Source organism: Chitinophaga sp. OAE865 (assembly GCF_040546735.1).
Lineage (GTDB): Bacteria > Bacteroidota > Bacteroidia > Chitinophagales > Chitinophagaceae > Chitinophaga > Chitinophaga polysaccharea_A.
Window position 1 is genome coordinate 5,436,116 of sequence record NZ_JBEPOF010000001.1, and the last position, 115,343, is coordinate 5,551,458.

At 48.5% G+C, this 115,343-nt stretch carries 91 protein-coding genes and 1 pseudogene (2 of these 92 running past the window's edge); 45 read left to right on the forward strand and 47 right to left on the reverse strand.

Going from position 1 to position 115,343, the window contains the following annotated elements; translation table 11 throughout:
• The 5 genes from ABIE50_RS21750 to ABIE50_RS21770 all read right to left on the reverse strand — a co-directional run.
• Positions 1-2,005, reverse strand: the 5' portion of a protein-coding gene (locus ABIE50_RS21750) for a SusC/RagA family TonB-linked outer membrane protein (protein ID WP_209859722.1). It extends 1,463 nt beyond the left edge of the window; the window shows 2,005 of its 3,468 coding nt (coding positions 1-2,005); the start codon lies at positions 2,003-2,005; its stop codon lies beyond the left edge, outside the window.
• A 20-nt stretch (positions 2,006-2,025) separates the two neighbouring features.
• Entirely contained in the window at positions 2,026-3,006 is a 981-nt protein-coding gene (locus ABIE50_RS21755; protein WP_209859713.1) for a FecR family protein, read from the reverse strand.
• Positions 3,007-3,277: 271 nt separating this feature from the next.
• Positions 3,278-3,874 (reverse strand): RNA polymerase sigma factor, encoded by a 597-nt coding sequence (locus ABIE50_RS21760; protein ID WP_209859710.1) that lies wholly within the window; start codon positions 3,872-3,874, stop codon positions 3,278-3,280.
• A gap of 87 nt (positions 3,875-3,961) precedes the next feature.
• Positions 3,962-4,906 (reverse strand): dihydrodipicolinate synthase family protein, encoded by a 945-nt coding sequence (locus tag ABIE50_RS21765; RefSeq protein WP_209859709.1) that lies wholly within the window; start codon positions 4,904-4,906, stop codon positions 3,962-3,964.
• A gap of 21 nt (positions 4,907-4,927) precedes the next feature.
• Positions 4,928-6,457, reverse strand: a complete 1,530-nt coding sequence (locus ABIE50_RS21770; RefSeq protein WP_209859708.1) for a sodium:solute symporter family protein — start codon at positions 6,455-6,457, stop codon at positions 4,928-4,930.
• Positions 6,458-6,582: 125 nt separating this feature from the next.
• On the opposite strand from ABIE50_RS21770, the gene ABIE50_RS21775 reads away from it, so the two are divergent.
• The 9 genes from ABIE50_RS21775 (at position 6,583) to ABIE50_RS21815 (ending at position 18,418) form a co-directional block, all read left to right on the forward strand.
• Entirely contained in the window at positions 6,583-7,440 is an 858-nt protein-coding gene (locus ABIE50_RS21775; protein ID WP_209859707.1) for an AraC family transcriptional regulator, read from the forward strand.
• 97 nt (positions 7,441-7,537) lie between these two features.
• Positions 7,538-8,050, forward strand: coding sequence for a hypothetical protein (locus ABIE50_RS21780; protein ID WP_209859706.1), 513 nt, complete (start codon positions 7,538-7,540; stop codon positions 8,048-8,050).
• Positions 8,051-8,152: 102 nt separating this feature from the next.
• Positions 8,153-8,692 carry a sigma-70 family RNA polymerase sigma factor gene (locus ABIE50_RS21785; protein WP_209859705.1) on the forward strand — a complete coding sequence of 180 codons (540 nt, stop codon included), beginning with the start codon at positions 8,153-8,155 and terminating at the stop codon, positions 8,690-8,692.
• Between the two features lie 48 nt (positions 8,693-8,740).
• A complete protein-coding gene (locus tag ABIE50_RS21790) occupies positions 8,741-9,763 on the forward strand; it encodes a FecR family protein (protein ID WP_209859704.1) in 1,023 nt (340 codons plus the stop codon).
• Positions 9,764-9,848: 85 nt separating this feature from the next.
• Positions 9,849-13,298, forward strand: a complete 3,450-nt coding sequence (locus tag ABIE50_RS21795) for a SusC/RagA family TonB-linked outer membrane protein (RefSeq protein WP_209859703.1) — start codon at positions 9,849-9,851, stop codon at positions 13,296-13,298.
• A gap of 21 nt (positions 13,299-13,319) precedes the next feature.
• The gene (locus tag ABIE50_RS21800) at positions 13,320-15,029 is read left to right on the forward strand and encodes a SusD/RagB family nutrient-binding outer membrane lipoprotein (RefSeq protein ID WP_209859694.1); all 1,710 of its coding nucleotides are present in this window, start codon (positions 13,320-13,322) and stop codon (positions 15,027-15,029) included.
• 42 nt (positions 15,030-15,071) lie between these two features.
• Entirely contained in the window at positions 15,072-16,424 is a 1,353-nt protein-coding gene (locus tag ABIE50_RS21805; RefSeq protein ID WP_209859692.1) for a PhoPQ-activated pathogenicity-related family protein, read from the forward strand.
• Positions 16,424-17,248, forward strand: a complete 825-nt coding sequence (locus ABIE50_RS21810) for a glycerophosphodiester phosphodiesterase family protein (RefSeq protein WP_209859690.1) — start codon at positions 16,424-16,426, stop codon at positions 17,246-17,248. Before ABIE50_RS21805 ends, ABIE50_RS21810 begins: the two co-directional genes overlap by 1 nt.
• A 99-nt stretch (positions 17,249-17,347) precedes the next feature.
• On the forward strand, positions 17,348-18,418 hold the full coding sequence (locus tag ABIE50_RS21815) for a hypothetical protein (protein WP_209859687.1): 1,071 nt from the start codon (positions 17,348-17,350) through the stop codon (positions 18,416-18,418).
• A gap of 59 nt (positions 18,419-18,477) precedes the next feature.
• On the opposite strand, the gene ABIE50_RS21820 is transcribed toward ABIE50_RS21815, so the two are convergent.
• Both ABIE50_RS21820 and ABIE50_RS21825 read right to left on the reverse strand, forming a co-directional pair.
• On the reverse strand, positions 18,478-18,909 hold the full coding sequence (locus tag ABIE50_RS21820; protein ID WP_209859686.1) for a hypothetical protein: 432 nt from the start codon (positions 18,907-18,909) through the stop codon (positions 18,478-18,480).
• 12 nt (positions 18,910-18,921) lie between these two features.
• The gene (locus ABIE50_RS21825; RefSeq protein WP_142688413.1) at positions 18,922-19,323 is read right to left on the reverse strand and encodes a winged helix-turn-helix transcriptional regulator; all 402 of its coding nucleotides are present in this window, start codon (positions 19,321-19,323) and stop codon (positions 18,922-18,924) included.
• Positions 19,324-19,404: 81 nt separating this feature from the next.
• Between ABIE50_RS21825 and ABIE50_RS21830 the strand changes: the two genes are divergently transcribed.
• Positions 19,405-20,301, forward strand: a complete 897-nt coding sequence (locus ABIE50_RS21830) for an NmrA family NAD(P)-binding protein (protein WP_209859684.1) — start codon at positions 19,405-19,407, stop codon at positions 20,299-20,301.
• A gap of 40 nt (positions 20,302-20,341) precedes the next feature.
• On the opposite strand, the gene ABIE50_RS21835 is transcribed toward ABIE50_RS21830, so the two are convergent.
• Positions 20,342-21,157, reverse strand: a complete 816-nt coding sequence (locus ABIE50_RS21835) for an HAD-IIA family hydrolase (RefSeq protein WP_209859675.1) — start codon at positions 21,155-21,157, stop codon at positions 20,342-20,344.
• A gap of 181 nt (positions 21,158-21,338) precedes the next feature.
• Complete coding sequence (locus ABIE50_RS21840) at positions 21,339-22,136, reverse strand: alpha/beta fold hydrolase (RefSeq protein ID WP_209859673.1); 798 nt, start codon at positions 22,134-22,136, stop codon at positions 21,339-21,341.
• A gap of 68 nt (positions 22,137-22,204) precedes the next feature.
• Between ABIE50_RS21840 and ABIE50_RS21845 the strand changes: the two genes are divergently transcribed.
• Positions 22,205-22,795 (forward strand): TetR/AcrR family transcriptional regulator, encoded by a 591-nt coding sequence (locus ABIE50_RS21845; RefSeq protein WP_209859670.1) that lies wholly within the window; start codon positions 22,205-22,207, stop codon positions 22,793-22,795.
• Between the two features lie 3 nt (positions 22,796-22,798).
• Here ABIE50_RS21845 and ABIE50_RS21850 read toward each other — a convergent pair whose 3' ends face one another.
• Genes ABIE50_RS21850 through ABIE50_RS21860 form a run of 3 tightly spaced genes read right to left on the reverse strand, consistent with a single transcriptional unit; the run spans position 22,799 to position 25,814 of the window.
• A complete protein-coding gene (locus tag ABIE50_RS21850) occupies positions 22,799-23,812 on the reverse strand; it encodes a dienelactone hydrolase family protein (RefSeq protein ID WP_209859668.1) in 1,014 nt (337 codons plus the stop codon).
• A gap of 14 nt (positions 23,813-23,826) precedes the next feature.
• Positions 23,827-24,222: a DoxX family protein gene (locus tag ABIE50_RS21855; protein WP_209859667.1), complete on the reverse strand. Its 396-nt coding sequence runs from the start codon at positions 24,220-24,222 to the stop codon at positions 23,827-23,829.
• A gap of 53 nt (positions 24,223-24,275) precedes the next feature.
• Entirely contained in the window at positions 24,276-25,814 is a 1,539-nt protein-coding gene (locus ABIE50_RS21860) for an MFS transporter (RefSeq protein ID WP_209859664.1), read from the reverse strand.
• Positions 25,815-26,004: 190 nt separating this feature from the next.
• On the opposite strand from ABIE50_RS21860, the gene ABIE50_RS21865 reads away from it, so the two are divergent.
• Both ABIE50_RS21865 and ABIE50_RS21870 read left to right on the forward strand, forming a co-directional pair.
• Positions 26,005-28,455 carry an ABC transporter permease gene (locus tag ABIE50_RS21865; RefSeq protein ID WP_209859662.1) on the forward strand — a complete coding sequence of 817 codons (2,451 nt, stop codon included), beginning with the start codon at positions 26,005-26,007 and terminating at the stop codon, positions 28,453-28,455.
• A gap of 137 nt (positions 28,456-28,592) precedes the next feature.
• Positions 28,593-29,585: a lipid A-modifier LpxR family protein gene (locus ABIE50_RS21870; RefSeq protein WP_209859660.1), complete on the forward strand. Its 993-nt coding sequence runs from the start codon at positions 28,593-28,595 to the stop codon at positions 29,583-29,585.
• 94 nt (positions 29,586-29,679) lie between these two features.
• Here ABIE50_RS21870 and ABIE50_RS21875 read toward each other — a convergent pair whose 3' ends face one another.
• Positions 29,680-31,230: an alpha/beta hydrolase-fold protein gene (locus ABIE50_RS21875; protein WP_209859658.1), complete on the reverse strand. Its 1,551-nt coding sequence runs from the start codon at positions 31,228-31,230 to the stop codon at positions 29,680-29,682.
• A gap of 359 nt (positions 31,231-31,589) precedes the next feature.
• On the opposite strand from ABIE50_RS21875, the gene ABIE50_RS21880 reads away from it, so the two are divergent.
• A complete protein-coding gene (locus ABIE50_RS21880; RefSeq protein ID WP_209859656.1) occupies positions 31,590-34,406 on the forward strand; it encodes an outer membrane beta-barrel protein in 2,817 nt (938 codons plus the stop codon).
• Between the two features lie 59 nt (positions 34,407-34,465).
• On the opposite strand, the gene ABIE50_RS21885 is transcribed toward ABIE50_RS21880, so the two are convergent.
• Positions 34,466-35,281: a GLPGLI family protein gene (locus ABIE50_RS21885; RefSeq protein ID WP_209859655.1), complete on the reverse strand. Its 816-nt coding sequence runs from the start codon at positions 35,279-35,281 to the stop codon at positions 34,466-34,468.
• A gap of 160 nt (positions 35,282-35,441) precedes the next feature.
• On the opposite strand from ABIE50_RS21885, the gene ABIE50_RS21890 reads away from it, so the two are divergent.
• A complete protein-coding gene (locus ABIE50_RS21890) occupies positions 35,442-36,950 on the forward strand; it encodes a sensor histidine kinase (protein WP_209859653.1) in 1,509 nt (502 codons plus the stop codon).
• Position 36,951: 1 nt separating this feature from the next.
• A complete protein-coding gene (locus ABIE50_RS21895; RefSeq protein WP_142688398.1) occupies positions 36,952-37,635 on the forward strand; it encodes a response regulator transcription factor in 684 nt (227 codons plus the stop codon).
• A 74-nt stretch (positions 37,636-37,709) separates the two neighbouring features.
• Here the strand turns inward: ABIE50_RS21895 and ABIE50_RS21900 are convergent, their stop codons facing one another.
• Complete coding sequence (locus ABIE50_RS21900) at positions 37,710-38,579, reverse strand: polysaccharide lyase (protein ID WP_209859652.1); 870 nt, start codon at positions 38,577-38,579, stop codon at positions 37,710-37,712.
• A 46-nt stretch (positions 38,580-38,625) separates the two neighbouring features.
• Positions 38,626-40,257: a glycosyl hydrolase family 18 protein gene (locus ABIE50_RS21905; protein ID WP_354028121.1), complete on the reverse strand. Its 1,632-nt coding sequence runs from the start codon at positions 40,255-40,257 to the stop codon at positions 38,626-38,628.
• Positions 40,258-40,451: 194 nt separating this feature from the next.
• Between ABIE50_RS21905 and ABIE50_RS21910 the strand changes: the two genes are divergently transcribed.
• Positions 40,452-41,588 carry a peptidoglycan DD-metalloendopeptidase family protein gene (locus ABIE50_RS21910; protein WP_209859650.1) on the forward strand — a complete coding sequence of 379 codons (1,137 nt, stop codon included), beginning with the start codon at positions 40,452-40,454 and terminating at the stop codon, positions 41,586-41,588.
• Positions 41,589-41,708: 120 nt separating this feature from the next.
• Here ABIE50_RS21910 and ABIE50_RS21915 read toward each other — a convergent pair whose 3' ends face one another.
• From ABIE50_RS21915 to ABIE50_RS21960, 10 genes are all read right to left on the reverse strand, one after another.
• A complete protein-coding gene (locus ABIE50_RS21915; protein ID WP_142688394.1) occupies positions 41,709-42,983 on the reverse strand; it encodes a TCR/Tet family MFS transporter in 1,275 nt (424 codons plus the stop codon).
• Between the two features lie 67 nt (positions 42,984-43,050).
• Positions 43,051-43,209, reverse strand: coding sequence for a hypothetical protein (locus tag ABIE50_RS21920; RefSeq protein WP_209859648.1), 159 nt, complete (start codon positions 43,207-43,209; stop codon positions 43,051-43,053).
• Between the two features lie 79 nt (positions 43,210-43,288).
• Entirely contained in the window at positions 43,289-44,980 is a 1,692-nt protein-coding gene (locus ABIE50_RS21925) for a GH39 family glycosyl hydrolase (protein ID WP_354028122.1), read from the reverse strand.
• 2 nt (positions 44,981-44,982) lie between these two features.
• A complete protein-coding gene (locus tag ABIE50_RS21930) occupies positions 44,983-46,614 on the reverse strand; it encodes a hypothetical protein (protein ID WP_209859644.1) in 1,632 nt (543 codons plus the stop codon).
• The gene (locus tag ABIE50_RS21935; protein WP_209859642.1) at positions 46,614-48,917 is read right to left on the reverse strand and encodes a heparinase II/III domain-containing protein; all 2,304 of its coding nucleotides are present in this window, start codon (positions 48,915-48,917) and stop codon (positions 46,614-46,616) included. Before ABIE50_RS21935 ends, ABIE50_RS21930 begins: the two co-directional genes overlap by 1 nt.
• 120 nt (positions 48,918-49,037) lie before the next feature.
• Positions 49,038-50,936 carry a glycoside hydrolase family 97 protein gene (locus tag ABIE50_RS21940; protein ID WP_209859640.1) on the reverse strand — a complete coding sequence of 633 codons (1,899 nt, stop codon included), beginning with the start codon at positions 50,934-50,936 and terminating at the stop codon, positions 49,038-49,040.
• 3 nt (positions 50,937-50,939) lie between these two features.
• Positions 50,940-53,228 carry an alginate lyase family protein gene (locus ABIE50_RS21945; RefSeq protein ID WP_209859637.1) on the reverse strand — a complete coding sequence of 763 codons (2,289 nt, stop codon included), beginning with the start codon at positions 53,226-53,228 and terminating at the stop codon, positions 50,940-50,942.
• A gap of 18 nt (positions 53,229-53,246) precedes the next feature.
• The gene (locus ABIE50_RS21950) at positions 53,247-54,989 is read right to left on the reverse strand and encodes a RagB/SusD family nutrient uptake outer membrane protein (RefSeq protein ID WP_209859636.1); all 1,743 of its coding nucleotides are present in this window, start codon (positions 54,987-54,989) and stop codon (positions 53,247-53,249) included.
• Between the two features lie 22 nt (positions 54,990-55,011).
• Positions 55,012-58,281: a SusC/RagA family TonB-linked outer membrane protein gene (locus tag ABIE50_RS21955; RefSeq protein ID WP_209859635.1), complete on the reverse strand. Its 3,270-nt coding sequence runs from the start codon at positions 58,279-58,281 to the stop codon at positions 55,012-55,014.
• A gap of 199 nt (positions 58,282-58,480) precedes the next feature.
• A complete protein-coding gene (locus ABIE50_RS21960; RefSeq protein WP_209859634.1) occupies positions 58,481-59,524 on the reverse strand; it encodes a LacI family DNA-binding transcriptional regulator in 1,044 nt (347 codons plus the stop codon).
• Positions 59,525-59,831: 307 nt separating this feature from the next.
• Here ABIE50_RS21960 and ABIE50_RS21965 point away from each other — a divergent pair, with 307 nt between their 5' ends.
• A complete protein-coding gene (locus ABIE50_RS21965) occupies positions 59,832-60,935 on the forward strand; it encodes a LacI family DNA-binding transcriptional regulator (RefSeq protein ID WP_209859633.1) in 1,104 nt (367 codons plus the stop codon).
• Here the strand turns inward: ABIE50_RS21965 and ABIE50_RS21970 are convergent.
• The 3 genes from ABIE50_RS21970 to ABIE50_RS21980 all read right to left on the reverse strand — a co-directional run bounded on the left by ABIE50_RS21970 (position 60,847) and on the right by ABIE50_RS21980 (position 63,543).
• Positions 60,847-62,073 (reverse strand): MFS transporter, encoded by a 1,227-nt coding sequence (locus ABIE50_RS21970; RefSeq protein WP_209859632.1) that lies wholly within the window; start codon positions 62,071-62,073, stop codon positions 60,847-60,849. The genes ABIE50_RS21965 and ABIE50_RS21970 overlap by 89 nt on opposite strands.
• A gap of 127 nt (positions 62,074-62,200) precedes the next feature.
• On the reverse strand, positions 62,201-63,088 hold the full coding sequence (locus ABIE50_RS21975; RefSeq protein ID WP_209859631.1) for a DMT family transporter: 888 nt from the start codon (positions 63,086-63,088) through the stop codon (positions 62,201-62,203).
• Positions 63,085-63,543 (reverse strand): hypothetical protein, encoded by a 459-nt coding sequence (locus ABIE50_RS21980; protein ID WP_209859629.1) that lies wholly within the window; start codon positions 63,541-63,543, stop codon positions 63,085-63,087. Before ABIE50_RS21980 ends, ABIE50_RS21975 begins: the two co-directional genes overlap by 4 nt.
• A gap of 826 nt (positions 63,544-64,369) precedes the next feature.
• Here ABIE50_RS21980 and ABIE50_RS21985 point away from each other — a divergent pair.
• The 14 genes and pseudogenes from ABIE50_RS21985 (at position 64,370) to ABIE50_RS22050 (ending at position 79,212) form a co-directional block, all read left to right on the forward strand.
• Positions 64,370-65,596 carry an acyltransferase family protein gene (locus tag ABIE50_RS21985; protein ID WP_209859627.1) on the forward strand — a complete coding sequence of 409 codons (1,227 nt, stop codon included), beginning with the start codon at positions 64,370-64,372 and terminating at the stop codon, positions 65,594-65,596.
• A 121-nt stretch (positions 65,597-65,717) separates the two neighbouring features.
• Entirely contained in the window at positions 65,718-66,479 is a 762-nt protein-coding gene (locus ABIE50_RS21990) for a polysaccharide biosynthesis/export family protein (RefSeq protein WP_142688388.1), read from the forward strand.
• Positions 66,480-66,487: 8 nt separating this feature from the next.
• A complete protein-coding gene (locus ABIE50_RS21995) occupies positions 66,488-68,851 on the forward strand; it encodes a GumC family protein (RefSeq protein WP_209859625.1) in 2,364 nt (787 codons plus the stop codon).
• Complete coding sequence (locus ABIE50_RS22000; RefSeq protein ID WP_209859623.1) at positions 68,844-70,190, forward strand: flippase; 1,347 nt, start codon at positions 68,844-68,846, stop codon at positions 70,188-70,190. Before ABIE50_RS21995 ends, ABIE50_RS22000 begins: the two co-directional genes overlap by 8 nt.
• A complete protein-coding gene (locus ABIE50_RS22005; RefSeq protein WP_209859621.1) occupies positions 70,187-70,879 on the forward strand; it encodes an FkbM family methyltransferase in 693 nt (230 codons plus the stop codon). Before ABIE50_RS22000 ends, ABIE50_RS22005 begins: the two co-directional genes overlap by 4 nt.
• A gap of 136 nt (positions 70,880-71,015) precedes the next feature.
• Positions 71,016-71,138: pseudogene (locus ABIE50_RS22010) on the forward strand (class I SAM-dependent methyltransferase); the annotation flags it as partial.
• A gap of 145 nt (positions 71,139-71,283) precedes the next feature.
• Positions 71,284-71,529, forward strand: a complete 246-nt coding sequence (locus ABIE50_RS22015) for a hypothetical protein (protein WP_354028306.1) — start codon at positions 71,284-71,286, stop codon at positions 71,527-71,529.
• Complete coding sequence (locus ABIE50_RS22020) at positions 71,529-72,434, forward strand: hypothetical protein (protein ID WP_209859618.1); 906 nt, start codon at positions 71,529-71,531, stop codon at positions 72,432-72,434. The genes ABIE50_RS22015 and ABIE50_RS22020 overlap by 1 nt, the downstream gene beginning before the upstream one ends.
• Before the next feature lie 13 nt (positions 72,435-72,447).
• A complete protein-coding gene (locus ABIE50_RS22025) occupies positions 72,448-73,878 on the forward strand; it encodes a hypothetical protein (RefSeq protein ID WP_209859616.1) in 1,431 nt (476 codons plus the stop codon).
• Entirely contained in the window at positions 73,862-74,731 is an 870-nt protein-coding gene (locus ABIE50_RS22030; protein WP_209859614.1) for an FkbM family methyltransferase, read from the forward strand. Before ABIE50_RS22025 ends, ABIE50_RS22030 begins: the two co-directional genes overlap by 17 nt.
• 14 nt (positions 74,732-74,745) lie before the next feature.
• Complete coding sequence (locus ABIE50_RS22035; protein ID WP_209859611.1) at positions 74,746-75,846, forward strand: glycosyltransferase family 4 protein; 1,101 nt, start codon at positions 74,746-74,748, stop codon at positions 75,844-75,846.
• Positions 75,843-76,595, forward strand: a complete 753-nt coding sequence (locus tag ABIE50_RS22040) for an FkbM family methyltransferase (protein WP_209859609.1) — start codon at positions 75,843-75,845, stop codon at positions 76,593-76,595. The genes ABIE50_RS22035 and ABIE50_RS22040 overlap by 4 nt, the downstream gene beginning before the upstream one ends.
• Positions 76,579-77,775 (forward strand): glycosyltransferase family 4 protein, encoded by a 1,197-nt coding sequence (locus ABIE50_RS22045; protein WP_209859607.1) that lies wholly within the window; start codon positions 76,579-76,581, stop codon positions 77,773-77,775. The genes ABIE50_RS22040 and ABIE50_RS22045 overlap by 17 nt, the downstream gene beginning before the upstream one ends.
• Before the next feature lie 33 nt (positions 77,776-77,808).
• Positions 77,809-79,212 carry an undecaprenyl-phosphate glucose phosphotransferase gene (locus tag ABIE50_RS22050; RefSeq protein ID WP_209859605.1) on the forward strand — a complete coding sequence of 468 codons (1,404 nt, stop codon included), beginning with the start codon at positions 77,809-77,811 and terminating at the stop codon, positions 79,210-79,212.
• Here ABIE50_RS22050 and ABIE50_RS22055 read toward each other — a convergent pair.
• Positions 79,206-80,018: an FkbM family methyltransferase gene (locus tag ABIE50_RS22055; RefSeq protein ID WP_209859603.1), complete on the reverse strand. Its 813-nt coding sequence runs from the start codon at positions 80,016-80,018 to the stop codon at positions 79,206-79,208. The two genes, ABIE50_RS22050 and ABIE50_RS22055, sit on opposite strands and share 7 nt — an antisense overlap.
• A 120-nt stretch (positions 80,019-80,138) precedes the next feature.
• Between ABIE50_RS22055 and ABIE50_RS22060 the strand changes: the two genes are divergently transcribed.
• Positions 80,139-80,834: a DUF3592 domain-containing protein gene (locus tag ABIE50_RS22060; protein WP_209859601.1), complete on the forward strand. Its 696-nt coding sequence runs from the start codon at positions 80,139-80,141 to the stop codon at positions 80,832-80,834.
• Between the two features lie 49 nt (positions 80,835-80,883).
• Here the strand turns inward: ABIE50_RS22060 and ABIE50_RS22065 are convergent, their stop codons facing one another.
• From ABIE50_RS22065 to ABIE50_RS22145, 17 genes are all read right to left on the reverse strand, one after another.
• Positions 80,884-81,966: an alpha/beta hydrolase family protein gene (locus ABIE50_RS22065; protein ID WP_209859599.1), complete on the reverse strand. Its 1,083-nt coding sequence runs from the start codon at positions 81,964-81,966 to the stop codon at positions 80,884-80,886.
• Entirely contained in the window at positions 81,963-83,945 is a 1,983-nt protein-coding gene (locus tag ABIE50_RS22070) for a TlpA family protein disulfide reductase (protein ID WP_209859597.1), read from the reverse strand. Before ABIE50_RS22070 ends, ABIE50_RS22065 begins: the two co-directional genes overlap by 4 nt.
• Positions 83,946-83,967: 22 nt before the next feature.
• The gene (locus ABIE50_RS22075) at positions 83,968-85,326 is read right to left on the reverse strand and encodes a RagB/SusD family nutrient uptake outer membrane protein (RefSeq protein ID WP_209859595.1); all 1,359 of its coding nucleotides are present in this window, start codon (positions 85,324-85,326) and stop codon (positions 83,968-83,970) included.
• A 22-nt stretch (positions 85,327-85,348) separates the two neighbouring features.
• Positions 85,349-88,900 carry a SusC/RagA family TonB-linked outer membrane protein gene (locus ABIE50_RS22080; protein WP_209859593.1) on the reverse strand — a complete coding sequence of 1,184 codons (3,552 nt, stop codon included), beginning with the start codon at positions 88,898-88,900 and terminating at the stop codon, positions 85,349-85,351.
• Between the two features lie 33 nt (positions 88,901-88,933).
• Positions 88,934-89,965: a FecR family protein gene (locus ABIE50_RS22085; protein WP_209859591.1), complete on the reverse strand. Its 1,032-nt coding sequence runs from the start codon at positions 89,963-89,965 to the stop codon at positions 88,934-88,936.
• A gap of 93 nt (positions 89,966-90,058) precedes the next feature.
• The gene (locus ABIE50_RS22090; protein WP_209859589.1) at positions 90,059-90,604 is read right to left on the reverse strand and encodes an RNA polymerase sigma-70 factor; all 546 of its coding nucleotides are present in this window, start codon (positions 90,602-90,604) and stop codon (positions 90,059-90,061) included.
• Between the two features lie 250 nt (positions 90,605-90,854).
• Positions 90,855-91,268, reverse strand: coding sequence for an arsenate reductase ArsC (locus tag ABIE50_RS22095; RefSeq protein WP_209859587.1), 414 nt, complete (start codon positions 91,266-91,268; stop codon positions 90,855-90,857).
• A 17-nt stretch (positions 91,269-91,285) separates the two neighbouring features.
• Positions 91,286-91,801, reverse strand: a complete 516-nt coding sequence (locus ABIE50_RS22100; protein ID WP_142688363.1) for a DUF6428 family protein — start codon at positions 91,799-91,801, stop codon at positions 91,286-91,288.
• Positions 91,794-92,888: an ACR3 family arsenite efflux transporter gene (arsB, locus tag ABIE50_RS22105; RefSeq protein WP_209859585.1), complete on the reverse strand. Its 1,095-nt coding sequence runs from the start codon at positions 92,886-92,888 to the stop codon at positions 91,794-91,796. The genes ABIE50_RS22100 and arsB overlap by 8 nt, the downstream gene beginning before the upstream one ends.
• A gap of 40 nt (positions 92,889-92,928) precedes the next feature.
• Positions 92,929-93,258: an ArsR/SmtB family transcription factor gene (locus tag ABIE50_RS22110; RefSeq protein ID WP_209859583.1), complete on the reverse strand. Its 330-nt coding sequence runs from the start codon at positions 93,256-93,258 to the stop codon at positions 92,929-92,931.
• A 106-nt stretch (positions 93,259-93,364) separates the two neighbouring features.
• Complete coding sequence (locus tag ABIE50_RS22115; protein ID WP_209859581.1) at positions 93,365-94,528, reverse strand: acyltransferase family protein; 1,164 nt, start codon at positions 94,526-94,528, stop codon at positions 93,365-93,367.
• A gap of 157 nt (positions 94,529-94,685) precedes the next feature.
• Positions 94,686-94,937, reverse strand: a complete 252-nt coding sequence (locus tag ABIE50_RS22120) for a DUF6755 family protein (protein ID WP_209859579.1) — start codon at positions 94,935-94,937, stop codon at positions 94,686-94,688.
• Positions 94,938-94,996: 59 nt separating this feature from the next.
• Positions 94,997-95,509, reverse strand: a complete 513-nt coding sequence (locus ABIE50_RS22125) for a Rieske (2Fe-2S) protein (protein WP_209859571.1) — start codon at positions 95,507-95,509, stop codon at positions 94,997-94,999.
• Between the two features lie 10 nt (positions 95,510-95,519).
• Positions 95,520-96,089, reverse strand: a complete 570-nt coding sequence (locus tag ABIE50_RS22130) for a 4Fe-4S dicluster domain-containing protein (protein WP_142688357.1) — start codon at positions 96,087-96,089, stop codon at positions 95,520-95,522.
• A gap of 24 nt (positions 96,090-96,113) precedes the next feature.
• Positions 96,114-98,327, reverse strand: a complete 2,214-nt coding sequence (locus ABIE50_RS22135; RefSeq protein ID WP_209859569.1) for a molybdopterin oxidoreductase family protein — start codon at positions 98,325-98,327, stop codon at positions 96,114-96,116.
• A gap of 38 nt (positions 98,328-98,365) precedes the next feature.
• Complete coding sequence (locus ABIE50_RS22140) at positions 98,366-99,430, reverse strand: MFS transporter (protein ID WP_142688355.1); 1,065 nt, start codon at positions 99,428-99,430, stop codon at positions 98,366-98,368.
• 39 nt (positions 99,431-99,469) lie between these two features.
• Positions 99,470-100,531, reverse strand: coding sequence for a tellurite resistance/C4-dicarboxylate transporter family protein (locus tag ABIE50_RS22145; RefSeq protein ID WP_209859567.1), 1,062 nt, complete (start codon positions 100,529-100,531; stop codon positions 99,470-99,472).
• Positions 100,532-100,636: 105 nt separating this feature from the next.
• Here ABIE50_RS22145 and ABIE50_RS22150 point away from each other — a divergent pair, with 105 nt between their 5' ends.
• From ABIE50_RS22150 to ABIE50_RS22205, 12 genes are all read left to right on the forward strand, one after another.
• Positions 100,637-101,662 carry a LacI family DNA-binding transcriptional regulator gene (locus ABIE50_RS22150; protein ID WP_209859565.1) on the forward strand — a complete coding sequence of 342 codons (1,026 nt, stop codon included), beginning with the start codon at positions 100,637-100,639 and terminating at the stop codon, positions 101,660-101,662.
• Between the two features lie 96 nt (positions 101,663-101,758).
• Complete coding sequence (locus ABIE50_RS22155) at positions 101,759-102,364, forward strand: RNA polymerase sigma factor (RefSeq protein ID WP_354028123.1); 606 nt, start codon at positions 101,759-101,761, stop codon at positions 102,362-102,364.
• Positions 102,365-102,438: 74 nt separating this feature from the next.
• Positions 102,439-103,458: a FecR family protein gene (locus ABIE50_RS22160; protein WP_209859561.1), complete on the forward strand. Its 1,020-nt coding sequence runs from the start codon at positions 102,439-102,441 to the stop codon at positions 103,456-103,458.
• A gap of 85 nt (positions 103,459-103,543) precedes the next feature.
• Positions 103,544-106,762: a SusC/RagA family TonB-linked outer membrane protein gene (locus ABIE50_RS22165; protein ID WP_209859559.1), complete on the forward strand. Its 3,219-nt coding sequence runs from the start codon at positions 103,544-103,546 to the stop codon at positions 106,760-106,762.
• A 20-nt stretch (positions 106,763-106,782) separates the two neighbouring features.
• Entirely contained in the window at positions 106,783-108,168 is a 1,386-nt protein-coding gene (locus tag ABIE50_RS22170) for a RagB/SusD family nutrient uptake outer membrane protein (RefSeq protein ID WP_209859557.1), read from the forward strand.
• Positions 108,169-108,292: 124 nt separating this feature from the next.
• Entirely contained in the window at positions 108,293-110,491 is a 2,199-nt protein-coding gene (locus tag ABIE50_RS22175) for an acetolactate decarboxylase (protein WP_209859555.1), read from the forward strand.
• Positions 110,492-110,765: 274 nt separating this feature from the next.
• The gene (locus ABIE50_RS22180; protein ID WP_209859553.1) at positions 110,766-112,205 is read left to right on the forward strand and encodes a baeRF3 domain-containing protein; all 1,440 of its coding nucleotides are present in this window, start codon (positions 110,766-110,768) and stop codon (positions 112,203-112,205) included.
• A gap of 58 nt (positions 112,206-112,263) precedes the next feature.
• The gene (locus ABIE50_RS22185) at positions 112,264-112,491 is read left to right on the forward strand and encodes a hypothetical protein (protein ID WP_142688345.1); all 228 of its coding nucleotides are present in this window, start codon (positions 112,264-112,266) and stop codon (positions 112,489-112,491) included.
• Positions 112,492-112,759: 268 nt separating this feature from the next.
• Positions 112,760-114,073: a glycoside hydrolase family 27 protein gene (locus ABIE50_RS22190; protein WP_354028124.1), complete on the forward strand. Its 1,314-nt coding sequence runs from the start codon at positions 112,760-112,762 to the stop codon at positions 114,071-114,073.
• A 101-nt stretch (positions 114,074-114,174) separates the two neighbouring features.
• Positions 114,175-114,621, forward strand: coding sequence for a YqgE/AlgH family protein (locus ABIE50_RS22195; RefSeq protein ID WP_209859549.1), 447 nt, complete (start codon positions 114,175-114,177; stop codon positions 114,619-114,621).
• An 88-nt stretch (positions 114,622-114,709) separates the two neighbouring features.
• Entirely contained in the window at positions 114,710-115,294 is a 585-nt protein-coding gene (locus ABIE50_RS22200) for an RNA polymerase sigma factor (protein WP_209859547.1), read from the forward strand.
• A 47-nt stretch (positions 115,295-115,341) separates the two neighbouring features.
• On the forward strand, positions 115,342-115,343 hold a 2-nt sliver of the coding sequence (locus ABIE50_RS22205; RefSeq protein ID WP_209859544.1) for a FecR family protein. It continues 1,168 nt past the right edge of the window; a 2-nt sliver of its 1,170-nt coding sequence is all that appears in the window; its start codon straddles the right edge of the window (only 2 of its three bases are visible, at positions 115,342-115,343); its stop codon lies off the right edge, out of view.

Consider the following 115,343-nt stretch of genomic DNA (forward strand, 5'->3'; position numbering starts at 1 on the left):
CCAGCGCTTCTGCCTTCTGGGTGGAGCCTTTACCTGTCTGGTTCATACGGTTGGCGCCTGCGGATATGGATACAAAGAAATCTGAATTGATATTCTTTTTATAGCTCAACAGGAAGTCGGTGTTCTGTTCCCTGAAAAACTCTGTTTCAAAAGCATAGGCGCCGGTAGGGTTCTTTACTGCGCTGAAAGGCCGTTTGCTTTCACGGGTTTCAGAGTAGAGGTCCATACCAGTGCGACCCATGAGCGATAAGTCTTTCGTGATCTGTATATTCAGTTCCACATTGCCCGTCATACGATCCCGATCAAACCCATTGATGAATTCATATGCCACCAGGTAGGGATTATCAGTAGATCCGGGTACATGTGAAAACTGCTGCAGTCCTTCTTTCCCGGGCAGCCAGTAATTACGCAGCTGCCGTATATCCACGTTGGGAGTGGTAGTGTAAACGATGTTGCTCACGCTGCCCCGGTTAAAGGTAGGCCGGTTGCCGCTGCTGTTTTTCGTATAGCCTATATTGGTACTCACCCTGATACTGGGATTGAGATTATATCCTGCGGCGAGGTTAAGTGTATTTCTTTTCAGATCGGTATTCGGAATGATGCCTTCATTTTTCAGGTTGGTAAACGATAAGCGGAAGTTGCCATCCTTATTATTACCGGTAACGGCAATGTTGTTGGTGAAGGTAGAGCCGGTACGGAAGAAATCCTTGTGCCGGTTGGGATAAGCGACCCAGTCGGTGGGAATAGGCTGTCCGTTGGCATCCAGCGGGCTATTCCACTGTACATGTTTGGTGCCTGTGTTCAGCCTCGGGCCCCATGAGGCATCGGAAATTGTTTCATCAGAACCTTCACGGTCGCCTGAACCAAAATCATTCTGGAACTCAGGGAACAACCATGGCTGATCGAACATAGCGCTGGAGTTCACCGAAACGCCCAGTCCTTTTGTAGCGCCGGAGCCGGATTTGGTAGTGATAAGTATTACCCCGTTGATAGCGCGGGAGCCATACAAAGCCGAGGCGCTGGCGCCTTTCAGTACGGAGATACTGGCGATATCGTCGGGATTGATATCGGAGATGGTGCTGCCATAATCAACTACTACTTGTCCTACCGGTTGTTTCGGATTGCGCACTGCCGGTGCAATAGGAATACCATCTACCACGTATAGGGGCTGGTTATAGCCTTCCAGGCTGCTTTGCCCGCGTATGGTTACCAGCGAGGTGCCGCCGGGGTCGGAGCTGGTGCTTCTTACATTCACACCGGTTACTTTGCCTGAAAGGGCATTGGCGATGTTCACTTCTTTCACGGTGCTTACCTGGTCGCCTTTCAGGGTAGCGATAGAATAGCCCAGCGCTTTTTCCTGGCGTTTGATACCGAGGGCGGTTACCACCACATCATCAAGGCTCCGTACAGTGGCTGTTAACTGCACCTGCAGGGTGCCGTTGCCTGCAGCTACCTCTTTCGACTGGTAGCCTACAGAGCGGAATACGAGGATGGCGTTGCTGTTAGCTACCCTGATGGAGAACTGTCCGTCTACATTGGTAGCGGTACCATTAGAAGTGCCTTTTTCATGCACGCTTACACCGGGAAGAGGTACGCCGCTTTCATCGGTAACACTTCCTTTAACAGTTACTTCCTGTGCTGTTGTGACAGATGCTTCCCCGGTAGCAGGGCGGATAGCATAATCACGGTCGCTCAGTTTAACTGCCTGTAAACCCAGTGGGGCAAGCATTTTCAGCAATTGCGATTCCAGGTTGGCATCTGTAACACGGGTTTGTTTCCCTGCTACAAATTTATCCGCCACCTGTGTAGGCGAATAATTAAAGCTGATGTTAAACCTTGTTTCAAGGTTGGTCAGCATCTGACGGAGTGGGATAGTTCCTGCTTCCCCGGGCGTATTGCTGCTTCTTACCATCAGTTGCTGTGCGGTTGCGTTGGTGGTTAGCAGCAGCAATAATAGCAGCGTTGCGCTCCAGGGAGCATAAAGCTTCGTAAAGCTCTTTTGCATAACTGTAAATTTTAAAGACCTTATTCAAAAATGATGACTGAATTATTTTGTTTCATTCTCAGCTGATGCACAGTAGCCATTGCTTTTAATAACACTGCAGGATCATCAGCAGGGCCTGAGCCGGTAAATAACAGGCCTTCTGTTTTCTTATTCCTGAACTGGATCCTGTAGCCGTAAATATCTTCCAGTTGCTGCGCAACATTTATTAATGGAGTGTCCCTGAAAAGGAGCCGGCGCTGTTTCCAGGCGGTAAGCATAGCCGGATCTGCCTGCAGGCGGTGATGTTCCCCCGGGGCGAAATACATCATATCTCCCGGCTTCATATCCAGGCTATCGTTCACCACTATCTTTCCTTCTTCCAGTAATACCTTCACCTGGTCATGGCGGTGATACACATTAAAGGCTGTTCCCTTTACTTCAATGGTTACCTGTGGCATCAGTACCCGGAATTTAGGATGCAACCCTGCGGGAGATTTGGATACATTGAAATAGGCCTCCCCGTTCAGGGTAACGGCTCTTACATTTTCCTTGGTCCATTTACGGGGATAAGAGATAGATGAATTGGCATTCAGCTGCACAATAGAACCATCAGGAAGCTGCACTGTTTTGGTTTCCCCGAAACCGGTTTGTACAAAGGTGTTTTCTATGGGTGTTTCGCGCTGGGATATATACCTTATACCGGCAAACAGCAATAATGCAGCAGCGGCCGCAATGGCATAGTACCATTGCCTGCGCGGGCGTCCGTTATTTTTTTTAATAACGGGTTCGTCCAGCAACTGGTCTATATTGCCTTTTACCGCCTCCATTTCTTCCCGGCTTATTTCGTTGGTGCGGAACCGTAGCGCCAGCACCAGCGCCCGCGCATCCTGCAGCACTGTCTCCTTTTCCGGGTGCGCCGGTATCCAGCTTTCCCAGAAAGCGGCATTTGTTCCCTCCAGCACCCATGCACGGAATGAGGCGTCGCCGGCAAAATCTGCGGCTTCGAATTCACTATAATTCATAAAAAAGTACCTTGTACAATAAGAGGAGTCACGGGGCGGGAAAATACCCTCAGGGAAAAGCATTTTTTTTCGCGAATTTTGTCTGACTCGCTGATTATGATGATTACGCTGATTTCACTGATTTTATTTTTTGGATTTTATAAGTAATTCGGGGAGATGTAAGCAAATCCGCTTATATCTCCCCGAATCATTTAAAATCAGTTTTTAAATCCAAGAATAAATCAGTGAAATCAGCGTAATCATCATAATCAGCGAGTCAGACAAAATTCGCTTAGCGGAACATCAGCGCCGATTCATTTTGCGCCAGCAGCTCCTTTAGTTCTGCAATCGCCCGGTATATTAAGGTGCGGGCGTATTTTACTTCCTTTAAAAGCATAATGTCGGCAATTTCCTCGTAGGAAAGGCCTTCGTAGAAACGGAGATAGATAGCTTCTTTCTGGCGGAGGGTAAGGGCATCCAGTTTTTGTTGCAGCAGGCGGGTGGTTTGTTCGGTGCGCTGCCGGTTAATGAGGATGCTTTCAGGGGAAAGTTCAAGAGCGAAACCGGAGGCAGTTCCTTCATCCAGGCTGGCCGGCCCGTGGGCCGACTTATCGAGGTAGCGGAACAGTTTCCTCCTGGCAGATACCATCAGGTAGCTTTTGAGGTTGACAGGAAGTGAAAGGCCGGCTCTTTGCACATACAGCTGTGAGAAAAAATCCTGCAACATATCCTTCACCAGCGCGCGGTCTGTTGTAAACCGTATACAGTACCGGAACAGCAGCGGAAAATACCGCCGGTATATCTCCCCGAAGGCCTCCCGGTCTCCGTTACAGAGCCGGGCCCACAGGAGCTGTTCATCTTGCTGAGGATTGTATGGGCTGGTTGACATCTATTATGTGAATTAGCATAAGGATCTTTCACTAAGCTACACATTGGCCGGTTCCCATCATAACTTCCTGTCAGAAATAACATCGATTTAATGTGAAGACAAAGACGCCGGCATCACTTCGCGGATCTGTAAACGCCCGCACCAACCTTTGAAATCACGGTAGATCTGTTGCAGCGTTTCCTTCTGCTCCGGCGTCAGTTCCAGCGCATGAGCGCGGCTGATAGTGCGTACAGGAACACCTCTTAACTGCAGGAAATATTTCGCGCTCAGCGGATACGCAATGTGGATCAGCGGATCCACCCGTTGTAATTCAGACTGTATCCATTGCACATCTTCCTGCCTGCTTTCATCATTCACATGATTACACAGCCATACCAGTATTTCAGGATAAAAATTCCCGGAGATAGACGACATACCCGCCGCTCCCATTTGCATAGAGGCAACAGCGTTAGGCGTATGCGCATCGTAAAACTCCAGCCTGCTGCCGGCTGTCACCGCCAGTTTGGCACGCACGCTTTCTACTTTACAGGAAGTATCTTTATGATAAATAAGACGGTTGGTAGCCAGCAGTGTTTGCAGTATCTCCGGCGTGATCACCCTCTTGTAGGGAGCAGGGCATTCGTATAAGCCCAGGGGAATATCGCCGGTGAGGGAGAACATCTCTTCAAATCTTTGCAGCAATACACTGTCTGGTTCATCTACATTCGCAAAATGCCCGGTGATCATGATCACGGAATCTACGCCGGTATCATAGATCTTCTGTGTAAAGAGTGCTTTGTCTTTTATAGTAAGACCAAATGAACCGGTAGCCACTACCGGTGCACGGCCGTTCACATAACGCACTACGTGCTCTGTAAGCGCTAGTCGCTCATCCTCGCTGATACTGTACATTTCGGACGACAGGCAATTGGCGAAGAAGCCTTTTACACCCGCTTCCAGGTAAAAATCTATCAGGTGTTCCACCATGTCATGATCAATCTGTGCTTTCAAATTAAAAGGGGTGATCATCACCGGTACGAATTTCTTTTGCATAACAAACGGGTTTAAAAAAAATCAGGAAGTTTTAAGGCGTTGCAAGCGTGATAACAGCGTACCCGCCAGGAATATTGATAAAGTGCCCACCACGATGATCATATGCGCATGCAAATGGCTACGCAGGCTTACCCATCCGGCAGGCAGGTATTTTGATAACGACATCCACAGGATCACTATAATACCAATGATGGTAGCGGTAACCGCCGTGGCATTTTTTGTTTTGGAGATGATACCCAGCAAAAACAATCCCAGCATACCTCCCGCAAAAATACCGGATAGTTCCCACCACATATCCAGGATACTTTTTACCCCTATCATGGAAATACCAAAACCAATGGCCAGCAAACCCGATAAGGCAGTAGCGATATACAGTACCCGCATCTCTCCCGCAGGAGTGATTTTCGGATCGGCATAGCGCTGGTATATATCTTTCAAAAACACAGTGGCTGTACTGTTCATACCACTGCTTACAGTGCTCATGGCAGCCGAAAGTATAGCTGCTACGATTAGTCCCATCAGTCCTTTGGGCACTTTGCTCACCATAAACCATGGCAGCACCTTATCCCCGTAATCTGCCGGCTGAAGGGATGCAACCGGCACCTGTCTTTCTGCAGCCACCTGTTGTTTCAGCGCCAGCAACGCTTCCGGGTGCTGTTGGGCATACGCATATAAAGCAGTGCCTATAAAAAAGAACACCATGCTCACCGGCACATACCAGTACACGCAAAGCCATATGCTGCGCGAGGCTTCTTTCTCTGAACGGGCAGTATGATAGCGCTGCACATAGTTCTGATCCATCCCGAAGTTATTCAGGTTGATAAAGAAGCCATACAGGAACACCACCCAGAAAGTAGAGGTACTGAAATCGCGCAGGGAAAAGCTTCCCAGCGAAAATTTCCCGTCAGTCATTCCTATCCGCCAGATATCTTTTACACCATTATCCATTCCCGTAATTACCAGCCAGAGGATCACGACAGCGCCGGCGGTTTTAACAATACCCTGCAGCACTTCTGTCCATATCACCGCTTCCATACCGCCCAATACAGTGTATATAATAATGCATATGCCTGTAACGGTCATGATAGTACGCATTTCCAAACCTGTAAGCGCCTGTAATGCCAGTGCCACCCCGAAAAATATAGAGCCCATACGGGCCAGCTGCATCAGTATAAAGCAGACCATTGCATAAGTCCTGGCCCAGGGACCAAAGCGATGCTCCAGGTGTGTATAGGCGCTTACTTCCCCGCTGCGGCGGTAAAACGGCACAAAATATTTTGCCGCAACAAATGCCGCCAGCGGCATCGACAAACTGAATACAAAAGCATTCCAGTTACTGCCAAATGATTTTCCCGGTACACCAAGAAAAGTATTACTGCTTAAAAACGTTGCATATAACGAAAGCCCCAAAGCCCAGCCCGGTATGGTTCCGGATGCCGTGGTAAATTGTGCCGCGTTGCCGTTCTTCCGTGAAAACCATATCCCCACTCCAATCATACATAGCAGGTAAATGGCGATTACAGCCAGATCAATTATTGGCAGTTGATGCATAACGATAGATAAAGCAGTTTCAATACGTGGATAAAAATATTACAGCCGTTACACGAAGATTGCTATTTTTTATGGATCAAACAATGTTGAATGTTATGAAAAGAATAGCTTAAATTACTATTGCGATGAACAACCTGGCAGCCAACACACCGACCACCTGGAACTTACCTGATCACCTGAAACGCAAGCTGGAAAAGCATCCGCTTGGAAAGAACCTTTTTATTACCGCCATCGGTCTTTATCCCGAAAATGCCGCCAGGGAAATCAGTGAGCCTAAAGGCGTTCCTGTGTACACCTTATTATATGTAACACATGGAAAAGGATGGCTGGAAACAGGGAAAAAGAAAATGCCTGTCAAATCCAACCAGTACCTTATTTTCCCCAAAGGCCTTGCTTTCAGATCGGGGCCTGCGGCAGATGAGCCCTGGAGGATCTACGCCGTGCAGTTTTCAGGTAGGCTGGCCGATGAAATATACAGTTACCTGGGCACCGGTTTAAAGCCACATACCATTCCCCCACTGGTGGGGCGTAATGCACAGTTCGATGATATACTCCATCATCTCGACCTCATGAATAATATAGAGAACCTGCTGTATGCAAATTTCAGGTTCTACAGTTTCCTGGGCACTTTCCGGCTCACGGTTTTCAATTATATGAAGAAGGGCGCCGACAATATCATTGAACAATGTATACAGCTCATGAAACAACGGCTGGATCAGCATCTTACCCTGGCCGACCTTTCCAGGGAAACCTGTATTTCCGCCTCGTACCTGTCGGCCCTCTTTAAAGAAAAAACACGCTACTCCCCCATCCAGCTGTTTACCTCGCTGCGGATGCAGAAGGCCAGCCAGCTGCTGAAAGATACCCGTCTTACCATAAAGGAAATTGCAAGGGAAATGGGCTACCCTGATCAATATACCTTCTCCAGGTCGTTTAAACTGATCATGGGGGTATCGCCTAAAAAATTCAGGGATAAAGGGTAAATGATATTAACCAATTGTTAAGCAGTGAGGGATGTGACGTTTCAAAACGAATACATAGAAGGAACGAAACTCCTTCCATCATTTAATACCAACACTCATGCGCTTTTTTATCCCCCGTTATCTATTCCTTATGCTGCCTGTATTTTGCTTACTTACAGGGGCCTGTAAAAAAGATAAGCCTGCAACGCCCGAAAAATCACCTAAATACGACCTGGTGAAGGGTACCTGGAAGCAACAGGACATCGTGCTGGCGGTAGACGTTAAACTGAATAAACAGAACATCCCCAAGGGCACCAGCATCCTTGCACTTGCGCCACTGCTCGGGCCTGGCGGCGCCCTGTTCACCTGTACGGCAGGTAACACCTACCGGTTCAATGAAGACGGCTCCTTTGCCATTGAAGGCTGTACCACGCTGATACTGCCGGTAGCAGGCAACAGCGGTACCTGGGACCTGGACGTGCACGATTCGGTGTTGAAACTCGTTTCTGCAAAAAATGAAAATGATCCGCACTGGATCGAAAATATCAGCAGCAGCAACCTGGATCTTTCCCTTACGGTAACCATCCCAGGTGTAGCTACTGTACCGCTTATTTTGAAACTGAAGAAATAAATGAACCGCCGGAGATATCGTATGCTATTGTTGAAAATAACAATAATATAATCGGTAATTCCTTGTATCTTGTTTAGGCTGATCAGATATTTGCTGGCAATTATGGAAAGTATTGTACAGGATATTATCAATGGGAATATCGAAAGTTTTAAACTGGTATACCAACAGTACCATGCAAAACTTTACTTCTACGTTCTGAAATGTACACACTCCGTATACATAGCGGAAGAAACCGTGCAGCTTACCTTCATCCTTCTCTGGGAAAAACGGGAAAAACTTTCCATGAGCTTCAGCATTTCCACACAGTTATTTCGTATAGGCAAAAGCGTAATGACCGACCTGCTCCGCAAGCAACAGGTGCGCAACCGCCACACGGAAATACTGGTAAGGGATAACACTAACTGGCATGTGGAAACAGATATCACGGTAAAAGAAGAGCTGACCCGGGTGTATAATAGTATAGAACAACTATCACCCATCCGGAAAAATGTTTTTAAACTCAGCCGCTTTGAAGGACTCCCGCATAAAGAAATTGCCAGGCAGTTATCCATCTCCCCTAAAACAGTTGAAAACCATATTGTGCGCGCCATCCGGCAACTGAAGAATTCCCTGTTGTTACTGCTGCTGCTCCTGGTTTGTTAAGTAAATATGACGAGTGAGGGATTTACCGTTTTCAAACGAATACATACTATGAAGCATTCAGCAATACTTATTGAAAAGTTTCTCCGGGATGAATGCAGTGAGGCAGAAAAGCAATGGGTAAAGGAATACATTGCACAGCACCCGGAAGCTTTACAACCTTATTTAACAGAAGAGAGCTGGCATTCCTTCCAAACCGGAGAACAATTACCGGAATCCATTTCCGGTAAAATGATGACGGTGATAGAAAGACATACCTTTCAGAAAAAAGATTCCCATAAACGCTGGTATGCAGCGGCGGCAGCGGTGATACTGATCATTTCCGGCGGACTGCTGTGGAGTATACTACGCTCTTCACCGGGAGAGAAAATTGCAGCAACAGAACCGGCGCCGGCTAATATAACAGCTGCTGTTCCTTTGCGCACAGTAATGAACAACACAAAGAAAATGATGCCCCTGCAACTAAGCGATGGCAGCGTAGTGGAACTGGCGCCCCGGAGTGAAGTGAAATACCTGGCAGTATTTACCGGCAACAGCAGGGATATCTATCTAACCGGGCAGGCCCTGTTCAGAGTAACTGCCAATAAAAACCAGCCATTCACCGTACATGCAGGACAGCTTGGCACCACTGCATTAGGCACCGTGTTTAAAATAACTGCATGGAAACAAAAAGACATTACACAGGTACAGCTGATCAGCGGCAAGATAGTAGTAAAGCATGAACACGCCGCAATAAAAGAAGTGTACCTGGCGCCCGGGCAGGAGCTTCGCTACGACCAGCAAAAGAAAATGGCAACCGTGAATACGGCTGCAGGCATTAAAAAGGATAAAATACCTGTACGGGTAAACGAAACTATCACCTTTAACAATGAACCGCTGGCTGGCGTTTTCAGACAGCTGTCCGGGAAATATCATGTAAAGATCCAATACACGGAAAACAGCCTCACAGGCATGAACTTCACCGGCACGTTCGACAGTAGCAAAGAAACATTAAAAGAATTCCTGGCAACTATTGGTACGTTAAATAATCTTACTATTAATCAGAAAGATGATGTTATCTACATAGTACAATAATCCCGGAAAAATATTTCCCATACTTACAACACCCGCAACCTCTTTGAGGCTGCACAGACTTCCTTTTGCCTAAAATGAAAATTTTATGTGTGTAAAAACCAAACATTCATGCTGCACAACCATCACCTGGGTGTTACTGTTGCTGTGGCAATTAACTCCCGGAAATGTACTGGCGCAAAATACCCGTCCTGCTGCCATTGGCCTGATAAAGAATGAAAGCAATGAAACGCTCCCCGGCGTGATGGTAAAGATGGAAGATGCAGACAATAAAGTACTGGCAAGCACCGTCACCAATGAAAAAGGGATCTTTACATTTACTAAATTACCCGCCGGCGGCCCGTATCATTTTGTGCTGTCGCAAATGGGATATACTACTGATACCCTCCGGGGATATATGATCAGCGACTCCAGCAGGTTATCTTTATCAGTGGTACTGAAAAAAAAAGTAGAAGAGTTAAACCAGGTACTGGTAACCGCACTGGGCATTAAAAGGGAAAAGAAAGCGCTGGGCTACTCTGTGGAAGAACTGGGTGGCAAAGAATTTAACCGCATGCCCCAGGAGAACCTGCTTAACTCTATGTCCGGCAAAGTAGCAGGCGTTACCATCAACTCCACCGGCGCCACCGGCTCGTCTGTAAGTATGATCATACGCGGCGCCACTTCCCTCAGCAGCGACAACCAGCCCCTGTTCGTGGTAGACGGCGTACCAGTGGCCAATACCGTTAACAACATCAGCCAGATCGGTAAAGATAATATGGTGGACTATGGCAATGCCATTTCCGATATCAACCCCGACAACATTGAAAGCGTTACCATCCTGAAAGGCCCCAGCGCCGCTGCTTTATATGGCTCCCGCGCGGGCAACGGCGTAGTGCTGATCACCACCAAAACAGGTAAGAAAGTGAACAGGGTAACAGTGGATGCCTACGTTAATTCCGTGTTCGATATTCCTTACAAATACCTGAAGTGGCAAACGAAATTCGGTTCCGGTCAGCTGGCAGGCATTCCTTTTTCCCGCAGCGGCAACCTGCTCACCAATCCCTTTGGTACCATCATCCAGGAAAATGTAGACGGTACTTTTGGTGCAGAACTGGATATGGGTTATGAAGAAGTACAGTGGAATAGCCCACTCGATGCCAACGGAAAAAAAATACCCATGCCCCTGGTCTCGCATAAGAACAACGTAAAGAATTTTGTTAACACCGGCATTACCACCATTGCCGGTGCTTCTGTTGCTAATAACAACGATAAGATCTCCTATCGCATTGCTTATGCCAACATGTCGAACAAAGGGATCATCCCCAACACCGATCTCTATAAAAATACACTGAGCCTGAACTCCGCCTTACAGGTGAATTCAAAGCTCAGTTTAAGCACCAATATTGATTTCAGCCGCAACAACTCCAACAACCGCGCTGCGGGCGACCGTGGCGCCAACCCGTTACAGGCCGTTTACAGTATCTCCCCGCATATTGATGTGCGCGACCTGGCCAACTACTGGATGCCGGGGCAGGAAGGGCTACAGCAACGGACCCAGTACAACGGCGTGTTCAATAACCCTTACTTCCTGGCTTATGAAGTGAAGAACGGGTTTGTAAGGGACCGGCTGTTTGGTAATATACGGGCCGACTGGAAAATACTACCCTCCTTAACTTTCATGGCACGCTATTCACTGGATACCTACGGTGAAAAAAGGGAAACAAAAATTGCCAACAGCTACCTGAATAACCCGGGCGGCGCATATGGTATCATTAACCTCGACAACTATGAGCGCAACATGGATGTGTTGCTCACCTATAAAAAAGCGATCCGTCATTTCGACTTCTCTGTTTCTGCAGGAGGCAATATGCGTTACCAAACAGGCAGCAACACCACCACTTCCACCAAAGATGGTACAGGGCTTAACACGCCGGGGGTATATACCATTCAGAATATTGCTCCTGCTAATCTCAACTATTACAGCAGCACTTTTGAAAGAGGTGTGAACAGCGTATACGGCATGCTGAATGTTGGCTATAAAGGAATGGCCTACCTGGATGTGACCGGTCGTACCGACTGGTCCAGCACCCTCCCCGGCGCCGCGTCCTATTTTTATCCCTCCGCCTCGCTGAGCGTACTGGTGAATGAAATAGCGCATATTACCTCTGATAAGATCAACCTGGTAAAATTAAGGGCCGGGGCCGCACAGGTAGGTAACGATGCCGCTCCTTACCAGCTGGCAGCCACACTCAGCAGCGTAGGCGCCTGGGGCAATATACCCAGGCTTACTACATCCGGCACCCTGCTGAACCCTTTCCTGAAGCCGGAAATAGCTACCTCCTATGAAGGGGGTACCGACATTAATTTATTCAGGAACCGCCTCCGTTTCTCAGGCACCTACTATATTGTTGAAAACAAGAACCAGATCTTCAGTCCTAAAACACCTCCCTCCTCCGGTTACTCTTCCCGCAGCATCAATGCCGGTTTGCTCAGGAGCAGGGGCATTGAGCTAACGCTGGGCGGCACCCCCATAGAGCGCAGGAACTGGAGATGGGATGTGAATTTCAACTTCACCCGCAACAGGACACGCATCATTTCACTCCCCGATGATATGCCTTACTATACGCTTTGGGAAGAAGGCAAAGGCGGGGCATGGACCTATGTGGGAGAAGACATAGGCGATATCTACGATGCGCAGCTGGTAACGGTTACAGACAAATCATCTCCTTACTACGGCTACCCGATTCTGGACAATACCGGTAAATGGCAAAGTATAGACGCCATCAACACCAAAAATAAGATCGGCAATTTTAACCCGGACTTCATCATGGGTTTCCAGACATCTGTTTCCTATAAAAATTTTACGCTGAACATGACCTTCGACTGGAGAAATGGCGGCGATTTTGTTTCACAAACATACCGTTACGGGGAAGAACATGGCAACTCACAACTGTTCCTCGATAAGCTCACCAACCCGGGAAATATGAAAGGACAGGAACTGCGGGATTACCTGGTAAGCCACCAGGATCAGCTGGTGATCCCTGCGGGCAACAACTTTCCGCTGGTTGGCGGCCCAACACCTGAATACAACAGCTTTCCATTTACCTATGGCCCTTATGTACTGCCTTATGGCGGCGTATTTATTCCCGGTGTTAGGGCAAAGGGATACGACAGCAATGGTAACCCTACCGGCTATACGGAAAACCTGGGCAACGACGGAACGCTTACGCTGCCTTATGCCGGTAGCACCGCCTGGTCGTTTACAAGGGCATTCCTGTTCCCGGCATCATACCTGAAGCTGAGGGAAGTGTCGCTCACTTATGAACTGCCGCAACAGGTGATCCGTTCCGCTAAACTGCAACGCGCCAGCTTCTCCGTATACAGCAGGAACATTATCCTGTGGACAGCCGCCAAAATTGGTATCGATCCTGAAAATGCCTACCAGCCTTCCACCGCGGTGCAGGGCTCGGGCATGCAGTTCAAGCAGGGTATTGAAAGATATAATGTCACTCCATGGGCCATTCCCGTGGGCGCAAAACTGAACGTCACTTTTTAAGAGCTTCTTTAATCCTGATATATGAAAACAGTGCGTACATCTATTATACTCAGCATCGGGCTGCTTTGTTTATCTGCTTCCTCCTGTAAAAAGGACCTGATCAGCATGAACGAAAACCCCAACGGCGCCAATCCCGCTACCACCAATCCAAACCTGGTACTGTCTACCGTGCTCACCACCGCCGGGATGCAGCTGGTAACCCTGGGCTACCAGGATATGGCAGGCGTGATGCAGCATACACAGAAAGATGGCTGGACCACCACGCATAACGAATACGACTGGGCGGGCTCCAACAGCTGGACCGGTTACTATGATGTATTGCGGAACAACCAGCTGGTATATAATCGCGGCGTAGCGCTGAACAGTGAGCTGCACCAGGGCGTGGCGCTGGTAATGAAATCCCTGCTCTTTGGCCTTATCACCGACCTCTGGGGCGATGCTCCCTATACCTTTGCCCTGCAGGGGGAAAATGGCACACCGGAAACCACGCTGCCGGTATTTGATCCTCAGCAAACTATTTATACGGGGATACTCGCTGATCTTGAAAAAGCAAACACCCTGCTTTCCAAGCCCAAAAGCGCCTATTCCAACCCCATTGATGCCGTGGATGTGTACTACCAGGGCGACCCCGTGAAATGGCGTAAAATGGCCAATTCCCTGGCGTTACGCTATTATATGCGGCTGTCGGAGAAGCTGCCTGCCGTTGCAAAAGCCGGTATTGAAAAAATAGTGGCAGACCCCGCGCAGTATCCGCTTATACTTAATACGGATGGCGCTGAAGATGCTGCCATGTCTTTTCCCGGCAACAGCAATGCGGATTCCTGGCCGGCAAACGTGGCTTACGATACAGACAGCAGCAACTACCGCCGGTTAAAAATGTGCGCCACTTTTGTAAATGCGCTGCAGTTAAGGCATGACCCCCGACTGGGCATATGGGCTAACAAAGTACAGTGTTTTTTATTGGTAGATGATACCAAACCAGCCGGCACCGGCAACGTATATAAAGCCACAGACACCGTGATCGCAGGCGTGCCGAGGAAGGTAAGATACATCTCCCCTGATGTACTGGCTTCCAAAGGGCTTACCATCAATGATATTAACCAGGACGAAAATTATGTGGGACTGCCGCCGGCCATTTCCGGTCCTGCAGTATATAACCTCAGTCCCGATGCCAGCCAGGCATCCCGCAACCCGCATGTTTCCTGGCTCAACGATATCTACCAGCAACCGAAAGGGCCCCTGCTGAAGGCAAGGATCATTTCCGCCTCAGAAGTACATTTTATCCTGGCGGAAGCAGCTGCCGTGAAAGGATGGGCCGCCGGCGACGCCGAAGCGCACTACAACGCAGGTATACAGGCATCGCTTAATGTTTGGGGAGTTGGTGGAAGCGCTGCCGCTTATCTCGCGCAGCCGGCTGTAAAATTCGATCACACACAGGAACAGATCATCGTGCAGAAATGGATTGCCAGCTGGACCGCCGCCACCGAAGCCTGGGCCGATTACAAGAGAACAGGTTTTCCGGTACTGCATGCCGGTCCTTATGCAAAAGGCCCCGTGCTGCCTGTACGTTTGTACTATATGCTGGAAGAGCGTAACCTGAACAAAGCCAATATGGAAGCCGCCGCCGGCCGGCTGGAAGTGACCAGCTATTCTTCCTTTGGCGCCAATGGCAGTAAAAACAGCCCCTGGTCCAAACCCTGGGTGATCCAGGGCACGGGAAAACCATGGTAATTTCTTATATTTCACTAAACCCTTCAAACAATTTACCCGGATATGAAGCAACTCTTTTTAAATGCCGCTGCCGTGTTTGTTCTCCTGCTGAGCCAAACAAACATCTTTGCACAGCAAACAGTAACACCTGCCACCGCCCTTAAAAGTTACCTGAACAACGGGGATACCTCGTTCAAATGGGAACTGAAAGATTCCTTCAATATAACTAACGGTAAAGGCTATAACGTACTGCTCACCTCGCAGCAATGGCGGGAATATACCTGGAAACACCAGCTCACCATACTGGTGCCCGATGATATTAAATACGATGGCGCGCTGCTGTTCATCACCGGCGGATCCGTAAAGGAAGGAATGCCCAACTGGAACGGCCCGGAAGATGAACTGTACCAGCAGATGGGAAAAGTAGCGACCATCAACCACGCTATTACCGCCGTTTTACGGCAAACGCCCAATCAGCCGCTCTTTGGGAAATTAACGGAAGATGCCCTCATTTCCTATACCCTTCACCAGTTCAAAAAGGATGGCGACTACAACTGGCCGCTGTTATTCCCCATGGTGAAAAGTGCCGTAAGGGCAATGGATGTGATCCAGGAATTTGCTGTGAAAGACCTGCACCGCAAAGTGAATGGCTTCGTGGTGTCCGGCGCTTCCAAACGCGGATGGACCACCTGGCTCACCGGTGCGAACGATAGTCGCGTAGTAGCCATTGCCCCCATGGTGATCGATGTGCTGAATATGCCGGTAAGCCTGGATTACCAGATCAAAACATGGAAAGAATACAGCGTGCAGATAGAAGACTACGTAAAACTGGGTATTCCCCAGGCGGCGCATACCAGCGAAGGCCAGGCCATCAATACCATGATTGATCCCTACTCCTACCGGAGCAATTTATCTATTCCCAAAATGATATTCATGGGCACCAACGACGAATACTGGGTAGTTGATAATATCAAGAATTATATAGACAGCATTCCCGGTAAAAACCTCATCAACTATGTACCTAATGCTGGTCATAATCTTGGTGATAAAGTACAGGCCTTCCAGGGCCTCAGCGCTTTCTTCGGCATGACGCTGAGCAAACAGGCTTATCCTGATTGCAGCTGGACTACCACCACGCATAGCGGTAAAGTACAGCTTACCGCCAAAGCCACCTCCGATCGTTTGCTGGATGTGATCCTGTGGTCGGCCAATTCTTCCGACCTGGATTTCCGCAATGATAAATGGGAATCCAAAAGCCTCGGTCAGGCGCACCGGGCTAAAGTGAAAGTGACCACTCCCCTGCCTTCCAATGGCTACCGCGCATTTTATGTGGACCTGAAATACCAGAACGCTACCGGCGGTACCTACACCGTTAGTACGCGTGTATTCGTGACCGATACTAAAGCCATTCTCTGATGAAAGCAGCTATATACCTGGCAGCATTGTGCTGTTTTGCCATAAATGCCTATGCACAAACGCTGCCGGCTACACGAAATAAGTTCGTGGTGGTGGCGCACCGCGGCAACCATGTGGATGTGCCGGAAAACACCCTGGCCGCCATAGAGGAAACCATCCGCTGCGGGGCCGACTACGCAGAGCTGGATCTCCGCACCACGAAAGACGGGCAGCTGGTGCTTATGCATAACGCCACCGTAGATAAAATGACGGATGGTAAAGGCAATGTAGCCGACCTCACACTGGCAGAGATTAAACAACTGAAGGTACGCAGCAGCGATGGGAAAGTATACCGGGTGCCTACCTTTGCAGAAGCATTACAGGCATGTAAAGGCAGGCTGAATATCTACCTCGACTTTAAAGCCGCCGACGTATCCGAAACCTGGAAACAACTGCAGGCCGCCGGCATGGATAAACAGGTGATCGTATACCTCAATGAAAAAGAACAGTACAAAGCCTGGCACAACACAGTGCCTGAAGTACCGCTGATGGCCAGTTTACCTGATGGGATCGGTACGCCGGAACAGCTGGAAAGCTTTCTGAAAAAAGTGCGTATAGCCGTATTCGATAATATTACCGCACCGGAAATGATGGCCGTTGCCAGGAAGTATAACGTAGCTATATGGCTGGATGTGCAAAAGCCCAACGAAGGGCCGGCCGACTGGCAGGCGGCGGTAAATAAAGGCATACAGGGCGTACAAACAGATCATCCGGAAGCGCTGATCAAATATCTTAACGCCAACCACCTGCGGGATGGAGTAACTGCTACGGCATCGCTTCAGTGATAAAGTTTATTACCGGCGGTAGTTTTTCCGGCTAAAAAACTACCGCCGGCTTTTTTTTGGAAGAGTAGCTGTCTTACCTTTGGTGCTCATTGGAAAATTATGGCAGCATTCAGGAATATATCATTACCCATCTCTTATAAATTACCGTTGGAACAAAACCCGGCCGGAATAACCATACTGGCAGACGGCGGGTATTTACTCAATTTCAGTGCAAAGCCGGAAGTGATCAGGCTAAATGCTTCCCTGCAGGAAGTGTGGCGTAAAGACCTGCAGGCGCAAACCAGGAACCATGTCAACTGCGAAATAACAGCTTCTCCCGATAACAGGCTGATAGCGCTTTCCAACGAAACGGCTGTAAGGATCACTGATAGTGAAGGACAATTGCTCTGGCAATATGACCACGCTCCCTGGTATCATTTCATGGGCTCCGGCTGCTTCTTTTCTGCAGATACAAAATTCATGTGGTTCGTATCGCCGGAAGAACAGGATACACTGCACCGGTTACGGTTATCAGACTTCACCATAATAGATAGCTACCCGCTGGAAACCAGCCAGGAATGCGCATATAATTTTTACGCCACCCCTGATAAAAATAAATTTCTCCTGGAAACACCTGCCGGACAGGACGCTGTTACACTATACCTTATCCGGTTCAGCGATGATGCAATGACGCTGGAAGAGCTAACGCAATGTAACGACTGCATTGCGGGCAATTTTTCTCCTGATGGGAAAACGTTTATTACCGCGCCGCATTACAGTGAAGCGATACAACTGCTCTCTTTTCCGGGCATGGAAAAAACGGGAGCGTTACCCCAGGAAATATTATTTGATATCAACGACCGGTATAAGGATGCCGAAGAACCGGATAGCGTAAATTACACCGCCCTGTTCATCAATAACGATACCTTCCTTGTATTCACCAGGTTTGGAAGATGCTTGCTGGCAGACCGTCATACCCTCACTTGTTTTGGAGAGCTGTTGCCGGAAGGCTGCGATACCAGGGCCTACGACTTCTCCGGGAACCCAACCACGGATCCCACTGCGATTGTTGACTATGGCGGGGATATTATCACCTTGCAGGTAAATATGCAGGGGCAGTTGCTGATCACGCACAGCAGCGGGGAACTGAGAGTGTATGACCTGCCTGAAATAAAAAAGGAGACCGTATAAAAAGAGTGCCCCCAAAAGTGTGCAACTTTTGAGGGCATCACAAAACCGGTGGCTTTCGGCTAAAAGAAAATATCTACATAGTCCACTACATTATTCCCTTCACAGTTTTCCATTTCCTGCAGGCGCCAGTATTTACGCGCTCCTTTTGCCAGGAAATGATAGGTACCGGTTTTATCGCATACCTTTCCTCCATTCAGTGATTTATCCATGGTTTGAATGGTGCCTTCAAAAGTGAGCTCCCGTGGCGATACTACTTTCAGGATACCATCTATGGTAACAAAACTGCCGCTCTGCGTATCGCGCTGCTCCCCTTTCACGGTATAATTACCGTCTTTATTTTTCTTTATCTGCACTTTGCCCGGGTTATCCCATCCAATCCACTGGAGGGTAAAATTATGGGCGCCTTCGCGTAAGGCGGCTTCTTGTGCATGGCTGTAATATCCTGTAGTGAGCATACAGCATAACAGGAACAGGGCACGGATCTTTTTCATGATGAAGTGGGTTTAATGAATGCCGGGGAAGTTCTTCAGGTTCCTGGCGAATACTTTTGAATTTTCTTTACTATCGGATACCGCCCATACCGCCATGGCATACAAAACCGGCTTCAGGTTGGCGCCCGTTTTTGTTAAGCGGTAGGTAACATGTGGCGGTACTACGGGTTTGGCTATACGTATCACCAGGTTATCTGCTTCCAGTTGTTTGAGATGCTGGATCAGCATTTTTTCCGTGATAGCGGGGATGCCTTTTCTCAGGTCGCTGTAACGTTTTTCGCCGGATAACAATTGAAAGAGGATGATAGGCTTCCAGTAGCCGCCGATCTTCTCCATCACGTATGTAACCGGGCATTCATTGAATGCTGCCTGTTTATTGGCCTGTATAACGGAGGCTTCTTTTACTTTGGTCATGATACATACTTTAGGGTAAGTACTTGTACAAAAGTAAGTACAAATCTACTTTTGTGCAAGTAACAAATAAACAAACAAATCATGAAAATTACTTTAACAGGATCATTGGGAAATATCAGTTTACCGCTGGCGCAGCAACTGATTGCAGGCGGGCATACCGTAACCATAGTTAGCCATAGCCCCGAAAGAATAAAAGCTATTGAAGCCTTAGGAGCCATCCCCGCCATCGGGTCTGTTGACGATCCCCATTTTCTCAGCAGCGCTTTTAAAGATGCTGATGCCGTATACACCATGATCCCGCCGGCCTTCCAGGCAGCCGATATCCGCCAGTATATGCGTAGTGTGGGAGATAACTATGCCAGGGCCATTGCTGAGAATGGCGTAGGCCATGTGGTAAACCTGAGCAGCGTGGGCGCCCACCTGGCAAACGGTGCAGGGCCTGCCGGGGCTAATCACTATGTGGAAGCAAAGTTGAACGAACTAACGGGGACGCATGTGCTCCATTTACGGCCCGGCATGTTTTACACAAATTTCCTGGGCAGTATTCCCATGATAAAACAACAGGGCATCATTGGCAATAATTTCGATGGCTCCGTAAACATGGTGCTTACCCATCCACGGGATATTGCCATGGTAGCAGCGGAAGCGCTGGATACGCTCCGGTTCACGGGAAAGCATATACGTTATATTGGCCATGAAATAACCGGGGCTGAAGTAGCAGCCATACTGGGTAATGCTATTGGCCGGCCGGACCTTGCATGGATAGGTTTTCCTGACAACGACCTCTTATATGGTTTAATGCAGAACGGGCTTACAGAACAAATGGCGAAAGTATATGTACTGGAAATCGGGGTGGCACTGAGGGAAGACCAACTGCTGGACAGCTACCGGGAACACCGGCATAACGCCGCCGGCAGTATTCATTCCTTTCATCATTTTGCGAACGACTTTGCCGCTGCTTATCATCAACATGCTTAGTAATTACAGGGGCGCCATGCAGGCGCCCCTGTAAATTATTTTAGTAAACTTCCGCAAAAGCAGGCGCTCCCATCACTTTCATAAACAGCTCTTCATCCAGCAGGTCTTTCACCGACTTAATAATAAAATCGGGCGAATAACCGAAATGAGCAAGATCACTTTCATGGGTTACACCTGATAAGGTGAGCACCGTGGTGAAGCCCATTGAGCCGGCGCCCAGGATATCTGTTCCCATGGTGTCGCCAATCATCACCGTTTCATCTGTGGTGAGCTGCAGCGCTTTACGCGCCATGCGCATCATCACAGGGCTGGGCTTACCCACGCTGAAAGCCTTGATACCACTGGCAAATTCCAGCATTGCCACCAATGCGCCGCAACCTGCCCTGTATTTACCATCGCCCATGGGGCAATTGGGATCCAGGTTGGTGGCAATTAATTTAGCGCCTTTCATGATCATGTTAATGGCTTTATCAACAGATTCCAGCATGATGGTTCTTCCTTCCCCGATAATCACATAATCCGGCTGATCATCTACTATTGAGTAACCTGCATTGTACAGCTCCGTCAGCAAACCACCTTCGCCGATCACATAGGCGGTACCATTTTCTTTTTTGGATGCCAGGTATCTTGCAGTGGCCATGGCGCAGGTAAAAATATCAGTATCATTTACCTTAAAGCCCATTTTATTCAGCTTGTAACATACATCCCTGCTGGTTCTCTGGCTATTGTTGGTAAGAAAGAGGAAGGGCAGGCCTTTTTCTCTCAGCCCGTTAATAAATTCTACAGCCCCGGGAATTGGTTCACTGCCTTTGTAGATGACTCCATCCATGTCGATTAGAAATCCCTTTTTTTTCATAGCAAATCAGGTGTTGGTTTTTAAACTGGTTTATTGCTCAAAAAGATCCATGGAATGAATAAAGGAAGATTCATGGAATGAATAAAGGCAGGAAGCTGCATAGATGCAGTGATCAGATATCTCCCCTAAAGATAATAAAATAAATTAAAAAGTCATCTTTTTATGAAGATGAATAACCGGGTTATGGATTTGTTTGTAAAAATAATTCCAGGTGGCGGTTAAATATTTCCGGTTGCTCCATATTGGGCATATGTGATGCGTCTTTTATCACCGCCAGTTCTGCGCCATTGATATGCGCCTGCATGCCTTCCGCCACGGCTACCGGTGTAAACCCGTCTTCTTCCCCTACCACAATCAACACAGGGCAGTGAATATTTGGCAGCATAATCGTATGATCCCTTCTTTCAGCCCTGCCCCGTTGCACAGCAGCGGCGCCCAGCGGGTTGGTGCTTTCCATCATCTCACGCAGGTGCTTTACAACATCCGGTTGCGTTGCCATCGTTTTTTTACCAAGAAACTGGTGCAGGTGCTGCGTAGTGTAAAAATGCATTCCCTTCTCTGCTAAATTATCCGCCAGCTGCAACCTCGCCCGGTAGCTTTGTGCGCTTTCCGCCTTTGCATCTGTATCTGCCAGTACCATGGCATGAAACAACTGCGGCGCCAGCCGGTACAGGTCAAAAAGTATCTGCCCGCCCATAGACAGGCCCACAAAAGTGGCCTTCGTAATTTGCAGCGCCTCCAGCAAATGAATGATGTCCAGCGCCAGTTCGTCCAGCAGCGTAGTGCCCGAAGGAATACCTGTTTCTCCATATCCCCGGAGATCAGGTACTATCAGGCGTTTATTGGTTTTGAAAGCGGCCACCTGCTGATCCCACATACTGCGGTTAAACGGCTGCCCATGAACAAACACTATCACATCCCCTCTTCCATGATCATCGAATACCATGTTAATTCCTCTTACCTTTATTTCGTGCTTCATTATTAATGAGACTTTTGTCTCACAAAAGTAGTATCTTTACACCGGAAATCAAACATTCATTTACAGGTATGGCCAAATTATCGCTGGATGACGGCAGGATAGAACAAAAATTAAAGACAAGGGAAAAGCTGCTGGCAGTGGCCAACACGCTGTTGCTGCAGGGAAAAGAGATCAGCGTGGAGCTGGTAGCAAAAGAAGCCGGTATCTCCAAAGCCACAGCCTACCGCTATTTTACAGGAACATCTGCCTTAAAGCGGGAGGCTTCCCTTCAGCTCAAAGCCCAAACAAGCGACGACCTGTTTGCCGGTATCCCTGAAAAAGATCTGAAGGCAAGGGTCAATAAACTGATCGATTATCACTTCGATCTCTTTACAAAAAATGAAGCGGAGTTCAGGTTGTTCCTCAGCTCTGTCATATCAGAATCCATTCACCCTGAAACCGGCTATTCCAGGGCAGGCCGGCGTATTGTGCTGATAGAGGAAGCACTGAAGCCACTGCGGAAAACACTGCCTCCCGCTACCTTCCGGCACATGGTAAATGCGTTGGCTGTTTTTTTCGGTATAGAATCGGTTACGGTGCTGAAAGACCTCTCCCAGCTGGATAATAAAGAAGTGCTGGAAACATGGCGCTGGGCGGTACACAGGATTGTGTTCGGGTAGGTGTTATTTACTTTTCTTCAATTGCAGTAACCAGTTCTTCCAGTCGCCTGCCACTTTATCCCAGTTAAAAATATCATAATCAATAGTGCCATCCACTTTTACAGGGAAATAATTATGCTCTGTTCCGGGGTAAACAAGGAAACTGAAATTCTGCTTCTTTTGCCTGATCATTTCCACTCTCAGGTACTCATCAAACGGGGCTACTGCATCTTTAGAACCATAAGACACCAATACAGGGATCTTCAATTTCTCAAGATATTGCAGGGGTGGTATGGAAAACTGATAAGTAGCCTTATGCGTATCGCCATTGCTGGCATCCATCCCGCCGGGATCGTTCACTACCTCCTGCCAGTAATTCATATCTCCGGTGGTTAAATCTGTGGAATCCTTTTCAAGCGCACGGTTCCTTTCAATAATAGTCATGATCCTTCCCATGGGATTGCCACCGGAATAAATTAACGCGCTAACAGCTTTGGTTTCCACTGCCACCTTAGCGGCTATAGTGCTTCCTTCAGAGTGACCTGCTATCACCAGTCCCTCTTCAGATACCCAGCTTTGCTGACGCAAAAAACGGATCACCTCTTTATTTCTTTCCACGTAGTAATCAAGCAGGTTATGCGCCGTATAAAACCGTGGAAAATATCCTGTACTGTCTTTAAATGTAAAATTGTCCGATAATACCTGCCGGTCGGCCTGCAACGGAATACCCGGCTTACCTATAATAGCCAGGTGATATTTTTCTGTTAACAGGTCAGGGTTGAAAACAAAAACATTTCCTACCTCTTTGCGCCCGCCCTCATTATAAAGGATCATAAGTGGAACAGGCAGACTCCCCTGGCAGAAAAGCAATACCGGTTTCCGTTTTCTTTCTTCGCCCTCTTTCGACTTCACCAGCATATTCACCGTATCGCCTTTATACAGGAATTGAAAATGCCGGTATCCATATAGTTTTTCATCCATCGTTTGGGCCTGGAGTACGACGGGAAGAATGATTAAAATCCAGAATAATGATTTCATTGTAAAAAAGAAGGTTATAAGATGCGCTCCCGTTTCTCTGCCGCAACCACCAGCAAAGCTACAATAAGTATCACACTATACTCGCATCCGCCTGTACCATGTTCTCCTACAAACCATCCGAGAGAGGCATGTATTAAAACAATGCCCGCCAGCAGCAATATAATAAAGCCTGCGCTGAGCAAACGGGTGTAAATTCCCAGCAGCAACAGTAAACCGCCGGCAATTTCATAGGCCGTGATAGCCCATACCCAGGCTACCCCGTATGGCAGCCCCTTACTTTCCATAAACGCTCCAAACTGCGGAATAGAGCCATTACAGATGCGCACAATGGCATGCGCCGGGAATATAACGGCCACAGCTATACGTAGTATAAGTAGCGATTGTTTCAGGGAGAGGAAAGGATACTGCATGATACAAATGTAGAAAAGCCGGGTACGGAAACAATACCTGTAAACCGGTATTTCTAACCGGTAGCCGGCCGTTTACGGATAAAAAGAAAGCCCATCAGGCCACCCAGGAAAGCAAGACCGGCAGACAATTGCATGATGCGCCCGTACGCTGTAATAAACCCATCTTTATATACTTTACGGATCATGTTATGATGCGCACTGTCAATACCCGCAGGTATGGAAGCATTGCCCAGGTCCACCGTTTGCGCCACCACCGCCTCCCTTTGCTGACCGTTCAGCGGTAACACACGGATTTCCCGCTGTACCGCCCCGGAGAAAAAAAGCACCGCCAGCGCACCAAAAATAGCATTGGCAAAAACACCGGCAATACGGGTCACCGCATTGTTCACACCGGAAGCGGTGCCGGATAAATGATCACTCACAGATCCCATCACCGTAGCGGTTAACGGCGCCACGGTGAACGACATACCTAATCCCAAACCCACAATGCCCGGGAAAAATGTAGTCCAGTACTCTCCGGCTCCATGCGTTTGCTTTACAAAAGACAGCAGCAGCAAACCAACGCCGGCAATACAGGGCCCTGCTACCAGGAATAAACGGGGACCGTATTTATCTGCCATGCTTCCTGCAAAACGCGCAATGATGATCATCAGCACAGTAAATGGCAGGAAAGTAAGCCCGGACTGCAACTGCGTATATCCCTGCACCTGTACCATATCCAGGGAAAGGAACAGCATGCCGGCGCCAAGGCCCGCATACAAAAAGAAGGTGAGCAGGTTGGTACCGGTAAAAATTACATTCTTAAAAAGCCCCACCGGCAGCATCGGGTGCCTGCTTTTATTTTCTACTATAATAAAAACCGCCAGCAGCAATACGCCGCCGGCAATAGTACCATACACCTGCGGATTGCCAAACCCCAGTGAAGGCATACGCAGGAACCCGAAAGTGAGCAGTGCCAGTCCTGCTGCGGTGAGCACCGCGCCCGGGAAATCGAGCCGCTGATCGCCTTCTGTTTCCCTGCTCTCATTCACCTTCCAGGCCAGGAATACCAGCGCCGCCACGCCAATAGGCACATTGATAAAAAAGATATACCTCCACAGTCCTGCATCTGCCAGGGCGCCGCCCAGCACAGGACCGCCCATGGTAACCAGGGTGGTAACGGCCGACCAGGTACCGATAGCCTTTCCCCGTTCATTTTCATTGATGGAAGAAGTGATCAGCGAGAGGCTTCCCGGGATCATCAGTGCGCCGCCTATTCCCTGTATCATCCGGAAAATAATAAGCATGGTAGCGCTGCCGGCAAAGCCGCAGGCAGTGGAGCCCAGGATGAACACGAAAATGCCGGCCATAAAAACCTTTTTACGGCCCAACCTGTCGCCCAGAGAGCCGCCTATCAATATGAGGGAAGCCAGCATCAGCATATAGGCATTCAATACCCAGAACAGTTCTGCCGCCGATGCCTTCAGGCTTTGCTGCAGGGCCGGTAACACCACGTTCAATGCCGTACCATCAATAAAAGCCATGGCCGATGCAAGGATAGTGGTTACCATTACCCATTTGCCTGCGGAACTGTGAAGCGCTACGGTTGTCATAATACATTAAGACGGTGAACAATGATTAACGTACAAGTGCTCAAAATGTTCCCGCGTTCATTTCCGGACACACCGGTTACACAAGCGGACAACTTACATGATAACAAAAATCATAATCATATCAGTATCAATATCCACAATTACTGGCATATTTTTCATTCTTAATGATCAATCTCACACAATTCCTGTTATGCTCAAAAGTTATATAAAAATAGCCTGGAGAAATTTGCTCCGCAATAAAGTATATGCAGCTATCAATGTGATTGGTCTTGCTCTCGGTATCAGCGCTTGCCTGGTTATTTTTCTCAGCGTTCATTTTGAGCTGAGCTATGATAACTTTCATCCCGGCAAAGAAAATATTTACCGGGTAGTATCACAGATTGGTTCGCCGGAGCGGGGTACCCATAAAATGTCCGGCGTACCGGACCCTGCCCCGGAAGCTTTATCCAACCGGTTCCCCGGCATTGAAACACTGGCAGCCATTCATCCTGTTTACCCCAAAACATCGGTTACAGCGGGTAATGGCGTGGTAAAGAAATTTGACAGCGGCAACAAGCCCGATGTAGTGATCGCTTATCCCGAATACTTCAGCGTGTTTCAATACACCTGGCTGGCCGGCAAACCCGAAGCGGCGCTGCAGGAGCCATTTATGGTGGTGCTCACCGCCAGCAAGGCCGCGAAGTATTTCGGCGACCTGCCTGCAGAAAGATATCTGGGAAAAATAGTTACCTATAACGATTCCATCCCGTTAACGGTAGCAGGTATTGTGAAAGACCTTCCACAAAACACAGACCTCATCTTCAACGATTTTATTTCCTTTGCCACCGTAAAGAACAGCCCCTTCAAAAACGAATTCGGGTTTGATCAATGGGGCATGTTCGGAGGTACACAGGCATATGTGAAATTAACCCCCGGTACCGATACCATGCTGCTCAACAGGCAGCTGGCAGCGTTTGCCGGTGAGCGCGTACTTACAGAAGCAGGCGAAAGCAAGACCTTCCGCCTCCAACCATTGTCAGACATACATTTCAACAGCGACTATACAGACGGTTTCGGCCGCCGGGCGCATTTGCCCACTATGTACGGGCTCATGGCTATTGCGTTATTTATACTGGTAATAGCCGCGATCAATTTTATAAACCTCTCCACTGCACAATCTGTAGAGCGCTCTAAAGAAGTAGGGATCAGGAAAGTGCTTGGCAGCAACAAACGAAGCCTGGTAGCATATTTCCTTACGGAAACATTCCTGCTTACCGCATCTGCCGTACTGCTCTCTCTGCTGGCAGTACAACCTTTACTGCAGGCATTCAGTTCTTTTATGCCCAACGGGGTATCGCTGCATCTATTCAGCTGGCCTACCCTTCTGTTCCTCTTACTTATCACCTTGTTCACTACTTTACTATCCGGCCTTTACCCTGCAAAAATACTGTCCTCTTTTCAACCGGTGCAAAGCCTCAAAGGAAGCACAGGGCTTAAAGGAAACCAACGGGGATATCTTCGTATAGGCCTGGTGGTTTTCCAGTTTACCATCTCCCTGGTATTTATTATAGGTTCCATGGTGATCAATAACCAGATCAGGTATATGCTGAACAAGGATCTTGGGTTTAAGAAAGATGCGATCATCACCTTTGATACCAACCGCGCATATGCCTCAACCCTTCCGCGCGTACTGGCAGATAAGATCCGGCAGCTGCCGCAGGTGGAAATGGTAAGCCTGAGCCAGGGGCCTCCTTCCGATAAAAACCATTGGGGCACCTTCCTGAAATACACGGACAAAACCGAACTGCGGGCGGATTGCCACCTGGAATTCGGCGATGAAAACTACGTACCGCTATACCAGTTAAAACTGGTAGCTGGCCGGAACCTGCGTACTACCGATACCATCAGTGAAGTGCTGATCAATGAAACCTGCGCCAAAGCATTGGGATTTAAAACCCCTGCAGATGCAGTGGGCAAATTTGTGGAATCCGGTATGAGCGATGGCCCTTCACGGAAAATTATACCTGTTGCAGGCGTGGTAGCCGATTTCCATGCACTTGCGCTCCGCGAACAGATCAAACCGGTTTTTATCGCATCTTCTAAGGAGATTTGCCGCTTTGTAAATGTAAAGCTCTCGCTCGCAGGCTATAGCGGTGAACAGCTGCAACGTACTATCAGCGATATACGAAATGCATATACCGCTATCTATCCCAATGAAAAATTCGACTATCATTTTTTTGACGATACTATCAGCAAATTTTACGAACAGGAGCGGCAGATGGAGCAACTGATGAACACCGGTATGACCATCGCTATCGTTATTTCCTGTCTTGGTTTATTCGGACTGGCCGCCTTTACAGCACGCCAGCGCACCAAGGAAATCGGTATCCGCAAAGTGCTGGGCGCCAGCGTAAGCAATATTGCCGCCATGCTGAGCACCGACTTCCTGCGCTATGTTTTCATTGCAGCTGTGCTGGCCTCTCCCATTGCCTGGTACGCCATGCACAGATGGCTGCAGGGATTTGCCTACAGTGCGCCTATCTCCTGGTGGATGTTTGTACTGGCCGGCACCGTCGCCATGCTGATTGCACTGATTACGGTAAGCTTTCAATCCGTAAAAGCAGCACTGGCCAACCCGGTGAAAAGCCTGAAAGCAGAATAACCATATTATCTTTTCATGATCTTTTTAAAACAGGAAGCCGGTTGATAACAACCGGCTTCCGTTATCAATAAAACTGATAGGAAAACCATCTTTATTTATCTTCATTATACGATCTTTGTGCGCATGTCGGGCACAAGATGAAAAAGACGATCTTATCAGTATTAATTTACTGTGGCTTAATAGGTATACCCCGGGACGATCTGAGAGCACAGACTTCCGATGACAATACGCGGTTGTTCCGCTTTTACGAAGACAATGACTTCATTAATCTGAACGGTAATGGAACGGACCAGGCATATACGAACGGTACCCGCTTCGATTTGTTCTATACCCGCAGTCGGCCACCACGCGGCTTCGACCGCTGGATGCCCAAAGCCGGCAAGGAAAGCGTTAATACCTATGGCTGGGGATTTATGCAGGTGATGTTCACCCCCAAAGACCTGCGGCGGGTACAGCCGGTACCCGGCGATTTCTCCTATGCAGGCGGATTGTTCCTCACACATACTATTCACTCCACCAACCCGGTACATAAATACAACCTGCAAACAGAGTGGTTCGCCGGTGTAATGGGGCCCTGGGCGCTGGCAAAAGAAACCCAGACCCTCGCCCACCGCATCCTTGGTTATGAACGCCCCAGGGGATGGCGCAACCAGATCGGGAATAAATTACTGCTCAACCTTAACTTTACTGCGGAAAAACAGCTGGCAGCCATAAAAAAAATAGCAGAGATAACTGCAGGAGGCCAGGTATATGCTGGCACCATGCTGAACGGGTTCTCACTGTACTCGCTGATCAGGATAGGCAAAATGACTCCTTACTACAACGGGTATATTCCACAATACGCCACCTGTAAGCGCTGGCAGTTGTATGGCATCATCCGGCCTAATGTGGAACTGGTGTTTACCAATGCCCTTGTAAAAGGAGTAGCGCCGCAGGGAGATGAACAGCAGCCGGCAAAAGCAGGTCAGCCTACATTTGCGGATAACAGGCTGTTGGCCGGGATCGACTGTGGCCTCGTGGCCGTATACGGGAAAGTAGGATTCTCGCTTACGCAAAGGACCATGTCGCCCGTAATAAATGGCGTATCACATCACGAAGTGGGCAATATTTCTTTCTATCTTGCATGGTAAGCGGGCGCGGACTGCTAAACAAAAAAGGCATGAAGCTGTTAGATGAAAAACAGGGTAACACGGGTACAGCCTTGATTACCGGCCCCTGTAAAACTTACTTCACACTGAAAAGCATATTTGCAGGAAGGGGGAAATCGTCCCGTCCCTCTGTTTTAAGATAAACCGGCTGAAGATCATCTCCTCCTTTTTTATGAAGATAACTGATCCGCAGCGGATAAAATCCTTTCTCCAGGGGTACCATAAAACTCTCTCCTTCACCTGTTTTGAAATGAGCACCAAGAATTAACCTGTTATTTAAATACACTTTGGTATGCTCATTACCGGTTCCCATTTCAAAAATATAATAACCCGGTTCACTGATCTGAATATATCCCTCATTTACCAATGCATAATTATCTTTCTTTGAAACTTTATTAAGATTAAAATCTGCCGTAGCAATACCTGTTTCAACTGGTCTTAACTTCCCTGCATCCGGGATGGTATCCCAGTTGCCTTCATAATATTTATACCGCAACCCGCCAGGCCTGGCTCCTGCCGGCATTCTAACAGCCGTAAAAACTTCTCCCGTTTGAAAAAAAGCACTCGCCGATCTGTTGTATTCCTTTCGTTTACCAAGAGACGCAACGATCACTTTTGAATCCCTGTTGATGGTAATGGCTGTTTCTTCTCCTGCTATCCTGGGAGAAGAAATACCTGGTGCTGTGCCATCAGTGGTGTAATGGAGATATGCATCTGCCGCCAGGTTATAGCATATTAATTTAAAAGGCTTATTACTTAGTACAATGCCGTTATCCGGCTTAATAACAATTTTCCGGGATATAGGATAACCTCCTGTGGAAGCATAGAACCCGCCATAAGAAAATTTCATTCCCTCCCAGAATCCTTTAAAATTTGTTGAATAATGGGTTTCATTGCTATACTGCACACATTTCCAGTCGACGCCTGCGGGCGCGTTTGCTTTAAGAATGGAATCCATCCCTGCCACACCCATGAATTGAAAAGCGGCGCCTTCACGCCCTGCAATAAAAAGCGTGTTATCCAGTGTATCCCGGCGGGCAAACCTTTCAGCCGCCAGTTTATGCAGGTAAAAATCATCCCACCACAAACTCGGATCAATTGCTATATAGGAAGTAAACAAACCAGGAGCTGTTAAAAATGTATACATCACAAAAAGGCCTCCCATGGAGCCCCCGTACAATGTATGCCCGCCCGGTTTTGCATGATACCGCTTACTGATATAAGGCATCAGCTCATCCCTGAAAAACTGCAGGAACCTAACCGCCTCCCCGGAATTGGCGCGCGTTTTTGTAGGTGCAAGATCTCTTTCCCGCATATTCACCCCATTCAGTATAAAGTCAGGAATGCCCACCAGGATCATGTTCTTCGGAATAAATCCTTCCCATTGCAACACGTTCCATTCTTCCTTCAAAAAATCCGGGATATCTCCCAGGCAATATATTACTTCGTATTCGCCAGGGGAAGCCGGGTTATAATTTTTGGGAAACACCACATTTATGGGTCTTGTTTCTTTTAGTACAGTAGAAAAAAGGGAATCCTTTACCGGGGAAATATCCTGCGATCTGGCAGTAATGTGAACCAGGAGGATGATAAAGAACTGAGTCAGGGAGATAGTAAATACTTTCATTAAACTATGATATCTTTTAAAAAGAGATTTCAGGTGTCGACAGCTCATCTGTTTTATAATTATTAAAGAAGATGAACGCATGAATTAAAGTTATAGGAATTATTCCAGGATTCTATGATATCATCACCTTTTCCATCCGTAAGTGAAATTTACCACAGAGCTGGGCAAATTCATTCCCTCTACCCTGCTGGCGCTGAAAATAGCCCGGGTTTTCGGCGCCACGGTGGAACAGCTGTTTGAGCCGGAACCGGGGGATGAATAAGCTTAATACATTAACCTTCCTTAACATTAATGCAAGGCTTGTTAACCTGCTTTTGCAGAACGCGGACCTACTTTCGGTTACAAAGTAATTGTCCGCTATGCAAAAAATCTACCTGTGGCTGCTTACCTGCTGCTTATCCTTTACGGCCAACGCACAAAAAAATGGCGTGATCAAAGGAACCCTGTCTGATACCAGTGCCGGTCGACCAGTGGCGGCAGCCACTATTACCCTGTTACTGCAAAAAGATTCCTCGCTGGTATCCTTTACCATGACCAACGAAAAAGGATACTTTGAGATCACCGGCATCCCCGCCGGGGAATACCGGCTGCTCATCACGCATGTAAAATATCATTCCCTGCAGCGCCGCATTAGCATCAGCGCTGCCTCTCCTGTAGCCAGTTTCCCTTCCCTGGTCATGAACGACCTGCGTATTAATCTTGATGAAGTGGAGATCACCGGCGAAGCCCCGCCGGTAACGCTCGTTGGCGACACGGTGCAGTATAATGCCGGCTCGTTCAAAACACCGCCCAACTCCAGCGTGGAACAGCTGTTGAAAAAACTGCCGGGTGTACAGGTGGCGAAAGACGGCACCGTAAAAGCACAGGGGCAAAAAGTAAACCGGGTACTGGTAGATGGTAAAGAGTTTTTTGGTAAAGATCCTAAAATGGCTACCAAAAATCTTCCTGCCGATGCGGTGGACAAAGTACAGGTATACGACCGGCTGAGTGATGCTGCACAGCTCACCGGGTTCGACGATGGCAACAGCGAAAAAACCATCAACCTGAAACTAAAACAGGACAAAAAGAAAGGCATGTTCGGAAAAGCCATGGCCGGCACAGGTACCAGCAACAGGTACGAAGGACGCTTCAATATCAACTCTTTCAAAGGCGCCAGACAACTCTCCCTTATCGGTATGGCCAACAATACCAACGCGGAAGGGTTCTCCTTTATGGATATGATGAGCTTCAGCGGGGAGCTGAACCGCATGCGGCAAAGCGGCAGCGGTAATGCCAGCTTCAGCGTGAGCAGCGACGATGCTGCCGCCGCATTCATGAGCAATGGCAGCGGCAATGGTATTAATACTGTATGGGGCGGTGGGCTCAACTATAATAACATCATCGGAAAAAAAACAGAATTCACCAGCAACTATTTCTACAACCATTATAACCCTCAGCAGGAAAGCGATATACGGCGGCAATATTTCCTGCCCGACTCCTCCTACTTCTATAACCAGCATGCTACCAGCAATAACCTGAACAATACGCACCGCCTCAACCTGGGCGCCGATATCCGGATCGACTCCCTGCACTCTGTTAAAATTTCCTCTTCTTTCGGGTACCAGGAAAACCGCAACAAAAACAACAGCACCTATGAAACCCTTTCGGAAGATCTGCAACCGGCCAACAAAGGCTTCAGCAACAACTACTCCACCGGCCATGGCAGTAACCTGCGCAATGATATTCTGTTCCGTAAAAAATTCCAGCGCAAAGGCAGAACCTTTTCACTGGCCCTGCAAAACAGCGCCAATAACAGCGAAAGCAACGGCAGCCTATTGTCGGTGAACCACTTCTATAACCGCACTGCATCACAACCGGCCTACGACTCTATCCATCAGCGGAACACCATATCCGGTAATATGAACAGCTATACGGCGCGCGCCGTATATACGGAACCGTTATTTAAACACTCCCTCATGGAATTTAGTATTGGTAACAGCTATACGAAAACCACCTCCGATAAAACCACCTGGGACTACAACAACAGTAACGGCAAATTTGATCAGCTGAATCCCGGGCTCACAAACAACTTTGAAAACACCTATAGCTATACCAACGCCGGTATACGCCTGCGTACCAAACAAAAAAAATTCAGCCTGGCTGCCGGCCTTAACTGGCAGGGCGCCTCCCTGGAAGGAACTATCATTGCAGGAAAAAAAGATTCCGTGATCCGGCAAACATTTTATAACCTGCTGCCATCGCTGCGTTTTCAGTACGACTTTACCCGTTACCGCAATCTCAGTATCAACTACGCCGCCATTACCAATCAGCCGGACATGGCCCAGTTACAGCCCGTACCGGATATCAGCGATCCGCTCAATATCCGCGAAGGTAATCCCGACCTGAAGCCGGAGCTCACGCATGCAGTACAACTGAACTTCATGTCGGTAAACCCGTTCAGGAATAAAAACCTGTTTGCATTCTTTAATATCCAGGAAACGCAAAATAAAATTGTAAACGATGATGTAGTAGATAGCGCAGGTATTAAACGCAGCCGGCCGGTGAATGTGAACGGGGTGTTTAATGTGTCCGGCAGTATCAACCTCGGACTGCCGTTACGCGCATTGAAAGGCACCGTTAATTTCAGCAGCAATGTGGGCTACAGCAAAACCAAACAGTTTATCAACAAAGCATCCAACGGCATCAGTACCGTTTCACTGGGGCCTGCCATGCGCTTTGACCTGAACCCTGCCGATAAACTGGACCTTTCTTTCAGCGCGGGTGTCAATTACTACAAAACATCCTATTCCCTGCAGCCTGCGCTTAACAGCGGTTACTTCATGCAACAATATGAAGGGGAAGTAAACTGGCAGCTGCCGGCTGATTTTTATATCAGCACCAGCCTGAATTATACGGTGAACAGTAACCGTACAGATGGCTTCAATGCAAAAGTGCCGCTGTGGAATGCCTCCGTAAGCCGGCAGTTCCTGCGCTTTAACCGGGGAGAGCTGAAGCTGAGCGCGTTTGATATCCTCAACGAAAATGTGGGCATCAGCCGCAGTACCAACCAGAATTATATTGAAGATTCCCGCATCAGGAACCTGCAACGTTTCTTCCTGTTAAGCTTTACTTATAGTCTCAGTAAAAACGGCCTTTCCAATGCCGCTATGCCGGGTATCAGGATGATAAGGCGTTAGAAGAGTGATGTAAGAAAGGGCCGGAATATTCCGGCCCTTTGCTTTGCTTATTTACTGCTTTACTGCGCAATCCTCGTAGCCCGCATCATACCACGCCCGTTGCGCTGCATCTCCGCCACCAGTTTTTCTCTTTCCTTGTTAAACTGCTCTTCAGTTACTTTCTTCCCTTTGGAAGGTTCCCTGATGGCCGCAAGATCTGCTACAGGAGAAACTTCCAGCGCCTGGTAAACGGTAGCGCCATTATTGATATCGATGGCCAGGATAAGACCGGGAAGCTGTCCCTGGAAATCGGGACCGGCCGGAACGGGGATAGCCAATGTAAACCAGACAGTGATGTTGGCAGTGTCTGCCACTTCCCTACTTTTCATTTGCCCGTTTTCCACGGTGCTCATCAGGCGTTTGCCAATACGTTGTGTAACCGCCTGCTGGCAGGGATAATTAAGAATGGTGCGGGTTTCGCCGGTCATTTTCCAGTTGAGCCGGTGAATGCTGTCTGTAATGATATAGTTCTTCGCGGCAAACTCGCGTTGTTCCACTACGCGGTTGTTTGAAAAGCTGGTGTAACTCACATCATTATTACCCACCACCATCATGCGTATGTGCATACCGCCTTCGTCTGCAATTTCTTCCGGGGCATCTTCTTCTACCGCACGGCGCAGCGATTGCCCATTGCCGAACAATAGTTCCAGCTTTTCTTTCCGGGAATGAGGCAGCAGGTTATCCGGTTCTGCTTCCGCACTTGCACCAGCTCCTATTCCCATCATACGCATCTGCATTTGTATCGTGCGTTCATACAACACGCGCCCCTGTTGCTGCTGACCATTGGCGGTTAACAGGCACCCGCCGGCTGCCAGCGTAAAAATTATTTTCTTCATGTTACATACTTTTAAGAAAATAAAGCTATTCCCTTCCCGCTGGAACACAGGTTAACATGACTTGATTTAATGTTAATTTAGGTTAATGTTTGCGGGTTCGGGAAGCAGGAAATGATACATTTGCCGTAGTATTGTTATTTCTTACCATTCAATCAATTTAGTGCGATATAAACTTTCCATACCGGCCACTGTTTTCCTGATTGCGCTGACCATCCTGCTGATCACCGCTTTCCAGGCCTACTGGCTGAGCAATAATTACCGGGAAGAAAAAAGACTGTTCACCGTACGCACCAATATACTTTTCAGGGAAACCATTTTCCGCCTGCAGGCGGTGAAGCTGAACCTGGACTCCAACATCAGCCTGCGGATACAGGACCGCGCGGGCATGACCGGCATTTCCAATGTACTGCAGGAAAGGGTAAGGGACTCCTTTATACCCGCCCATGCCATTTCCGGTGTAAAACGGACCATGATTGTTTCATTAAACAGGACAGCCGGAACGGTAAACGATTCCTCCGTGAATGTACAATACAGTGCTGCCCGGGCTCTTCCCGCAGTTCCCGCCGCCGGGGTGTTCCAGTTCCTGGCCGGGGTAGATTCCCTCCGGGATTCAATTACCGTAAAAGAAGTGGTAGACCGGTATCAACAGGCGCTTAACCGTGAAAACATCACCGTTCCTTTTGTAGTGAGCGCCACCCCGTTTGATACCTCCCAGATGTATCACACCTTCCCGGATGATATAGACGATAACACCGTTACCATTGGTTTTACCAAACCAATGAACTACTCGGTAAAGTTTGAGAACAATACCTGGTACCTGCTGAGGCGGATCAGCCAACCAATACTGGTGTCTTTCTTCCTCCTGGCTGTCACCATCTTTTCCTTTCTCCTGCTATACCGCAACCTGAAACAGCAACAGCGGCTGGCCCAACTGAAAAATGATTTTATCAGTAACATGACGCATGAGCTGAAAACGCCCATCGCTACGGTGAGCGTAGCCATTGAAGCATTAAGGAATTTTGACGCGCTGGAAGACCTGCAAACAACGCTCGAATACCTGGATATATCAGCGAATGAAATGAACCGGCTGGCTTTACTGGTAGATAAAGTACTGAAGTTGTCGATGTTCGAAAACAGGGAAATACCTTTGAACAAAGAACCTTTCGACCTTACCGACCTGGCCCGCAGCGTGATGATATCCATGAAGCTGCAGTTCGAAAAACAACGCGCCGTTACTACGTTAAAAAGAACCGGCCATAACTTTACCATTACCGCCGACAAGCTGCATATGACCAGCGTACTGTATAACCTGCTGGACAATGCGTTAAAGTACAGTACCCAGGATCCCAATATCCTGATCCACATCATTGATCACAAACAATACCTGGAACTACGTGTAACCGACAACGGTGTAGGCATTGCCCGTGAATACAAGCACCGGATCTTTGAAAAATTTTTCCGCGTGCCGAGCGGCAACCGTCATAATATAAAAGGATATGGCCTTGGCCTGAGCTATGTATCACATATTGTACAATCACATATGGGATTTATTGAAGTGGAAAGTGAACTGAATAAAGGGAGTACCTTTTCCATCAAACTGCCTTTCGTGGAAGCGCCGGTGATCTATTATGATAAGAACCGCCGGGTTATAAAGCTTAAAACAGGGTGAGATGAACATTAAAATTCTATATATCGAAGATGAATTGTCGCTTGGTAAAATAGTGAAGGAGAGTTTGCAGCGGCGCGGCTATGAAGTAATACTGGAAAGCGATGGCGCCAACGTCATGCAATTGTTCCAGCAGGTAAACCCTGCTGTATGCGTGCTGGATATTATGCTCCCGAATAAAGACGGGTTTGAAATTGCCACGGAAATACGCGCCATTGACCAGGAAGTACCCATCCTGTTCCTCACCGCCAAAACACAAACCAACGATCTTGTAAAAGGCTTTACACTGGGTGGCAACGATTATATCCGCAAGCCTTTCAGTATGGAAGAGCTGATCGTGCGCATTGAAAACGTGTTGCGGAAATCAGATAAAGCACCCTCCCCCTCTGCCAATCATATTAAGATCGGCAAGTTCCGTTTTTATGCCAACCGCCAGGTGCTGGCCAATGATACGGAAGAGAAAAAACTGTCTTACAGGGAAAGCGAACTACTCAAACTACTATACGAAAACCGCAACGGTATCATCGACCGTAAAAACATCCTTGACCTGCTCTGGGGACACGATTCCTTTTTCAACAGCCGCAACCTGGATGTATACATCACCCGGCTGCGCGTACACCTGAAAGAAGACGACAACCTGCAGATCCTGACTATTAAGGGTGTAGGATACCGCTTTGTGCTGGGCTAACATCTCCCGCCTGTACCGCCGGTGTCAGGGCATAAAAAAACCTGCCGGTGTAAATGCCGGCAGGTTGCGCTTTATCAGTTGATCTTATGAATGCTGAGATTATCGTAATAAATGTAACCTACAGTTGGTGATTCCCAGTACGACTGGCTGCCACCGCGGAAGGTGTGGAAGGTCACACCCCTGATCAGGCGCTTGCTGTCGTTGGTCGTCCACCGGATATCCCTGTCCAGCAACACGGTACCGTTGATCACTATCTGAACATGACCATTGGTATTACTGCCGGTATTGCTTTTTATATACAGGTGCACATGATAGGTAGTGCCTTTCTGTATGCTGCCGCTGGCCGGGTAAGTAAGACCGAAATCATCGCCATACTGGCCGGGCTGGTCCCTGTAGTACAGGTAAGGCTGAAAGTACACCCTGTTGGCATCGTTGCGGTACCACATTAAGCGTAAGGTACCGCCGTTACCGTCCCAGGCGGGGTCTCCGCCGGTGTTGCCATCGCCAATGGAAAAACCGAAGCCCACTTTACCGCCACGGCTCCAGTCGAACTGGCTGTGGAAACGGATATCATAATCCATTTCATAGGCCGTGCCATCGGCCACATCGATGTTGGCCACTACCCCACCGGCGGCAGAGAGGGCGTTCGGGTCCAGCTGTATACGGAGGTTACCGTTGGAAATATACCCCCGGTTATTGTTCCAGCCGGTTACATTACCAAAATCATTGGCCGCATTGGTGGAAGTGTAGGTGGTGCCATTGGCGTAGTTGTCCCAGTTAACAGACCACGTGCTGTTAATGGCACTGATGCCCGCTACGGCGCCGGCAGACAGATTGCCCGGCAGGCCGGAAGAAGTCAGCTCCTTTTTACAGGCACTGAAGCTGATGCCTAAAAGCAGCAGTCCTGCTGCCGCAACATTGCGTGAGAAAACAGTGGAATTCATGAACATTTAATTGTGGGTGAGAAAATAGGTTTTATCATCAGGAGGGTTATTGGACAATGATCTTTTTCACGAGCCGTTTATTGTCGTGCATCACTTCCAGGATATATGTGCCTCCGGCGATGCTGCCGGTATTTACAGTAAAGTTCTTTGCATTGGGTTGCTGTACTATCACCGGCTGCATACCCGCGTTCACCAGGGTGGCCCTCACCGGCGCCTTTGGGTTATAATGCTGCAGGGTAACGGTGAAAGTGCTGCCCGCCGCAATGGGATTGGGATATACGTTGATGGCAGCAGTGGCCGTTTCTTCCGGTATGGCGCCATGCGTGCCTGCTGTGGCGGCGGTGGTATTGCTGATGGCTGCCAGTCCGCTCACCACTCCATAATTGAATGATTCCCATGCGCCGATGGCTGTTCTCCAGGAGCTCATCGCCTGGGTCCCGTTTTCAGAACAGATATAACCGCCGTTATTGCATAAAAATGAAACGGTGCCATTGCTGTTGCTGATCCAGGTGAATTTTTCCCAGTCTTGTATACTGCTGCGGTTGCAGGTAATGGGCTGCGCCCCGTTTTCAGACGATACATATTTACCCTGGCTGCGTAAGGCAATTTTGCCTCCGCCGGCATCTACTACGGTGAATTGTTCCCATCCCTGCGCGCTGGCGCGGTTGCAGTTCATAGCCTGGGTACCGTTCTCACACCCGCTTACATACAGGTTGTTGTTGCCACGCAGCCAGATGGTTTGGCCCACAGGAGCATTACCGCCGGGGTTATTGGTGCGTGTAAGCACTACCTCATGAATGGCCGACAACAACGAATTGGCCCCGGTAGCGTCCTGCGACAGCTCCCATATCATTACGCCGCTGCCCTGATCGAAGGCCAGGTTGGTTTTTTGTTTGATAGTAGTAATACCATTGTAGCCTACATTATCAAATACATCTGCATAAGGGTTTGCGCCCCGGGCCAGCAGCTGCGCATAGGATTCCCAGGTAGGCCGGCCATAAAACGGTACGCCCAGCACTGTTTTGGAAGCCGGCAATCCGCGGCCGCGCCAGTAGCTGACCGACTGGGTGGCATAGTTATAAGTGGAGTGATCGAAGTTATTATAATCGTACGCCATGAGGTTGTAGAAATCCACCAGTGCAAATGCACTGCTGAGGATACTGGCGCCGCCGGTACCTACAATGGCACCGGTAAGCAGCTTACCCCTGTTATGCATTTCGGTGCTGAGCTGCGTCATCAGCGTAATATAATTATTGGCCGATGCGCCTGGGTCCGGGTATTCCCAGTCAATATCCACCCCGTCGAGCCCATACTGGTTAACGAAGTTGATCATATTAGTAACGAAGTTATTCCGGTAGGTGCTGTTGGCCGCCAGCGATTCAAAACCACTGTCGTCGCCATTGTTCCAGCCCCCTACAGAGATCAGCACCTTTACATTATTGGCATGCGCCGTGCTTACAAGGCTCTGCAGCTTTGCCGGGTTGTCGATCGCCTGCAGGCCGCCGGTACTGGTAGGCAGCAGGAATGCGTAATTGATATGGGTAAGTTTACTGTACTGCACCTGGTTTACATTACCTGCCCAGGATGGCATGTACCCGATAACGCGGAAAGGGGCTTGGCCATAAGTGTTAAAAGTACAGATCAGAAGAAAGGCTAACAGTGTTAAAAATGCTTTCATACGGGTAGTTTTTTTGGTTGAAAAGAAATGTGGGTGTCGACTTTTCAAATGTAGCAGTTAGCGCTAAAGAACCCGTATTCTGCACTACGGCATTACTACGTCATGCGGATTTTTTTTGTATTTAGATGATTACCGGTATATGATCAGCAATATTTCCAACAGATGTTACTTATCTTTTCATACAAATAAGTACTGTGTCAAACCATAAGCTATTTTTACTCCCGGTTTTCATCCTGGTAACTTTTATCTGCCGGGCGCAGGACAACCGCATTCCTGCACTGCCACCCGGGCTGGAAATAAAAGTGGTTCAACCTCCCCAACCGGTTATCAGCGGCGGTCATCCAATGTACTGCTACGAAATACATCTTACCAATTTCTCTCCCGGAGCCCTGCTTATTACAAAACTTGAAGCGCAGGATGCAAAGGCGGGGATTACGTTGAAGGTTTTAGAAGGGAATGATCTGTCGGCACGGCTTTATTCTCCCGCACAGAAAGCAGCTGCTGCGATATTGCCTCCCGGCAATGTGTCTATAGTGTTCCTGGAGTATTCCCTGGCCGGCAACGCAGTACCGGCTGAAATAACCCACCGGGTATCTTTCAGAAATAACGGCGGTGATACCACCAACACATTTACCATTACCGGCGCAGTTACCCAACCGGCAACCGGACCGGTCATTGCACTTGGAGCACCACTCAGAGGCGGGCCATGGACCGCTGTTTACGACCCTGCTTGGGCAAGGGGGCATCGGCGGGTTATATTTGTAAAGGATGGCGTGGCACGCATCCCCGGCAGGTTTGCCATTGATTTTGTAAAACTTGACAGCACCGGCAAATTCGCCCGCGGCAATGAAGACACCATCACTAACTGGCACGGCTATGGCGCCACCGTATTGGCTGTGGCAGATGGTATTGTGAGCACGGTAAGAACTGATTTCCCTGAAAGCAGTGTTATATCCCACCACCACGGCTATGCTGCTCACCTGGCTACCGGCAACTACATTTCCCTGAAAATAGCAGAAAACACCTACGTATTTTACGAGCATCTGCAGCCGGGAAGCATAGTGGTAAAAGCAGGTCAACGGGTAAAAAAGGGAACTCCCATTGCGCAGCTGGGCTTCACCGGGCAATCCACCGGGCCACACCTTCACCTGCATGTAGCTTCTGCTGATGCACCGCTTGGTGCAGAGGGACTTCCCTTTGTATTTGAGCAATTTACAGTATCAGGTGCTATCCCCGACTTTAACGAATTTGGTAAACAACCGTACAGGCAGCTTTCTCAACCCCTGCGCGCGGAGTTTCCGTTGTCTAACAGTGTGATCAGCTTTCCCTGATCACTTTAGGGTATTCAGTGTTAACAATCTAACGCACTTTATCTCCCGGATAAAAACAAACAGGACTGGCTATAGTAGCCAGTCCTGTTTGCTGATACAAATATAGTATGCCCGCTCCCATTAGTGCATTGGCGTACTGCTCAGGTCTTTATTGAGCACTTCAGCCAATTCAGGATGCTCTTTCTTTTCACGGGAAAGCACCTTGTAAATAATAACAATACTGAGCAATATAAATACTGCACCGATCAGGAAATGTACACCAGGCAAGTGGAACGGGGCTTTCGCAGAAGTAAAATAGGCAAAGGCGCCGTTCATGATCAGCGGTCCAATAATGGTGGTAAGACTCATCAGGCTGGTAAGTGCTCCCTGCAGCTCTCCCTGCTGGTTAGCAGGCACATGACCGGATATCACCGATTGTAAAGAAGGCCCGCAGATCCCGCCCAGGCAATAAGGGATCAGGAACACGAACATCATCCAGCCCTGCGTGGCAAAGCCAAACAATACCAGTCCCAGCGTGTAAAGCGATAAGCCGAGGTAAATACTTTTTTCGTTACCTATCTTCGGGTTAATTACCCTGGTTAATCCCGCCTGTACTGCGCCTACCAGCACGCCTACCACAGCCAGGGAAATACCAACCATTTTTTCACTCCAGTGAAAATTATAAATGGTAAAGAAATTCCAGTTGCTTTGCACCGCCTGTGCACCCAGGTAGATCAGGAAAAATCCGAATGCCAGTCCCCCTATTTCCGGGTGTTGTGTCAGAAATTTCAGTGACCCGAAAGGGTTAGCCCGTTTCCAGTCGAACGGACGGCGGTTGTCCTTGCCCAGCGATTCCGGCAGGAAAAAGTATCCCCAGATACAGTTTACCAGGCACAATATGGCGGCCGCATAAAAAGGCGCCCTGATGCCCCAGTTGGCCAGCAATGCGCCCAGCGCGGGGCCCAGCACAAATCCCAGCCCGAATGCAGCGCCTATCAATCCAAAATTTTTCGCCCTGGATGTTTCATCAGTACTTACATCCGCAATATAGGCAGTGGCTGTAGTGAAGCTGGCTCCGGTGATACCGGCAATAATACGTCCGGCAAACAACCAGCCATAGGCCGGCGCCAGCGCAAGGATAATATAATCGATCCCGAAGCCCAACAGGGAAAGCAATAAAACAGGACGGCGTCCATACTTATCACTGAGGTTTCCGATCACAGGGGAAAATACAAACTGGGTGATCGCAAAAACGGACAACAGCAGCGCTCCATAAGTGCTGGCCTCATTAACGGGGATATGTTTTAACTGTGCAATAAGATCTGCCATCACGGGGATGATCAATCCCCATCCCATTACATCAATGAGCAACGTAACGAAAATAAAACTGATAGCGGCCTTTCTGGATGTGTGCATATAGATAGATGGTTTTGTATATCGATGTATCTGGCGGATATTTTTTTCTTCCCGCAACCAATTTCCTTCATTCGGGCTTCAAATATATATCCCGCAGATGCGCTACAGAAAGCCTTTCCGGCCAGTATCCTTTTTTTACCGGTAAAACCAAATCTTTTGCCGGTAAAAATTGACCAGCCACAAAGATATTTACTTCACTACCAATAAAAAGGGTAAAACGAGACAATATCAGGGGAGTTTGCGACATAACTAAAAAGCCCTGCAGCAATAGCTGCAGGGCAGGTTTTACGCAGGAAAATTAAATGTTACCACGTTAATTGCAGCAATGATACTCCCTGTCCGGGAAGATCTGTATTTAATACAATTTCGCCGTTACGGGGAAGCACCCACTCCGGTGAACTGATGGCTTCCAGTTGTCCCGCGCGTTCCAGCTGCGCTGTTTGTATAGCATCAGGATGTTGCGGTGATCCCATCTTCTTCCATACTTCATAAGCGTTACTATGGGATGCATCTATCCGGTAATGCTTCAGTAAAACGCGTGTGGAAGGCAGCCCTTTTACTTTTATTTTTACGGGAGATGATTGTGCGGGAATGATATTATCGTCATGATAGTTCCACACCATTACGCTGGTACTGTGCTCATCGCCGGCAGCCAATGCGTTCACATCCCTTTTGGCTCCCCTTACGCTGCTGTCGAGGATCTGCCGGTAATTGTAATTCGTTTGCCCGCTTACTTCCAGGCGGTTGCCCTGCATCAGGCCAAACATGCGGAATACATTCAACACGGGCTTATCCACGCCGTTGGTGGCCAGGTCACGGAAACCGGCAAACCAGGGCTGGTCTTCAAACTCAAAGGCCCAGGTCACCGCGCCTGCCAGGTTAATGCCACGGGCCGCTGCCAGGTCATATTTCCGGGCAAAAGAAGCCGCCGTGTAGCTGGAATACATAGTGCCGTTACGGTAAGCGTTGGATGGGTGAAATGCTTCCGAGCATGCCGCGCATCCTTCGGGATCTGATTCACCGATAATAACAGGCAGCTTTTTCAGCGATGGATAACCTGCTATTATTTCAAAGCCTTTATCAATATCACGCAGCTGTGCGGCCATATTCATCTGTACATGCCCATCTGTTACCTTGGGCGCGCCCTTGGCGTGAAAAGTGATCACATCCAGCGGTGCGCCTGTTTTTCCCGTGGCGTAGTTCTTTCCGCTCACCACATGATCCAGGAAAGTTTTAAGGAACTTCGCAGCCACATCCCAATTAGGGCCGGTCACTTCCGGTCCGCCTATCCTGGCAGTGGGCAATGCACGTTTCACAGCATCGGCAGTGTAATCATACAACTTGATATACTCTTCTGTAGTGCCTTTCCAGTAGCCGATATTAGGCTCGTTCCATAACTCCCAGTACCAGCTTTCCACTTCCGCTTTTCCATAACGCGCTACGGAATGCTTTACCCATTCATATACCAGTGCGGCAAATTTCTTATAGTCTTTCGGAGGATAGGCCCACCCGGTAAATATATCGTTATACTGCTTATCCGGTTGCCAGTGATGCCGGTAAGGCGATGGTTTTACCGACAGCGCTTCCGGCATAAAACCCACCTGTGCAACGGGCTTCATACCCCGCTCTATAAAGGTGTCGAATATCCTGTCTATAATGGTCCAGTTATATACCGGGTTGCCGCTGGCATCTTCGGTATATGCATTGGTAGATCCCCATTTCAATGCAGCGGTACCATCGCCGGTTACCAGTAAGCTATGTACGCGCACATATACCGGCACTTTACTTAACGCGGCAATTTCCGTGAGCAATTTCTTCCCGTCTTTCATATAGGTGTAGTTAGGCTCATCATAGCCAAACCAGGCCCATATTGGTTTTAACGGCCCTTTACTTTTGCGGGTATCTACGCTCATCAACAGGGTATCCTGTTGTGCATTTCCCGGCAGGGCCGGTAACAGCAACAGGAGGATAAAAAACGGTAACAGGTGCTTCTGCATGATCATTTATTGCTGGTGATATAAAAACTACGGTAAACGGGTACCGCCGTGTTAATACTGTCTCTTATACCATATTGCCACGCCCCAATGGTTACCTTCACGGGCAACCTGCTGCGGGGCGGTAATGGCGTTATGTAAACGCAGTTATCCAGGATACGGGCCGGTCCTTCCATTACAAAAAACTGTACGGGTAAACCTGCATCAGACTCCGCTTTCAAAGCAATCCCTTTTTGATGATACCGGGTATCCGGCAATGCATCGAAGCGGATATGCTGCGCACGGCCACCGGTAAGTATAGCCGGCACTGTCATCTTCGCCTGTTGCACAGAGGGCTTAAACACGCTATCACCGGGATGTTCCGCCGCCAGCCATATGTCATAGCGGCCGGTGTCAGGAAGCATTCCCGGGCGGAACTGTAGCCTGAACCGGTGGGCGCCTGCTTCCACAGCCGGACCGGATATAACCCTTACGCCTGTATTTTCTGCTGCTGCATGCTGCAATGGCGCCCCTACGGGCAAGTCGGTCCACGCTGTAAGCCGCGGGCTTCCACCGGGCACTGTATCCATGAAAGCGGTTTGCACCGAAAAACTGATGCCATCACTCCCCGGTATAAATTGCAGATCCACCTGCTGATGCGTATTGCGCTGCGGCACCACTTTTCCTGATTGCACAAAGCCTGCCAGCTGAGGCTTTCCATTACGGAAACGCGCGCCATAAACAGTGGTAGCCCTGGCGGTAGCCTCATCAAAAAACCAGAAAGCTTCCGCGGGGTTGCCCGTATACTCCGCCACAGGAGCAGCCGGCCATCGCGGCGCTTCATTCTTTCTCCACCGGTCCGCCAGCCACCCGCTGCGGGTCGGATCCGTCTTTTGCAATTGCGGATAGCCCTGCCCGTTATAGCCGCCGGGCATGCGGTATTGTACTGCTTTGCCAATGAAAAAGGCAATGTAGGCAGCCTTTTCAGTGGTGGAGGCAAAATGCCCTTCAGCAGGACAAGCCAGCATGCTCAATGGCAAACGGGGATGCGCTTCTCTCTCCTTTAAGCCTTCATCGCTCCAGGTATCTGCCGCTTCATATTCTCCCATCGTTTCCAGACAAGGTACAAAATCAATGTTACGGTTACCCCATATATCCGGCGCAAAGGTGGCATCACGGAAATAAGGCCACTGCCCGCTTACCGAGATAGCCGCCAATGTGCGCTCCGGCTTCCATGCGGCAAAATAGTAAGGCCAGCTGGCAGCGGCGGAATGTCCAAGCGGCACCACCGGCGCAGTTACCAGCTCCCTGTAACCGGAAACCTCCGCAAGACGCAGCAGCATGGAATCAAATATTTCACCCGCACCTTCATTAAAACGGAAAAGATGATCAAACGGTGGTGATACCCATATCTCTGCAAAATCCAGTGCTGATAATTTCTCCCGGAAAACAGGATCTTCCAGGATAGCAATTTCCTCCATATTATGCTGCGCTACCACTACCCCTTTTACCTGCTTACACGCAGGAGGGACCCATAGCCAGGCGCGTGGATTATTTTTTCGTATACTCCTTACCGGTATACTCCACTGCCATTCCTGTGCGTGCAGCTGCACACATGAAAAAACAAAGAGCATCACCACAACCAGGCTTCTTTTCATTATTGTTCTTTCAGTAAAAAAGTAAACAGCGACGGCTGATAATTAATGACAGTTTTCTTTCCGTTCAGGGAAAACGCACCCGGCTCACGCGCACTAAATATCCCTATCCGTGCATAGGGTTGGCCGCTGAAATGCGCCGCAATATTATTCTTCCCATAACTTACTATACCGGATAATTTCGATAAAGATTCATACACTACCTGCTGTTCCTTTCTTACATAACTGCCATAGCCTACAAAAAGATCCTGCAGATCTTCCGGCTTACCGGTATCCTTATTTTCCGCCCATGTAAGGGCAAGCAGGTAAGCATCTGTATCCCATCCACCCATATTGTTGCAGCTGTTCAGGTGCATCTTCCTTCCATCCGCCAGCAGGTTCAAATACACATTTGTTACTTTCCCGGATTGCCGGATACGCAGGCCAAGATAATTTGCAGCCGTAATCCGTTCAATCTGCGGAATGTTATTATCATTTACAGAATCCTTCAGAATGATGGCGGTAACAAACTTTGTTTGCCTCACTTCTTCCGGGTATTGTATTGAGAAATAAGTTTCTGTTTTGGTAAGATCCTTTGCCTGCGGGGCGGTTCTTGCCACCAGCTTCATCTTCTCGGGGAAATCATGATTATAGCCTGTTTGTATCAGTGTTTCCGGGAAGAGTGGCCTTACCAGCACGGCGGCATTATTGTTCTGTATACTGATGTCCATGCCTGTTTTACGGGCATCGCCACCGGGATGCAGCAGCCATTCAAACTTCCCGGTATTATATGTTTTCACATCGTCAATAACCAGGATCACTTTATCCAGCCATAGGTAGTGCCTGAAATTGCGGGTGAAATTTTTTGAAGTAGGACCTGTGGCGTCAGACAAAATATACTTGATATGACCTCCGTCCAGCAGGTTGCTGAGATGGCCTTTCTCCGGTGAGCCATAATACTGCTGCTCTGCAGGCTGTGCCTGTCCATTGAAAAGGATCACGTTATGCGCCTGGCTCTGGAAAAAATAATCCGCATATTCATCAGATCCATACCCGCTGTTACCCGGATCTTTGATGATGGCTTCCCCTTTATGAAACAGAATAAATGAGTTGGCATCTGCATGGGAATGATTCCAGGTGTATCCTGATTTAACGCCCAGCATGGTGGCATCCTTTTTCCAGGAATTGCGCAGGCTGGCCCAGCCAATGGTACTGAAAATTTCCGATGTGGAAAGATCGGGCACAGCAGGCGCTTTGCGCATATCCGGCTGATAGGTGATACCAATAGGCGTATTTACAAACAAGCCTTCCCGGTGCTGGAATTTTTCTATCTGTGATAAATACCAGAGGTTATTGGTATGATGATCTCCCATCGCGTATAACAATTTCACCGGGCGCTCACCTGCGGCGGTCATACCCCCATCGCCAAAGTTGAGCGAATACAGCATACCCGTGCGGGGATAGGCCACGTGCATAAAATAACCGGGTACCTTATCCAGCACGGGGATCACCGGCGCCTGTTTGCCCGGATAGGTATTTTCCCAGGCGAGCCGGAAAAACAAATATTCAGATACACCAAAAGCCGCATAGTTCACGCTCTCATACATAGCGCCTTTTTCATCCCAGCTCCGGGGCTTGAAATGCAGCTCATCGCCGTTAAAGGAAAACCATTCTATCATGGCCTGGTTCACCGTTTCCACCCAGCCGGCGGCGCGGGGCTCATCTTCGAGAATGGCCAATGCCGCTACACCGGCCATTCCAACGCAGGCCGACCACCAGTTGTGGCCCATAGAGTTCAGCGAATGAATTCTTTTTTCAGGGAAGATCCAGTCGTTCAGCGCAGGCAATATACCCATGCGCACCAGGCCGCCGGTGATGATGTTGCGTTCTTCTTTTGTAAGTACATTCCGTATGGCGTCGTAGCCGATGGCGGTTACCCAGCAGTTATCGGCCGTGCCCAGATCCGAGGTCCATGGCGGGTCCCGTTGCATCATGGACGGATCGGTCCACGATGGCCTGGAACATAGCTGCAGCAAATACTCCTTTATCTTTCCGGCATATTCTTTTTTACCGGTTACCAGGTAAACCAGCGCCAGATAATCAATTTTTCCCTTTGCATTCCCTCCCTGTACTACCCCATCTGCCTGCTGTAATATTTCGTTCCAGTTGGCAGCAATAAAGGTATCCGCCTGGATCCGCTGTTTCAGTAAGGCCACCTTCTCCGCTGTAAAAAACAAGTGCGGACCTTGTTTGCCCGTTTGTGCCGAAGCAATGCAGCAGGCAGCAACCATGCCTATGATCAGTAAACCCGCTCTTACTCTGTTCATGCGTTATGTTGTTACTTAAATGTAATTCCTTCTGTAAAGTTCCGGTGTGTACGTACCGTTATACGGCAACGCACAAAGCAAACTGATGATAATGACAATAATACGGCTCATACAGCTCATTTACTCCGGGCGTATCCATACCGCCTGCCCACCGGAAGCCTGCAGGCGTATATCCATTACCGTAGCATCTGTCACCTTTACCGTTCTGATCCCCACTTTTGTTTTGGCAGCTGCTTTAGGATCGTCTGTATAGATAGTGGCCAGGTACTTTTTTCCCGGGCTCAAAAAAGATAAGGGCAACCGCTGCGTACGTGCGTTGTTGTTAGTAATTGCTCCAATAAACCATTCGGCGCCCTTTCTCCTGGCAGTGGTAATAAACTGCCCGGGCGCACCTTCCAGTATCTTTGTTTCATCCCAGCTGGCAGGCACTTTTTCAAAGAACTCAATCTCCGGCTCATTTTCATACAGCGCCGGTTTATCGTACCAGAACAGCGTTTGCAGCGGGCTGTACATCACTACGCTCAATGCCAGCTGGTGCGCATGCGTTGTCTTTAATCTTTTATCATAATAGCAGATGGTATAATCGCCGGGACCGGCTATCATGCGGGTAAAGGGCAGTACGGTGTTGTGGGTGGCGTCGGGAAACTCTTCGTTGCCCCGGATGCCTTCCGCAGTGAGGAAGTTGGGCCAGGTGCGTTGCTCCCCGGTTGGCCGGTATTCATCGTGAATATTCACCATGATGTTATTCTCCGCCGCCTTTTGCAGCTGCTCCTGGATCCAGGTGGTCCACCGGTGGGACCCTACCTGTACAAAACCGAATTTAACGCCCACTACTCCCCAATCGTGATATACGCGGTACAGCGAATCCGACTGTGCCAGCAGTCCCTGTTGATTTACATACAACCATACGCCTACGTTCTTCTCTTTACCGTATGCAATAATACGCGGCATATCCAGGGGCGCCACTACCCTGGTAACATCTGAAGTAAAAGTAAATGCGGGGCCATACCATTTCCAGTCGAACAGGATATACTGCAAATGATGGGCTGCTGCAAAATCGATGTACGATATGGCATCGGCGGTGGTTTGAGTCATTACCCGGATAATCTTCCCCGGCTTGATCCAACTGGTTTCTTTTACACGCGACGGCTGGTTGAGATTTAAAACAAGGAAATCATTTTCGATAAGATCCCCTGCCCTGTCTCCCGCCATGATCACACGCCATGGCGTGCCCACCGGCGATACCAGGTCTGCAGGATCATGCATGGCGGTTACAATGGTATTGGGCCTGTGCTCATCCAAAGTAAATTTAGTCCTGGAATAATCTGTCATCTGCGCTTCCGCGAGGCATACAAACTTTCCACCGGGTAACTGCAGGGTTAACGGGCGCTCACTGTTATCCGGCCATTGGCTCAATGGCAGCAGGCGATACGGCGCCTGCGCCCAGCTGGCATGCCATGCCTGCGTTCCTTCCGGCAAAGTAAAATTTGTATGCTCTGCGGTAACCCGGTAATAAGTTCCTTTTTCATTTTCCGGAAAGAAGTAACGCAGGGCAATCCCTTCATTATAAGCCCTCAGCTCCACATCCATATTATAGATGGGGTTATCATCCTTTACCAGGTGAACAACCGCTTCGTTGAAATGATCCCTGATGAGCGTCCTTTCTCCATACACCGGCGCCCAGGTGGTATCCTGTGTTCTTTTACTGATGGCTTTCACTGCCAGGTTCTCACACCAGCTGGCATGACGGTCTACCTTCAGTGCCATGGCATTTTCACTGAGATGGTTATCCAGCTGTATGCCCAGCAACGATTCCAGAATAACCGGCGTATGCTTATAGCTCACGGTATAGTACATCTGCCGCTTTTGTTCCGCGTTTTGCCGCTGGTAAAACTGTACTTCGTAGTTTTTATCGGGCGACTGTAACACTACCCGGCTTTGTTCTATAATGTTCTCCTGCGCTGCGGCAGCTATCACGGAAAACAGGCACAGACCCAGGCTGACGATTTTTCTATACATCTTTTATAAAGGATTTATTACAATTCTGGTGGCCGGCTGTTTATTCAGCTGTACCATATATACACCGGCAGGCAACTGCTTATCCAGCTGCACGGTTACTACGCCGGATGCATTCTTTTTTATCAGCTGGTTGTGCACCGTTTTACCGTTTATATCGTATACGGATATACGCAGATCACGTTGCAGCAACGGCTTGTTTACTCGTACATAAAATTCATGACCGTTTGCAGGGTTGGGATACAGCAGCGATGCATCTGCCTCCGTTCCCGCTGCGGCGGATACCGACAGGTAATCGAATGTAGCCGTGTTCATCGTGGTGAGGCTACCGGAACTTACGGCCATACCTATGTAATAACTGTTGTTCATACTGGCAGTGGCGGTTCCCACTACCAGCCAGTGAATACCATCGGTAGATTCATAGGCGGTGAACGTGTTGCCATTACGGCTAAGCCGGAACCAGGCGGGCAGCCAGGTATAATCGTTGCCGCCGGTCCATGTCATGTTGCCGGAAGTAGCGGTACGCGCACCAAATGCAGCCTGCCGCCAACCGGCATCCCCAAGTTTCATGAATAATGTTTTTGCACCCGGATCCAGCGATTCGCGGATCATAATACCCGCTTTACGCAACGATCCTCCCAGGGCGGAAAGTCTTGCTGTAATGATGGCATTGCCGCTCACATTTTTATAGGTAAACGCGCCTGCATCCGCAGTGCCGCTGATATCCGTTCCTGCACCGGTAAGCATAAAGGTATTACCTGCTACGGTGGCAAAACTGCTGGTGCCTGCGGTAATACCACTGCCTATGTCCTGCCGGCTCCAGCCTGCAGGCAGGGTGGCGGAAGCCGCCTGTGGCGCGGCATTCACCGGGGCTGTTTCACTGCTGGTACCCGACTGGTTAATGGCCGACACCACGTAATAGTAAGTGTTGCCATTGGTTACACTTCCATCACGGTAGGCAGGAGTGGTATTATCTGTCCAGGAAGCGATAGTCGTATAGGGGCCGCCGTTAGTATCCGCTCTTTTCACCACGTAACCCTGTGCTGCATTGCCCGGAGGGGCGGTCCAGTTCAGCCATACCTGCGATACGCCGGCGGTAGCTGTGAGCCCTGTGGGCGGCGGTGGTGCGGGCAACGGCGGGTAAGCCGATGCTGCGGCATCCAGTGTAAAGGCCAGGGTGCCATATCCGAAATGATCGGCGCTGCCATGCTCCGGCCGCATCAACTGCGCCATGGCCTTTGTGTTGGGCGCGCTCAATCCTTTTCTCACTACGTAGTGATTATAGATCATTTCCCATATAGGCCGGTCGTCCAGCCTCCCCCGCCCGTTGATGGACACCCATCGCTGGTTGGCATTCTTACAGTTATTGTAAGCCGTATAGGGCACTTCATGCCAGAGATTTGTTTTGGCGACGTATTCGGCGCCTGCCAGCAGGCGGTTATTATCGTAGCTGTAAAGATCCAATCCCTGGTTCCAGGCCACTTCGCAAACGCTGGCCAGCAGGCCTACGCCCAGTTGCGCATGCTCCTGGTCCCGCCCACTCTCCTGCCACTGCCCCAGGCCGCCGGGATGCAGCGTGTATACAGCATTGGCAATACTGCCTGCACCGGCGCCGGTTTTATAATAGGTAACGGCCTCATTATACTTCGCGGTATCATCGCATAATACGCCAATGGCAAGGATAGCGCCTATATTACAGGCATCCCAGTTGGCCCAGTAGTTAGTGATACAAGCGCCGTTATGATTGGTAAGGAAGTTATGACATACGGGATACCAGTAAGTGATCATCATATCTTTAAACCGGTTAAAATCTGCAGGGGCCCAGCGTGGACAGATGCGCAGCAGCTCCCCGGCCAATGCAAACTCAAATATGGGAATACCGCTTAAACCCGGGATATCCGTTCCCGTGGGTACCTGGTTCACCGTAGCCGACCAGCCGTTACAGATCCTGATGGCACAATCGGCATAACTGGTGTCCCCGGAAATATACCAGCGTAGTGCATTCAGGTAAGCCGCATGCGCATCTGCGGAAGCGCGTTGCCGGCTAACGCCCATATTGGCGCGGGGCAAAGCCGTATAGGTGTTCTGCGCCTGCGGATCTGCTATTAACCGGTTCCAGTCATCTATCCACGGATGAGCGCCAGCCGCTACCCTGGTTTTCATCCGGTCAAGGTCTGCCTGTGTATGCAACCCGCCGGGATGCACAAACGGCTGTGCGCTCACCCGGATACAAATGCCGGTTAACAGCAACAGGAAAGAAAAGATACACTTATAAAGAACAGGACTTGTTTTCATAACTATGGAATTAAATGGTTATTCCCATCCCGGGTTTTGTTTAAGTTGAGGGTTTAGCTGGATCTGGTTACTCGGTATAGGGATCAAATAGTTCTTCTCTGTAAATTTCCTTTCGCTCACCGGGTCGGCAAGTACATCTCCATCGGCGGTAAGAGCCGGCGCTTTGGGGTATTTGGCGGCAAACTCAGTACCTGTCCAACGTACGCCCAGTAATGGCTTTGTAAGCTCAATATGCGCAATATGCCAGCGTTTCAGGTCATCCATACGCTGACCTTCGCCCTGTAATTCCACCGCCCTTTCGCGGCGTATTTCCTCTTTCATATCCAAACCGTGCAGCGCTGCAAAACTGTTGCTCAGCTTAGGCATATTAATGCTGCCATTTACACGGAGCCTTACCAGGTTCAACGACCGGTCCAGGTCCGCATCGGAGATCATACCATTGCGCTCATATAAAGCTTCTGCATAGTTGAGATATACTTCTGCCAGCCGTATTACCGGGTAATCGTAGCCTTCCTGGCTGTTTGGCACTTTCCTTTCTGCAGCCCATTGCTGGTTATTGTATGCGGTAATATCGTTGGCCCAGGGATCAAACCGCGGGCGCGCGTTGGCTACATCCGCGGGGCTCCAGTCCCAGTTAATATGCCAGTTGGTGGCGTTCTGCCAGTAAAGGTAACCAGGCACCATCATAAAGTAACGCATGCGGTTATCGCGGTGCTGGTATTCGGAGTTCATTTTAGCGCGACTGAAATCCGTTGTCGTTTTGCTGATCGGCAGGCCATCGCTGCACAGGTACATATCAGCCATTTTACGGCTCATATCTGCCCCCAGGGCCCCAAAGGAAATCTGGTTGGGTATTGTTTTCAGCAGGTTATTGGATTCATAGCGCACTGCCAGGATGTATTCGTTGTTCAGCGCTTTGGTAACACCCGCAGGATTGGACTTCTGGTTCTCCAGGATAAAAAGGTATTTCAACGCAGAGTCGCCCAGCACGGCGGGCTTGAACAGGGAGAACTGTGCGCTGGAGATCACCGCATCGGAATTGGCGACCGACTTGTTCAGCAGCGCGTTATATCTTCCCGCATCCCCGTTCCTGTATTTCTGCCAGGTGCCTTCGTACAAACAAACCCTTCCCAGGAAAGCCTGTGCAGCTTGTTTGCTGATGCGGCCCTTATCAGCATCGCCGATGCTTCCTTCCAGCGGCAGATCCGGGATAGCGGCTTCCAGGTCAGAAATGATAAAATCTATCGTTTCCTCGCGTGTATTACGGGCGGCGGTTAATTCAGGCGAAGTGGTGGTTAAAACATCTTTTACTATGATCACCCCGCCATAGGAAGTGAACAGTTTATCAAAATATACATAGGCCCGGAAAAATTTTGCTTCCGCCACATATTGTTTTAACTCAGCCGGGTTCGGGTACCCGTTTGCTTTTGCCAACAGGTAGTTGATATTACGGATCCATTTATAGGCGTCGTTATAATTATTATCATTCGAAACAATGGTATTTGTTCCGCGGGCAATGGCGCCACGATCGGCGCTCAGGTCGGAGCCTGCATGCCCATCTCCGTTACCATTACTGAAAGAGCGCAGGTAGTTATAAAAAGTATTTGCAGCCAGTTTAAAATCGTTGGGCTTGCGGTAAAAATTGGTGTCCAGCACGGCATCCTTCGGTTCCAGGTCCAGTGCGCTTTTACAACCATAGGGCGTAGTAGAGAACAGGTAGCCTGCCAGTATCAGCGGAATATATTTAGAGATCTTTTTCATTTGCATACTTTTTTTTGTGGAACTAGAAAGTAACGTTTACACCAAAAGTGATCAGGCGGAAGAAAGGATAGCGCTGTGCGCCACCGGCTACGTCGGAGGTTTGCTCAGGATCCCATTTGTCTTCCACCCTGGTGAACTCCCATATATCATTGGCAGATACGTATACCCGTAACCGTTGCATCTTTATCCGTTTGGATAATTCAGGTGAAAGCGTATAGCCGAGCACGATATTCTTCAGGCGGATATAGGCACCGTTTTGCATAGACCAGTCGGAGATCTGGTAGTTGTAAGCAGCGTAGTTACCAAATCCTTTGTTGGTGGCAGTGGTGAGAATGGGTAATTCCGCATTGGGATTATCCGGCGTCCAGGTTTTACCTACCCACCAGTCTGCATGGCCCTGCCAGATGGTACCAAACGGGGTGCTCCAGTCGGAGCGGCGATAGATCTGCTGTTTGGCAACGCCCTGGAATACGGCACTGAAATCGAAGCCATTCCATTCACCGCCAAAGTTGATAGCATATACATAACGGGGATCGCTTCTGCCCAGGTATACCACATCTCCATCAGGAATGGGGTTGCCGCTGGCGTCTTTCTTTCCGAGTAAGTACTGGTTTGCGCCGGCATTGGTGAGTCTTCCGTCTCCATTAATATCCTTATAACGGTTAATTCCCTTGATCATCTGGGTAGCGCCCGGCATATTGGGAATACTGCTTCCCGGTACCAGGGCGGCATAATCTGCAGCCTCTTTATCGGTTTGGATACGGCCATCATATTTAAACCCGAAGTAAGAGTTCAGTGCATATCCTTCCAGGTTTTGCTTACCTGCGCTGACAATATTGGCGCCGCCATAGTTCACCAGCTTATTGCTGTTATCCGTGAGCGTTCCGTTGATATAATAAGACACTTTTCCTATCTGGTCCCTCCAGCCAACAGACATTTCCCAGCCCCATACCTTCAGCGAGCCAATGTTGGCAGATGGTGCTACAGTGCCCAGTACAGCAGGATATACCTGCGGAAGGAGCATATTGTTATTCTGTTTCCAGAAATAATCGAAGGTACCATACAGGTGATTGTTAAGCACCGTAACGTCAACGCCTATATTCTGGTTATGTATTTTCTCCCAGGTCCTGTCCAGGCCTACCAGTGTATCCCTGGGGCCCGCTACCACAGCGCGTGAGCTGTAGTTGCCCAGTATGCCGCCCTGGCCAAAATTAATGCGTGCGAGGTAGTCGTACAAACCTATGCCGGATTGATTGCCCACCGTACCCACTGATCCACGCAGTTTTAACTCGTTCACAAACTTTATATTGCGCATAAAATTTTCCTGGGAGATGCGCCAGCCGGCGGAAATACCGGAATAGAATTTCCAGCGGTGATCTGCATCAAACCTGGAGCTGCCATCGTAACGGCCGTTGGCTTCAAACAGATACTTATCCTTATACGCATAATTAAAGCGGCCGAAGGCAGACCCTATGGCCCATTCGGAAATGTTTTCCGTATTGGAGCGGGTGGTGTTGTCGCCAAGACCAAGATTCAGCGCCGGCACATCATTGCTGGCCAGGTAAGTGGTGGTGGTGGAAAAAAAGTTGTTCTGATCCCGCTCATAGTTAATACCTGCTACCACGGAAAAGTTATGTGCTTCCTTTAATCTCTTTTTATATTCGAGATAAGCGTTGGTATTAAAATAAACGTCTCTCAGTTCTCCCCTGGTGTAGGAAGATTGATCCTGTGAAGGATTATCGAGGTATTGATAGCTTTCTGAATAGTTATAGATACCGGAGATAGATTTATACTGGTTCTTTGTGGCGATGGATGTCCAGTTATATCCAACCGATCCTATCAGCTTTAGATCCGGGGTAAGGGTAAAGTCGAGCCGGGTATTGGCAAACACGCGGCTGTTGTATGTTTTCGACTCCCCTCCCAGTTCCAGCAGCCAGTTACGGGCGGGTTGCGTGCCCCAGGCATATGGTTTACCATGAATGGTAGCCACCGGGAAACCGGGCTGTGAGCCGTAGTTGATCTCTCCCTGACGGGTAGGCACTACCACATCATTCTTCTCCATGGAAACATTGGTATGCATTTTAAACCAGGGCGAAAAGGTATAGTCGTGCGTAAAGCGCACATTGTAACGTTTATTGGAGTTCTGTCCCCATTTGAGCATACTGCCATCGTCCATATACCCGAGCGATAAGCGGTAGCCCATTTTGTCTGTAGCGGCGGACAAGCTGAGATCATGCTGGGTAGACAAGGCCCTTCCGTTGCCCCAGAGGATATCTATAGGATTGGTATCAAAAAACGTATAGTCTTTAACGTCAGTAAAGCCAATGGTTTCACCGCCAGCCAGGTATTCGGGCGTATTTTTATCGATGAACAAACTATCCGGGCGGTTGATCCATGCCCTTGCATATTTGGTCCAGATCCAGTTTTCATCCGGTACTCCGCCGGTAGAGGCATTGGAGATGGCCTGGAGCAGGTATTGCCCGTATTGATCGCTGTTGAGGAAGGTAGGTTTCAGGCCCATTCTTTTTTGCGATACAGAGCCATTGTACTGGATAGAAGGCAGCCCGGCTTTAGCCCTTTTAGTAGTGATCAGTACTACGCCGCCTGCAGCGCGTGCGCCGTAGATGGCCGCTGCCGCATCTTTCAGGAACGACATATTATCTATATCCGAAGGGTTGATAGAATTGAGCACGCCTATGCCCTGCATGGGAATACCATCCACTACCACCAGTGGTTCCGTACCGTTGGTAGAAGTGGCGCCTCTCATCTGGAAGTTCCAGCCTTCCTGTCCGGGAGCGGCGGCCCTGCGTGTAACGATAACGCCCGGTACCTGCCCCTGCAGGGATGCCAGCGGGTTGGATACCACGCCGCGGTCCTGGAATACTTTTGAATCCACAGTAGCAATGGCGCCTGTTAAGGTGGCTTTTTTCTGCTGTCCGTAGCCTACCACCACTACTTCATTCATATTGCCGTTATCTATAGCCAGTTGAATGGCAATATTGCTCCGGTTGCCCACGGGCAGTTCTATTGTTTTAAATCCTATGCTGCTGATCACCAGCACGTCTGTAGCTGCTGCTTTAACGCTGAAGCGACCGTTCACATCGGTGGCGGCGCCGGTATTGGCTCCTTTTACGCGGATGGTGGCGCCTATCACGGGTTCATTCTTTACAGCATCAGATACGGTGCCTGTTACCGTTTTATGATCCTGTGAAAAAACAAGGGAAGGAATACCCGACAGTAAAATGCAGGGCAGTATACAAAGGAAAACGACATGGTTGTAAAATCGTTTCATAACGGGATATTTTTATTTTTAAATAAATCAATTGATGCGGTAATATGGGCTGTTACCCCTTTCCCTTCTTATACGGGAGCCTTGGTGGATGTAGTGTTGGTTGCATGTTTTAGTTTTTTATCAGTAACGTGAATATTATACCTGGATAACGTGTGATTAATCGATTAAGTAACGGTTTTAAGCAAACGTTTGCATTTACCTATACAGAGAAATACTTTTTGCTGCCTGTTTGTAAAGAAGATTCCCGGATAATAAGCCTGGTGGGCAATACCACTGTTGCTGCACGGGAGGTACCGGCTATATCCGCCATGCCGGCCATGAGCATTTTCATCACCTGTTCGGATATTTCCCGCACCGGTTGTGCAACAGCGGTAACGGCAGGAGAAAACAGGGAGAAATGGGTGTTATCATCAAAACCTACAATGCCCATATCAGCGGGTATTTTTTTGTGCAGGCTGTTGATGGCATCCAGTCCGCTGATGGCAAGATAGTTAGTGGCAAATAATACACCGTTCATGTCTTTATTTTGTTTGATGAACAATTTGATCTTCCCGGCGATCTTTTCCGGGGGAAGACGATAAGGGATCTTCAGCACCCTTGGTTTAAACCCCTCTTCCCCCATTGCAGCGGCGTACCCTGAGAGGCGGTCGCTCATCTGCACCTGGGTGGAATCCAGCGTTACCAGACCTATGTGCCGGAAGCCCTGATCCAGCAGGTGCCGGCTGGCCTGGTAGGCCCCGTTAAAATTATCGACCACCACGTTTACCGTTGGCAGCCCCGGGAAATACCTGTCGAAAAGGATCACCGGCAGCTGGTCGTTGATCAGCGCCTGCACATCTTCTTCAATACCCGGCGACGGCGCGATAATATAGCCGTCTACCTGTGCGTCCCTGAATACCTTTATCAATGCCTGCGTAATACGCGTATCGTTTTCCGTACTGGAATAAAAGATCTTATAGTCAAGCTTGCTGGCTATTTTCTCCACCTCCCTGGCAATACTTGAAAAGAAGGGATCCGCAATATCTTCCACCAGCATACCGATGGTTTTGCTTTTGCCGGTACGCAAACTTTTGGCCACCATATTGGGCCGGTAACCGGCCTGCCGGGCAAAAGCCAGGATCCTTTTTTCCTGTTCTGCACTGATACGTTTCTCCTGCGCCTTTCCGTTCAGCACATAGGAAACGGTAGCGGAGGATACATTTAATTGCCGGGCAATGTCATGAATAGATATCTTCTTATACACCTGGTTGAGCTTAATCGATTATGCCTTGGTTCTAAAAAAAAAGGAAATCAGGCATTCCTCTTCCCCGGCAGACTGTAAAAAGTTAGTCCGCAATAACTGATTTTCTAATTTAACTGTCAAATTAACACTTATATTTGAACCGGTATAGCCAACAGGTGAATTTATTAGGGCAAACGTTTGCATAAAAGCGGTAAAATGGAAGCGGATAGAGCAGCTCTCCCTTGCGGATGCGCCGGGGACAGGGATTAGACAGGAACAACCTAAAAGGCCAATGGCCTCTCTTTAAAATATTTTTAACTGCCTCGTTATGATAAAGCAACCAATCACTATTAAAGACATCGCCAGGTCGCTGGGCCTTTCCTTTTCCACGGTTTCAAGGGCGCTGAAAGGAAGCTACAAGATCAGCGATGCCACCCAGCAACTGGTAAAGGAATATGCAGCCAAACATAACTACCGTCCCAATCTCATGGCGCAAAGCCTCAAGAATAAAAAAAGCCGCTGCCTTGGCATCGCCCTCAGCAGTATTCCCAATAATTTTTATGCGGAAGTGATCAGCGGCATAGAATCGGCCGCTTATAATAAGGACTACCTGGTGATGATCACCCAGAATGATGAATCTTATGAAAGGGAAGTAAAAAACCTGGAAAACCTTTCCTGTCGGGCGGTAGATGGGCTGCTCCTCTCCCTTTCAGGCGGTACCGCCGATATCGGGCATATTCAACGCCTTCATGAACATGGCCTTCCCATTGTTTTATTCGACCGCGTTACAGACGCCATCAACACCCACCGCGTAATTGCAGACAATAAAGGCGGCGCCTTCAACGCCACCACCCACCTGCTGGAACGCGGCTTCCGGCGCATTGCCCACCTCACCGGCGCCCCCGGCCTCTCTATTACAAGGGAACGCCTGCAGGGATACCTGGACGCCCTCCAGGCGCATCAGCTGCCCATACATGAACATTATATAAAGTACTGCAATGCCTGTGGCAACGATATACCGGAAACCGAAAAGGCCATCCGGGAGCTCCTGGCGCTGGATACACCACCGGATGCCATACTGGTGGGCTCCGACCGGCTCACCATGCGCTGTTTCTCCGTGTTGCACGAACAAGGCATACACATCCCCGGGCAAATGGCCCTGGCAGGATTCAGCAACTTCAGCTCCCCTGAGCTGCTGTCGCCCTCCCTCACCACCATCCGGCAATCGGCCTTTGAAATGGGAAAAATAGCTGCGGAACTGCTGATAGACCTGATAGAAAGAAAACGCCCGCTCAGCACCTTCGAAACAAGAATACTGCCTACGCATCTATGCATCCGTAACTCTACTGCAACGCCGCTTCCCGTTTCCGGTACAGCAGGAACACCCGGTACATCACCACTGCGCTCACCAGGATCAGGAATATATAGCTAAAAGACAGGTGCCTGCCGTCTTCCGCCGGCAACGCATATATCAGGCCGTAACTCAGCATGGATACGATCACATAACATAAACCACCCGTAAGCCCGCCGGCAATACCGGCATTTTTGGGGAATATCTGCAAACAGAAAGTGAAGTAATTATTATAGGTAAAGCCCGCGCCCACATGCACCAGGAACGCAAACACCAGTATGGTCCACAGCCCGCCGTACATGGAAAATGTGGCCAGCAACAGCAACGCCGCTGCCAGCTGCAGCCCCACATTAATGCTCATCTTCTTTACAAAAGGTTTATTGATCATCCCCTTGCCAAAAAATCCGCCTACCATCCAGGCAAAACCCAGGAACAGGGAACAGTAACCGGTAATAACAGGCGACAGGTTAAAGTAATGCTCAATAATAAAAGGACCGGACATATTGTATACCATCACCATGGAATAGGCCAATCCCAGCATCACAATACCCAGCGTAAAACTGCCGGTACGGATCATGGTATAGTAAATAGACAGGATCTTTACCGGATGAAACGGCGTGGTATGCCGGATGGTTTCACCACTGAAAATCAATTCCAGCAGCAGCAACACAGTGGCAAAACCACCCAGGAAATAAAAGTTCGATTCCCAACCAAAGGTCACTTCCAGGTAGCCACCGATAAAAGGTGCTACTATAGGCCCGGTAGACCAGATGATCGTAAAAAGACTGAGATAATGTTTTAGCTGCTCCCCTTCATACAGGTCTACAATAAAAGCCCGCTTGCTCACCACCATGGCCGCAATGGTAATACCATGCAATACCCTCATGGCATAAATAACATAAATATTATGCGTGTTGGCAATGGTAACGCAAGACGCGCAAAAGATAAACATGGCCACCAGTGAAATCCGGTAGCGCCCGAAACTATCCAGCAGCCCTCCTATAAAAAGCTGCGACAGGCCATAGCTGATAAGGAAAAGACTCAGCGTAAGCTGGGCCTGGCTGTTGGAAATACCCAGGGCGGTTGTCATGCCCGGTAAGGAGGGAATATAAATATCCGTGGCAAATCCCGACATGGGAATCATGGCAAAAGCCAGCAGGGTGGCTATTCCTATATTGCTGTCCTTTATTCTTTGCAGTTTAACAGTGCTGTTGGTCATATTACAGTTGCTGGTGATTCAATCACCGCAAAATTACAGCATCCATGTCATTAATCAACTTTACCGCGCCGGTCTGCATCATACCAACAACACATTAATCACCAGCTTTAATCACCGCAGAAACGATCTATTGCTTTACCCGTTTTGAACTCAGCCAGATGCCAGCCAATACCAGCAGGCCGCCGGCCATCTGCCAGGGCGTAAAAGTATCTTTCAGGAATATCACAGCAATCAGCGCACCGATCACAGGGTTCAGGTTCAGGAAATTCCCTACCTGGGCGGCAGGCAAACTTTCCAGCGCCCTGTTATAAAGAAAGTAAGCCAGCGCAGAAGCAAATACACCGAGGTAAACAATTCCTGCCCATGCTTTCCCGGATATTTCCGGCATACCATGTGCGTACAGTTCCACGCCGGCGGCCGGCATTAAAAAGGCCGATCCTATAAAAGTGCTCACCGCGGTGGCTAACAGGGTATCAGTATCTTTCAGGCTTCTCGACAACAAAGTATATGCGCTCCAGCAGCAAACCGCCAGCAGCATCAGCACGCTGCCCCGCAGGGTATGGCTTCCACCGGTATTTCCCACAAACCCTACCAGTACTACACCCGTTACACACAATACGATACCGGCAATACTTCTGCCCCCAATATGCTCCTTTAACAGCAATGCCGCCGGTATGGCTATGGCCACCGGTATTAACCCCTCTACCAACGCACCGGTGGATGCCGGGATATAAAGCATGGCGGAGTTGAAAAGACCATAGTATACGGTAATGCCCAATATGCCCATTACAGCCAGCCTTTTATAAGGCAACGGCTGCGGTACTTTTCTTCGCTGCCGCAAATAAAAAGGCAACAACAACCCGCAGGCCACTATATGACGCAGTGCAGCAAACAGGTAAGGCGATACTTCCGCTACCACCGTTTTGGTAACCGTAAAGGAACTGCCCCATATGAGCATGACAAACACAATACTGATAAAACCTTTTGCCCGTTCTGTTACAACTATTTTCTTCATAAGTCTTTTTTCTTCACATTCTGCATGATCCGCCAGGCCGCCCATAACCAGCCGGATGTTATAGCTGCTGTTAACAATAAAGCAGGCCATATCAGCATGATCTGGTAAAAAGTTACATTAAACCCATTGTTCACCAGGTAAGCAATGGCCCAGTAAATGATCATGATCAAGCTGGTAAGCAGACCATACTTCGTTCCGGCGGATAAATATTTCTCCGGTTGCGCAAAGATCCCGGTTCCGGCTTTTTCTCCCAAAAAATAAGTGATACCAAAAAGAAATATAAAAAAGATCAACACCTCTGGGTTCATCTGGGCATCTATAAAAAAGATCAGTCCATTTGCCCAATCGCCTCCCGATTCTGTAAAAAACAAAAAACTCTCCAGGATGATCATTGCCACCAACAGTGACATTATCGCTTTTTTCCTGCCGGTTTGTTTTGCTGTGTCGGATGTCATAAGGGTTGAGTATTGATTTAACCAGAGGTAATTTAGATAATTAGTCCGATATTTGACCGGCGATGATCTTTATCCGTGACCAGGCTTTTCAGCGGAAATGTAATGTGGAATATTGAATGATCTGCCCGGTCGTTTTATAAAGACAACACAGCCGTTCAGGGCATTCCTGTATAGCTACTCCCGGGCTACAGCATGGATACTCCCCGTTTCCCCCATAGATACCCCATATATAAGCCATACTTTCCACAATGATAAGCCGTATCTATAAAGATGCGGATGAAGTACGGTTAACCTTTTTTTTCACTACCGGTTTAATGCAGGTATGTCCGAAAGGATTTGGGGAATGGCTTTTCGTGCGAATGGTATTCACTTTGCCAGTTTGCTCTGTAATATAGCGCCTGCTTAGCATTATTGATTTTACACTAAAGAAAACAGCCTCCTGCTGTTCGATCTCCCCTTGTTCATTTTGTTCATTTTAAAACCGACCCGTTCATTACATCCATTTGTTTTGCAGGGATTATAACTGTCATTATTATAATTAAATTAGAATTATGCAATTGAGAACTGTTGTTGTTCATTGATAATATCTCTATTGAAAAGATCTAAAAATTAACAACAAGACCGGCTGCTGTAATCAGCAAAATCACTGGAAGAAAGACTATACAATTACTCAACAAGATCGGCAAAACCCTACAGAAAGACCCTGCAATTACCGGAACAAGACTGGCTGCTGTTACCAACAAATCACTACGGGAAAGACTATATAATTATTATTCAACAAGACCGGTTGCTGTGGATTGATAATATCGCCTTTGAAAACACCCTGATGAATTTAAACCAAAATCAAAATCCCCCACAGCACTTTTATGCGCTGGATGCTATAAGGGGTATCGCCGCTATTATAGTTGTCCTGTACCATTGGCAGTTCTTTTATTATGCCAATGATACCTGGGTACAGGGAGGCTTCGAGAAAACAGCGCTTCCGTTCTATATTTACCTGCAGGCCTTCTACAACGATGGCATGGTAGCGGTCGACTTATTCTTCCTCCTCTCGGGGTTTATCTTCTTCTGGCTGTATGCGGAACGCATCGCCACCAGGAATATTCACTTTGGCAAGTTTATGTTCTTCCGCATCAGCAGGCTCTATCCCATTCACCTGGTAACCCTGGTAACTGTGGCTATACTTCAATGGCTGATGCTCAGAAATGCCGGGCATTATTTCATTATACAGCTCAACGACGGCTACCACTTTGTACTGAACCTCCTGTTCATGCAAAACTGGGGATTTGAAAAAGGCCCTTCCTTTAACGGGCCCTCCTGGTCTGTTTCCGTGGAAGTGGCGTTATACCTGATGTTCTTTGTTATCTGCTACCTGAAGCTACAACATAAGAAATGGCTGCTGCTCCTCATGATCCCCGCAGGTATATTTATTCAGTATTTCTATAGCATCATCGGTAAAGGAATGTACTCTTTCTTCCTGGGCGCGCTGGTATACTATCTGTACGTATGGATGACGAAAGAGAACAGGACCCGGAAATACCTGCCGGCCCTGGCTGTGGTTACAGCAATATTATGGATCATGCTGTTTGCTGAATACCAGTTCTCCTTCTTCCAGGAAATATGGACAAAGCTATATATGCAGGTGCTTCCCGGTAAAAGCCTGGAATCCTCCGTATCTGCGTTTGGACTGGGCCGCAACTTCTTCTTCCGCACGGCGGTGTCACCCTGCACCATCCTTACCCTGGCGCTGTGGGAAACCTCCAGGGGGGTGCTGAACAAAAAATGGGCGTTGCTTGGTAACTGCAGCTATGCGATGTACTTAATTCATTTCCCGCTGCAGATCATTTTTGTACTTGTGGCAGACGCTTTTCATATGAACCGGCTGGTATTCCGGTCGCCATATACTTTATTGCTTTTTTTCCTGATTCTGCTGCCACTGAGCCTGATCACTTACTACTATTTCGAGCTGCCAGCACAGGAGAAGCTCAGGGCCAGATTCTTTAAAACAAACAGAGCCGGTGTAAACATAGCTGATGTTAAAGTAACAACATAATGAAGTCCGCAATGAGGAGACCCGTTAGATCCTTGTTTTAAAATGGTGATGAATGCCGGTGAAATACCTGCATACACACTTCCTGTGATACCGTACCGAACAGATAAATTAATCACTTAATATGGGATTGAAATTCAGCTTTCCATTGATCCTGGCGTTGATAATAATCACCGGGTGCAACAGCTCCCGGAAACTGACCTACTTTAACGACATTGCAACAGCCTCGGGAGTAGATTCACTACACCGCATGCAGCAATTGAAAATACAACCCGGCGACATCCTCCAGATCACGATCACAACGCTCGATAAAGAAGTGTCGCAGATCTTTAACCCTAACATTACCGTTTCCGGACCGGCTTCGAACAGCGGCATGGAACCGGGATACCTGGTAGACAGTGCCGGCTATATAGCCCTGCCGGTGATAGGAAAAATAAATGTAAAAGATAAAACCACTGCCGCCATCAACGACCTTGTATCGCAGGAACTGGAGAAAACAGTCCGTAACGCCTACGTATCTACGCGGCTGGTAAATTTCAGGGTATCCGTACTCGGTGATGTAGCCCGCCCCGGATCCTTCCGCATCGGCGCTGAAAGAGCCTCCATACTGGATGCACTGAGCATGGCCGGCGATCTCAATGTTACCGCCAAACGCGACGACATCATGATCATAAGGGAGATCAACGGCGTTAAAACATATGCCTCGGTGAACCTGAACGACAGCAAAACCCTTTCTTCACCCTATTATTATCTCAGCAATAATGATGTTGTATACGTAAAGCCCGGCCCCGACCGCAAATTCGCCACGTCCAAAACAATACAGCTGCTGCCGGCCATCATCGGCGTAATATCACTTATTACCACGATCGTCATTCTAAGTAAATGATCAGCGTTATGAATCAGCAAAAAACAACCAGCAACAAGAGCTCCGTTATAGATCTGAATGATCTCTTCCAGAAAGTGGTATTCCACTGGCCGCTTTATCTCCTGGTACTGATGGCCATGGTAACAGGCGCCATGCTATACCTGAAATACAAGAAACCGATCTATATGTCCACTGCCAGGCTTTACCTGAAAGATGAAAAAAAAGGTGGCGGGGAAGAAATGGATGCCCTGAAATCCCTTGCACTTTTTAACAACGGGAAAAATATTGAAAACGAGATGGAAGTGCTGAAAGCCCCTATCCTGGTGGAAAAAGTGATCGCAGCCGGCGGCTTTAACACCCGGTATTATCTGAAAGGAACAGTGAACAATGAAGAGATCTACAACCATCCTCCACTCAGCATCCGCGTACTGAGCGATAGCACCAAAGTAGGCAACTATATTTTTGATGTGATCCGGGAAAATGATCTGCTGAAAATAAAACAGGTGAACAATACCACCGATAGCGGCCTGCAATTCACTACCAGGCCCGGCGAACCATTCACGGTGGCGAAAGATAAATTCATGATCACTTTTCCCGCTGCAGCATCCACCGCTCCTGCCGGCACTTTCCGTATCCGCGTGGATTCAGTACCGGAATTGACCTATGAAAAAATAGAAGAAATAGGTACCGCGCTGGTGAACCGCGATGCCACGGTAATACTCGTAAGCTATAAAGACCCCGTACCCGAAAGGACCGCCGATTTCCTCAACTCCTTACTGGAAGCCTACAATGAATATACCCTCGACGACAAAAACCGGGTGGCCTTTAAAACCATTCACTTCCTGGCAGTGAGAATTGATTCCTTAAAAGAAGAACTGGGGCTGCTGGAAAAACAGGAAGAAAATTTTAAGATCCAGAGAGGCATCACAGATATTGACGCCAGCTCCAAACTGGCGCTGGAACAGGTTAAGGAAGCAGATATCCGGCTCAGCGAAGCCAATATGCAACTCTCCGTTTTTGACCAGGTGGAAAGCTATATCAGCAACCCTGCCAGCAATTATCCCTTTGCACCGGTGCTTGGCAATATTGATCAAACACTTACTTCCATGATCAACCGGTACGAAGAAGCGCTCCGGGAAAAGAAACGGTTGTCGCTTTCCCTCAAGCCTGCCAGCGAGATCCTGCAAAACGTGGAGTCGCAGATCACCGATACCAGGAGAACCATCCGCGATTATATTGCCGGCTACAGAAGGAACGCCAACGTGGTACAAAAAGAAACACAGCAGAAAGTAAACCAGATACAGGGCAAAATAGCCAACATCCCTACCTATGCAAAGGAATACATCAACATAAAAAGACAGCAGGGCGTAAAGGAAAACCTGTATCTCTACCTGCTGAAAAAGAAGGAAGAAGCATCAGTAGCCTATGCCAGTAACGTGGTAGATAACAAAGTGATTGCCCCTGCTTTTGTACCGGACAAACCCATCGCCCCCAAAAAATCTATTGTATTCATCGGCTTTATCGCCGCCGGCCTGGTACTCACCAGCGCTTACATCTATCTGAAATATTTCCTGAATCCGAGCGTACTCAGTAAAAAAGAAATTGAACAGATATTCGACCTGCCTGTTATTGCGGAAATTTATCAGCAGGAAGAAGGCGCCCGCGATATGTCGCTTCAAAACCGTTCGGTACTGGTGGAGCAGGTATTTAATATGCGCACCAACCTGAAGTTCCTGCTCACCGGCGTTACCGGTACGCCTACCATTCTCCTTACCTCCAGCATATCAGGAGAAGGAAAAACTTTCCTGTCTGCCCACCTGGGGAACTCTTTAACAGTAAGTAATAAAAAAGTGGTGCTGCTGGAACTGGATCTGCGGAAACCAAAGCTGTCGCAATTCCTGGGGCTGGACCATAACGTTGGCGTTACCAATTACATCATCGGGAATAAAACCATAGAAGAGATCATTAAGAAAGTACCGGGCACCGACGGGCTTTACCTGGTATCTTCCGGTCCTATTCCCCCCAACCCCATTGAGCTTATCGAGGGAGACCGTATGGCCGAGCTGCTGGCACAGCTGAAAGACCTGTTTGATTACGTGGTGATCGATATGTCGCCCATTGGTATTGTATCCGATGCGAAAAGCATTTCCGGCCAGGTCGACTGTGCCCTGTTTGTGGTGCGTTACAACTTCACCCTTAAATCCAAACTGGTACCTGTATCAGAAAATGTCCGGAAAGGTTTCTTCAAAAAAATAGGGATCATTTTCAACGGCATAGAACAGGATACCTTCTATCCTTATTACTACTACGATCATTATTCATACACGGAAAACAAGCAGCAGCATCATACGTGGTCATCACTGGTTAAAAAAATAAAACAACGCATTGCATAAATTATTTGAAAATAGCGGTTGGCTTCTGATAGATAAGCTCAGTAAACTTTTCCCGGGCATTATCATCATGGCGCTCATTGCCCGGCACCTGGGCCCGGAGGAATTCGGGATCTGGAGCTATGCACTGGCGCTCACCACTATTATAGGCAGTGTAGCCATACTTGGCATGGACAAACTCGCTGTAAAAGAGATCCTGCATAACGAGCAAAAACAGGGCGCCATTGTAGCTACCGTTATCTTAATGCGGATCGTGGCCGGAATCATCTGTATGGCCATCAGCGTAAGCATTGTGTGGTTTACCCGGCAACACCAGCAACTATATATATACTGCACTATTTTTTCTGCACTGATCATTGTGCTGCAATCTTTCGATGTACTGGACTACTTCTACCAGGCGAAGCACAATGTAAAAAAGGTGATCATTCCCAAAGTAACGGTGTTCCTTGCTTTCTGCGCAATAAAACTGGTCATCATATACCTGGATGGCTCGCTGATGGCATTCCTGTGGACATCCGTGATAGAACTGGTGGTCACCTACCTGGTAGTAATAGCGATCTATGGCTACTACAATACGGCAGATTTCACCCTTCGTATTGACCGTACACTGGCTAAAACGCTGCTGGTACAAAGCTGGCCGCTGATACTTTCCAACCTGGTGGTGGTATTATTTATGAAAATAGACCTGGTGTTGCTGGACCTGCTTTCCAACCCCGGGGAACTGGGGAAATATGTAAGCGCGGCACGGATCTCGGAGCTATGGTATGCCATTCCTACAGTGATATCCGTAGCCATACTGCCCGGTCTTATCCAAAAGAAAAAGAGCAGCCGCAGTGCTTACCTGACGGCGCTGGAAAAGTGGCTGCGCCTGTCGTTCTGGCTAAGCCTGGGTATTGCATTGCTGATCACATTCACTGCGCACCTCATCATTCCTTTCCTGTACGGCGAAGGCTACGCGGCCGCTTCCCGGATGCTGAGGATCCATATATGGGCAGGGATACCTGTGTTCCTCAGCGTTGTAATGGTGCAGTACCTGTTCGTGGAAGGAGAATACAAGAGCTACCTGTACGGCAACCTGTCGGGCCTGCTCGTTAATGTAGGGGTAAACTTTTTTATTATCCCCGCTTATGGCGGCACAGGCGCGGCTATCGCCACCGTAGGGGCTTACAGCACCGTGTATGCCATGTTGGTTTTGCTCGACAAAAGCGGCGAGGGCTACCTGCTTGCCAAAAGAATGTTTCATCCCATACAGGCCCTTGCAGATATCAAACAGGTACACAGCAACCTGTGGATCTTTGCCACCCGCCTGTTTACCTTCAACCAAAAACAGTATACCAAATGAGCAGCATGAGAGATATCGCGGCCAAACTGGTTACTACCCTGTTTCCAAGGCTTAGTTACGGTGTACGTGCTTTCAGCTCGGAAGGGGAAGACCTCATTTTACAAAGGATCTTTGACGGGAAAAAGAAAGGCGTTTATATAGATGTGGGCGCCCATCACCCCTTCCGGGTATCCAATACCTACCTGCTTTACAAGCGCAGGTGGACCGGGATCAACATTGATCCCATGCCTGGCTCAATGGCCTTATTCAACAGGTACCGGCCTAAAGATATCAACCTGGAAATAGGCGTATCGGCAGTAAAGCAACAACTCACCTATTTCATATTTAACGAACCTGCTTTAAACACTTTCTCTCCTGAAAAAGTGAAGGAGTACACGCAGGTATCCAGGTACCGGGTGATTGATGAAAAGAAGATAGATACCTGGCCCCTGGCGGAGATCCTGGATACTTACCTGGCTAAAGATGTTAAGATCGACGTCCTAACTATTGATGCCGAAGGATTTGATATGGAAGTACTGCGATCCAATAACTGGGATAAATACAGACCCGCTTATGTGCTGGCAGAGTCGCCTCCATTTGATGTATTACAGGCCGGGCCCTGCGAGTTATGCCGGTTTATGCAAACCGTGGGATACCGCATGTTTGCCAAAACATATTACACCTATTTCTTTAAAAATATGAACACGTAAAATGCCTGGAAGCAAGTTATATGTGCAATATGGCTGTGGGCCTTTTTCAGCACCTGCCGGCTGGAAAAACTATGATTCCTCGCCTACGCTGAGGCTTCAGCGGTTCCCCCTGATAGGGAAACTGCTGAAGCCGGCCATGCATGTTTCTTTCCATCCCGACGTATTGAAAGGCGATATATTAAAGGGGCTTCCGGGAATAAAAGAGAGTTCATGCGATGGCATTTATTGTTCGCATGTACTGGAGCACCTGGCTTATAACGACTGCCTCCTTGCTATCAGGAATACCTTTCATATCCTGAAGCCCGGCGGTTACTTCAGATGCGTAGTGCCCGACCTGGCCGGCGCCGCCAGGAGATATATTGCACAGCTTTCGGAGAATGATCCTAAAGCCAATACGCGGGTTCATGGAAGAAACCCTGCTTGGAAAGGAAGAAAGGGTGCGGGGATTCAAACAGCTGATCCAGCTGGCACTGGGCAACCGGGAGCACCTGTATATGTGGGATCACCTTTCCTTATCGCATCAGCTGGCGGCGGCGGGGTTTAAGAATATAAGGCACTGTGCATTCAACGACAGCCCCGACAGCATGTTCAAACTGGTGGAAGAAGAAATAAGATTTAATAACGCCGTTGCATTGGAGGCAACTAAATGATGTTACACACGCCGGTCTTATTCCTGGTATTTAACCGTCCCGGACAGGCATTGCAGGTATTCGGGCAAATCCGGTTGCAACAGCCGGAACAGCTGTTCATTGCCGCCGACGGGCCGCGGGCCGGCAAACCCGGGGAAGCGGAGTTGTGCGAGGCCACCCGCACGGCCATACTCAATGGGATAGACTGGCCTTGTAAAGTAACTACCCTGTTCCGCACCCATAACCTGGGCTGCGGTAAAGCGGTAAGCTCGGCGATCGACTGGTTCTTCAGCCATGTGGAAGAAGGGATCATACTGGAAGATGACTGTGTACCGGACCCCACTTTTTTTTCTTTTTGTACTGCGATGTTAACACAATACCGCATGAACGAAACCATTATGCATATCAACGGCGGTAATTACCAGTCGGGCATCCGGCGGGGAAACGCTTCCTATTATTTTTCCCGCTATCCGCATATATGGGGATGGGCCACCTGGCGCCGTGCCTGGCAGTATTACGACTTTACCCTTCAACGGTATAAACACGCATCCCGGGAAGGGCTCAATACTTTCCTGCAATCAGAACTGCAGGCTATTTACGACAAACGGGTGGACACCTGGGATATTCAATGGTTTATGACCGTGTGGTTCAATAAAGGACGGGTGATCACGCCTAATATAAGTCTTGTTGAAAACATTGGCTATGGCAAAGATGCCACCCATACCCGTGTGGTTCCCCGCTGGTTTAAAAGCATCCGGTATGGCGCTATAACGGACATCACTCATCCCGGCAGTCACCATATCAACGAAGAAGCAGACAGGTATACCATCAACACCTTGTATAGCCCCGGCAGGTTATATCTCAGGATAAAAAAAATAGTAAAAAACAATACGTTTCTATACAACATGTACAAACGTATTTCCTGACCCGTAAAATAATATGGAAACCGTAAACAGCAGTCTTCAAAGCAGTAATCTATTCGTGGAATGTTTCAGGGAAAGCATGCCCCTGATCATTGCTGCCATATTGCTGTACCTGTATTACAACAGGCGGATCAGCATTATAGATATGCTGTTGTATGCCTTTGCATCGGAAGCCTATACCTTGCTGTCTATCGGGCCAACTTTTACCGCTACATTTTTCGTAGGTATGTTCATCTTTTTTGAACAGGCCCATCAATTGTTTACCGGCCGGCAGTATATCCGGAAGGAATATCTTTTCCTGCTGCTGTTGCCATTGCTTTCAAGTATCGCGGTATTCCTGATCACGCAGCTTTACAAGGACCCTTTCAATTATCCCGGCGGTAAGCTGTTTGTGTTCTATACAAAGCCCCTTTACTTTTACCTGAAAACCTACCTTCCCCTGTTTGCTATCGGCGCGAAGATAGTACAGGAACGAAAACAGCTTTCCTTTGAACAATTTGCCCTGAGCATAAAAAAAATTGCGGTCATATCCTGTGTGATTGCCTCCATCCAGGTAGCTGTACAGCTCATTTTCCACAATCTGGAGCTGAGTGAATTACTCGGGTTGCAAAGCCGTTACCTGATGAAGGAGATCAACGGTCCGCTGGGATTACGGGTACAGGCATTATTCGGGGAACCTAAAATGTTCGGCGCCTTTCTCTCCCTTGCGATCCCTTTCTTTATGAGAGACCGGAATTACAAGGCTACGGCGGTGATGATAGTGGCGGGCATACTCACTTCGTCCCAAACATTCTGGATCAATATCCTGGCTGGCGGTCTCCTGTTTTTATGCTTACCGGAACCTGTGACGGTAAGATGGAAGATAACAGCCACCCTGGGGATGATCATTGGCATTTTCCTGGGAGTGGCGGCATCCAAGGAATATTTCCTGAAACATTATATGGAGAACCGTCATCAACCGGTATACCAGCTGCTTTTTGAAAGATCCGCCTACCGCTACGACAACGAGGAAATCTGGGGCAAGAGCAATATCATTCTCGGCATTCCGCTGCAAAGGGATATGGAACTGCCGGTGGTGGATTTCCTGCGGGATGAGCCCTATCTCCTGATATCCGGCTACGGCGCAGGCAACAGCCCCTTTATCCCCCCAAATTATTTCTTCGGGCAGCTCAGTTATCAAAGTAGTATAGAAGGCGTTGGCGGCCGCAATCTGAATATGCGCTGGTTCTTTATCCTGGCTGAATTCGGAGCGGTTTCCCTCTTCTTCTTCTTCCTGATACTAACCCGCACAGGGCGGGACGTTCCGCCGTTTCAGCGCAGCTACCTGGCGTATGTAGCAGTTTGTTTCTTTTTCAGCCAGATAGATCTTTTCCTGATTATAGTGGCATTACTCTGCGCATATAATAACGAACCAGTAAACGAAAAGGGAGATGAACAAAGTACATAGTATCCTTTGGGGATTAAAATTCAGGTCGTCTTTGTTATACCACTACCTTTTCAACAAAAAGGTACGGAAAAGAACGGCCTGGCATGAAATGCGGTACCACCTGTTTTCGCCGCGCATGTACGCGGTAGCCAATGAAAGAGCTACCCTGGTAAACAAGGATGAAAAATACAGTTATTACCGGATAAAGGGTTATGACGATACATTTATTTACCCCGCATCCGCCCCGCTGTACAGCTTTGCCATGGTGATGGCCGAAGCAAGACCGCAACACTGGCATTACTACGAGATCCCTCAAACTGCCGTTGCACCCGGCGACGTGGTGGTAGACTGTGGCAGCGCCGAAGGATTCTTCGCCTTCAAACACCAGCATACCGCCAGCCGCATCTTTGTGCTGGAGCCCTTACCCCTTTTTGTGGACTCACTGCGGGAGCTTTTCCGTCATAAAAACAAAGTGATCATTCTGCCCGTGGCGGCAGGTGATACCTGCCGGAAAGCATATATCAATGTTACCTCCGGCAACACGATACTGAATGGCACCATCGCGCAACATAGCCATAACGGGCAGGCGGTGGAAGTAGATGTAGTTACGCTCGACAGCCTCTTCGCGGAAAAAAAGATCAGGATAGATTACCTGAAGGCAGACATTGAAGGATTTGAAGAAAACATGATCAGGGGAGCACTGCAAACGATCCGGGAAAGTAAGCCCAAAATAGCGATCACCACTTATCATGAAGGACAGGACTATGAACAGCTGATCGCATTGATAAAAGGCGTGGTACCGGAATACAATCACCTGGTAAAGGGAATTCATTACATCTCCGGCAACCCGGTGATGCTACACATGTGGATCTAACGGCAATATAAAAGATGCAGGTATTTTTAGACAATATTGTGTTCTCTATTCAGAAAGCCGGCGGCGTATCCGCCTACTGGTATGAGCTGCTGTGCGGTATGAGCAACAGCGGCCTGTCTGTTGGCTGCTTAAACGCAAGACCACAATCAGACAATATTTTTGAGCGGAACATAGATTACCACCGCTTCAACTGTATCCGCGAAAGCTGGATCCCCCACAAATACCTGCGGTACCTGCCCCTCCGTTATTCCCTGCCCCCTGCCGCTGTTTTTCATGGAGGTTACCTGCGTGTATCTCCACAAAAAGATATCCTGAATATCCTTACGGTGCACGACTTTGCCCATGAGCGGAAACTGGCTACAAAGTTCCCCCGCGGACTGGCAAACACCCTGCAAAAAGCCTACAGCATCCGCCGTGCCGATGGCATTATCTGTATTTCAAATAGTACCCGGAGAGAGTTGCTGCACTTCTTCCCGGACATTCATCCTGCAAAAGTAAAAGTGATCCATCACGGTATCGGTAACTTCTTCCCCATCAGCAAACAACAACCGGTAAGCTGTTCGCTGCACATGGATCTGCAGAAAAAATTCATCCTGTATGTTGGCGCGCGCAGGCATTATAAGAATTTTTTCATGGCCGTAAAAACAATGGAGCTGCTTTCTCCTTCCTACCACCTGGTAGCTGTGGGCGGAGAACCCTGGAATAAAAAAGAGATGAATATGATGGAAGAAAAGATAGCCGGCCGTTATCATATTTTTCCTGCCATCAGCCAGGCCGATCTGAATGTTCTATACAACCATGCTTTCTGTTTGCTCTATACTTCTGCGTATGAGGGATTTGGCTTTCCGCCGGGAGAAGCCATGAAAGCCGGTTGCCCGGTAGTAACCACCGGCGCTACCTCCATGCCTGAAGTAGTAGGCGATGCAGGCCTGATGGCCGAATCGGCCGACCCTGTATTATTTGCAGAAAAGATCAGCGCACTCGAAAATGAAAACTACCGGCAGCAGCTGATTAAACAGGGCCTGCAACGGGTGCAGCAATTTACATGGGATAAAAGCGTACAGGAAACAATTGGTTTTTACAAAGATTGCTGGAACCTCAAATTCTCCACATGAGTATTATTTTCAAAATAGCAGACACCGTAAAGGTATTCCTCAGCTCTGGCAGAGGATTTGGCTCACTGCTGGAAAAAGGCGCCTCCGTAGCTTCCACCCGGATACTGCATAACTGCCGGCATTATATTCCCACACTGGGCACTATCATAGATGCAGGCGCCAACCAGGGCCAGTTTGCCATGGCTGCCGCTCACTTCTATCCCCGTGCGTGCATCCATTCCTTTGAGCCTCTTCCCCATGTGTTTGCCCTGCTGCAACGTAATACGAGGAGACTTAGCAATATCAGCACCTATAACATGGCCCTGGGCAATTGCAACGGAACCCTGGAGTTTCACAGCAATGCCTACTCCCACGCCAGCTCAGCGCTGAATGTATCTGCCCTGCAAAAAAATATGCTGCCCAAAACAGCCACCACCCACCAGATAGAGGTGCCTGTGCAGCGGCTGGACGACCTTCGGCACCGGCTCACTTTTATCCCGCCGGTACTGCTGAAAATGGATGTACAAGGATTTGAGAAAGAAGTATTGAAAGGCGCCATCAAAAGCCTGCGGCAGATCGACTACCTGTTGTTTGAAACCTCTTTTGTACAGATGTACGACGGCGAGCCATTGTTTGATGAAATGCATCATTTTGTAAAAGAGCTTGGATTTGAATTCATTGCCCCGGTAGGATTTCTTCAATCAGAAAAATTACAAATCCTGCAAATGGACCTGCTTTATAAAAGAAAAACCCATGAGAATTGTAGTTAACGACCATTCCGGCCACGCATTCACCCTGCAGCTAAGCCGGCAGTTTGCGCAAAGCGGGCATGAAGTATTGCATGCCTACTCTGTTTCCTTTCAATCGCCCAAGGGCAACTTTGAAGACCTGCCCATATCCGGAACCAGTTTAACAATACTGCCCATTATGATCAAAGGCGCATTTGATAAATACTCTCTTTTAAAAAGACGGAAACAGGAAATTGACTACGCCCGCCAGCTTATACGCCAGCTGGAAATATTCAGGCCCGATGTGGTGCTGAGCGGCACTACGCCATTGTTTGTACAGCAGCATGTACAGCAATACTGCATCAGTAAGGGAATCAAATTTGTGTACTGGTGCCAGGATATCTATACCATTGCCATTAGGCAGATCGCCCGCCGCAGGCTGGGTTTCATCGGTTTTCCCTTATGGCACTACTTCAAAAAACTGGAAGCCGGTTTACTGAAAAAAAGCGCGCATGTAGTGAGCATCACCCCCGGCTTTAATGATCTTTTTCAAAAATGGAAGATCCGCCCACAACAGGTAACCTGTATCCCCAACTGGGCGCCATTGGGGGAAATAACGCCTGCAAAAAAGAAAAATGAATGGGCCAGCCGGCACCAGGTGGCCGATAAAACCTGTATCGTTTATTCAGGCACATTGGGGTTAAAACATAATCCGTCCATGCTCTCCGCCGCCGCGGCCTATTTCCGCAAACATAAGGATGTAGTGTTTATTGTGATCTCTGAAGGTTTGGGGGCCGACTTCCTGCAAAAGGAAAAAGAACAGCAGCAGCTGGACAACCTCCTGCTGCTGCCCTTCCAGGACTTCCGGGAGATGAGCCAGGTACTTGGCACCGCCGACATTTTGCTGGCTATACTGGAGCAGGATGCAGGCGCTTATTCAGTACCATCAAAAGTGCTCACTTACCTGTGCGCGGAAAAGCCCATCGTGCTGGCCATGCCGCCGGATAACCTGAGCGCCGCTATTGTATTGGATAACAAGGCTGGCTATTGTATTGCACCTGATAACCCGCAGGGCTTCTGCAGGCAAATTGAGAAACTGGTGACCGATCCGGCGCTACGGGAGGAAATGGGGCGCAACGGCCGCGCATACGCAGAAAGAACTTTCGACATACAGCATATAGAAAACAAATTCCTACAAGTATTTAATACTATCCTGAACTGATACAAACATTCGTCATCCTTCAAGTACAAAATTATGAAACCCGGCAACCATATCAATTTCCTGTTAAGACTGTTGATCGACTACCTGGTACTGGTACTGGCCTTTTTGTGTACCCGGCAGTATATTTCCGGCTTGGGAGATGTATTTTTTTCTCCATTCAACGGCTTATTGCTTGGGATAAGCATTACCGCGTGGACCATCATCGGCCTGTCGCTTCATTTATACGATGAATTCAGAACCAGGTCGTTCTCCTATGAATTTGTTGCCATCCTCAAAACAACCTTACTTCACGCCTGTTTCTTCACCTTCCTGTTCTTCTATTGTTTCAAGTATTATCCTTATCCCCGCACATTTACACTGCTCAATGCTTCCCTGACATTTACAGGTATCCTCATCATGAAATTCCTTGTAAAACAGTCCCTGCTCAGGCTAAGGTCAAACGGTTACAACATAAAGAACATACTCATTGTAGGCACCGGCGATACCGGGATGAACTTCTACAGAACCATTTTATCCAACGATCATTTTGGATACCGGTGCGTTGGTTTTGTGGACGAGCAAACCAATCCTTATCTCAACGGGCAGTACCTGGGAAAAATAGCGGATCTTCAGCGGGTGCTGGAAGATCATGAAATTGATGATGTGATTGTAGCCCTGCCGGAAACGCCAAGCGCAGAAATGGAAAAGATCATCATCACCAGTGAGAAGGAAGCCAAACGGGTAAGGATCATTGCCGACTGCTACCGCTTCTGTACTTCCACTGCCAGCATGAACCTGTTTGGTAACTTCCCGCTGTTAACGATCCGTACCTCCCCGCTGGATGACCCGGCAAAGCAACGGTTTAAGCGCCTTTTTGAACTGTGCTTTACGATAGCGCTTTTCCTCACCGTGTTCTGGTGGCTGTTCCCTCTCATTGCCCTGCTGATCAAATTATCGTCTCCCGGCCCTATACTGTTCAAACAGACCCGGCAGGGGCTGAAGAACAAAAAGATCACTTGCTACAAGTTCCGCTCCATGACCAGGAACAGCGATACAGTAGATGCAAACGGCCGATACCTGCAAGCCACGCAGCATGATGCCAGGATTACACCCGTGGGGCGCTTCCTGCGTAAAACCAATCTCGATGAGCTGCCCCAGTTCTTTAACGTTTTAAGAGGTGATATGTCGCTGGTAGGCCCCCGCCCCCATCCCATGGCGTTGCACCAGGAATCGAGGAATACTATTCAAAACTATATGCTGAGGCATGTGGTGAAGCCCGGCATTACCGGCTGGGCGCAGGTAAACGGGTACAGGGGGGAAACCAGGGCTTCGGGCCTGATGCAGAAACGTGTCGACTTTGATTTGTGGTATATTGAAAATTATAGTTTCTGGCTCGATTGCCAGATCATTTTCCAGACCTTGATGAATATGATCAAAGGGGATAAGAATGCTTACTGATGAGGCGGGCGTTTCATGGCCACAATATTCTGGAAAGAAAATATTTCATAGCTGGTACTGTTATAAGCGCCCAACGCTTTCAGCCCGTCGGGCAATAACCGGTAAAAATCGTAGCCTGGTAATATATCAACAATATCCCTGAAAAAGGTTCTTGAGATGATATTCATTTCGTTGAACTCTACCTGGATCACTTCCGCCAGCCCGCCGGCAATTGTTTGCCTGGCTCCCTTCAGTACGCTCAGCTCATGGCCTTCCGTGTCTATCTTCAATAGCGCTATCTTCGGAATATGATGCTGCGCAACAAATTCATCGATGCTGATCAACGCAACAGGTACTTCTTCCGCTTTTCCCTTATGAAGATGTTCAATAACGCCCTTGTACATACTGGCATGTTCGGAGCCGCCATCGCCCTGGTAATCGTAGATCGTGGCGGCGCTGCTTTCTTCCCCGGCGCCAAGTGGCACCGCGGTGAAGTTGTATGTTTCCGCCACAGCGCTTAGCTTCCGGAAGGCTACAGGATGCGGCTCAAAAGCAAACACCGGCAGGGTAATCCCGTTCTTTCTCAGCATTACGGAATAGTTTCCCATATTAGCGCCGATGTCAAGGATTACACCGGTATCCAGCTTCCTTTGGGTTTTTAAAAACCTGATGAATGCTTTTTCCCCGGACACGATGTCGTCCTCATGGTTCCTGATACCTAACCCAAACATGCTTAGCTTATATAAAAAGAGATTTACAGGGTAAAAGACCCTTCGCGCAAATAAGAGTACGTATACTTTTTTTACAGACTTTCCGAGCGCATTCATAGTGTAAATTTTGGTTGATGCGTGGTATTAAAAATACTGATATTTATGCAGGTGCAGTCTATTCACTTTATTCATTTCTTTATTTTGGTATCTTGCACCCTTATTTAACCCATTGTTTACATGAAACGCAGTTCCGTATCTTTAGTTTTCAATATTTTCCTGGGAGTAGGCATTGTTACACTCATCATCACCCTTGTTATTCTTTATAACGTAAAAAAGTTCAACGATTCCGCGGTAAAAACCAGTGGTACTGTGGTAGATCTGATCGCCAAAAGAGGATCCAAATCCACTACCTATTCCCCGGTTGTCACCTTTAATGATAATGCCGGGGTGAAGCACCGTTATATTTCCGATGTATCTTCCAGCCCGGCAGGGTACAACATCGGCGACAGCGTGGAGATCTGCTACAACCCCAATGATCCTGATGATGCTAAAATAGCCGGCTGGCGGCAATATTTCGGCGCATTTATCACCGGCGCATTTGCATTGATATTTGGCCTTATTGGTTTGGGATATCATATTGTGAGAAAGGTGGGCCGTTCGCGGCAGGAGCAACTGAAACAATCGGGACAGCTGGTACCCGCCAGTTTTATTTCAGTAGATGTAAACAGGTATGTTTCCGTTAACCGCCGCCATCCTTTTTTTATCCGCTGTGAATGGAAAGACCCGCTTACCGGGATAACGCATCCTTTTAAAAGTGGTTTTATCTGGTCGGACCCTACCCCGTATATTGAGCGGGATAAAAAGATAGATGTATACGTGGACAGGAATAATTTCAGGAAGTATTATGTTGATATTTCTTCTTTCGAAAGATAAAAAAGCCATCCCTGTAAAGGGATGGCGGTCATCGTTCTAATGATTGATCTTATAAGAACATTTGCATCCACTTGCTGATCACCGTCCATGCTTCGGGCGCAAAGTCGCCTTTCAGCTGTGGCAATTCACTGTTGGTGCAGCTTTCACAATGCAGGAAAAGATGATTTAAGCCAGGCAGTACTTTCACCGTTACCTGGTTATTACCGTTCTCCTTTAATACGGTTTCAATGGTGGCCAGGTTTTCTTTATAAGGCACCATGATGTCTTTGTTGCCGTTCAACGCCAGGAAAGGTACTTTGATCTGCCGCAGGAATGGCACAGGATCATAGCGCAGGTGGCATTGATACCATGGGCCGGTAGCCTGCCGGATATAAGATTCCAGGAAGAAGCGCATATGATCTGCCTCCCCGGCTTTGTCCTTTGCATAGGCGCTGTCGTCTGCATGTTTCCAGGCATTGTATGTGGCGCGGAGCCGTGGCTCCAGTTCCGGCGTATAGGCGTAACGGTAAGCCGTATCAAACATCAGCGTGGTGATGGTACGGTGGCGGTTTTTGTCGTAGTCAGAAATGGGCGCCGCATCAATGATGGCATTGTTTTGCAGCTTCAGCGCCTGGATACCGGTGGTGGCAAGTCCTGCCAGGGTGATCACAAAAGCCACCTCTTTACTTTCTGCGGCGGCGATAATAGCGGCGGCTCCGCCTTCGCTGTGGCCAATGAGCCCAGTTACCCTAACACCAGGTTGCAACCGCAGGAAACTGATAGCCGCCAGTGCATCGTTTGCAAAATCCCTGGTGGTAGCTGTTTCGTATACCCCGTTGGTTTCCCCTGTTCCGCGGTCGTCGGTGCGCAGCACTGCAATGCCTGCTGCCGCCAGGGAATCTGCCAGGGCTTTGAACATTTTGTGACCCGCCATAGTGCCATCCCGGTCCTGTTTGCCGGTACCGGATACTAACACAACGGCTGGAAAGCTTTTACGGCTGGCCGGGATGGTAAGTGTGCCACCGAAGCGGATACTTTTATCTTTATTACTGAAATAAACGTTGGTGCTGCGGGCGCCGGTGGCCTGGGCATATACCTGAGGGCCTGCCAGCATAATAATCCAAACAACTGCCAGGCATCTTCTTATACTCATCCTTCTTTCTTTAATAACTCAATGAGATAGGATATTTCATCTGCCAGCGCGCTGGGACTTCCGTAATAACCGGTTCCCAGCCAGCGGATCACGCCATGCTGATCGATGATCACTTTTGCCGGGATGCCGGAGAAAGACAGGGCTTTGGCATACTTGTTATAGGTATCGTCCAGCTGGCCGGTGCTATCGCTCCTGGCATCCAGCAATACATCCAGGTGGAGTTTTTTTGACGACAGGAATTTCCTGATCTGGTCGCGATAGTCCGGTTTGGTTTCCATGGTAGCAATAAAATAGAAGCTCACGTTTTTATCTTTACTGTATTTATCTACCGCCATCTGCATACCGGGCATGGCTGCTTTACATGGCCCGCACCAGGTAGCCCAGAAATCCAGTACTACAATTTTGCCTTTCATGCCGGCCAGGCTGGCGATGCCGCCGGTGAGCTGCTGCAGTTTAAAACCGGGCGCCGGCTCGCGGATCAGTTGCGTGCGCAGGGCTTCCCTTTCCGCAGATACATCTGCCGCGCTTTTCATGCCCTGGAAATAGGCGTCGAAGCCTGCTTCTTTTTTGTGCTTACGGATGTATTCCTGTTTTAACAACGCTATTACTTCCGGCGTGGCTTTGTTGGCCCTGGCGGCATTCTCCGCCACCAGTACCGCATCCGCGTGCTTACCGGTATTTTCCAGCAGGGTGGCGTACAGGCTCATGAAATCGGCGCTGCCTGCTGCTGGCTGGGTTTTCACTTTTTCCATCCACAACAGGGCGGTTTTATCATTGCCGAGTGTGTGCAAGAGAGAAGCATGTCCCAGGAAAGCGGGTACCGCGTAGCCGAGCAACTTTGCCTTCCACTGCAGGGGTGAATAGAAGCGGCTTTCAGCGCCGGTCTTTTTGTTGGTAGCTGCTTCAATATGCTCCACCAGTTTTTGGGACCAGGGCAGTGCAGCTTCCGGTTTTATTTCATCATGCGCCAGCGCATTCACGACCAGGTGACGATGAAATTCCGTGAGCGACTCGAAAGAGGATACATCCATCATTTCATCCAGTATGTCCGGTTTCTTTGTGGCCATTACCCGTTCATACACTACGCTGCGAAATGCCTTGTTGTAATACATTTGCTGGATCTCCGTGCTTACGTTCTCAAACTGCTGCGGCGGGAATTTTTTCACGAACTCCTGCCACAGGGCATATCGGCTACCGGGCTTGCCGGTGAAGATTTTATATACCATCGCATCACGGGCAGCCACACCGGAGGGGAGCCTGTCAATGATCACTTTATTCATGGAGTCTGCGCGGGCCCTGTCTCCCAGTAAATTTTTATACGCCCTGCTCACCTCCATCAATTCCGCTTCGGTAACATCTTTCAGGCTGCTTATATAATTTATTTCCCGGGGAATGATGGTATCGGCGCGTTTCTCATCAGCGTTTTTCAGGATCGTCATTGCGTTATAGAAAATATGCCGCCTGCTTTCCGGGTGAAACCGTAGCTCGTTGTTCATCCAGAAAAGACCTACTTCACTGGTGATCTTCACGCTATCATCTACTGCGGGCGGCACTGTTTCCTTCAACTCCGGGACACGTAAAAAAGCCCAGGCAGCATAGCCTGTGGGCATCTGCCCGCCTGCCGGGTCAGAGAGAATGATAGCATAGGTAGGAGTGCCACCTTTATCAGTAATACCGTTGGCAGAAAAGTTAGCTACTACCAGCGCAGTTTTTTCCGGTACATAATACCGTGTTACCCAACCTGAATCTGTCATTTTCATATCCAGGTCTTTTGTTTCCCATTGATCGTTCTTATAAAGATAGATCACACCGGTAACGGGCGCCTGCCCTTTCAGCGGGGTATTTTCAGGGTTGTAGTGAAGCGTCACCGTATCGCCTGCAATTGGATGCGATGGCGTAAATTTCATGGCCGATTGTGAAAAGGCCATCCCCGAGCATAACACCGCTGGCACTACGAAGGCCGTTTTTACTTTATTCATCTGAAGATTCTTTTTGTTGTGTTTATCTCGGGTTTTGTACCAGCGATGGATTCAGCTGGATATTAAATGCCGGGATGGGGAAAATATACCGGTTGCTGCCGGGCGTAAGCGTATAGGCTTCACCGGTAGCAATATTGGTACGGGTAATGTTGTCTGCGAAACGGCTGTCTGTAAAAAGACGTTTCTGATCAAACCAGCGGATACAGGTGAAACATAATTCCCTTCTTCTTTCCTGCAAAACCTTTACCAGCGCATCGGCTGCACTGGCGGCGGTCAATGGCTGAAAGTCGGCCGCCGCAAAGCGTTTGGCCCTTAAAATATTCACCGTGCCCATAGCGCCTGTTGCATTGCCGGCCCTGGCCTGGCATTCCGCTTTAATGAGCAGCATTTCAGGGACAGATACGCCGAGGTTGCGGTTAGCACCGGCAACAGCTTCCCTGGAAGAAATACGATAGGTAATTCCCCCGTCGGTATAGTCGCTGGTAAGATAGCTGTAGCGGTAATCCTTCATATCATATAACGACAGTAGGCCCCGGCTCAATACCTGTAAATTGGAGTACTGGTGGCTCATGCCCGCTATTTTGGAAAAAATGATCTCGGGGTTATCCGTCCGCTGGGGGTAGCTTGTTAGCGTGGGCAGGTCCAGCAGGCCTGACCGGATGTTCAGGGCATTGTCTGCATTTTCAAGTGCTGCCGTGTATTGTCCCATTTGCAGGTAAGCTCTTGCCAGCATGGCATAGGCCGCTGCTTTGGACGGATAAAGATTGTAAGTGTTTTGTGCCGGCAGGTCGGGGATGGCGGCCTGCAGGTCGCTGAGCACCTGATCGTACACCTGCTGTACAGTAGCGCGGGTGGCTACAACAGATACATCCGGCTCCAGGAGCAAAGGTACTCCCGGGTCGGTAGCTTTACTGTTTTCATTGTACTGTTTGGCATACATATTTACCAGGGTAAAATAGCTGTATGCGCGGTGTACTCTTGCTTCTGCCAATACCTGTTTTTTCAGCGGCACAGTACCGCCATTGCTGTTCATTACATCCCGGATCACCAGGTTGCAGGGATAAATGGTAGCGTACAGTATTTTCCAGTCGGGATCGGCAGTGAGGGCATTATAGTATTCGGCGCCCCACATATAGGCGTTCATGAATTCGGGCGACAGCCGTTGCTGCATACCTGCACCGGTATACTCAATATCGTCTGCCGTCATATCCGGCATATCCACGGAGCGTTCCATGTCCAGGCGGTTGTTCATCAGGTAACGGTAGTTAATATAATCATCTGGCGTAAGCGCGCCTTCTGTTTTTATATCCGTGTATTTGCTGCACGATTGAAGAAGCGTGCCGGCAATCATAAAAAGAAGGAATATTTTATATCGTTTCATTTGGCTGCGTTTTGAGATGAGATCAGAAGCTTACATTCAGTGAAAAATTATACGATGCTGATGGCGGCAGCTTCATATTCCGGATGCTTGGCGGGAAATCGGGATCTATACCGTCGGCGTTTTTGGTCCATAGCAGGGCCAGGTTCCTGGCGGCACCCGTGAAGGAAATGCCTTTCACCGGCAGGCGGCTGAACAGCGGGGCTGGCACTTTATAACTGAGCGCCACTTCGCGTAAGCGGATATGATCTCCTGGCAGTACATTGATATCGGCATTGATATACCTGATGGCTCCTGCACTGTTGCCACTGAGGCCTGGCACATCGGTAAAGGCTTCATCGCCTGGTTTACGCCAGCGCTTATCCAGCAGGTTGTTATACTCGTAGTTCTGGAATCCGAAACGGCCGGGATAATTGTTGGGTACCGGCCGCTGGAACACATAGCCAAGTTTATAGGTGATCATTACATCGAGCGAGAAGCCTTTGTAACGGAACGTTTGGCTCAGGCTTCCGAAGTAGGGCGCGGACAGGCGGCCTGCATTTTTCAGGTCGCTGATATCCTTTGGCGACTGGTTAATATTCAACGTATCGCCTTTGCCGCCCAGTACCAGCGGGCTGCCTTTGCTATCCAATCCTGCATAGCGGAACACCATCAGGTAGTCTGTAGGCAATCCTTCTATAGGACCGCTCACACCGGCTGATCTGAGCAGGGCGCTGGTTACATTATACCTTGCGTCCGTTACCTTGTTGGTGTTATAGGAGAACACCACGTTGGCCGACCATTCAAAGGCATGCCGGCGGACAATCCTGCCGCCAAGCGAGAGGTCGATCCCTTTCCCGCTCAGGGAAGAAGTGTTACGGGTAACATTGTCGAATCCCACGGTATTATCTATCGGGAAAGTGGCAAAAAGGTCGGTGCCTTTTTTGTAATAGAATTCTGCAGTACCATACAGGCGGTTATCAAACAAGGCATAGTCTATACCTACATTATACACCCCGGTTTGTTCCCAGCGCAGGGAGGGATTGGCCGGCGAACCTACCGATGCGTAAGGATCGAACGGGTATTGATAATCATTTGCCAGGTACAGCTGGTCGTATGGCAAAGCGGTAGTGCTGATATTCCCGTTGATGCCATAGGTAGCGCGCAGGGTAAGCCCGCTGATCCAGCTAACCTGTTGCATAAAATCCTCTTTGGATAATGCCCAGGCTATACCAGTGGACCAGAAAGGTTTTGCCCGGTATTTTTTATCGAGGCCGAAGTTATTGTAATCGTCGTACCGTGCACTTCCCGACAGGGTATACTTACCTGCATAGGTATACGAAAAGTTGCCGTAGTAAGACAGGTAGCGTTTCCGTTTGGAAGCGTAATTTACACTATATGGCACTGTTCCCTGGTAGCCGTCTACCGTAACATAGGGAGTTACATAATCTACCGGTTTGCTGAATTGTGTTTGTGTATTAAATCCATACAGGCGGTTGGTATTGTTTCCGTCGATAGTTTGCCGTGCTTCCATACCTGCCAGTGCGTTCACCTGGTGGTTGCCGGAAAAGTTCCTGTCCAGGCTGAGCTGTCCGCGTACACTATAATTATTTTTTGAGTAGTCGGATGTTTCCATGACAGCGCCCAGGGGGATGCCGTACACCAGCTTCCCGTTTGCATCAATTGATGTAGCCATGTTCAGCAGGTTGCGGGTATAGTAGGAGCTGTCGGGATGAAAGAATTTTCCCGAAGAGGATGACCGTTCTGCCATATACTGCGCATTAAAGCTAAGCCCTTTGTACAGCGGTATATTCAGCCCCAGGATAGCGGCGTAGTTGCTTTCATTGGTGGTATTGTCCACCATGCCCTGTTCGTCCATATAATTATAGCGCCAGGGCATATATCCCCGTGCTTCCAGCTGGGTTAGTCTTCCTGAATAATACGCCTGCGAATAACCTACGTTATTACCGTTATCATCCACGAGCTGGTCGTAAGGCATGAGCGGTGTGGGCGAAGGAGCGTATACGCTGGTGCCCAGTCCGCCGGTGCTGTAACGGAACCAGTTTCCGCGCAGGTTGGCCGACAGGGTTACATTTTTGAAGAAGGTAAATTCCTGGTTGGCTGTTAGGGTGATCCTTTCCCCGAAAGTTTTTTTGGTACTGGTATTTTCCCGGTCGTAAGCACCGGAAACAAAATAGGTATGCCTGCCCGTACCGCCGCTGATACTAAGATCATAGTGGCTGGTAGAAGCGGGTTTCAGGAGATATTGTTCCACCTGTTTCCTGGAATCGCGGCTTTTCAGAACAGCCAATGCGGCATCTGCCTGGGCCTGGGTCACCTCTCCTCTTTTGAGCCGGAAAAGCCAGTCCACCGCCTGGCTTACAGGCCACTGGCTGGAAGCAGGCAAACTGGTTGGATCGGTGATAAACCCTTTGTTCACCAGTTCCTGCTCATAATCGATCATCTGCGCTGCGTTCATCATTGGCATGGATGATAACCTGGGCTTGCCGTTCAGGCCTAGTCCCGCTGTAAACGATATATGCGGCGCGCCGTCATTTATTTTCCCTTTTTTGGTAGTGATCACAATCACCCCTGCAGAGGCGCGTGCACCCCAGATAGAAGCGGCGGCTGCATCTTTCAGGAAGGTGATCTGTTCCACATCAGCCGGGTTGATAGTACGCATATCCATCTCCGTAGGAAACCCATCTATCACCACCAGTGGTTTTTTATTTACATCATTGTTCAGAGTGCTGGCGCCCCTGATGGCGATATCATAACTACCGTTTCCCTGTACGGCACCATTCAGGTTACCATATACAAAGGTGTTATCTGATTCGGTAAGGTTCAGGAGAACGCCGGGCACCTGCCCTTCCAGGCGGTAAAGCACATTGGGCACCGGGATCTTTTCCAGGTCTTTGGCCGTAACTACGCCAAAGGAGCCGGTGGCGCGTTCTTTTGGCAGGTTTACATAGCCGGTGGATACTACTTCCACCTGTTTCAGGTTGCCTACGCGTTCCGGTAAGGTAACATTATAGTTTTTTGATGCGCCGAGCATTACGTTCCGGCTTTCAAAGCCCACGCTGGAGAAAGATATCATGGTTTCATCTTCCGGCAGTTGTATAAAATATTCGCCGTTATCGTTGGTGAAAGCGGTTTTCTTAGAGTTGAGCCCCAGGATACTAACGCCGGGTATGCCCTGTTGTTCGCCGTTGCTCACTTTCCCGGTGATGGTCCTGTTTCCCGCACGGGTAATGGTGATTTCCGGTTGCCGGGAGCTGGCGGGTGTTTCCGGGCTTTTTTTGATGAGCACATTATTTCCTTTTACGGTGAAGGTTAAACCGGTGTTTTGCAACAATTGCTTCAGGGCATCTTCCAGCCGTTCATTGGTACAATCGAATTGTACGCGGGGAAGGGCTTCCAGGTCTTTCGACTGGTACCCGAAATATTTACCCGTTTGGGCCTGCATTTGCCGGAACACTTCCTTCAGGGTGGTGTTGGCCAGGTGCAGGGTAACTCTTTCTTCTTTTTCCTGCGCATAGGAAAGGGAAAAGTTCAGGCATAGCAATGCCAGCAGCACTGCAACAATCTTTTTTGTCATCTCGTACTTTAATTGGTTGATTTAAATGTGTAGTCAGTAAACTACGTAACCGTCCTGATTCCTGGCATACTTTGCATTGGCCAGTTCACATATGATATCAAGGGCACTGTCAACAGATGTATTCTTTTTAAACCCGGTGGTGATCAGCAGGTTGGCCAATCCCGGGTTGTTTATTTTTATATTGATCCCGTAAAAGATCTGAAGATCTTTCAGAATATCGGCCAGTGGCTCATCGTTGAAGCTGATGTCCCCTGTTTGCCATCCGGCGGCATTAATGCCGCTGGTATTGCGTTGTGTCACTTCACCGGTAAGCATGGTGAGGTGCATTTCCTGTCCTTTTATAAGGGTGGATATATCTTTTTTATCTTTTGAAATTTTCACTTTTCCTGTAACCACCGATACAATGGCCTGGCTACGGCCGGGATAGGCTTTAATATTGAAAGAGGTGCCGAGCACGGTGGTGGTCATTCCGCCGGCGGAATGGATCACAAAGGGCCATGCCGCTGCATTGGACACTTCAAAAAAGGCTTCTCCTTCCAGGAATATTTCCCTGCGTTGCGGGTTGAACTGATCAGGATACCTAACTTCCGATCCGCTGTTCAGTACAATCCGCGTACTATCTGGCAGTACCAGCACTTTACGTTCCCGGTTGCCGGTACGGATGGAAGTGGTGGCAGCGATCAGTGCAGGCGTATGCTTTTCCTGAACGGTGGCTGCCAATGGCGCAGGACTGCGCCGGGTGGCATACATCCATGCGCCTGCGCCCAGCAGCAGCAGGAAAGAGGCGGCGGCCATCCAGCGAACGGTATTGCGTTGCCTGTAGAAAGGGATCAGTTTTGCGGTTGCAGCAGGACGGACAGCCAGGTCTATCTCTCCGCGGTTATTGACATAGGTAGCCGACGGTGTTTCCTGCCGTATTTCACTGTAAAGCCGGTCCAGCAGGGATATCATCAGGTCGTTCTCCTTGTTGGCATCCAGGAGGTCGAAGAATTCATTCCTTTCTTCCGGCGTGCATTTGCCGGAAATGTATAACCTGAAAAGATGTGTAAAATGTGCCTGATCCAATCTCTGTTCGTATTAAAAATGACAGGTCCTGATAGAGGACTATATATTACTGACGTTTGAAAAACAGCGATGTCCTATTGGGGGGAAAAAAATTTAAAATAATTTAATCTGCCCGGCGGCAATTTTACGGAGATAGCTCAGGGCGGCGGTTAACTGGTTCTTTACGGTAGATGGGGAAATGCTGAGCTTTTCCGCTATTTCGTTGCGGGTGCGGCCTTCCACCTGGCTCAGCTGGTAAATGATCCGGCGCTGGGGTGGCAGCTGGTTAATGGCTTCCGACAGGGCAAATTCATATTCTTTGGCGATCATATTATCGTAGGTGCGGCTTTCCTCCCACTGGTGATCGTTGAAGTATTCTGCGCGGAGGCGGCGGTCGTTTGCCAGCTGGCGAAGTACATCCACTACTTTATTACGGACCATCTTATAGAGGTAATCTTCTATATTGGTAATGGTGCTGAACTGGTCGCGTACCGTCCATAGCTTAATAAATACTTCCTGGATAATGTCGCGGGCGAGTATTTCGGATTGGATGGTTTTCAGGGCGAAGCAATAGAGCGGGTACTCATACAGCCGGAAATAGGCGGTAAACTGCTCCTGTAGCAGCAACTCCTCCCCGTTTGTGATCTCTTTCCGCTTCATCCCTGTATTCTAAAGTTGAGCCACAAATGTATTGAAAGTTTCGCGGATTTTGTCTTGGAACACTGATTACGCGGATTTTGATGATTAGTTGATTTTATTTTAGAGATTGAAAATAATTAAGGGAGATAAAAGTGGATATATGCCTTTGTCTCCCTTAAATATTCCCCAAAAATAATATCAATGAAATCATCAAAATCAGCGTAATCAGCGTTCCAAGACAAAATCCGCGTAATCAGTGTTCCAAGACAATTTACAGGTATTGTGCTACGAAATTTTTTGTGTAGTCTTTTATTGTTTGCCGTACTTCCCTGAAGGCCGTCATCACCTGTTCTTCGCTGCCGGTAGCCTTTGCCGGGTCGGGAAAATTTTCATGCAGTTTTGTGGCGCTTGAAGGGAAAAAGGGGCATCGTTCCTTTGCGTTATCGCAAACCGTAATTACGTAATCGAAGTCGATATCCCTGTACTCATTGATGTTGTTGGAAGTGTGTGTGGAGATGTCGATGCCGTCTTCCGCCATGGTGGCTATGGCGCGGGGATTAACGCCATGTGTTTCCACTCCTGCGCTGTAAATTTCCGCTTTGCTGCCTGCAAAATGTTTCAGGTAACCTTCGGCGATCTGGCTCCGGCAGCTGTTGCCCGTGCATAATACTAGTACTTTTTTCATGTTGTTTGTTTTATAGATCAGCAGCAACCGCCTCCTGGCGTGCAGGAAGTACCGGCTTTCAATGTTACGGGTATTTCTTTTGGGGTACCGCAGGTAGCGCCACGCTCCGTTGCCTTACACTGTGTGGCATCCGGCTGCAGGTTCACCACCAGGTTCTCCCCTTCCAGCCGCAATTCAGCGGGATACATCTGCCGGGTATCAAATGCGGCGTTACCAAATTCAATTTTTACTATCGCCTTTGGGTGCAGGTCCATATTTTTCTCTACCAGGTCCACTATCTTCAAAGCTTTGTTCACCGCCATTGCCCGGTGGGTTTGCGATTCTTCCGGCTCCCATAATTGTACAATGATCTCTGTCCATGTATTCATCTTACCACCACAGTCAACCGATGTAACAGGCGCCTGTTTAATTTCCGTAATATGGTAAGATGGCGCCACCAATGTACCTGCTGCATATTCGAACTGCAGTATTTGCTCCGGGTATTTTTCCAGCTGATCCCTGAAGGATTGCCAGGTCATTCTTGTGTTACTCATGATATAAAGGTTTATTTTTTCCAGATGCTGTATTGCCATACCAATGCTTACGGAGGCGGAAGGCCACATTCACGAGCGCCATCAGTGCCGGCACTTCCACCAGCGGGCCGATAACGCCTACAAAAGCCTGCCCTGAGTTAATACCAAATACCCCGATGGCTACTGCGATGGCCAGTTCAAAATTGTTGCCTGCTGCGGTAAAGGCAATAGCTGCATTCCTGGAATAATCTGCACCCGCCATTTTACCTAATACAAAGCTCACCAGGAACATGATCACAAAGTATATCATCAGCGGAATAGCTATCCGTACCACATCCAGGGGGATCTGCACAATCAGTTCCCCTTTCAGGCTGAACATAACAACTATGGTAAACAGGAGGGCCACCAGCGTAAGCGGGGAAATAAAGGGGATGAATTTTTCCCGGAACCATTCCTCTCCTTTCAGTGCCACCAGGACGTATTGGCTGATAATACCGGCGGCGAAGGGTATACCGAGATAGATGCCCACGCTTTTTGCGATTTCACCAATAGATACCTGTACTGTAATTCCTTTCAGGCCAAACAGGGTTGGCAGCCAGGTGATGAACACATACGCATATACGCTGTAAAGCAATACCTGGAAAATGCTGTTGAGCGCTACCAGTCCTGCTGCATATTCCCGGTTACCTTCTGCCAGTTCGTTCCACACGATCACCATGGCAATACACCTGGCCAGGCCGATCAGGATAAGCCCTGTCATATATTCCGGGTACCCGTGCAGGAACAGCACTGCCAGTCCGAACATCAGCAGGGGCCCAATTATCCAGTTCAGCAACAGGGATAACGACAGCGCTTTTGTATTGCGGAACACTTCCCTTACCCGGTTGTATTTTACTTTTGCCAGCGGCGGATACATCATCAGGATAAGACCTATAGCCAGCGGGACATTGGTAGTACCCGAAGAAAAGGAGTTAATAAAAGTGGGAAGCGAAGGAAAGAAATACCCGGCGCCTATGCCAATGGCCATAGCCAGGAAGATCCACAGCGTAAGGTACCTGTCTGAAAAGCTAAGCTTTTTGCGGTTTGCCGGATTACAGTTCTGATTCATTGTATAATTGCAATATTACGATATAAGTAAACAAAAAATTTTAACAGCAGGATTTGATATCTGTTGCTTCTGTGAAGAATGCCCCGAATATTTTACCGTACTGGTTCCATACTTTGGGATTGATACAGTAACAAACGCTGGCTCCTTCTATAGTTCCCTGGATCAAACCGGCGTTTTTCAGTTCCTTCAGGTGCTGGGAGGTAGTTGCCTGCGCCAGCCCGAGCTCCTCTACCAGGTCGCCGCAAACGCAGGCATTCTTCTTAACGAGGTACTGCAAAATAGCGATGCGGGCGGGGTGCGCCAGCGCCTTCGCCATATTGGCGATATCGTTCTGCTGTTTCGTAAAGAGATCTGATTTTGTAGCGCCCATAATATTAGCGTTTTAACACATCGCAATATTACGATTACATAACGGATCTGCAAAATAAAAAAAGCGTGATACAGGTTGTACCACGCTTTCATTGAATATCATTGTTCTATACTTTCAGGAATACCTTCTGTTTGTACATAAAATACAGGAACAGCCATTTTACAAATACCAGCGAGATAGCCAGGGCCACGGCCCCGAAGGGATCGCCCACCAGTTGTCCCAGCCATTTAAACAGGGCATTATTGGTATAGCCCCAGTCAATAAAATGACCGGAAATATAAATGAGGATGGAGTTCATGCCTATCACCCGGAAAAAGAAAGCCCATTTCCTGTAGCCCGCTATATCGATCACGTAATAAAAGAGGGCCAGCAGCAACAGGCTGATACCGCCCACCTGCAGCACAAAAGAGCTGGTCCACAGGTTTTTATTGATGGGAAAATCGAGATTCCATATCTGCGCCAGTACCAGGAAAATCACGCCGGTAAGGGCCATTACGCCTACTTTTCTAACGGGGGCCATAGTGCTGTTCCTTAATAAATTACCGGTAAGGATGCCCAGCATCGCCGTGCTGATAGCGGGGAAGGTGGAAGTAAACCCTTCCGGGTCGTGAATACCCAGGTACAGTTTACCAGGCAGGATGCAGCGATCGAGATAGGAGGCAAAATTCCCCTCCATGGTAAGATCGCCGGCAGGAAACCCTGGTGCAGCAGTAAACTTCAGCAACAGCCAGTAAACCACCAGGATAGCGGCAAACCAGATCATCTGCGCCCGTTCCTTTGTATACAGGTAAATGATATTGGCAAACATATAGGCCAGCCCTATGCGCCCCAGCACACTGCCGAAACGGATCTGGGAAACCGGCTGGATCTGCAAACCGTTATTGTAGATAATACCCAGCAACACCAGTATCAGCCCCCTTTTGATAACACGCAACAAAAGCTGGCTCCTGCTCTTGCCTTTCTCTATCTCCCGGCCCACCGAATACGGGGTAGACACGCCGGCCATAAACAGGAAGAGCGGAAAAATAAGATCATAAAAATGGAACCCGTTCCATGCGGGATGCTCCAGCTGTACGGCTACTCCCTCCCAGAAAGGGGATCCTGTTACATTGGCGATCGTTTGGAAAATGGAGCCTCCTCCCATGATCCAGAACATATCAAATCCCCGGAGGGCATCTAAAGAATAGAGACGGCCTTTTTTTTCATTGTCGCGGGTCACCGCCACTGGCGCGGCCCCGGAGTCCACTGGCATTGCTGTTAATGTGCTCATGGTGTAGTAACTGATTTTGGCAGGATACAAGCTAATAAAAAAGGAGAACTTTTTAAGAAAAATAAAAAAAGGCGGGTGCGGAGATGAAGCGGAGGTTGTCTGACTCAGGATTAGACTGATTACAATGATTATGTTGATCAGACGCTGTTAGGATTTTTTATTGGTCTTTTTTTCTATCTCCCATGGGCGGGAAATACAACCAGAAAAAACCGATCAGGAATAAAACCGCAGAGGCTATAAATGCGGGCAATGCAATATCCCTGTTATCGCCAAGTGCGTTATTGAGGCCGGTATACAACAGCCAGATCTGGATGCCGATATTTAAAATGAGGATCACGATCAGCGCCGACATCAGCGTGTTCGATTTGTTGGGATGAGCCTTGTTCTGAGCTTCTTTAAAATTGCTCATATATAGTGATTTTAGGGAGATGATTGTTTGGATGATCTTAAATTATTTAAGATGATCGATCAACTACGGGTTTCCTTTCCATGTGCTCTTACATACACATCGTCGCCTTTTAACAGCACCTCCAGGGCCGGCAATGGGCGTGGCGGAGGACCGGCCACCACTTCGCCTGTCATAGCGTCGAAGAAGCCCTCATGACAGGGACAAACTACCTGACCGCTGCCCGGTTTATAATATACGGCGCACGATAAATGCGTACATTTCTGCTCATAGGCTCTCCAATGGCCATTCTCCAGCCGGATAAGAATGTAAGGGATGGCGCTTCCTGCAATAATGAAGGAGCGTGTACCTCCTACAGGCACACTGTCTGCTTTGCAAACAAAATGTTCTCCCTTTACTTCTTCCTGCGGAAAGAAATTAGCCTTCACCGCTACATAAGCGCTGCCAACAGCCAGGCCGCCGGACACCAGGCATAAAAACCGTGCAAAGTCCCTTCGGCTTACAGATGTGGCCTCTGTTCTTTCCACCGGGAAATCCTGTTTCCAGTTAGGTTCTTTTGCAGTATGATCAGACATATCTTTCAGTTTAATGAACTTTCAATTGTGTACTTCCTTTAGGCATCATGATATTCACCTTGGTGGTCACTACCTGTTCCCCGAAAACAAATGTATTAACAGGCGTGCTGTTAGGCCGCATACGGCTTATTTCTTCACGGGTGCCGTAAAACAGCGCCTGGCTGGGACAAACCGTTGCGCACATCGGTTTTTTTCCTGCACTGGTACGATCGTAGCACATGTTACACTTCATCATCATATCATACTTCTCTTCCTTGATAGGCACTCCAAAGGGGCAGGCCATCACACAGTTGGAACAGCCGATGCAGCGGGAGGTATTGGCGCTGTGCACCACCCCGAAATCATCTTTGCTGATAGCATCCGCCGGGCATACCTTGGCGCATACCGGGTCATCGCAATGCATGCATACCTGTACGGTAGTTTGAATAGTAACAGCACGCTCCACATAGTTCACATGTATCATGCTTTCCTGGCCATTGGTTTCACACTCCGCACAGGCCATTTCACAGGCCTTACAACCGATGCATCGTTGCATGTCAACGAAAAACTCCATGTCTGTTTTGTAGGCAGTAACTTCCATTTTGCGAATGTGGTTTAATGATCATCAGATACTGTCGAATGCTGTTGTTTCTCCCGGCCTGGATATAACTCCCAATGGCTCCAGTTTACAGGCGCATACTTTAAACTCCGGGATCTTTGATACAGGATCGAGCGTGCCTATAGTAAGCTGGTTAGCTGATTTCCTGCCCGGCCAGTGATAAGGAATAAACACCGTGTCTTTACGGATGGTTTCCACAATATTTGCGGGGAACTCGCCTGTACCCCGGCGGGTGCTCACCTTTACCATTTCCCGTTGCCTGATCCCGTATTTCATCGCCAGTTCAGGGTGAATTTCCAGCAACGGTTCGGGTATCAGTCCTACCAGCTTCCCGATACGCCTGGTTTGGGTACCGCTGAGGTATTGCGATACTACGCGGCCGGTGGTAAGCACCACCGGGTATTCTTCATCCGTTACTTCTCCAGGATCGCGGTAATGAACAGGATTAAAATGCGCCTTGCCATCGGGCGTGGCGAACTTTTTATCTTCCCATAAACGCGGCGTACCGGGATGATCTTCTGAAGGACAGGGCCAGAAAACGCCCATGTTATCTTCTATTTTCTTATAGGTGATGCCGTAGTAATCGGCCGTTCCTCCTTTAGAGGCTATGCGCAGTTCATTAAAAACGGCTTCGGAATCTTTATAGGTGAATTTATCGGCCGCTCCCAGCCTTGCAGCAAGATCCAGGATAATAGAGGTATCTGTACGGGCGTTTGCAGGCGGAGTAACGGCTGCGCGTATACGAACTACACGGCCTTCCGCGGTGGTAACGGTCCCCTCTTCTTCTTCATGAAGGGAGCCGGCCAGGATAATGTCTGCATGCCTTGCCGTTTCATTCAGGAAGAAATCGATCGCCACATAGAACTCCAGTTTCTCCAGCGCTTCCCTTACATAGTTGTTATTAGGCAGTGATACCAGCGGGTTGAAACATATAGACAACAACCCTTTTACTTCACCGCGGTGGATGGCTTCTATCAGTTCATAGGCAGTAAGCCCTTTTCCCGGCAATTCGGATTCAGGAATGCCCCATACTTCTGCAATATATTTCCGGTGCTCAGGATTGGTAATATCCCGGTTGCCCGGCAGCTGATCACATTTATGTCCGTGCTCCCTGCCACCCTGCCCGTTGCCCTGCCCGGTGATGGTGCCATAGCCGCAGTACGGGCGGCCGATACGGCCTGTGGCTAATACAAGATTGATGCAGCCCAGCACGTTCTCCACTCCTTTTGAGTGATGCTCTATGCCACGCGCATGCAACAGGAAACTGGTACTGGCCTTGCCCCACATAGCGGCGGCCTGTTCTATTTTTTCTTTCTCAATACCGGTTACCTGCTCTGCCCATTCCAGGGTATAATCTTTTACAGCTGCAATGGTTTCATCAAAACCGGTTGTATGGTTATTGATAAAATCGTGATCCAGCATATCATGGTCCACCAGGTATTTAAGCATGGCGCCGTACAGCGCAGAATCAGTGCCTGGTTTTATGGGCAGATGGATATCGGCGGTGCGCGCCAGCGGGATCACCCGGGGATCCACCACTATCAGTTTGGCGCCGTTGTCTCTTGCGCGCCAGATCCAGTAGGTAAGTGTAGGAAAGGATTCACTTACATTGGCGCCGGCTACAATGATCACTTCCGCATGCGCAAGGTCGGTGTAGTTATTGGAGGTACGGTCTAACCCGAATGCCTTTTTATTACCGGCGCCGGCGCTTACCATACACAGTCGCCCGTTATAATCGAGGTTGCTTGTTTTAACGGCAACGCGGGCAAACTTGCCCATGAGGTAACTTTTTTCATTGGTGAGGGAAACGCCTGACAAGATAGAAAAAGCGTCTTTACCATAGGCTTGCTGTATACGCTGTATTTCTGCAGTTACGCGGTCGAGCGCCGTATCCCAGGATACCGCCTTAAACCCTTTGCCTTCCACTCTTTCCAGGGGATCCAGCAGGCGGTCGGGGTGATTGTCCTGCAGGTAGCGCTGAACTCCTTTGGGGCAAAGTCTTCCTTCATTAAAAGGAAATTCCATCCACGGCTCAAAACCCACCACCTTGTTATTTTTCACGAGCAACTGGATACCGCATTGCATACCGCAAAAGCAGCAATGCGTTTTCACGGTGGCATCCGGCTCATCCCTGCCGGGGTAGCCTTCAGTGGGCGTGAAGTTCAGGTGCGGGCCAAAATCTTCGATGATCTTTTCTGGTGATACGGGTAATTTTGCCATACAGATAGTAATTGAGTATACCGGGTTTTACGAAATGGTTATCCAAAAAAAGATCCGCCTTCCTGCCTGGCTTTGAGGTGCGCTTTGGCAAGCAGGGAGCGTTTGCCTTCGGGGCTATAGTCCAGGTGGGAGCTGCCGTCTTCCAGTGTGAAGTCGAACCCTACCTGTTTGGTCACTATTTTAAGATCATTTACGTGCAGCTGGGTGGTAAATTCCTTACCGGTGTGGGGGCATACGGCCATGCCTCTTTTTTTGCCTTCCCGTTTATAGATATGTGCGCCTATTTGCGCCGGCCGCTGAATAATATGAAAAAATTTCCCGAAAGGGATCCATACCAGGAAGAGTATCACGGAGATAGCATGTGTAACGGACATAAAATCATAGGCCATGCCTTTCATAAAAGCATAGCTGAAATTAAGCCCAAGCCCTGTTACTGAAATGATGATGAGCAATATAAGCGGCAGGAGGTCGCCTTCAAAAGTTTGCGAAGCAATAAGGCCCGCATTGGTTAATCTTCTTACGAAAAAAATAACCGCTCCGGCAATTACTGCCCAGGAGCACCAGGTAAGCGCATGAAAGATGAGGAAGGCCAATACGGAGCCCAGTTTAAAGGACATAACCTTAAACCCGAAAAAATTGGCGTTATACAGCTTCACAGCGCCGGGATCCAGTGCGGTGCCGGGGTCCAGTGTAAAATTGATCCAGCCCAGCGTTAAGGGGATGGTAATTGCAAATGCGGCCAGGCAACCGGAAGCGAGCATAAAATGCGCGAACCATCTCTTCTTTCCCCTGGGGTAAATAAAGCGCTGGAACAGGAGGTTCTTTACTGAATCTTCCAGCAGTAACCAGATATGAACAAAAAAACTGCCTTTGAATATAAACTGCCAGGTGCGCCGGAAATACATCCAGGTGGGAGGCCGCTGCAGCCATACACAATAACGGTAGATGCCGCCAAACAGGGCAAACAGGGTTCCGAATAAATAAGCAATCAGTGCCGGGTCAAAATTCTGCAGTTTCCTGGACCCGTAAAAAGAGATCACTACGCAGCCGAGAGTAACAATTGTTGCAACCAGTAAGGCTTTTTTATTGAGAGAAGCATGCATTGACACCTATTTATGATTATCAGAAACACAGAAACGATGTTACTTTCTTTCTTTTCCTGATGAAAAGAGATCAATAAATAATCCTATAAAAACAATCACCCAGGTACCTACAGCTAAAATAACAAATAAAGCCGAAACAGGTTTAAGAAATGTAAAACCTGTAACGCCGGCATAAGTGAACGTACATACGCCGTACATGCCCAACGGGAATACCATGGACCAGTACTGCGGATCATACTTCAGCGGCACCCTGGCAATAAAATGGCGGTAGGCAAACATCAGGAATAACAATGGCAGCCACCAGCTGGCAAACGCCCAGAAAAACATCGTGAACGCCTGTACGAAATCGGACCATGGGCTCAGCGCCTCATGCTTACGCGCATACATTACCAATCGTGAGCCCGCCAGCGTAATGATGGCCACTGCTCCCATATTGATCCAGTACGGCGGTGTGAGCGTTTCTGCCTTCATGCTGAAAAACAGCCAGCGGTAAAGGATCAGCCCTATCAGTACAAAATAGAACATCCCTCCTATCATGTAAGCGCACAGTGAAATAAAAGCAATAAGCCAGTGGAAAGCGCTGCTGTTGGCAATAATGGCGCCCAGTACTGCCACAGACTCTGTAGCCACTACGATCAGCAGCCAGGCCCCGTTGATACTTTGTTCCAGCGTGGGCTTCGGCTCTTTCAGAATATTAACGAGGAAGAAAGTATACAGCAGCAATGCCCAAAGGATAAACCCCGTTATCCATAATACCAATGCAATATCCATCCTGCCGGTAATAATAGCCACCTGGCTGCCAAGTACATTATTGCCCGCCACCAGGGTAAGAAAAGTAACGCCTCTGGCAGAATGATGCAGGTCGTTCCACACAATGGCCGGGTACCTGATAATACGCATGATCAATATGATCCATAACAACGCATAAAACACAATATTGAGCCACAAAAACATACCGGCCGGCCAGGCGTATCCCCAGAGGAATAAGCCGATAGATACAATTCCGGTGGCCATTACAAGTGCAAAGTAACCGGGAAAAAAGGTTTCCAGCGATGTAGCATTAACGGGCTGACCAGGATGCGCGAGGGTTGCTTGAGGCATGAGCAAGGTTTTGGTGAGTAACTAGTTACTGTAAAAATAATGTAAACGGGCGAAAGTTTTTGTAACTTGTGAAATCGATTACAACTAGTAAACCTCGCTTAGCGAATGAAGAAGAATAAAAGGATCACCATCTATGACCTGGCGAATGAACTGGGCATCTCCGCCTCTTATGTGTCGAGGGCGCTCAATGATCATCCCAGCATCAGTGATAAGATGAAGATGCTGGTAAAAATGAAAGCAAAGGAACTGAACTACCGACACAATTCAAATGCAGCCAATTTAAGAATGGGTTCTTCCCGCACCATCGGGGTGGTAGTTCCAAAAATCAATGAAAGCTTCTTCTCCAATGTTATTGCCGGTATAGAAGCCACCTGCTTTGAACATAAACATCATTTGATCATCTGCCAGTCGGAAGAACTGTTTGAAAAGGAAGTACTGGCAGTGGAAAAACTGGTACGGCTAAACGTAGATTGCATTATCATCTCCCTTTCTTCCCAAACCATTACATTCAATCACCTGGAAGAAGTAAAGAACAACAATATACAGCTGATCCAGTTCGACAGAACCACCGATAAAATCAGCAGTCACCAGATCATCAACAACAACAGGGAAACCGCATATAAAGTAGTAAAGCACCTGCTTCAGCAGGGATATACCAGGATTGCCTATATTGGCGGACCGGAACATATCGGTATCTATAAAGAAAGAAAAGCAGGTTATCTCCAGGCGTTAAAAGAAGCCGATATCTCCATCCCCTATCACTTCGTTAATGATAATGCACTCACAAGAGAAAACGGTTCCGTAATCGCCGGGGAAATCCTGCAGCTGAAAGAACCGCCGGATGCCATCTTCACTGCTACCGACTACGTAGCATTGGGTGTGCTGAAAACCGCAGCAGGACTGGGTATAAAAATACCGGAACAACTGGGGGTATTTGGTTTTGCCAACGAAATGTTTGCGGAGATGCTTACACCGGGTTTATCTTCTGTGGAACAGTTTACCCAGGAAATAGGGAAACGCGCCGCTGGTTTTTACTTTGAACAACTGGCATCAAAAAAAACAATCACTTCCTCCAGGGAAGTGATCGGTTGCGAACTTATATTGCGGGGGTCATCCCTAAGGAGTGTATAACTATTCCATCTTCAGCGGAAAAGCTGGCGGCACAACGACAATGATAATCATTAAATAACGTACCCCCACTTCTTTCTTGTTCATTCAACCGTATTTTTGGCCATCATTAATGCCATGTCTGAAAATACAACAACATTGACAACGCTGAGCAAGGCCGAAGTTGCTGCATTTGACAGTATCTATCATCAATATCACCATGCGGTATTTAAGAATATATGCAAACTGGTTGCCCAGCATGAGGTAGCCGAAGATATTTTGCAGGAAGTATTCCTGGCATTATGGAATAACCGTCATAAACTTGACCTGGAAAACGGGGCGGGCGGATGGTTGTTTGTAGTGAGCTACAATAAATCCATGCAGTACCTGAAAACTGCCGCCAGGGAGAAACTGGTACTGGTAACACATCCTGAGCTCCCCGTATCTACAGCAGAAGAAGAGCCCAACCAATTGAAAGACCTGCAGCTGCATCTTATTAACGATGCCATTGAAAAATTATCCCCGAAAAAGAAAATGATCTTCCGGCTTTGCCGCCTGGAAGGCAAATCATTACAGGAAGCCGCCGCCATTCTTGGTATTTCTCCCCATACTGCCAAAGAATATCTCAAAGCATCTTCCACCTTTATCAAAAATCATATCGCCACCAAACAAGCCACCATTCCCGCAGCAGGCCTGTTATTGCTTACCGCCTATTTCCAGTATTGATCCCCGGCTTAACAATTTGGTAATATAACCTATCCCCCCCTTTTGCGGACAATAGAGTTTTTATAGATGAAAGCATGGAACAGATCAGTTTATTATTACAGAAAATAAGGAACGGTATAGCTACGGCTGCAGACATTGCGCTGCTGGAAGAGATGCTCCTCCGGGAAGAAGACGCCGCGTTAAAGCAACAGCTGCTGGAAGCATACCAGCGCACTGTAGCTGATAAGGAACAGGTACTTGCTCCTGAAAAAACCGCGGAGATACTATCCAGGCTGCACGCCCGCATGGAAGCTGATGCGGTACCTCCTTTAAGGGCGCCGCGCCGGATGGCAGTATGGATGCAGGTAGCTGCTGCAGCCTCCGTGCTGATAATTGCCGGTATTGCCGGTATGAAATACCTGAATAACGGTTCCCGCACTACTGCTGTTGCCGCTGCCGTCCAGCAAACGGTGAACAGGATCAGCAATAAAGGGGAGGTTATAAAGATCCTGGCTATGGCAGATGGCTCTGTAGTAAAACTATCGCCCAACAGTACGCTTTCCTGGGTGAACAAAGAACGCTGTGTAAACCTTCAGGGACAGGCTGCTTTCATCGTGCAGGCAGATAAGAACAAACCGTTTACCGTGCATGCAGGCGGCATTGCCACCACTGCACTGGGAACAACATTTACCGTTAGCACGCTCACACCGGGCAGGATCTCTGTGAAACTATCAGAAGGAAAGGTGCTTATTCATACGCCGGATAACGGGAAAGATATTTACCTGTCGCCAGGCGAAGCATTCACCGTAAACACCGGTACCCGGTTATTTACAGTGGTGAAAGAAACGGGCAAACAAGAAACCCTTTCCCGCGATGCTGCCAGTGATGTAATCCTTTCATTTAAAAATGAACCGCTGGAAAATGTATTGCATTCATTGGAGAAGCACTTTAAAAAACCAGTTTATTATAATAAAGAGGACATCAGTAAACTGTATTTTACAGGCAGTATCCTGAAAAAGGATTCCCTGAAAAATATCCTCTCCGCCATCGGCGCCATGAACCAGCTGGTGGTTACGGTAAACAACGACAGCACAATTATCAGCAGCCGGAAATAAATCATCTGTTCAACAGCTAACAGCAGCACTCCGTGCGGCTGAAGGGAACCTTATTCATTCATAAATCATTATAAACATCCATCAAATGATCAGACTTTTAAAAGAGTACACCTGTGTTCTTTTGCTGTTACTATGCGCCATGAGCGCCTTTTCACAGGACTCCAAACCTATCCTGGTAAAAGGCACCGTGATGAGCGAAAACGGCGAGCCACTCATTGGTGTATCCATCTCCGTTAAGCAACAGCAAGGCAAAGAAAAATACAACGCCTCCACCAACGAACAGGGCGTTTTCCAACTCCAGGGATTAAAAGCCGGTGCGGTGTATGATTTTGTATTCAATTTTATTGGTTATGAAAGCAGCCATGTAAATGGTTTCCAGGTGAAAGAAGGCGAAGGCAATCTGTTGCTGGTAAGAATGAAAGAAGCCAGTCGCGGCCTGAATGAACTGGTAGTAGTTGGTTACGGCACCCGTACCAAAAAAGAACTTACCGGCGCTGTAGCCTCTGTACGCTCCGGCGATCTGAAACAACAGGCGGTTACCTCTTTCGACCAGGCCCTGGCCGGGAAAATGGCCGGCATACAGGTGATGCAAACCAACGGCGCTCCCGGTGGCAACGTATCTATACGCGTCCGCGGCGTAGGATCTATCAGCGCAGGTAACAATCCCCTCTTCGTGATAGATGGCATCCCCGTTACCAACGATACCCGCAACGCATCGCCCGGCGTTAACACCTACCAGCAACCCTTTAATCCATTGGCTGCGATCAACGTGAATGATATCGCCTCTATTGATGTGCTCAAAGACGCTGCCTCCGCGGCCATATACGGCTCCAGGGGCTCTACCGGCGTAGTGCTGATCCGCACCAAAAGAGGAGCCGCAGGCAGGATGACAGTTACCTACGATGGCAGTTACGGCACACAGTCCGTGAACAAACATGTAGATGTGCTCAATGCATACGATTATGCAAAGCTCGTATACGATGGTCATAATAATGCTTACCTCGACGCCGTTCCCGGTGGCAAACCTACAGATCCCAACAGTATGCGGCCCAATAACCCATCCACCTGGATCCCCCCGCAGGTATTGCCTTATCTGGCAGGTGAACAGGGCCTCACCAATACCGACTGGCAAAAAGAGATCTTCCGGCAGGCGCCCATGCAAAATCATAATATCAGTATTTCCGGCGGTACAGAAGAGCTGTCATATTATTTCTCCGGCAATTATCTCAACCAGGATGGTATTGTTATCAATAATAATTACAAGCGCTACGCCAGCCGTTTCCGCATCGACGGCGGCCATAAGAAGTTCCGCTTCGGGGTAAATATGAACCCATCTTTCACAGACAATCATGTAGTGAACGCCGAAGGCCCGTGGTTTGCGCCCAATTCAGGCGTAATAGCGCTCGCCCTGGGCTATGCGCCCATCTTCCCCGTGCATAACCCCGATGGTTCCTTTGCCGATTCTGTGAACGTATGGGGATATGGACAAACCAACCAGCTTAACCCCGTAGCAGTAGCCACGCTGATCAAAGACCGCATCAAGAATTTCCGCCTGCTGGCCAACGCCTATATGGAGTATGAGGTTATAGCAGGGCTGAAATACAAACTTTCCGCAGGTACGGATATCAATACTTTCCGGCGCGACTACTACCGGCCTTCCACCCTGCCGCTGCCTTCCGGCACGTTACCTTCTGTGGCAACGGGTTTTTCCAATACCGATCAATACACCAACTGGCTTATAGAACATACGCTCTCGTATACCAGGAGTTTTGGCCGGCATAAAATAGATGCGCTCGCGGGCTTCACGGTGCAAAAAGAAAACCAGGAACACAATACCCTCACCTCCACCAATTTCCCGACGGATATAGTAACCACGCTGAATGCAGGTCAGATCAGCGCCGGTAACTCCACGCAGGAACAGTGGAGCCTGAACTCTTACCTGGCCAGGGTGCAGTACAGCTATAGCGATAAATATTTTCTCACCGGGTCTGTAAGAAGGGATGGATCTTCCCGTTTTGGTATCAATAAAAAATGGGCCTCCTTCCCCGCGATCTCCGGCGCATGGCAAATCTCCAATGAATCCTTCTTTCCCAGATCGGCATATGTCAGCTCACTCAAACTCAGGACTAGCTATGGTTCCACAGGTAATTTCCAGATCCCCAATTATGGTTCTCTGGCACAGTTAAGCAATACAGATGGTAATTATATTTTTGGTAACCAGATGCTGGTGAACGGCGTATCCATTACTACGCCCGCCAACCCGGGGCTTACCTGGGAAAGCACCTCCAGCTTTGACCTGGGATTGGAAGCCGGCTTCTTTGACGATGCCCTTAACCTGACCGTTGATTACTATAATTCAAATACCACCCGCTTATTACTGAACCTCCCGGTACCCGGTACTTCCGGTTTCAGCAACTACCTGCAAAATATCGGCGCGCTTAATAACCGCGGAGTGGAAGTAGCATTATCTTTTAATAAGAAACTTGGCAGGAACTGGTCGCTCGAAACAAACGCCAACATTGCCTTCAATAAAAACAAAGTCACTAAACTGGGCCCTTCAGGCGCTCCTATCATTGCTACCGGCGGAACCGGCAATACATATTTTATTACCAAGATCGGCGAAACCATTGGTTCGTACTATCTGTACATCAACGATGGTATTTACCGCGACAAAGCAGATCTTGATGCTTCTGCCAAAACAAGCAATCCTACTTACGTTGGCGACCTGAAATTCAGGGATATCAATAACGATGGAAAAATAGATGCCAACGACAGGGCCATCATAGGCAGCTTCCAGCCAAAGTATATTTTCGGTTTCAGCAACACCGTAAGATATAAACAACTGGACCTGAGCTTTTCCATACAAGGCAGCCAGGGAAATAAAATACTAAGCCTGTTCAGACGCTACATTGCCAATGTGGAAGGGAACTTTAATAACCTGTCGTTTGTAAAGGGGCATTATGTGTCTCCCGACAACATAGGCACCGGCTATATCAACAGGGCCAACCGCCTTGCTACCGGTGGTAATGGCATCACCTCTTCCTGGCATGTGGAAGACGGATCATTTGTGAGGGTGCGGAATATTGCGCTGGGATATAATTTCCCCGCCTCACTGATGAACCGCCTCCAGGTAACAGCCATAAGGGTTTACGGCGCTGTACAAAACCCGTTCACCTTTACGAAGTACTCTTTGTTCAATCCTGAAATCAGTAATCGTACCGATAACTCGCTGACAGCGGGGGAAGACTATGGCTCTTACCCGCTGGCGCGTATTTATTCCGTTGGACTTAACATCACTTTCTAATGCAGCAATCTATAGCAATCATGAAAAGGCATCTACTGTATCTTCCGGCATTACTGTTTATATTCGCTTCCTGCAACAAGGAATTCCTTGATCTCACGCCTCCATCTGCCATATCGCCCGGGGCTTTTTTCAAAACAGCCAATGACGCCGTAACAGCGGTAAACGGTTGTTATAAATCCCTGGCGCTGAGCAACCAGTATGGAGCCACTTTCCAGGTATTAATGGAAGCCCGCGCTGATAATTACACCGACCAGGACCCGTCGTCAGGCGCCGGTCAGAACTACCAGATCAACCGCTACTCCGATAACCCGGGCAATACCAACTTCTATAACAGCTGGACGGGCATTTATAACGGTATATTCCGTTGCAATACATTACTTACAAATATCGACGCCATTAAAATGGATGATGTGCTGAAGAACCGTATTAAAGGAGAAGCAAGGTTCATCCGCGCACTGAGCTATTTTAACCTGGTGCGTCTCTGGGGCGCAGTACCGGTATTAACGGCCGTTACAGATCCGGTGAGCGCCATTAATTTAAAAAGAGATGCGGTACCGGTAGTTTATAAGCAGATAGAGGACGACCTGGTTTTCGCTGCCGCCAATTTGCCGGCAACTTACAGCGCCAATGACCTGGGACGTGTTACCGCCGGCGCCGCCAAAGGTTTGCTGGGCAAGGTATACCTGTACCAGAAAAAATATGCAGCAGCACAAACGATATTACAACAGGTAATAGATTCAAAAGTATTTGTGCTGCTGCCCAATGTTGCAGATGTATTCAGTACCACAAATAAATACAATGCAGAGATCCTGTTTGCCGTGCGTTTCGCCAAAGGCATTGCCAACCAGGATCACGGGTTCTGGTATGCCAACTCGCAGGTAGTTACTGTAGATACCACGCTGACGAAAGCCTATGACCCCACCGACCTGCGGAAAACGCTCAGCGATCCGGTAAAGCCCACCGGCAATGCCAACATCATGCCGCGCAAATTCCTTGACCAGCCGGTAAACGGAAATGCCGGGAACGATTTCCCCGTGCTGCGTTTTGCAGATGTACTGCTTATGCAGGCAGAAATACTGAATGAACAGGGATACCTTCCACAGGGCAACGCTTTTACCTTTCTGAATAATGTGCGCACAAGAGCAGGGCTCCCTGCGCTTACCTCCGCGGCATTACCCAACCAGGCTGCTTTCCGGGCGGAAGTGTATAAACAGCGCCGCCTGGAGCTGCCGTTTGAATGCGACCGGTGGTTCGACCTGGTGCGCACCAACAGGGCCATTTCAGAAATACTCGCCAATAAAAAAGTAACGCTGCCCGCATACAGGCTGATCTATCCTATTCCCCAACAGGAGATAGATATCATGAACAACCCGGCCACTTTCCCGCAGAACGAAGGATATCAATAAGGCAAATACCCCGGCAATTGCCGGGGTATTTGCTATGCCAGATATAAACAGGCCCCCGCATTCATTCTGTATCTTTTCATTATTCATCCATAAACATATAACTTGTGTCCTTATTATACATTTTATGGCTATTTCCCCGGCTTTTATCAGACTAACAGCGTTATTATTACTATGCCCCGCTTTTATCAAAGCGCAGCTGCCACAGCCCGTAAAATATCATCACCTTTTTACCACCGGCGTGGCCAGCGGATTAATGGGCGGCCTGTACGACGGCTTCTACCCTATTGACTCCCTGAAAACAAAAGGCGATTTTGGCCTGGGAGCCCCGGATAAACTTGATGGAGAATTGCTGGTGCTGAATGGAAAGGTGTACCAGACACAGTACACAGGAAAAACATTTGAGGTACAGGATCATCATCACCTTCTCCCCTTTTGCATGGTTAATTTCTTCCGGGCAGATAAGGTGATACATGTTCCGGACAGCATGAACAAAGCTGCCTTCTATCATTACCTCGACAACATTATGCCTAACATGAATGGTATGTATGCCATCCATATTAAAGGTAAATTCCGGTATATAAAAACACGCGCCTTTCCGCCGGTGGATAAACAACCCTATCCGCAACTGGCCGGTATGCTGAACCTGCAGCACTTCTTTGAATACAGCAACAGCAACGGCGACCTGGTGGGATACCGCCTGCCGGCATATATGGACAATACCAACATCTCCGGTTATCATTTCCATTATCTTTCAGGGCAAAAAGATGCAGGCGGGCATATTGTTGATCTCATCACCAGTAATGTTACCATTGAAATATCCCCGCTAAACAGCTACACCATAGCAGTGCCGGATAACCCGGCATTTAACCGGTTCGATTTTAAGAAAGACCGGCAGGAAGATATCAAGAGCGTGGAAAGAGGGACGGCAGCTCCTGTTCAAACCGCTGCAATAACAAGCAGCAAAACAGTGAATGATTCCATCATCGCCCGGTATAACCGCAACGATTTTGACGGTATTTATGACCTTGGGAATGAATGGTTCAGGATAAATATCAGTAAAGATTACTGCATCAGCAGGTTCAAAGAGAATAAGGCTGTTAGCGGCGATATTTTATCAAGCGAACTGACAGATGATTTCGGTAGCGTTAAACATTTCAAATGGCGGGGCAGGAATCAGAATTCAGACTTTGAATTAAGAGTAGAAGACGGACAGATGAAGCTGTTTGATTTCGGCAATCTTGTACTGCAGGAAACGGATTCCCTTAAAGAGGTACCATCAGACAACCCATTAAATACGCAGCTGGATTCCATTGTGCATAAACAGGCGCTCATCTATATGAGCGACAAAAGAGCAGCTGGCCTTTCCATCGGCATTTATAAGGACGGCAAACAGCAGATATACAACTATGGCCTAGCCAATAAAAAAACAAATGCGCTTCCAGACAGCAATACCATTTACCAGGTAGGTTCGGTAGCTAAAACATTTGTAGGTATATTACTGGCAAAGGCCGTAACAGACGGGAAAATGCAGCTTAATGATGATATCCGTAAATATTTAAAAGGCAGTTTTCCCAACTTACAGTACCAGGGCCATGCCATACAGCTGGTAAATCTTGCTACCCATACAGGAGGCTTTAACCGGTTTAACCTTATTAACTTCCCCGAAGGTTTCGACAACTGGAGCTCACATCAACAAAACGAGTTTTTTTATAGCTACCCTATATCCAGGTATATGCAGGACTGGCACTCCCTAAAATTAGATACTCTTCCCGGCACAAACTATTCTTACTCTTTAGGGGGCATTATGCTGCTAAGAATGGCCCTTGAAAACGTATATACAAAACCGTTAGATGCGTTAGTGCGGGGTTATTTTGGCAATACATTGGGCATGCGCCACACAAAACTCAACCTGGAGGCGGCTGATATATTACACCTGGCCATTCCGTACAATGCAAAAGGAGAAGAAATGGAGCCCATGTTAAAATCAACCGGGTCTATATTCACAGTAAAGTCCACCCCGGCCGACATGCTCAGGTATGTTGCCGCCAATGTACAGGAAAAGGACCTGGCCATTCTTTTATCCCATAAACCCAACTATGGCGATGTACGGTGGTTTGCATTGGGTCTTACATGGATGATGACCGATACATGGGATAAAGGATTGCGTATTTTCCACAGCGGGCATGATGCCGGTTATAACGCTTTATGCACCATGTATCCGCACTCTTCACTGGGTATGGTTATCCTGTCTAACGAAGATGAGCGCCAGGAATACCTGTTTGATCTCGAAAAGAAAATATTTCAGAGCCTGCAGATCAGGTAATCCTGCTGTATAACTCAATGCCCGGGCCTGCATTAGCCCGGGCAACATTTATCCGGAAAACATCTGCCGTTGTCTTCCCCTCCCAATCCGGATGCGGTTGTCAGCATTCCTGCCACTGCTTACCTGATGTAAAATCCCTTCCTCAAAAAAATCAATACGCGGTGAATTTTCCACATTCCTTTTTTTATCACCTTATTGCCGCAATTGGTACAGTTGCTGCGGGTACTCCGGGAAGAAAACACCAGTCATTGTTCAACGCTCTAAAAATAAATTTATGGGAAAAGACAGAGACGGCACTTTCCATCCAGGTAAAGGAAAACCTTCGGGAGCCAATAAGGAAGAAGGACTTGGAGCACAGGCTACTCCGCCGGAAAAAATGAATGAATACGATGAAATGACAGAAAAATATACCAGCGGTCCGGATGAGCTGGCGCCCAATGTTCACCTGTTGCATCCCAACAGGAATACTTCAAAAGCAAATACATCCAGGGGATACGGAACCAAAACAAGTGGTAAGCCTGATCACGAAAAAGAACAGGAAGATAACGCCCGTAAACGTGTTCCTATCGCCCAAACGGCGGCCGCGCCGCCGGAAGAACTGCCCGGTGTGCTTACGAAAGACGATTTCAGTCAACTGGCTTCTATCTCCGGAAAATATTGTGTATCGGTTTATATTCCCACACATGAATCCGGTGAAGCGGTGAATGAGCTGTCTGATGCAGTGCTTTTTAAAAATAAACTGCAGGAGGCAGAAAAACTATTACAGGAAAAAGGTCTGAAACAACCGGATATCGTGAAATTACTGGGGCCCGGTTATGCGCTGGTATACGACAACGACTTCTGGCGCAGCCAGCAGACAGGGCTGGCCTTGTTCCTGGCGCCTGATTTTTCCCGCTATATGAGGATGCAGTCGGCGCCGTCGGAACAACTGGTGATAAACACTTCGTTCCAGTTATCTCCACTGGTACCGGAGATGCTGGTGGCAGAGAATTTTTATCTCCTGGTGATCAGCAGGCATACTGCTAAAATTTTCAAAGGCGATGCTTCAGGCATGAACGAAATAAAAGTTGCCGGGCTTCCTGACAGCACAGCCTCCAACCGGCCTGAAGATCCCGGTGTGGCAAACGGTGACACCAATTACCAGGGTATTGGCGGCGCCGGCAACAACAACAGCACGGAATACCTGAAAGCAATAGATGATATTCTTTTCAGGGAATTGCTGCATAGTGAAAACGTACCACTGGTACTGGCGGGGCCGGAAGAGCTGGTGGCATTATATGCATCGGTCACTGCATATACGCAGCTGTACCCCGAAGCGGTGACAGGCAACCGTGAATACGATGATATACAGGCACTATGCAGGCGGGCGCGTACGCTGTTGCAACCCTACTTCAACAGGGAGCTGCAGAAAGTAAAAGAAAGATACGCCAGTCAATCGGCCACCGGCCTTACTTCTTCCATCATTGCAGATGTAATACCCGCGGCCCACTATGGGCAGGTAGATACCTTATTTGTGGCAAATAACACACAGGCATGGGGAACATTTGATGAAATGAGCAATACGCTGCAGGTGGACGATGGCATGACCGGCGATAATGAAGACCTGCTTAATAAGGCGGTGATAAAAACTATCACCAACGGCGGACAGGTATTTACAGTGGAAAAGGAGGAAATGCCGGCAGACAGCCCTGTGGCCGCCCTGATGAGATACTGATCATAAAGCTTTCCTGGCATGCCTTATGTGAAGTTAACATTGAATAAATACATTTTTTATGAAAGAGCAAGATAACAATAATAAAACCTCAAAAGCTGTTCCCGGAAAGGATGAAGAAGAGAAAACGTCTGTTGGAGGAAACTACAATTCCGGGGTTACCTCCGATGACCCTGCTACCAAAGAGGCTATCGAAAAAAAAGCATCCATGCTGGAAAGTCAGCCGCCTTCGCATAAAGACAGTCACCCGGAGGAACCGACAAAAAAAGAAAATACACAGGAACAATAGTTTCCTTCCAAAACAGCCCTGTGAAACAATGTTTCACAGGGCTGTTTTTGTAAAGCTAAAAAGATAACCCCTTACTTCATTCTGAACAAATACGCTCCTCACCTACTTCATCTCCCGGCAAAAAATTAAAGTGTTAAATTGACAATTATAATTTAAATTATTACTTTCGGCTTCCGGTAGTTCCTATTACCGTATAAATTCCATGTCAGTTTTAACAATACTATTATCATGATGCGATTATTAGCTCTCATTATCCTTACTACATTTTTTGCGCAGCGCGGGCAGACGCCAGGACTTTCACAAATGGGCTCCCGGCCCTCCTATGGGCTGGAACAGCTGGGATTGTTATGGCCCTACTGTTACAGAAGCAGAAGTAAAGGCCAACACAGACTATATGGCCAGATACCTGAAGCCTTTCGGATGGGAGTATGTAGTGGTGGATATCAGGTGGTATGTGAGCAATGATAAATCGCATGGTTATAATGAAACAGATCCTGATTACAATATAGACCAGTATGGAAGATTTGTACCGGCGGTAAACCGCTTCCCTTCTGCTAAAAACGGGCAGGGATTTAAGCCCCTCGCCGACTATATCCACAGCAAAGGGTTAAAGTTCGGTATTCATATTATGAGAGGAATACCTGTTAAAGCTGTTATGGAAAATTTGCCGGTGAAAGGCAGCTCCGCACGGGCAGCAGATATATATTCCAAAGAAGGCCAATGCCTATGGCTGCACGATATGTACACTATTCTTCCTGAAAAGGAAGGCGCGCAGGCTTATTATAACTCCCTTTTTGAGATGTATGCCGCCTGGGGACTGGATTTTGTAAAGGTAGATGATCTTTCTTCCCCTATCTATTTTGCAGGGGAAATTGAAATGATCCGCAAAGCAATCGACCGCACGGGGCGTAAAATAGTATTAAGCACCTCTCCGGGTGAAACGCCTATTGACCATGCCGCCCATGTGCAGCAATATGCCAACATGTGGAGGACTGTGGGCGATTTCTGGGATAACTGGAAACAGCTGAAAGAACATTTCCAGGTATTTGAGCGCTGGAATAAATGGAGAGCGCCGGGCGCGTATCCTGATGGCGACATGCTGCCACTGGGCCGTATCGGTATCCGTGCTGAACGCGGACAGCCCCGTATGAGCGGGTTTACAAAAGATGAGCAATACACCCTCATGACTTTATGGGCAATCTTTAAATCGCCCCTGATGTTTGGTGGTAATCTTCCCGACAACGATCCTTTTACATTATCCCTGCTCACCAATAAGAATGTACTGAAAGTATTAAACACCAGCACAGGCAACCGTCCTCTTTTTACAGAAGATGATAAGGCCGCCTGGACGGCAGAAGATCCTGCTACCGGTGCAAAATATCTTGCAGTATTCAATACAGCTGATAACCCTTCCACACCAGCCACGGCTGTAACAGTTGACCTGAGCACATTAGGCGTTACCGGCTCCTGTGTTATAACGGACCTTTGGTCCGGGAAACGGGTGGGCAGCTTTTCAGGGACTTTCGCCCCGGCTATTGCCCGTCATGGTGCAGGGTTGTACAGGATCGATAAAAAGAAATAGCCTGGTGTTTTGAAGATAAAGAAAGATGGAGCCACCGAAGGGTGGCTTTGTTTTTTAAAACTGATTTTTCCGGGCTCCCGGCATTGTTTTATTTTTACCCCATGAACGCAGGTATATTCTTACAAAGCACCTCCCTCCTTAACAACACCTATTTCGAGGACACCCTCATTTTCATTGCTGAAAAGAATGAAAAAGGCGCCCTGGGATTTGTGATCAATAAAGTATTTCCCCGGGCCATAAACGAGCTGGAAGAGTTCAAAAACAGTATTCCCTTCCCGTTACATGAAGGAGGCCCGGTGGACCAGGAACATCTTTATTTTATACATCAGCGCCCTGATCTTATAAAAAATGGTGAACCCGTAGCCGGCAACATTTGCCTGGGCGGGGATTTTGCAGCGGCGATGAAACTGATCAACAACTATACCCTTACCGCTGATGATATCAGGATATTTATCGGGTACTGTGGCTGGGATGGGAAGGAACTGGAGGAAGAGATCATGGAAGGCTCCTGGGAGGTAATAAACGAAGCGGCATTGTTTGGGAATTAAAACAATACAGCAAAAATAATTACACGGATCATTACCTACTTATAATTTTTTGCCCTAGTTTGCAAAATAATCCGGCCTCTGAAGATAATTGTCATCCAACCAAACATATAATGAAAAAGAGCTGCTTTTACGTATTGCAGAGGGAGATGAAGCTGCTTTCACAATCCTGTTTAATCTTTATTCCACACCATTAGCAGCCATCGCCTTGCGTATGCTTCAGAGCGAAACTGCAAAACAGGAGGTATTACAGGAGTTTTTTATTAAGATATGGCTGAACCGGGACCGGCTGTCGGATGTACAAACACCCGGCCCATGGCTCAGGAAGGTCATGATCCATGAATGTTTGCAATATCTCCGCAAAACTTCTTTATACAATGCCAAACTGGACAACCTTAAACAGGAAGATGCCAGTTTTAACCTTGCACTCCATACTATTTCCGTTAAGGAAATACAACATGCGGTGAAGCGCGCGCTCCTGTCAATGCCTTCCCAGCGCCGTACCATTTATGAGCTCAGCAGGGAAAAAGGTATGCCTACAAAAGAAATAGCTGCTCAACTTGGCCTTTCAGACGGGTATGTACGCAATGCGCTGAGCGCCGCCCTCCAAACTATCCGCAGCTTCCTGCCACAGGCTATACGGCTGCCTGTCATTATTATTTTTTTATTTTTTTAGTGACGGATAGTGACAACTCATTTCCCCGCGCATCTTATTATCAGAGTAT

What these genes read in the sequence shown, in the direction of transcription:
- ABIE50_RS21755 (WP_209859713.1), bottom strand. Translation starts at nt 3,006, where the DNA reads ATGAATTATAGTGAATTCGAAGCCGCAGATTTTGCCGGCGACGCCTCA.
- ABIE50_RS21760 (WP_209859710.1), bottom strand. Translation starts at nt 3,874, where the DNA reads ATGTCAACCAGCCCATACAATCCTCAGCAAGATGAACAGCTCCTGTGG.
- ABIE50_RS21765 (WP_209859709.1), bottom strand. Translation starts at nt 4,906, where the DNA reads ATGCAAAAGAAATTCGTACCGGTGATGATCACCCCTTTTAATTTGAAA.
- ABIE50_RS21770 (WP_209859708.1), bottom strand. Translation starts at nt 6,457, where the DNA reads ATGCATCAACTGCCAATAATTGATCTGGCTGTAATCGCCATTTACCTG.
- ABIE50_RS21775 (WP_209859707.1), top strand. Translation starts at nt 6,583, where the DNA reads ATGAACAACCTGGCAGCCAACACACCGACCACCTGGAACTTACCTGAT.
- ABIE50_RS21780 (WP_209859706.1), top strand. Translation starts at nt 7,538, where the DNA reads ATGCGCTTTTTTATCCCCCGTTATCTATTCCTTATGCTGCCTGTATTT.
- ABIE50_RS21785 (WP_209859705.1), top strand. Translation starts at nt 8,153, where the DNA reads ATGGAAAGTATTGTACAGGATATTATCAATGGGAATATCGAAAGTTTT.
- ABIE50_RS21790 (WP_209859704.1), top strand. Translation starts at nt 8,741, where the DNA reads ATGAAGCATTCAGCAATACTTATTGAAAAGTTTCTCCGGGATGAATGC.
- ABIE50_RS21795 (WP_209859703.1), top strand. Translation starts at nt 9,849, where the DNA reads ATGTGTGTAAAAACCAAACATTCATGCTGCACAACCATCACCTGGGTG.
- ABIE50_RS21800 (WP_209859694.1), top strand. Translation starts at nt 13,320, where the DNA reads ATGAAAACAGTGCGTACATCTATTATACTCAGCATCGGGCTGCTTTGT.
- ABIE50_RS21805 (WP_209859692.1), top strand. Translation starts at nt 15,072, where the DNA reads ATGAAGCAACTCTTTTTAAATGCCGCTGCCGTGTTTGTTCTCCTGCTG.
- ABIE50_RS21810 (WP_209859690.1), top strand. Translation starts at nt 16,424, where the DNA reads ATGAAAGCAGCTATATACCTGGCAGCATTGTGCTGTTTTGCCATAAAT.
- ABIE50_RS21815 (WP_209859687.1), top strand. Translation starts at nt 17,348, where the DNA reads ATGGCAGCATTCAGGAATATATCATTACCCATCTCTTATAAATTACCG.
- ABIE50_RS21820 (WP_209859686.1), bottom strand. Translation starts at nt 18,909, where the DNA reads ATGAAAAAGATCCGTGCCCTGTTCCTGTTATGCTGTATGCTCACTACA.
- ABIE50_RS21825 (WP_142688413.1), bottom strand. Translation starts at nt 19,323, where the DNA reads ATGACCAAAGTAAAAGAAGCCTCCGTTATACAGGCCAATAAACAGGCA.
- ABIE50_RS21830 (WP_209859684.1), top strand. Translation starts at nt 19,405, where the DNA reads ATGAAAATTACTTTAACAGGATCATTGGGAAATATCAGTTTACCGCTG.
- ABIE50_RS21835 (WP_209859675.1), bottom strand. Translation starts at nt 21,157, where the DNA reads ATGAAAAAAAAGGGATTTCTAATCGACATGGATGGAGTCATCTACAAA.
- ABIE50_RS21840 (WP_209859673.1), bottom strand. Translation starts at nt 22,136, where the DNA reads ATGAAGCACGAAATAAAGGTAAGAGGAATTAACATGGTATTCGATGAT.
- ABIE50_RS21845 (WP_209859670.1), top strand. Translation starts at nt 22,205, where the DNA reads ATGGCCAAATTATCGCTGGATGACGGCAGGATAGAACAAAAATTAAAG.
- ABIE50_RS21850 (WP_209859668.1), bottom strand. Translation starts at nt 23,812, where the DNA reads ATGAAATCATTATTCTGGATTTTAATCATTCTTCCCGTCGTACTCCAG.
- ABIE50_RS21855 (WP_209859667.1), bottom strand. Translation starts at nt 24,222, where the DNA reads ATGCAGTATCCTTTCCTCTCCCTGAAACAATCGCTACTTATACTACGT.
- ABIE50_RS21860 (WP_209859664.1), bottom strand. Translation starts at nt 25,814, where the DNA reads ATGACAACCGTAGCGCTTCACAGTTCCGCAGGCAAATGGGTAATGGTA.
- ABIE50_RS21865 (WP_209859662.1), top strand. Translation starts at nt 26,005, where the DNA reads ATGCTCAAAAGTTATATAAAAATAGCCTGGAGAAATTTGCTCCGCAAT.
- ABIE50_RS21870 (WP_209859660.1), top strand. Translation starts at nt 28,593, where the DNA reads ATGAAAAAGACGATCTTATCAGTATTAATTTACTGTGGCTTAATAGGT.
- ABIE50_RS21875 (WP_209859658.1), bottom strand. Translation starts at nt 31,230, where the DNA reads ATGAAAGTATTTACTATCTCCCTGACTCAGTTCTTTATCATCCTCCTG.
- ABIE50_RS21880 (WP_209859656.1), top strand. Translation starts at nt 31,590, where the DNA reads ATGCAAAAAATCTACCTGTGGCTGCTTACCTGCTGCTTATCCTTTACG.
- ABIE50_RS21885 (WP_209859655.1), bottom strand. Translation starts at nt 35,281, where the DNA reads ATGAAGAAAATAATTTTTACGCTGGCAGCCGGCGGGTGCCTGTTAACC.
- ABIE50_RS21895 (WP_142688398.1), top strand. Translation starts at nt 36,952, where the DNA reads ATGAACATTAAAATTCTATATATCGAAGATGAATTGTCGCTTGGTAAA.
- ABIE50_RS21900 (WP_209859652.1), bottom strand. Translation starts at nt 38,579, where the DNA reads ATGAATTCCACTGTTTTCTCACGCAATGTTGCGGCAGCAGGACTGCTG.
- ABIE50_RS21905 (WP_354028121.1), bottom strand. Translation starts at nt 40,257, where the DNA reads ATGAAAGCATTTTTAACACTGTTAGCCTTTCTTCTGATCTGTACTTTT.
- ABIE50_RS21915 (WP_142688394.1), bottom strand. Translation starts at nt 42,983, where the DNA reads ATGCACACATCCAGAAAGGCCGCTATCAGTTTTATTTTCGTTACGTTG.
- ABIE50_RS21925 (WP_354028122.1), bottom strand. Translation starts at nt 44,980, where the DNA reads ATGCAGAAGCACCTGTTACCGTTTTTTATCCTCCTGTTGCTGTTACCG.
- ABIE50_RS21930 (WP_209859644.1), bottom strand. Translation starts at nt 46,614, where the DNA reads ATGAAAAGAAGCCTGGTTGTGGTGATGCTCTTTGTTTTTTCATGTGTG.
- ABIE50_RS21935 (WP_209859642.1), bottom strand. Translation starts at nt 48,917, where the DNA reads ATGAACAGAGTAAGAGCGGGTTTACTGATCATAGGCATGGTTGCTGCC.
- ABIE50_RS21940 (WP_209859640.1), bottom strand. Translation starts at nt 50,936, where the DNA reads ATGTATAGAAAAATCGTCAGCCTGGGTCTGTGCCTGTTTTCCGTGATA.
- ABIE50_RS21945 (WP_209859637.1), bottom strand. Translation starts at nt 53,228, where the DNA reads ATGAAAACAAGTCCTGTTCTTTATAAGTGTATCTTTTCTTTCCTGTTG.
- ABIE50_RS21950 (WP_209859636.1), bottom strand. Translation starts at nt 54,989, where the DNA reads ATGAAAAAGATCTCTAAATATATTCCGCTGATACTGGCAGGCTACCTG.
- ABIE50_RS21955 (WP_209859635.1), bottom strand. Translation starts at nt 58,281, where the DNA reads ATGAAACGATTTTACAACCATGTCGTTTTCCTTTGTATACTGCCCTGC.
- ABIE50_RS21965 (WP_209859633.1), top strand. Translation starts at nt 59,832, where the DNA reads ATGATAAAGCAACCAATCACTATTAAAGACATCGCCAGGTCGCTGGGC.
- ABIE50_RS21970 (WP_209859632.1), bottom strand. Translation starts at nt 62,073, where the DNA reads ATGACCAACAGCACTGTTAAACTGCAAAGAATAAAGGACAGCAATATA.
- ABIE50_RS21975 (WP_209859631.1), bottom strand. Translation starts at nt 63,088, where the DNA reads ATGAAGAAAATAGTTGTAACAGAACGGGCAAAAGGTTTTATCAGTATT.
- ABIE50_RS21980 (WP_209859629.1), bottom strand. Translation starts at nt 63,543, where the DNA reads ATGACATCCGACACAGCAAAACAAACCGGCAGGAAAAAAGCGATAATG.
- ABIE50_RS21985 (WP_209859627.1), top strand. Translation starts at nt 64,370, where the DNA reads ATGAATTTAAACCAAAATCAAAATCCCCCACAGCACTTTTATGCGCTG.
- ABIE50_RS21990 (WP_142688388.1), top strand. Translation starts at nt 65,718, where the DNA reads ATGGGATTGAAATTCAGCTTTCCATTGATCCTGGCGTTGATAATAATC.
- ABIE50_RS21995 (WP_209859625.1), top strand. Translation starts at nt 66,488, where the DNA reads ATGAATCAGCAAAAAACAACCAGCAACAAGAGCTCCGTTATAGATCTG.
- ABIE50_RS22005 (WP_209859621.1), top strand. Translation starts at nt 70,187, where the DNA reads ATGAGCAGCATGAGAGATATCGCGGCCAAACTGGTTACTACCCTGTTT.
- ABIE50_RS22015 (WP_354028306.1), top strand. Translation starts at nt 71,284, where the DNA reads ATGGAAGAAACCCTGCTTGGAAAGGAAGAAAGGGTGCGGGGATTCAAA.
- ABIE50_RS22020 (WP_209859618.1), top strand. Translation starts at nt 71,529, where the DNA reads ATGTTACACACGCCGGTCTTATTCCTGGTATTTAACCGTCCCGGACAG.
- ABIE50_RS22025 (WP_209859616.1), top strand. Translation starts at nt 72,448, where the DNA reads ATGGAAACCGTAAACAGCAGTCTTCAAAGCAGTAATCTATTCGTGGAA.
- ABIE50_RS22030 (WP_209859614.1), top strand. Translation starts at nt 73,862, where the DNA reads ATGAACAAAGTACATAGTATCCTTTGGGGATTAAAATTCAGGTCGTCT.
- ABIE50_RS22035 (WP_209859611.1), top strand. Translation starts at nt 74,746, where the DNA reads ATGCAGGTATTTTTAGACAATATTGTGTTCTCTATTCAGAAAGCCGGC.
- ABIE50_RS22040 (WP_209859609.1), top strand. Translation starts at nt 75,843, where the DNA reads ATGAGTATTATTTTCAAAATAGCAGACACCGTAAAGGTATTCCTCAGC.
- ABIE50_RS22045 (WP_209859607.1), top strand. Translation starts at nt 76,579, where the DNA reads ATGAGAATTGTAGTTAACGACCATTCCGGCCACGCATTCACCCTGCAG.
- ABIE50_RS22050 (WP_209859605.1), top strand. Translation starts at nt 77,809, where the DNA reads ATGAAACCCGGCAACCATATCAATTTCCTGTTAAGACTGTTGATCGAC.
- ABIE50_RS22055 (WP_209859603.1), bottom strand. Translation starts at nt 80,018, where the DNA reads ATGAATGCGCTCGGAAAGTCTGTAAAAAAAGTATACGTACTCTTATTT.
- ABIE50_RS22060 (WP_209859601.1), top strand. Translation starts at nt 80,139, where the DNA reads ATGAAACGCAGTTCCGTATCTTTAGTTTTCAATATTTTCCTGGGAGTA.
- ABIE50_RS22065 (WP_209859599.1), bottom strand. Translation starts at nt 81,966, where the DNA reads ATGAGTATAAGAAGATGCCTGGCAGTTGTTTGGATTATTATGCTGGCA.
- ABIE50_RS22070 (WP_209859597.1), bottom strand. Translation starts at nt 83,945, where the DNA reads ATGAATAAAGTAAAAACGGCCTTCGTAGTGCCAGCGGTGTTATGCTCG.
- ABIE50_RS22075 (WP_209859595.1), bottom strand. Translation starts at nt 85,326, where the DNA reads ATGAAACGATATAAAATATTCCTTCTTTTTATGATTGCCGGCACGCTT.
- ABIE50_RS22080 (WP_209859593.1), bottom strand. Translation starts at nt 88,900, where the DNA reads ATGACAAAAAAGATTGTTGCAGTGCTGCTGGCATTGCTATGCCTGAAC.
- ABIE50_RS22090 (WP_209859589.1), bottom strand. Translation starts at nt 90,604, where the DNA reads ATGAAGCGGAAAGAGATCACAAACGGGGAGGAGTTGCTGCTACAGGAG.
- ABIE50_RS22095 (WP_209859587.1), bottom strand. Translation starts at nt 91,268, where the DNA reads ATGAAAAAAGTACTAGTATTATGCACGGGCAACAGCTGCCGGAGCCAG.
- ABIE50_RS22100 (WP_142688363.1), bottom strand. Translation starts at nt 91,801, where the DNA reads ATGAGTAACACAAGAATGACCTGGCAATCCTTCAGGGATCAGCTGGAA.
- arsB (WP_209859585.1), bottom strand. Translation starts at nt 92,888, where the DNA reads ATGAATCAGAACTGTAATCCGGCAAACCGCAAAAAGCTTAGCTTTTCA.
- ABIE50_RS22110 (WP_209859583.1), bottom strand. Translation starts at nt 93,258, where the DNA reads ATGGGCGCTACAAAATCAGATCTCTTTACGAAACAGCAGAACGATATC.
- ABIE50_RS22115 (WP_209859581.1), bottom strand. Translation starts at nt 94,528, where the DNA reads ATGAGCACATTAACAGCAATGCCAGTGGACTCCGGGGCCGCGCCAGTG.
- ABIE50_RS22120 (WP_209859579.1), bottom strand. Translation starts at nt 94,937, where the DNA reads ATGAGCAATTTTAAAGAAGCTCAGAACAAGGCTCATCCCAACAAATCG.
- ABIE50_RS22125 (WP_209859571.1), bottom strand. Translation starts at nt 95,509, where the DNA reads ATGTCTGATCATACTGCAAAAGAACCTAACTGGAAACAGGATTTCCCG.
- ABIE50_RS22130 (WP_142688357.1), bottom strand. Translation starts at nt 96,089, where the DNA reads ATGGAAGTTACTGCCTACAAAACAGACATGGAGTTTTTCGTTGACATG.
- ABIE50_RS22135 (WP_209859569.1), bottom strand. Translation starts at nt 98,327, where the DNA reads ATGGCAAAATTACCCGTATCACCAGAAAAGATCATCGAAGATTTTGGC.
- ABIE50_RS22140 (WP_142688355.1), bottom strand. Translation starts at nt 99,430, where the DNA reads ATGCATGCTTCTCTCAATAAAAAAGCCTTACTGGTTGCAACAATTGTT.
- ABIE50_RS22145 (WP_209859567.1), bottom strand. Translation starts at nt 100,531, where the DNA reads ATGCCTCAAGCAACCCTCGCGCATCCTGGTCAGCCCGTTAATGCTACA.
- ABIE50_RS22150 (WP_209859565.1), top strand. Translation starts at nt 100,637, where the DNA reads ATGAAGAAGAATAAAAGGATCACCATCTATGACCTGGCGAATGAACTG.
- ABIE50_RS22160 (WP_209859561.1), top strand. Translation starts at nt 102,439, where the DNA reads ATGGAACAGATCAGTTTATTATTACAGAAAATAAGGAACGGTATAGCT.
- ABIE50_RS22165 (WP_209859559.1), top strand. Translation starts at nt 103,544, where the DNA reads ATGATCAGACTTTTAAAAGAGTACACCTGTGTTCTTTTGCTGTTACTA.
- ABIE50_RS22170 (WP_209859557.1), top strand. Translation starts at nt 106,783, where the DNA reads ATGAAAAGGCATCTACTGTATCTTCCGGCATTACTGTTTATATTCGCT.
- ABIE50_RS22175 (WP_209859555.1), top strand. Translation starts at nt 108,293, where the DNA reads ATGGCTATTTCCCCGGCTTTTATCAGACTAACAGCGTTATTATTACTA.
- ABIE50_RS22180 (WP_209859553.1), top strand. Translation starts at nt 110,766, where the DNA reads ATGGGAAAAGACAGAGACGGCACTTTCCATCCAGGTAAAGGAAAACCT.
- ABIE50_RS22185 (WP_142688345.1), top strand. Translation starts at nt 112,264, where the DNA reads ATGAAAGAGCAAGATAACAATAATAAAACCTCAAAAGCTGTTCCCGGA.
- ABIE50_RS22195 (WP_209859549.1), top strand. Translation starts at nt 114,175, where the DNA reads ATGAACGCAGGTATATTCTTACAAAGCACCTCCCTCCTTAACAACACC.